Below are 82,334 nucleotides of genomic sequence, written 5' to 3'. Positions count from 1 at the left end.
CCGAAGATGAACGGCAAGCGATAGAGGCAGAATATCGGGAAAAAGACAAAGAACAGGAAGAAAAAGAGAAAGAAGAAGCAAAAACTCAAACCGCAAGGGAATTAAATAACAAGTACTATCGGGTATGTCAAGTAAAGTGTGTAAATTCCTTATATAAAAGCGCACGGCAGATCCTCTGCATATCAAAAAGGTAAATTTCTCTGCGTCGTCGAATTTAATAAGCATATCCAATTTTTGTACGCAGAAAGGATTGTCCTATGAAAATAACGAAAAAAAGATTCGGCATTGCGCTGATTGCGTCGTTAATCACCATACCTTCGACGTTTGCTGTGCATCCGGCTGAGGCGGGGATTGGGGGCGGTATCGGCATTACGTTCCCGGCGGGACATCACGGAGGGGCGCGGCTGCAGCGCACCTCTTATGCGGGCGTACGCGTGCATGATGTTGCCGAGGAGCTGACCGTTGAGGAAAAAGGCGGGCGGCTGCTGCTGAAACTCAAGGTGCACAACGAGGGGGAGAGCCTCTATATGGTCGAGCATCCGACGGGGCAGGATTATGATTTTGCGCTGCTTGATGCAAAGGGGAAGGAGATTTGGCGCTGGTCAAATACGATGGCGTTTACGCAGGCATTCCAGACGTTTGCCATTGAGCCGGGGGCGTCGCAGGAGTTTACGGCGGAAATTGAACGCAAGACGTATCGGGAGCTTCGAGACAAGGCAGTGCTCGCTGTCGCAGGTCTGACGGATACGGGCATCTATGTGTCGGCAGAGGTACCGGACACGGTGAGCGGCGGCACGCGCGGCGCGTCGATCACGGGAGGCATCATCTTCGGCAGCGGAGCTTGGTCACGATGGTAAAGGTTCGGAGCGACAGGCTGCCTGCGAATACATGACGATGCTCCGTCGACCGGATATATATCGCGTGTGCATAAAAATGCCCCCGGATGCGCTCCTGTGCATGGAAACGGCGCGATGGGTGGACGGGAGCGGCGCTCTGCGGTATAATAAACGGTAATTTTGCTGAAACACGGAGAAGGAAACGGCGGTGCAGAGAGCTTTGAAGCGGATCATTGTCAATGCGGACGATTTTGGGCGGCATGTGCTCATCAACCGCGCGGTGGAGCGCGGCGTACAGGACGGCGTGCTGCGCTCGGCGACGCTGATGCCGGGCGGCGCGGCGTTTGACGATGCGGTTTTGCTTGCACAGCGGACGCCGGCACTTGGTGTCGGCATCCATCTGACGCTCGTCAACGGTACTCCCGTCCTGCCGCCCCGAGAGATTCCCTCGCTCGTGACGGAGGCGGGCGTCTTCTATGACGATCACAATGTCTTTGCCGTTCATCTCCTGCGCGGGCAGGTCAATCTTGATGAGGTGCGCGCCGAGCTCGCGGCGCAGCTGCGTCGTGTGGAGACGGCGGGCATCCGACCGACGCACGCGGACAGTCATCAGCACATGCACGTCCTGCCGGGCGTCATCGACATCGTGCTCGACCTCTGCACCGCCGCCGCGATACCTGCGATGCGTGCGCCGCGTGCACCGCTCTTTGCGGGGGCGTTCGGCGGCGTCGGGCAGATCGTCGGGCGTGCGGGGCTGTCGGTGCTTGCCCGTCGTGCAGCGGTCATGGCGCGTCGGCGCGGAATACGGACGCCCGATCGCTTCGCCGGCATCGTCGCGGGCGAGGCTGTGGATACGCGCGTTCTCACAGAGATTGTACGCGCATCTGTGGACGGCGTGACCGAGGTCATGATGCATCCCGGCACGGACAATGCCGTTCTCATCCCCGCGTGCCTCTGGGATCACAACTTCGAGGCGGAGCTGCGCGCCGTCTGCGCACCGGAGGTGCACGACGCATTCCGTGCGGCGGGGGCGGAGCCGGTGAATTTTCGTGTGTTTATGGGCGGGGAGAGCACATGAAGCACGGCGTGCAGCCGCTGTGACAACAAGGATATTTCTTCTCGATCAAAGGAGATGGCTTCCTCTTGGATAGTTCTGCTTCGGATCTGATCTGTTTCGTATTGCTCGTTGTGTGTCTGTCGGCGAACGCGTATTTTTCGCAGATCGAGACGGCGCTGACGGGCTCGCACCGCGGGCGTCTCGAAAAGCTTTCGCTCGACGGCAATCCCGATGCGGCGGCGGCGCTCGCGCTGCTCGAGCATCCGGAAAAGCCCATCGCGATGGCGCAGGCGGGCGTGACCTGCATGAGTCTCCTCATCGGGCTTGGTATGGGACTGCTCGTTGCGCCCGCGTTCGGGCGATTCCTCGCACATCTCCTGCCGGGGATGGAGGTCTTTGCCGCAGCGCTCGTGCTGAGCATCGTCGTCATGACCGCGCTGACGCTGCTCTTTGGCGATTTTTTGCCCAAGGAGATCGCGCTGCGCCGCCCGGAGGACATTCTCCTGCGCAGTCACCGCAGCATCCGCCTTTTGACGCGGCTCACGTCGCTGCCGAGCGCGGCGCTCGTGTCGGTTTCGCGCGGGCTCCTGCTGCTCTTTGGCATCAGTCCGCAGGATCGCGCCGCTGCGACGGAGGATGCGGTGAAGGATCTCATGGAGCAGGGGACGGAGGACGGCACGTTCGAGAAGGCGGAGCAGGACATGGTGGATCGTATTTTCCACATGAGCGATCAGACCGCGTCCGCACTCATGACGCCGCGCACACGTATCGCGTGGATCGATTTGGCGGAGCCGCGGCGTGAGCAGCTGCGCATTATCCGCAGGACGCCGCACGACGTGTTCCCGGTTGCGTATGAGAACCTGGACGATTTTCGCGGCGTGATCTATGCAAAGGAGCTTCTTGACGCGATGCTCGACGGCAAGAGCATCGACCCTGCCGACTACATCAAAAAGCCGCTCTTCGTGCCGCGCACGATGGAGGGACTGCGCGTCCTCGAGAAATTCCGCAGCGGCGACATCCACGAGGCGGTCGTCCTCGACGAGTACGGCGGCGTGGTCGGATTCATCACGATGGACGACATCATGGAGGAGATCATCGGCAGCGAGGACGGCGATGCGCCGACGGGCGCACGCATGAGTGAGGAAGAGCGGGCGAGCTGGATCTTTGACGGGCTGTATCCGATCGACGAGTTCAAGGAGGAGTTCGGCATCGAGGAGCTCCCTGATGAGGATCACGACCATTTTCAGACGCTCGGCGGCTTTGTCACTGCGCAGATCGGGCGCATCCCTGCCGTCGGTGAGACATGTGATTGGAACGGGTTTACATTTGAGGTGCGGCGGATGGATCGTGCGCGCGTCGCGGAGATCCGCATAACGCGTGCGGAGTATGGCATGGATGATGAGGGCGACAGTCAGTGATGCTCTGATCAACGAGGAGGAAGTATTTTGAACGAACGCATTTATAATTTTAATCCGGGACCTGCCGTCCTGCCCGAAGAGGTGCTGCGCGAGGTGCAGGCGGAGCTGCTGAATTTCCGCGGGACGGGCATGTCCATCCTAGAGATCAGTCACCGCGCGCCCGCCTATGAAGAGGTGCACGCGCGGGCAAAGGCGGACATCCTCGAACTGATGGGGCTCGGCGCGGACTACGACGTCGTATTCACGGCGGGCGGGGCGAGTCAGACCTTTGCACTCCTCCCACTGAACTTTGCCTCGGTGGCGCATCCCGGCAGCTATGCGCTTTCCGGATCGTTTGCGGAGAAGGCGTACGAGGAGGCGGTGCGGCTCGGTGTCGGCACGGTCGCCGCCTCGACGAAGGAGGAGGATTACGCGCGCGTGCCCGCGCAGGAGGAGCTGAATATCGCGCCGAATGCTGCCTACCTCCACATTTGCCTGAATAATACGATCTACGGGACGGAGTATCACTATACGCCCGAGACGAACGGCATCCCGCTCTTTGCGGATATGTCCTCGGACATCCTGTCGCGTCCGTGGGATTTTGCGCGCTATGACTTCATCTATGCGGGCGTGCAGAAAAATCTTGGGCCAGCGGGCGTTGTGCTGAACGTCGCGAAGAAAAAGCTGCTCGAGAGCAGCCCCGCCGAACTCCCGACGATGCTGCGCTACAGCACGTTCCAAAAGAACGACTCGCTCTACAACACGCCGCCCGTTTTCGCCATCTACATGGTCGGCAAGGTCGCCGCGTGGATCAAGGCGCAGGGCGGACTTGCCGAGATGGGGCGGCGCAATGCGGAAAAAGCCGCGCTCCTCTATGGCGTCATCGACGGCTCGGACGGGTTCTATCGCGGGCACGCGGAAAAGGGCAGCCGCTCGCGCATGAACGTCACGTTCCGGCTCGGCAGTCCCACGCTCGAGGAGCAATTCGTCGCCGAAGCCAAGGAGCGTGGGCTCGCGGGGCTCAAAGGACACCGCAGCGTCGGCGGGATGCGCGCCTCCATCTACAACGCCATGCCGCTTGCAGGCGTCGAAAAACTTGCCGCATTTATGGAGGAGTTCCGAAAGAAGAATCGGTAAAGAGACATTAAAATAGCTGCCCCCGCAATCGCCGGTGAATGCGCATCGGGCAGCTTTTTTGTTTTCGGTTTGGGAAAATGCGGGGCGCGTCTGTTTAGCGAGCAGAATATCGATGAATTTGTTGATATATTCGCTGCTTTTTGATATAATATCCCTAGGAAAGAAGGGATCGCATGGCAAAAGCAGCACCGCTCAATAAGACCGTGCCCATCACCGCGTTCAACCGCGGGAAGGCGGGACAAATCTTTTCCGAAGTCAAGCGGTCGGGTATGGCGGTCGTGATCAAGAACAATGCGCCGGAATGCGTGCTGCTTTCTCCGCAGCAATATGAAGAGATGCGCGAGGAACTGCACGAGATGCAGCTCGCCCGGCTCGCAGCGGAGCGACTGCGCGACTTCGATGCAAAGAAGTGTATCCCGTTCGAAGAGGTCTGCAAAAATATGGGGATGTCGCCTGCGGCATGTGAGGACGGCGACGAGGTTGTGTTCGAATGAAATGGGCGGTGGATTTTCTGCCGGAAGCCGCCGACGATCTCGCGCGTCTTGACGGCAGTCAACGGCAGATCGCCGTCAAGGCAATTGAAAAGGTACGACAAAATCCGCTGCCGAACACGGAGGGCGGCTACGGGAAGCCACTCGGGAATGTCGCCGGCACCGCGCTTGCGGGACTGCTTAAAATCAAGCTCAGAGGGCAAGGTCTTCGCATTGTTTATCGCCTGCTGCGCACGGAGAAGCGGATGGTGATCATCGTGATCGGCATACGGGCGGACGATCTTGTTTATCAGACGGCACAGGGCCGCATCTCGAAATGATCCATAAAAAATCCCCAACCGTACGCGGCGGTTGGGGATTTTTGCTTGCATTGTTTCGTCAAATATGATCCTTAGGCAGACACGTCGACGACATTGCCGAGGTTCGGATCGACGCTTGCCGTGGTCTCCTCAAGGAGTTCGAGCGCGTCGTCGCTCGCGTTCATCGCCATCTTGGCGACGGCAATGCCGAGACTCTGCATGTCCTGCTGTTGATGCATATTGACCGACATCTGTGCAATATCCATTGTGAGATCCATTCCCTATTTCTCCTTATACATAGATGCTGAACAGGTTCAGCATGTTCGAGTAGCGCGACATCGTACTGAGCGAGCCGCCTGTGAGCAGTCCTTCCGCATAGCTGAGCTGCTTGCCGATGGATTCCTGCATGGTCGGCAGCACGCGGCTGCGCGAACTCTGTGCGAGCTGTGCATGACGATCTGCGCGTCCGGCGAGACCGTCCTTTCCGAGGATCGCCTCTGACTGTGCCGGCGAACTCGTAAGTGCGCGCGCGAGCTGATTTTCATTCACCGTCATTTGCCCCGTCTTTGCGTTGACGGTAATGCCCATCTTGGCATAGGAATCCGCCTTGTACGTCGTATCCGAGAAATCGGCAGCGAGGCGCTGTACGCCGGGACCTGCCGATTTATTCTCCGCGAGAAACGCGTTCGTCTCGTTGTACTGCGCGACGAGGTCTTTGACATTCCCAATCGCTGTTTTCAGGCGGTCGCTGTAGGTCTTGGAGCCGTCTGCGTTCGCCCTGATATCGGAGCTGTCAAGTTCGTAGCTCATTGTCTTGACCGTGCCCGCAGATTTGCGCAGATCCTTCATGTTCGAATCGTATTCCTTGTAGAACTTCGAACTGCTCTCGGCATAGGATTTGCGGAGCTGTGCCGCTTGATTTGCGATCGAAAAAATCGAGTTCAGTTCCTGTGCGCTCGAATCCTGCGCGCGGTACTGCGCGGAAAACAGACTCGACGATCCGCGCTTCGTATTCCCTCCGAAGAGCGCGGCGGTCGCGTCCATGCGTGAGCTATTGCTGTAAAGCGACGAATAGATGGAGCGTGCCGCTCCGGTCATCTGTGAAATGCTCGCCATAAATATCCCCCCTCCGTGGTCTATGGCATGGGAACGATTTCTTGTACTTATTATATCGCATTTTTAGGAAATGTCATCACTTTGGAAGAAAAAATTTATTGTTCATAGCGGCTTTGTGGTACAATAGTAATATAATGAACGGGAGGAGGTGCGTCTTGAGCGCAGTTGCATTCATGACGCTCGGCTGCAAGGTCAATCAATTTGAAACGGAAACCATGGAGGGACTGTTCCGCGCGCGCGGCTACGATGTCGTGCCGTTCGAGGAATCCGCAGATGTCTATGTCGTCAATACCTGCTCGGTGACGCATCTGAGCGACCGCAAGTCGCGCCAGATCATCCGCCGCGCGGCACGGACGAATCCGCGCGCCTGTATCGCGGTCTGCGGCTGCTATGCGCAGGTCGCGCCAGAGGAGATTCGCGCACTCGAGGGCGTGCGCGTCGTCATCGGGACGAAGGAACGCGCACAGATCGTCGACTATGTGGAGGAGGCAATGCGCGCGGAGAGCGGCATCTCGGGGCAGATCACGGACATCATGCAGGCGCGGACGTTCGAGGATATCCCGCTCGCGCACATGCCGCAGCGCACGCGTGCATTTCTCAAGATCGAGGACGGCTGTCAAAATTTCTGCACGTTCTGCATCATCCCCTATGCGCGCGGTCCTGTCAAATCGCGTGAGCTCGCCGCCGTGCGGCGCGAAACGGAGCGGATCGCAGCGGCAGGATTCCATGAGATCGTCCTCACGGGCATTCACCTCGGCGCGTACGGCATCGACCTCCCCGGGCGCCCGACGCTTGCCGATGCCTGCCGTACCGCACTCTCTTTGCCGGAGCTGAGGCGCCTGAGGCTCGGTTCACTCGAGTCGGTCGAGCTGTCGAACGATCTGCTCGAGCTCATCCGCACCGAGCCGCGCTTTGCAGCGCACCTGCATCTGCCGCTCCAGGCGGGGAGCGACGGCGTTCTTACCGCGATGAACCGCCACTATGATACGGCGGCGTTCGCACGTCTCATCGAGGATGTACGCCGCGCCGTGCCGGGCGTTGCGGTCTCGACGGACATCATCGTGGGATTCCCGGGCGAGACGGAGACACAGTTCGAGGAGAGTCTTGATTTCGTGCGTCGGATGGGCTTTGCGCGGATGCATGTGTTCCCGTACTCCGCGCGGAGGGGAACGCCCGCCGCACGGCGTCCCGATCAAGTGCCCGCGCCCATACGCAAGGAACGCGCGGCGCGGATGCAGGCGCTCGCTGAGGAACTCGCTGTAGGCTATCACCGGGCAGCGCTCGGCACGGTCACGGATGTCCTATTTGAAACGACGGCGCACGGCGTTACGGACGGGCTCACGGACACCTATATCCGCGTCTACACCGATGCTCCCGTCACGCGCGGCGACCTTGTTTCCGTGCGGCTGACGCGCCTTTTTCGTGACGGTGTGTGGGGAGAACCGGCGTAACGGGGCACGCTGTTGGGCAATACGGCGTGATTCCTCCTCCGGAAAGTCTGTCGGCAGCATAAGGAGGTGATGGAGATGCGTATCAATGAGGCAGGAGAGATGAGAGACCTGAACATACGCATCGGCGAAGAGTTAAAAAAACACCCGGAGAAGCGCATTTTCTGGTTTATATACGAAGGGCGAAAAATCTGGGTCAAACAGACAGAGTCCGTGCGCAACGAGCGTTGGCTGCGGTTCGCGCGCTGCGCATGCCTCGTGCTGGGACTTGGAATTTTGCAGCCGGGGGTAAATCCAAATGGGAAAAAGGCACTGCATTTTGAGACGGGACGTCTGGAGCGGCTCGCGCGGCGCGGTGTCGGGGTGCCGGAAGTATATGCCTCCGGGGACGGCTGGCTGGCGCTTGCCGACTGCGGCGCACGGGTATCGGAACTCGTGGGGAGAGCGGATGTGCCGTTCTCACAGAAGGAAGAGATGCTGTCTTCCGGCGCGGAAGATTTGGCGCGTCTGCATGCTTTGGGACTGCATCATGGGCGGCCTGCGCTCAAGGATATGATGTGGGACGGTACGCGCGTGATGCTGATTGATTTTGAGGACGGGATCCTTATAGGGCTTCCGCGTGAAAAACGTATCCTGCGCGACGTGCTGCTCTTTGTGCAGAGCATCTTCAAGGAAGCCGGTGCGGATGCCAATCGCCTTGCGGAAACGGCGTTCCGCACTTATGCCGGCAGACAGCCGCACTATGCCGCACGGGCATTTGCGTATTTCGGCAGGCTGGATGCGCTCTATCTGGTTCTGAAAATATTCCTGCGCCATACGGGGAGCGACTTGGAGAGTGTTTATCGGACGTTGGCATTTTTTCGCAGCGGAGGAGACGGGCGATAGAACCTCCCCTGTCTCGTCACCAATCCGTCCGCATGGGAACGAAGCCGCGGTGTAGGATGTGTGGAACGCTTGATTCCGGTACCTGCAAGAGGATACGGCGGTGTCTGTATGAAAAATTTTCCCTTGACACGTTCTTCTAAAGATGCTAATATAATCACCGTCGCAAGACAACGTGACTCAGTAGCTCAGCTGGATTAGAGTATTTGACTACGAATCAAAGGGTCGGGGGTTCGAATCCCTCCTGGGTCACCATTTTGATGAACGTATGGACGTCGACTTTGGTCGGCGTTTTTTTGTTGCCTTGGATTTGGCTGTTTCAATCGACTAATTGAGAATGAAAATATGAATGGGATTCATTTTTTGCTTTTCAAACGAAGTTTTTTCCTATATAATACGCATGTAAGGATTTGAAGAAAGGGTGGACTTTTGTTGGAGACGATGATGGGACGGCGCGAGCGCAAGAAGATGCAGTCGCGCAGGATGATTCTCGAGGCGGCGGTCAGCGAGTTCTCGAAGAACGGCTACAAGGATACGTCGGTTGCGGACATCATGAGGACAGCGGATCTCGGGATCGGGACGTTTTACAATTATTTTACGTCGAAGGAAGATCTCCTGTTCTCGCTTCTTAGCCGGCTCGGCGATGCCATCCGTATGGCGCTCACCGAGGCGCGGGCGGCGGATCGCACTGCGCTCGAGCTCCTTGAGGTCGGTGCGCGTGTGACGGCAAAGTTCCTCGATGAAAATCGCTTTGTGATGCCGTTGTTCCTCGCGGCATCCAGACATGCGGGACCCCAGGATACGGAGACGGGGGGGCATGGAGGTGCGGAGACCGCGGACGCGCCGCATCCGCACCACGGGGGGCATCCCGGCGGCGGACGTATGACACCGCAGATCAAGCAAATTTTTACGGAGATCATCGCACAGGGACAGGAGACGGGGGAGATTCGCGGCGACGTGCCCGTGGATCTCATCGCGGAGATGTTTCACTCGCTCTATCAGGCGGCGGTGTTCAGCAGGCTCGATCTCTCGTTTCAAGAAAATATCGCGCTCAAGACAAAGCTCTTGCTCGACGGCATCCGGGCGAGCAATGAGGCATAACCTAGTTCTGTGTATTGTATTTTAGGATAGGGGCTCCACATGATCAGCGTAACGAAATTACTTTTTATGGACGAGCACTACGGCGATGCGCTGCGCTACGGGCATAACGCGCACCGCATGAGGAACGGCGCGGCGGAGGGCATGGGACCCGTCGTCGTCTGGAACTCGACGCGCACCTGCAATCTGCGCTGCCGCCACTGCTATATGGAATCGGACGGGCAGAAATACGCGGGAGAGCTCACGACGGAGGAGGCAAAACGCTTCATCGACGAGCTTGCGGATTTTCGCGTGCCCGTATTGCTCTTTTCGGGCGGCGAGCCGCTGATCCGTCCGGATTTTTTCGAGCTGGCGGAGTATGCGCGCGACCGCGGGGTGCGTCCGACGCTCTCGACGAACGGGACGCTCATCACACGCGAGGTCGCGCAGCGCATCAAGGATCTCGGCGTCGGCTACGTCGGTATCTCGCTCGACGGGCTCGCGGATGTGAACGATATGTTCCGCGGCGTCGAGGGCGCGTACCGGCGCGCGATGGAGGGCATCGAGAACTGCGTCGCGGTCGGGCAGCGCGTGGGGCTGCGCTTTACCATCAACCACCACAACATCATGGAGCTCGATAAAATCTTTGACTTCATCGAGGAAAAGGGCATCAACCGCGTCTGCTTCTATCATCTCGTTTACTCCGGGCGCGGCGGTCAGATGATGGATGAGGACGTGACGGCGGAGCAGTCGCGCCGCGCGATGGATACGATTATCGCGCGGACAAAGGATTTTGAAGAGCGCGGACTCAAAAAGGAGATTCTGACCGTCGACAACCACTGCGATGGGGTCTATATGTATATCAAGGCGCTCGCGGAGGGCAACGACGCCGGCGCCGAGCAGATCCGCAGGCTCATCGGGGCGAACGGCGGCAACCGCTCGGGCATCGCGTTCGGTGAGGTCGATCCGCTCGGCTATGTGCATCCTGATCAGTTCACGCAGCATCATACCTTCGGAAACGTGCGCGATCGACCGTTCGGCGAGATCTGGCAGGATATGACGCACCCGATTCTCGCAGGGCTAAAGGATCGTAAGCCGCTGTTGAAGGGGCGCTGCTCGAAATGCCAATATCTGAGCTGGTGCAACGGGAATTTCCGCACGCGCGCCGAGGCGCGGACGGGGGATTTTTGGGAGTCCGATCCGTCCTGCTATCTGACGGATGAGGAGATCGGTCTTCGGGAGGCGGCTCTGTGAGCGCGCCGCCGGAGGCGTGTGCGGCATCCGCAGCGTGTAAAGAGGCGTCCTGCCCACACGCGGTGGGTGCACATCCAGGACATCTACATGGAGCGGGGCATCCGGGCGGGCATCCCGGGGGACACCCGCACGGAGCGGGACATCCCGGCGGACGACCGGGCGGACATCCGCAGGGTGTTGCGGGCGGCGGAGTGAAGATTATCTCGTGGAACACGACGAACGCGTGCAATATGTACTGCGCACATTGCTACCGCGACGCGGGCTGCCGTGCGGAGGAGGAGCTCTCGACTGCCGAAGGGAAAAAACTCCTCGACGAGATCGCAAAGGCAGGCTTTCGCATCATGATCTTTTCGGGCGGCGAGCCGCTGACGCGCCCCGACATCATCGAGCTGGTCGCTTACGCGCGCGGACTGGGGCTGATCCCCGTCTTTGGCACGAACGGCACGCTGATCGACCGCACGATGGCACAGGCGCTCAAGGACGCGGGCGCGTGCGGCATGGGTATCTCGCTCGACTCGCTCGACCCGCAGAAGCACGACACGTTCCGCTCGTATCCGGGCGGCTGGACGGGTGCGGTGCGCGGCATGGAGAACTGCCGCGCGGTCGGACTGCCGTTCCAGATCCACACGACGGTCATGGATTGGAACCAGCATGAACTCGAGGCGATGACGGATTTTGCCGTCGAGATCGGTGCGAAGGCGCATCATTTCTTCTTCCTCGTGCCGACAGGACGCGCCGAGACCATCGAGGAGGAGTCGCTGCGCGCCGAGGCGTACGAGGACGTCCTCACGCGCATCATGAAAAAACAGGAAACCGTGGACATCGAGTTGAAACCGACCTGTGCGCCGCAGTTCCTGCGCATCGCGGATCAGATCGGCACGCCGACGCGCTTCACGCGCGGGTGTCTGGCGGGACTGACGTACTGCATCATCAGTCCACGCGGCAAGGTGCAGCCCTGTGCCTATCTCAACCGTGAACTCGGCGACGTGCGCGAGACCCCATTCGATGAGATCTGGGCAAAGAACGAAGTGTTCCAAAAGCTCCGCACACTCGACTACGGCGGCGGATGCGGCTCCTGCAGCTATAAGAAGTCATGCGGCGGCTGCCGCGCCCGCGCCGCGTATTATCACGGCGGAGATTATATGGCGGAGGAGCCGTGGTGTCTGTACCATGGTCGCCGCGGAGAGGCGTGACGTCCGATCTTGGCGTCTAGCGTCGTTATTCGTCGAATACTGCGCTTGACGTAGCTTTTAACTACGCCTTCGCTTGTATTCTCCTCATGCCTAGCTATACATCCAAGCTTGCACGTCACTTAGCGTTGCTTATAGAGGGGGAGGCGTGACGCGGGATTTTGGCGCATAGCTGTGTCACTGCGAAAAATCCTGCAGTTGACGTAGGTCTTAACTACGCCTGCCCTTGGATTTTTCTTGTTCCTTGTTCTGCATCCAAACTTCCGCGTCACTTACTATCCGTATAAAGATGATGATGCTGGAGTTTCGTGCTGCTTCCGCATCGTTTGTCCTCCGGACGAAGGGGATAATATGCGGCTTTTAGCTGTATGTTGACAGTATCTTCAAGCTGTTTTACACTGATGATAAGGAAGGAGTGATCATGGTGTCGCAGACGAGTGTGAGCATTCGCATGGATAGAGATCTGAAAACGGCGTTTAATGATTTTTGCAGCGATATGGGTATCAGCATGACGACAGCGTTTAATCTTTTTGCGTGGAAGACGGTGAGCGAGTATCGCATCCCCTTCGATGTGGGAGATTCTCTGCCGAATGCGGAAACCCTAGAGGCGATTGAGGAAGTTCGACGTATGAAGGAGAATCCCTCTCTCGGAAAAACGTATACGGATGTCGATGAGATGATGCGGGAGCTGTTGGCATGAAATATACCGTACGGCCAACGACAAAATTTCAAAAGGATCTGAAACGTATACAAAAGCGAGGTTACAATATAGATCTCCTGACTGAGATTATTAAAAAGCTTGCGAACGGTGAGGGGCTTCCACCAAAGAACAGAGACCATGCGCTTACCGGTAACTATGCGTCATGTAGGGAATGTCATATTACACCCGACTGGCTTTTAGTCTATGAGATTCTTGAGAAAGAACTGATTTTGTATCTAACAAGAACAGGATCACATACTGATTTATTTTAATGTGATAGAAAAAACCCGGCAGTATCGACAATGTGGTGTCGATGCTGCCGGTTTTGGTTTCCAATTTACTCTTTCACATGCAGTGCGCGCATGGCGTTGAGGATGGCGAGGACGGTGACGCCGACGTCGGCGAAGATTGCCGCCCAGAGACCCGCCATGCCGAGTGCGCCGAGGACGAGGACGATGCCCTTGATGCCGATGGCAAAGATGATGTTCTGCCAGGCGATACGCATGGTCTTGCGTGCGATGTCGATCGCGGTTGCGATCTTCTTCGGCTCGTCGGTCATGAGTACGACGTCCGCCGCCTCGATGGCGGCATCCGAGCCGAGCGCGCCCATCGCGATGCCGACGTCCGCGCGCGCGAGCACGGGGGCGTCGTTGATGCCGTCGCCAACGTAGGCGAGCGTTGCGCCCTCCTTACGACCCGCAAGGCGTTCTTCGACCTGTGCGACCTTGTCCTGCGGGAGGAGTTCGGCGTGGATGGTGTCGATGCCGAGCGATTTGCCGACCGATGTGCCGATCCACTTCGAGTCGCCCGTCAGCATGACGGTCTCGCCGATGCCGCGCTCCTTGAGGGCGCTGACCGCGACCTTTGCATCATCCTTCACCTCGTCGGCGATGTGGACGACGCCTGCATAGCGTCCGTTGATGGCAAGGCAAACCGCACCGACGTGCGGGATGGCGGGCATATCCTTGGTGTTCTTTGCCTTGAGGAAGTCCACCGTCCCGAGGAGGATGATGCGTCCGTTGATGTGTGCGGAGATGCCGCGCCCCGCCTTTTCCTCGAGGGCGTGCACGTCCGTCCCCTCCGTCGAGTGCCCGCCCGAGGTGAAGGCGCGCACGATGGAGACGCCGATGGGATGTGTGGAGTAGCGTTCCGCGTTCGCTGCGTAAAAGAGTACCTCGTCCTTTGAGAACCCGTTCGCGGGCAGAACGTCCGTGACGCTGAAGCTGCCCTTTGTGAGCGTGCCGGTCTTATCAAAGACGACAGTGTCTGCCTTGGCGAGCGCTTCGAGGTAGTTGCCGCCCTTGATGAGGATGCCGGCGCGGCTCGCGCCGCCGATGCCCGCAAAGAAGGAGAGCGGGACGGAGATGACGAGTGCGCACGGGCACGAGATGACGAGGAAGGTCAGCGCGCGGTAGATCCAGCCCGCGAACGGATCGCCTGTCACGAGCGGCGGGACGATGGCGAGCAGCAGCGCGCCGATGACGACGGCGGGCGTGTACCAACGGGCAAAGCGTGTGATGAACGCCTCGGTCGTGGCCTTTTTGTCCGTTGCCTCCTCGACGAGCGACAGGATGCGCTCGACGGTGGATTCTTCGTACGGCGTTGTGACCTCGATCTCGAGGACGCCCGTCTGATTGATGCAGCCGCTGATGATCTCGTCGCCCTCATGCGCCTCACGCGGCATGGATTCACCGGTGAGTGCGGAGGTGTCGAGAAGTCCTTCGCCCTTGCGGATGATGCCGTCGAGCGGGACGCGCTCGCCCGGGCGGACGAGGATCGTGTCGCCGACCTCGACCTCGTCCGGGAATACCTCTTCTTCCTCGCCGCCGCGCAGGACACGTGCGGTGTCGGGACGAATATCCATGAGAGAAGAGATGGAGCGGCGCGAACGCTGTACGGCGTAGGCTTGGAACCACTCGCCGATCTGATAGAGCAGCATGACTGCGACGCCCTCGGAGTAGTCTCCAAGGAGAATAGCGCCGATGGTCGCGATCGACATGAGGAAGTTTTCATCAAAGACGCGCCCATGCCGGATGTTGACGGCGGCACGCCAGAGAATATCCCAGCCGATGAGCGCATACGCGGCGAGGAGCAGTGCCATGCCGATTCCGGAGTGCTCGAGGATCATGCCGGGAATGAAGAGCGCCGCCGCACCGCCGATGCGATAGAGCATCCGCTTCTGTTTTTTCGACATCGTGCTTCTCCTTCTAAAAGATTAGCCTTCGAATACGGCGTCCGGTTCGATGGTCTTGATGATCTTCCTGATTTCGCCGAGGATCTCGTCAAAACGCGCGTCGTCAGCCTCGAGCGTCATACGCTGACTCATGAAGTTGACGCGCACTTTCGTTACGCCGTCGAGCTTTGCTACGGCGTCCTCAATCTCCTGTGCGCAGTGCCCGCAGTCGAGTTCGCTCAGTTTGAATGCCTTTTTCATGGTAAGTTCCCCTTCCTTCATATGCTACATATGAATAGATGTTCATTTGTATTGATTATAAGACCTGCTGCGTGAAATGTCAAGCGTAAAATCATAGAAAAATAAAAATCCCTATTTTATTTTTCGCATAAGGCAATGGCTGGGACTGCCCATGTAGGTAGGGAGATAAAGGGGCATAAATATCAAAAAAAGGTACATCGTGCACGGGGAGATGCCCGGCATACGATGTACCTTTGCTTGTTAGAGTTTGAATTTTGATGTGATGTCGTTGAGTTTCGAGGCGGTGTGCGAGAGGGATTCGGCGCTGTCGCTCACGTCGTGCAGGCTTGCGCTCTGCTCTTCGGAGGCGGCGGCGACGTTTTCGGCGTTCGCCCCTGTCTTTTCGGCGACGGTGCCGATGCTTTGGACATTGCCGACGACAGCCTGCATATCGCCCGCCGTTTCGTCGACGGCTTTGCTGATCTGCGTGATGCTGGCGCGGACATCCTCGAGACGCTTTTGAATCGAGTTGAAACTCTTCTCCGTTTCGACAGTGACCTCTTTGCTCGCGTCCACTTTTTCCTCGGCGTTCGAGATGGCGCCGGCGGCAACCTGAATGCTCTCAATCATGCGCCCGATGGTCTGCTCGATTTCGTTTGTCGCGGCGGAACTCTGCTCGGCGAGCTTGCGCACTTCCTCGGCGACCACGGCAAAGCCGCGTCCTGCTTCGCCCGCGCGTGCCGCTTCGATGGCGGCGTTGAGTGCGAGGAGGTTGGTCTGCCCGGCGATCTCGCGGATGGTTGTGACGACATTCTTGATGGCATCCGATCCTGTGACGAGCTGTTCGGACACACGGGAGATTTCCGTCATGGAGTCGGCGACCGTCTCGTTCTGCTGGACGAGCTCGTGAATGTACTTCATGCCGCCCTTGGCATCGGCGACGGCGTCGTCCGCAGTCTGCGTGACATAGGCGCCGCTCGCACTCATCTCCTGTGTTCGTGCGCTGACCTGCTCGATGGCGGTCGAGATCTCGCCGATGCTGTCGTTGTTGTGCGTCGCGTCGGCTGCCACCTCGGTGATCGTGTGCGCGATGCTCTCGGAGACCTGCATCTGCGACTGGACAGAGCCGGAGAGCGCTTCGCTCTCCTTCGAGAGACCGTCCGCCTCGCTTTGAATGGAGCGGACGATGTCATGCAGGGCGTTCTTCATATCGATCAGCTCATTCGCCATATCGCCGATCTCATCGTTCCATGTGGCGCGCGTGCCGGGGAAGGAGAGGTCGAGCTTGCCGAGTTTCCCGACATCGTTGCGCAGGTTCATGAGACGCCGCGCCAGTTTGCGCGCGTACCATGTCGCGCATGCAATGATGGCGATGATGCCGACGAGGCTTGCGACAAGGGCGATGATAAAGATATGGTGCGCGTTATCGTTCAGATCCTCCATCTGACCGGTGCGTACCTGCTTTTGGACGTCGGCGGTCTTTTCAAAGAGACTGTTTACATCCTCTGTCCGCTTATAGAGTTCGCTCCGCGCAGCTTCGTAGGCGTTGGCATCACCGCTCTGATACGCAGCAATGACGCGCTTGGTGTGTTCGTTGTATTCATGTATGCCCGTACGCAGCTGCTGACCGAGCTGCTTGCTGTCCGGATTGACGGCATTTTCAGAGAAACGAGTGATTTGATCCTCTGCTTTCTTTAATGCGTCTTCTGTACGGCTTGCAGCGGCACTGTCTTTTGTCACTACGTAAGAGCGGAGCTCGCTGAGCCCTTGATGGAAGTCGTCTTCCGCACGCAGCAAGGTGATGGAGTTGTCTACCGTTACGGAGAGCAAGTGCTGATAAGCACCGCTCGTCGTATCAAATTCGTATAGAACGACGCCGAGAAGCAAAACCATCAGCGCAATAACGCTGCCCAAAAGTCCGCTGAGTTGTGCACCGATTGGAAGCCGTTTTCCCATAAAAAATCCCCCTTAATACCTTTCCCAGAGGTACGATCCACTTTCCGTAATCCCTAAAATACAATCCATGATACTAGGTTATTCTGTACCTTTTAAGATGTTTTGTCAATATATTTTTCATTGAAATTTCACCTGCAATGAAAAAAATGAAATTTTGTTCACAATATCACTTGCATTAGAATGATAAATGTGTTACATTAACACCCGTAAATTTCCTGTCTGTCATATGGTTCGTGGATGAATCATATGCCTTCGGAACGATTTGTCCGCCTTGGTGAATGCGCGCATTCGGGACTTGGCGGGGGGATTAGTGTCTGCACACTGCAATTTTTTATTAAGAAAGAATAGAGTGCATGGACGACCAAAGGGAGACGCAGGGAGTACGAGCCGGGCGACCGGCTTTTCTTTTTGCCCAAAATGGGGTAAAATAGGGGATACAGCGCTGAGATGCTTTATCTATGAGGCGCTTGCGCCGATAATATCATAGAGAAATATTGCGTTTTGCATTACACGGAGGTAAGCATATGCATATGTTTGAAACGATCGGCCGCATCGGCGACTACACACGGATGAAAAACCTGCGGCGTGATATGAACTACCGTCTGCGTACGGGACAGAGTTTGGCGCAGGCGCTCGGGATGCCGCAGGACATGAAGAAAACGCAGTCCGCCGCGCTCCTCCCACAGGTGCAGGAGAGCGATGAGTTGCGCTCTATGCGCATCCGGCAGAAGCTGCGGCAGGGGCAAAAGCTCTCGGGCGCGGATAAGCAGTACCTGAGGGATCACGATCCCGATCTCTATGAGAAGGTATCGCGTATTGAGGAACGCCGCGAGGAACTCGCCCGCGCCTTAAAGCGTGCCAAGACAAAGGAGGAGGCACTGCGTGCAGTCACGCTTGCGAACATCGCGGTGCTCGCGGAGATGCGCGCGACGGGCGGTGCAGAGGCACCGAGTCTCCGGCGTGCGGTGCAGGGCGGCGGAGGCGGTGCAGCTGCGGCGGGGACATCTGTTGCGTTTACCGCAGGAGCTGACGGCGTGCCGGATACGGGCGGAGAAGCCGCCGCTCTGGATATGCCGGCAGAGCCGAGCAGCGCGGAGATGAACGCCGCGATCGCGGGCGACGCGATCGGCAAGGATGCCGCGCCGGATGCCGCGGCGCAGCGTGCGGACACGGATGCGCCGGGCACGGAGGAATCCCCGCGCGAGGAAATGCCGCAGGCGACACAGGCGTTTGGCGGACACCGCGCGCTCACGCCTGCGGAAAAGGATGAGCTGCGCCGCTCCGCGCTGACGGGGACAAAGCTCACGCCGCTCGATACGGAGCACGTCTATCAACTGCGGGCCTATCAGCGCGAGTGGATGGAGTATTCGAACTCGAAGGCGTACAAGGAGCTGCCCGACACGCCGCTCGACGCGGCAAAGAAGGAGCTCGACAAAAAGCGCAAAAAATATCCGCACAGCGAAAATGCCCCTGCACTGCGTCCCGCACCCACGCCCGCTGAGATTCTCATGGCGGCGCAGCGGTACTACCACACGGCGCAGGTTAAGGAATTTTTCAGTATGCGCGGGTAGCGACAGATTATTATGGAAGGGAACTGCTATGTATACATTCAAAGGTGATCAATTTCCAAGCTTTCACGGCATCACGCCGCAGATTGACGAAGAGGCGTTCGTTGCCCCCCAGGTGTTCCTCTCGGGCGATGTGCGTCTTGCAAAATACGCGAGTCTCTGGCCGGGCGTTGTGGCACGCGGCGATGTGGACTACATCTCGGTCGGCGAGTGCTCCAACATTCAAGACCTGACCTGTCTGCATGTGGCGGACAACAAGCCCTGCATCATCGGCGACTATGTGACCGTCGGGCACTGCGCGTGCATCCACGGCTGTGAGATCGAGGATCACGTCCTCATCGGCATGGGCGCGACGGTGCTGACGGGCGCAAAGATCGGGCGCGGCTCGATCATCGCCGCGGGCGCGGTCGTCAAGGAGAACGCGGTGATCCCACCGAACTCGCTCGTGGCGGGCGTGCCGGGCAAGATCGTGCGCGAGAACATGGACCGCATTGCAACGATCCACGCGCAGGCGCTGAAATATAAATGCGAGTGGTCGGTCGAGTACGGCGTCTATCCCGAGATCGGCGGCGAACGCTATCACGGAGAGAAGATCATCTGATGGCGGACACGGAGCCTGCACGGACACTCCCGCACGGCGGTCAGCAGCAGGTCAAGATGGAGATCGCCGGTATGATCCACGGCGGCGAGTCGCCCTACGACATCATCTATCATGTCGCACAGTGGCTCGAGCGCACTTCCGGAGAGCCGGGCTATGCCGCCTACATCGAGGAGCAGATGCGCGCCGTCTACGGTCTCGCGCTCATGCACGTGCGTCCGATGGAGGACGAGCTGCGCGACGTGGAGGCGCGGCTCGTGCGCATCAGTGAAGCGTACCAAAAGCCGGAATTCACCGAGGAGGAGAAGAAGCGCATCCGCTTTGCCATGGATCTGCATAAAAAGAACATTGTGCGGCTGAAGGAACTCATTGCCCGCGCAAAAGCGGACGGCGCGTCCACGGATTTTGTGAAAAATTAAACGTACTTCATGTATATTTGTATACTAAGCGTTCCTTGTCTTGCGGGCATGGGACGCTTTGTGTTAGAATATCCACATTATTCCGCGCGGGGAGCGGGGCTTTCGATGATGTTGGTATTGCGTACAGGAGGAAGAGACCATGAACATTTCTACCGTGAAGAAAATCCTTGCGGCGGGTGCGATTGCCGCACTCTCCACAGCGCTGCTCGTCGGCTGCGGCAGCGGGGACTCCGCCGGCGGAGAAAAGAAGTTCCTCAACATCGGCACGGGCGGAACGGCAGGGACGTACTACCCCATCGGCGGCGCGATCGCCGAGATCCTGAATAAGGAGATCCCGGGCATGAATGCGAGTGCGCAGAGCACAGGCGCATCCGTCGCGAACATCAATATGCTGCGCGACAAGTCCATCGACCTCGCGACAGTGCAGAACGACATCACCTTTTACGCCGTGAACGGCACGGAGATGTTCGAGGGGAAAAAGTTGGAGGGCTTGCAGGGGATTGCGTCCCTTTACCCTGAGACCTGCCAGTTCGTGACGCTCCAATCGTCCGGCATCAAGAGCCTCAGCGAGCTGAAGGGCAAGCGCGTCGCGGTCGGTGCGGCGGGTTCGGGCGTCGAGGCGAACGCGCGCCAGATCCTCGCGGCATACGGCATCACCTATGATGACATCGACGAGCAGTTTCTCTCGTTTGCTGAGGGCGCGAGTGCACTCAAGGACGGCAACGTGGATGTTGCCGTCCTGACGGCCGGCTACCCGACGGCGTCGGTGCAGGACATCGCTTCGCAGAACCCAGTGCGTCTGCTCCCCGTGGATGAGAGCGTCGCGGACGGGCTCATCGCCAAGTATCCGTTCTATACCAAGACCGTCATCCCTGCGGGGACATATGCGGGCTTTGACGAGGCGGTGCCGAGCGTCTCCGTGATGGCGATGCTCGTGGCGGGACCCTCGGTCGATGCGGCGATGGGGTACGACATCACGAAAGCGATCTTCACCCATCTCGACCGCCTGCAGGGCGCGCACGCCGTCGGCAAGCAGATTACGAAAGAAACTGCAAAAGCGGGCATGTCACTCCCAATGAACGCGGGCGCGGAGAAGTATTTTGGCGAGTAAATGAGAGCCTATCTGATCGCGCTCCTTGCTGCGGCGGGGCTGGTCGCGTTTGACATCCTATCGGCGCCCGCACTCCTCATGGAGGTGGACGGGCATCGGGAGGTGCTCGCGGCACAGGTGAAGGATGAGGTACCGCTCACGATCCGGTTCATCCATTCGGTACAGAAAACGCCTGTCGAGGAATTTCTGACGGTACACGCGGACGGCCGGTTTCACCTGACGGGGACGCGCTATCAATCACACGGCGTGGGGCTGCCCTTCCTCCCCGAGGAGGGGCAGTTTCGCCGCGAAGGCGACTATTTTGTCCTCGATATGGAGCGCGACTACCCGTCACTGAGTCTCCGAACGGGTGTCGGGACGCAACTGCGCATCGAGGTCGCGGGGCGCGAGATCCCGCTCTATGAGATGTACGCACCGGGGACGAAGATTGATCTGTTTGTTGCCCCGCTGTATCGGGGGATATTTTAATCTCGGAGCAGATGCAGCATGATTTAGGCGTGACGCGGGATTTTGGCGCCTAGCTGTGTCACAATGACACGTTACGCCGCCGTATATCGTTACAGGGCACGGCACGCCGTGCCCCTACGGGGGCGGCATGGATCGTGACACGGGATTTTGGCACTTATAGGAGTTCTTTCATCGTGGGGGAGATTACCAAATACGCGCGTATGGTAGGGGCACGGCGTGCCGTGCCCGTGCCCTTGATCAATCAACGCGCGCCTTACATCGTGGGTAAATGCAGCTCTCCATGCGCACCGATAACAGGGGCGTCTGGTATCCCGTGATTTCATGATTATTTGCTGCGCTAAAAAACATAAAGGAAGTGAATGATGCCGTATGAACGATAAGAATACAGTGAACACGGATGAGATCCTGAAGAAATACGACCGCGAGTCGGACACCGTACACTACACGGGAATTCCGAAGAAGATCATCGCTGCGATTGCGATCACGTTCTCCGTATTCCAGCTCTATACGGCGACGTTCGGCGTGCTCGACGCGCAGCTTCAGCGCGCGGTGCATCTCGGCTTTGGACTTGCGCTCGCATATCTGCTCTATCCGCTGCGGCGGGCTTGGACGCGGGACAATTTCTTTCACCCTGTCGACGTCCTCTTTGCCGTGCTCGGTGCCGCCGCGCCCGCGTACATCGTCGTCCAGTATCGCGAGCTCGTGACGCGCGCGGGCTCCGTCTCGGGAGCGGATACCGTCGTCGGCATCATCGGGATTCTGCTTGTTGTCGAGGCGGCACGGCGCGTCGTGGGGCTGCCGATGGTCACGGTCGTCCTCGCGTTCCTCGCGTACGCGTTCCTCGGCCCCTATATGCCGGGCGTCTTCGCGCACCGCGGGCTTACCCTCGAGCAGCTCGTCGGGCATCTCTACTTCACGACGGAGGGCATCTTCGGTATTCCGCTCGGCGTCTCCTCGACGTTCATCTTCCTCTTCATCCTCTTCGGCGCGTATCTTGAGAGCACGGGACTCGGAAAATTCTTCATCGATCTTGCCAATGCCGTAGCGGGCTGGGCGAGCGGCGGCCCCGCAAAGGTGGCTGTGCTTTCGAGCGGGCTCATGGGCACCGTTTCCGGCAGCTCGGTCGCCAACGTCGTCGGGACGGGTTCGCTCACGATCCCGATGATGAAAAAACTCGGCTACAACGCAAATTTCGCGGGCGCGGTCGAGGCGGCGTCGTCGACGGGCGGACAGCTCATGCCGCCCGTCATGGGGGCGGCGGCGTTCCTCATGGCGGAGTTCGTCGGCGTACCCTACATTGAGGTGGTCAAGGCGGCGGCGATCCCCGCACTCCTCTATTTCACAGGCGTTTGGCTCGGCGTCCACTTTGAAGCAAAGCGCAAAAACCTCAAGGGAATCCCGCGCAGCGAGCTGCCGAATCCCTTGACCCTGCTCAAGGAGCGCGGACACCTCGCTATTCCCCTCGTCGTCATCGTCTACCTCCTCGTCTCCGGCTATACGCCGATGCGCGCGGCGCTCGTCGCGATCGTGCTCTCCATCATCTGCGCCATGCTGCGGAGTTCCACACGGATGAAGCCGATGGAGATTGTCTATGGCCTCGAGCGCGGGGCAAAGGCTGTCCTCGGCGTCCTCATCGCGTGCGCAGCGGCAGGCATCATCATCGGTGTTGTGACCAAGACGGGCGTCGGGCTGCGCCTCGCCTCGGGGCTCATTGATGCGGCGGGCGGGATGCTGCTCCCCGCGATGTTCTTCACGATGATCACCGCCATCGTGCTCGGCATGGGCGTGCCGACGACGGCGAACTACGTCATTACCTCGACCATCGCCGCGCCCGCGCTCGTGCAGATGGGCGTGCCAATCCTCGCCGCACACATGTTTGTGTTCTACTTCGGTATCATTGCGGACGTCACGCCGCCCGTCGCACTTGCTGCTTATGCAGGCGCGGGGATCAGCGGCGGCAATCCTCTGAAAACAGGCGTCCACGCGTCGAAACTCGCAGTCGCGGCGTTCATCATCCCGTACATCTTCGTGCTCTCGCCCGTCATTCTCATGGTGGATGCGACGCCGTTCGCACTCGTCACGGCGACGCTTACCGCGCTCGTCGGCATGATCGCCGTCAGCTCCGCACTTTGCGGATTCCTTGCGGACGACTGCAAGCTTTATGAGCGCGTTCTGCTCATCATGGCGGGGCTGCTGATGATCAAGCCCGGCAGTACGACCGATATGATCGGACTTGTCCTCTTTGCCGCGATACTTGTGATACAGAATCTGCGGAAAAAGAGAAAAAATCGCGAATAAATATGAAAACAGGCGCATCCGACTGGCGACAGCGCTTGTTTTTTAATTATGGAGGAAAATCGTCGTTTTGAAACAAATGATTTGCCATAGCGGCATTCGTGTGCTATGATATGCGCATATGATGCATGAAAGGGGTGAGGGGAGTGGCACATGCACAGACGGTCATTGGGAAGGGGAAAACCGGTGACGTGAAGGGGACTTTGTCGGCGACGGTTCCATTTTACAGCACGGAGAACGCAGTACATGCGGAGACGGACATCAGGCAAGTGGGACAGAGCCGAAAGAACCCCTTGCCGCTCAAAGACATGAAGTCCTTCCGGCGCGCGCCGCAGGCAAGCGGTATCCTGAAAAACGAAGCGCAGTAACGCTTTCCCCCGGCAATGCATCGCATCGCCGGGGGATTTTTTTACAAGCAGATAATGTTGATAGAATATGAACTGTGCGCCATCATAGACGTTAGTTCCGTTCGTGCATGAAGTTGGTATCACACGGAGGTTTGAGTGACGCGGGCTTTTGTGCCTAGCGTCGTTATTCGTACGGCGATACGTTACGCCGCCCTAAATCGTTTGAGGGCACGGCACGCCGTGCCCCTACGGGGGCGGCATGGGTTGATCGGATTTCGTAAAGAGGGCGCCTTCCTCGCGTTCACTGGAGTTCCTAACTATGCATCGAAACTTCCGCATCACTCAGGTTACGGTTTGGCGTGCGATTTTTGCGCATCGCCCTGTCATTACATCGTGGGAAAACTATCGACATATGCGCGCCTTGTAGGGGCACGGCGTGCCGTGCCCTCTTGCAAATAATGCGCGCGTATCTCCAAGAGGGGATGACGGCAATAAAAAAGCCGGAGCGAGACTGTATTTTACACAATCTCACTCTGGCTCTTTTTGCGTTCTCATGCGTTTTGCGATGTGTCTTCCGCCGCATCCTCGGGCGATTTCTTCCGGCGCAGGACAGCGTATACCGTGCCGGCGACGAGGAGAAAGAGGAGGGCGGCGGTGCCGATGAGGGCGGGCTTGTGCCACATGCGGAACGCGACCTCGATCTTTGTGGATTCGCCCGTGGTGAGCGTCTTGCCGAGGTTCCACGTCAGCGTCTTGCCGTCATCGGAGATGCGGTCGGCGTTCGAGGAGGTCGGCGTGACCGGCAGCGTCATCTCATAGGTGAACGTGATGTTGCTCGCGAACGCGCCCGCGCCGCCGCCCCTCTCCGTCCCGCTGAAGATGAGATCAAAATTCCAGTCGTCGTAGAAGAACGACTTTGCCGCCGTAATCCCCGCGTTTTTGCCCTCGTGTGCGGCGAAAAAGTCCACGTCGGAGAGCTTATCGAGTGTCGCGTAATGCTCCGAGATCTCGTAGCCCGACATATTGTTGTCCTTCGTCACGGGCGTCACCTGCGCATCCGGATTTTTCTCCACCGCCGCCGCCTTGCTCTGCTCTACGATCTCCGCGAGCATCGGCACGCTGACGAGCGTCGTCTTCAGATCCGCGCTGCCGTCGTCGTTGACGACGAGGTTCACGTCGCCGCTGAAACAGCCGCTCGTCACCGCGAGCAGTCCAAAGAGCAGCGCGGCAAGCGCCGTGCGCACGCTCTGTGCGTATTCCTTCCGTACCATGATTTCCTCCCATCGGTTCACCGTTGCTTCCGTTTGTATTCTAGCAGAGCGGAAATACTTTGGCAAGGTGTACATTGAGAACCGTTATTTTCTTTGTCAACACAGTTGACAGAAAAACATATATGTTATAAAGTACATGATACATAGTAAAACTATATGTTTGAGAATGTTAGGAGAGATGACGATGGCTGCGACACGAGAAGCAGGACATGAGCACATCCACACGCATGGGCATGACCACACCCATGCGCACGATCATGGACATGACCACACGCACGATCATGATCATGTGCATCCGCATGATCATGAGCACGCGCAGGACAAGTGGCATGCGCACACGCATGATGCGGCGCATCCGCATACGCACGGCGGCGTGAACGACTACATGCAGGCGATCTCGGCGTACCGCAAGACGTTTCCGTCGCGTCAGCAGGTGCTCGAGCAGACGCCCGACCCCGCGGTGCGCGAGATGCTGCTCTACATGGAGCAGATCGGCTGCGACACGGCGTTCGACCGGTTCGACAAGCAGCAGCCGCAGTGCGCGTTCGGCATGGCGGGCGTCTGCTGCAAGAACTGCAACATGGGACCCTGCAAAATTACGCCGAAGAGCCCGCGCGGCGTCTGCGGCGCGGATGCCGACCTCATCGTGGCGCGCAACCTCCTGCGCAGCGCGGCGGGCGGCGTCGCACAGCACGGCGCACATGCGCGCGAGGTGCTCCTCTCGCTGAAATTTGCCGCTGAGGGAAAGCTGAAGCTGCCGCTGCTCGGCGCAAAGCGCATTCGTGATCGCGCACGCATTCGGCATCACGACGCGCGGACAGAGCACAAAGCGGCTCGCGGGCAAACTCGCCGACGTCCTCCTCGCGGATCTTTCGCGCGCGCTCCCCGAGGAGTACCGCTCCATCGCCGCGCTCGCGCCCGCCGAGCGGAAAAAGGTTTGGAAGAAGCTCGACATCCTCCCCATCAGCGCGTACAACGAGGTGTTCGACGCCTTTCACCGCACGGGCTGCGGCACGGACGGCGACTGGGAGAGCGTTATGAAACAGTTCCTGCGCTGCGGGCTCGCGTTTTGCTATACGGGCGTCGTCGCAGCAAACATTGCGACGGACGCGCTCTTTGGCGTCGGACACCGCGCCACCTCGAAGGTCAACGTCGGCGCGCTCAAAAAGGGCTGGGTCAACATCGCCGTCCACGGGCATCTGCCGACGCTCGTCAGCGAGATCGTCCGTATCGGACGCTCCGCGGAGATGACTGCGCTCGCGAAGGAGCACGGCGCGGAGGGCATACAGTTCTACGGCATCTGCTGCTCCTGCCTTGCGGCGATGTACCGCTACGAGGGCGTCATTCCGCTCTCGAACGCGGTCGGCGCGGAGCTTGTCCTCGGCACGGGCGCGCTAGATCTCTGGGTTGCGGACGTGCAGGACGTATTCCCGTCGATTATGGATGTCGCGCGCTGCTTTAAGACCACGGTCGTCACGACGAGCGACGCCGCGCGCCTGCCGGGCGCGGAGCACTACGCCTACGACCATCACCATTCGAACATCGGCGAGACGGAGAACATCGCGAAGAAGATTGTCACGCGCGCCGTCGAAAGCTTTGCCGCGCGGCGCGACGTCCCCGTCTTTATCCCCGCGTACGAGGTGACGGCGGAGATCGGGTTCAGCGCGGAGTCCGTGCAGGAACGCTACCGCGGGTTCGGCGCGCTTGCAAAGGCACTCAAGTCCGGGCAGATTCGCGGCATCGTCAACATGGTCGGCTGCAACAATCCGCGCGTCGTTTACGAGCGCGCCATCGTTGACATCGCCGAGGAGCTCATCAAGAACGACATCCTCATCTTTACCAACGGATGCGCCTCCTTCCCCCTGCTGAAACTCGGCTATTGCAGCCTCTCTGCGCTCGACAAGACGGGTGCGGGACTGCGCGCTTTCCTCGGTGAGGATCAGCCGCCCGTCTGGCACATGGGCGAGTGCGTGGACAACACGCGCGCCTCGACGATCCTGGGCGCGACGGCGGCAGCCGCGGGCATCGACATCAAGGACATGCCGTATGCGTTCACGAGCCCCGAGTGGGCGAATGAAAAGGGGCTCGACGCATCGCTCGCGTTCCGCCTGTTCGGCATCAACTCCTATCACTGTGTCGAACCGCCCGTACAGGGATCAACCAACGTCGAGAACTTTCTTAAGCGCGACACGGCAGAGACGCTCGGCGCGGTCATGACCGTCAACACCGATCCGAAGGCACTCGCGGCAAAGATCATCGAGGACATCGACGCCGCGCGCGCGGCACTTGGCTGGGCGGACTGCGGCGCGCCCGTCCGCACCGCCCCGCCGACATTCGCACTGCACGCGCCCGAAGCCGCGGGCATCGGCGCATGAGACGCTTGACATGAAGTACACACTAAGGTATATGATAAAAATAAATCAAAGGAGGTTTTTCAAATGAGCAATAAAAAATATACGGTCATCACGGGCACAAGCTCCGGCATCGGCTATGCGGCGGCAAAGGCGTTCGCGGCACGCGGCAAGAACCTCATCGTCACTGCACGGCGTGAGGCACAGCTCGCACGACTGCGCGATGAGATCACGGCGGCGCATCCCGATGTGGACGTCGTGATCCGGACGGCGGATCTGTCCGTGCCGGAGAATGCGCACCGGCTCTATGACGAGCTGCGCGCTTATGAGATCGAGACGTGGGTGAACAACGCGGGATTCGGCAGCTACGGGAGCGTCGCGGAGCAGAATCTCACAAAAATCGAATCCATTCTGCGGCTCAACATCGAGGCGCTGACGATTCTCTCGACCCTCTTTGTGCACGACTACCGCGATGCGGCGGGCGCGCAGCTCATCAACATCTCCTCCTGCGGCGGCTATACGATCGTGCCGACGGCGGTCACCTACTGCGCGACGAAGTTCTATGTGAGCGCGTTCACAGAGGGGCTGGCACAGGAACTCATCGCATCCGGCGCAAAACTGCGCGCGAAGGTACTTGCACCCGCGGCGACGCGCACCGAGTTCGGCAAGGTCGCCAACGACGCGGCGGAGTACGACTACGACGCGCGGTTCGGGACGTATCACACGGCGGAGCAGATGGCGGACTTCCTCCTGCGGCTTTATGACAGCGACAAGATTCTCGGGCGCGTCAACCGCGAGACGTACGAGTTCGAACTCACGGCTCCCCTCCTTCCCTATGCGGGTAATTCGAGCAGGAATCAGAAGCAGCCCTCCTGCAAGCGATGAGTGCGGTATTGAAAGGGGTTTCATTTCATATAGGAAAAGATTATACTGTGACCTGTTGTCATGGTAAAAAAACTTCGCTATAATAGGGAAAGACCAATATTCGGACACTCCTGTGACGAATTGACCTATTGCTAATGAGAATCACTTCGGCTATAATAGCGAGAGACTGGGATTTTATCGATGTGTGCTGCTTTGCAGCGCGCACTTAGCAAAAGGGGGAGATATTCGTGCGCTGCCCGGACTTTGAGCATTTGCTTGGCTATCATGCCGCACCCCTGCTCGCAGGGCTGACGTCAGGGAGTCTCTTGTCGTTCCAAAAGAGCCGGTTTGAGGATTTTGAGGGGCTGCTCGCCTCTTATGAGCCCTGTTTTTCCTGCAAAGGTATCTCGACGTTCCGCGTTGCGGAGGGGACGGAGTACGTCCTCATTCTCTTTTACCGGGCGGAGCTCGTCGAGCGTGCGCTCACCACTTCCGGGGCAAAGGAGATCCTTGCGGGCGCGGGCTACCGCGATACGGACAGCATGGAAGACCGACTGGAGTTCCTGCGCCTGCGGATGCGCGTGCGCAAGACACTGCCGCCGGAGGTGGGGCTGTTCCTCGGCTATCCGCCGGAGGATGTGCAGGCTTTTATTGCGCGGCGGGGACAGGATTTTGTCTACAGCGGATATTGGAAGGTCTACACGAACGAGGCAGAGGCGCGTGCGCTCTTTGAGCGGTACTCTGCCTGCACGCAGGAGTTCTGTACGCGGCTCGAGGCGGGACGTCCGCTCGCAGAGCTGGTGCAGGCGGTTTAGCAGGAGCGCATCGCGCTTCGCAGTTCTTTTGAGGAGGATTTCACATGGCAAAAGCAGCGGTTGTGTATTGGTCGGGCACGGGCAACACGGAAAAGATGGCGGAGGGCGTTCGCGCAGGTATCGAAGGTGCAGGCGCGGAGGTTGAGCTCTTCGAAGTGGACAGCTTCTCCGTCGACCAGATTGACGGCTTTGACGGTCTCGCGCTCGGATGCCCCTCGATGGGTGCCGAGGAGCTCGAGGAAGGTTCGTTTGAGCCGTTCTTCGCAGGCGCCGTCGACAGCGGAAAGCTCTCCGGCAAGCCGGTCGTGCTCTTCGGCTCGTGGGGCTGGGGCGCAGGCGCTTGGATGGAGACGTGGAAAGAGCGCACGACGGATGCCGGCGCAAAACTCGTCGATACGTTCATTGTAGAGAACGAGCCGGATGACGAGGGTATGGAGGGGTGCAAGAACCTCGGCGCTGCCCTTGCCGGCGCACTCTAAGCCATAGACGCACATAGGGAAAAGAGTCGCTTCGCGCGGAGCGGCTCTTTTTTGTGTCTCATCTGTGGAGGATTTTTCAAGGAGGGCGGCGAAATATATACCAAGTATTTTGTGCATTTTGCCGCAGTGCCTTGCTGCGGCTGATCACATATGAGAGATATGAGGGAATCGGGAAGGGGAACATCTATGGAGACTGAGGCAGCATCAAGCGCTGTGCAGGCGGTTGGGTTCATTCACCCCGTCATGGCGGATGTGATGACGATACTGTCGTTTGTCCTTGTCGTGGCGAGTGTTGGGATCGCCTCCGTCGCGACATACTACGCGTGGCGGCAGACGGGCGGCACGGTGGATACGATTGAGGGACATGTCTCGTGGCTGCGCACGGAGGCAGAGCGCCTTTCGGCGGAGATACAGGCGTCCGTGCAAAAGGATTCGGAAACCGCGGCAAAGGTGCAGTCGCTCAGAGATGAAATTGAAAGCCTTGGCGCACGCATCGCGCAGATTGATACGGACGTTGCGGAATTGAAGGAGCGTCCCGCTGCGGCGCTCGCACCGGAGCCGGAACCCGAACCGGAGCCTGCCCCGCCGCCCGCCCCCGACCCGGAGCCGGAGGAGGAGATCGATCTCGATGCGCTCCTTGAGAGCAAGCCGATTTGGCAGGAATTTCTCGACGACTATCACGCGCTGCGTGAGACATTTTCCGCCGAGCGCGGTGCGGAGCTCTGCCTGCCGCTCATTGCCAAATATGGATTGCAGCTGCTCATGTGCAGCGACCATGCGGCGGTGGAGAACGGCAAGAATATGCCGAAATTCGAGACGGTTGAGGACATCGACGCGGCGACGTTCTGGGCGTACGACATCCCGGGACAGCCGGGGGATTTTGCCGTCGTGCCGAGTCCCATGGTTCCGTATGACAAGCATATGCATGACGAAGGCGGCATGAAGGAGACGTTCGCCGCGCGCTACGAGGACGGCAAGACCTACGAAAAACTCACGGTGGATATGCCCGCGCTCTTCTCGCAGAAAAATGACAAGTGGAACATCGAGCAGCCGGGACTCATTAAACTCGAGGAATAGAGAATTTATGAAACAGGGCTGTTGCACAAATGTGTGCAGCAGCCCGTTTCTAACGTCCTGTCCCTCTTGTATCCCTGCGCCCGATATAGTAAAATAACGTGGAATTAAAATGCACGGAGGGAACGATATGGTCGTTGAAATCGTCAGTGTGGGAACGGAGCTCCTGATGGGCAGCATCGTGAATACGAATGCGCGCCATATCGCGCGGCGGCTCGCGCACATGGGACTCGACGCGTACTATCAGACGGTTGTCGGGGACAACCCTGAGCGTCTGCGCGCCGCTCTTGACGTGGCTTTTACGCGTTGTGACTGCGTGATCACGACAGGCGGTCTTGGCCCTACGAAGGACGACCTGACCAAGGAGATGCTGATCTCCTATTTCGGCTGTACGCCTGCAGAAGACCCCGAAGCCCTGCGCCGTCTCGAGGAGCGTGCTGCGCGCCGGGGCGTCCCGCTCACGGAGAGTATGCGCAAACAGGCGACCGTGCCTGCGGGCGCGATCGTCCTCCAGAACAACAACGGTACCGCCCCCGGCGTCATCATCGAGAAGGACGGGCGCGCGTGCATCATGCTCCCGGGACCGCCGAAAGAGATGATCCCGATGTTCGACGAGGCGTGCAGCGTCTTTCTCCGGGCAAAGAGTGACAAGGTATTCGTATCCATGAATATCAAACTCTTCACAATGGCGGAAAAGGGATTGCCCGTCGGAGAGTCGCCTGTCGCCGACCGGCTCGGCGCACTCGTGGACGGAGCGAACCCGACCGTTGCGACTTATGCGAAGGAGGACGGCGTGCTCGTGCGCGTGACCGCCGCCGCCCCCACGCACGAGGAGGGGCGCGCCCTCATGGCGCCGACCGTTGCCGCCGCGAAAGAAGCGATTGGCGCAGAGTATATCAAATATGTGGAAGAGGACTAAATGCGATTTGAGATACTGCGGCGGGGCACCTATCTGCTCCTTGCCGTTCTTGTTTTATGCGGCGCAGTGCATACAGACGCTGCGGCAAGGCAGGTGCCGCGCGGAGCAGCGCAGGTGAATCCTGTGGCGGAGAAAAAAATAACATCCGTGCGGCTGCACTGGAAGCCCTTTGCGGGAGCAGTCCGCTACGCTGTGCGCATCATGCGCGGCAGTCCGAGCGCGGGGATGAAAGAGGTCGCTCTGCTCAGCCGCGTCTATACGACGGGCGTTGCCGTACCTCTTGCGGCGTATGGCGATGCGGCGGAGCTGTACTGGACGGTGCAGCCGCTCTCCTACGACGGCACGCCGATCGGGCGTGAGAGCGAGCCGCGTGCACTCTCGCAGGAGGAGAAGAATCCGACCGCGCCGCTTCTAACCACAGAGTTTGATGCGATGGCATACGCACCGCTCTACCCGGTGTACTCGTGGATCCCCCTGCCCGGGATGCAGCATCACGAGGTGGAGGTTGAGCGGCGGGACGGCGCGCGGAGCGTCCATGTGAGCACACTGCGCGCGGGGGAATATGACGTCTACGACGATCGCGCCTACCGCACGCCGGGGCATTACGTTTACCGCGTACGCGGCGTGACAGCTGCGGGCGCGCCGCTCTCGGACTGGTCGGAGGAGGGCTCCTTTGACGTTGCGGGCAACACGCCGATCGCCGCCCTCGGCGACAGCATCACGCACGGCGGCGGCGCGATTACCCTGCCGCCGTCCTATACACTATATGACTGGGAGACCTACTGCGCCGTGCCGGTGAAAAATCTCGGCAGAAGCGGCGACACGACTGCCGATCTCCTTGCACGGTTTGACAGCGATGTGCTCCCCTTTGCCCCGCATGTGCTCATCATCATGGCAGGGGTGAACGACTATCGATCGGGTGTCTACGGTGCGGAGAGCGTCCGCAATCTCGCCGCCCTGCGCGACCGGTGCGCGGCGCACGGCATCACGCCGATTTTTCTCACCGCACCCCCCATTCGCCCCGCGCTCATGCGCGCGCGCATGGACATCATGGCGCCGCCGTCCGACTGGTGGGCACACCGCGACTACATCAACAACTGGGTCATGCAGCAGGAATACTGCATCGACGTCGCGACCGTGCTCTCCGATGCGAACGGGCAGCTCGAGGAGGCGTACACAACGGACGGACTGCATCCCGATCTCATGGGGAAAAAATACATCGGCGAGCAGGTTGATCTCTATCTGCGCGAGCACTTCGAGTGGACAAGTTATGAGGCGCTGCATCATGCGCAGCGGGGAAAGGCAGCCGCCGCAGCGGAGGACGGCAAATAACGGCGTGTCCTCCGGAGGGACTTTATGAAGAAACAATATCTGTGTGCGGCACTCCTGCTCGTGGTGATTGCCGTGGGCGGTTTTGTCTGCGCGAAGAGCTATTGGAAAGAGCACACACACGAATATGCACTGATGCAGATTCGTGCGGCGATCGAGAAAAAGGACGCCGCAGGTTTTGCAGAGTACGTCGACGTGGAGCGCGTTCTTTACGGGATGCACGAGAACGCGTCGGAACTCCTTGCCGCGCATATTGACGCACTGCACGAGCGGTACCCGGACGATTGGTTTTTCCGCCACGACGCCGCCTTTATGACACGCTATATGGCGGAGCGGCGCACACGCGATGTCGCATCGGCGCGCGCCATGCTGGACTATTATTTCGATGAGAAACGCGTCCCCGTCACGCGTGAAGACGGCGCCGCACGCTGGGGCGCGGACGAGATGCGCGTGTTTGCCGCGCATTATACCGCCGCATCGATCTCGCTGACTGCCGCGGACGAAGCGCACGCCGTCTATCTGTGCAGCGTTCGGGGGGATGAGAGTACTTACGGACGCCTGATGCCCGAGGGCAATGTCCGGCTCGTGCTGGAGAAGCAGGACACGGGGCATTGGAAACTCGTTCAAATTGAAACAAGTGACCGCTCGGACAACGGCTTTTACGCATTCGTCGACGGCGCCGAGCGTTACTGGGCATTGCAGGGCTGGGACTAATTGCGAAAAAGGAGAGAAACGAAAGATGAAATACGAATTTACGAAAGACTATCTGACCGGGATCGACGAGATCGACGCCGAGCATCAAAAACTCTTTGACCTCACAAACGAATGCTACGAGCTCGTCATGGAGAGCGCCGCCGAGGATAAATACGACCAAATCGTCGCCCTGCTCGGCGAGCTGCGCGACTACGCCGCGACCCATTTCGCGAACGAAGAAGCGTACATGGAGAAGATCAACTACGACAAGCGTTTCAGCGAGCGGTATCAGCACCTGCGCTTCATACAAAAAGTCGACAGCCTCGATCTCGATGCCATCGATGAAAACCAGCAGGAAGAACTGCTGAAGATATTGGATTTCCTGGCGCGGTGGTTGTTTGGGCATATTAAGGGGATGGACTGCCGCATCCCCAAGGCTCAGGCGTGACGCGGGATTTTCGCGCCTAGCGTCGTTATTCGTCGAATCCTGCGCTTGACGTAGCTTTTAACTACGCCGGCGCTTGGGTTCTCCTCATGCCTAGCTATGCATCGAAACTTCTGCGTCACTCAGGTTACGGCAATAGGGCGCGGGATTTTCGTACCCTCCCCCAAACCTCAAAAATTGCGTTTTTTGAGGTTTGAATTTTCGGACACCTCAAAATTGGCGTTTTTTGAGGTCTTAATAATCTTTGGAAAGGAGGTAACGATGTCCTACGAGAGCCTTTTTCGTCTTTATCGTAAAAATCCCGCGGTATGGGAGGAAGTCTATCACGCGCGCTGTGGCAGTCCGTTTACAAAGCATCTCGGGATTCGTATCAAAGAGTACAATCGCTCGAACGGTTACGACGGCTTTTTCTGTTACTGTGAAGATATGTCGCTCCGGCAGGAGCGTATTATGATCGATTTCGCCGCTCTGCAAAAAACACTGCTGAACATTCCTCAGGCGGGGATTGATCAATATCTTCACGACTGCCTTGTTGATGAAATCAAGGCAAGCAACGATATTGAGGGAGTTCGAAGTACGCGCAGAGAGATCCGCAGCGCGCTTACTGCCGGAGATGCCGCGCGCGTGCGGATGCGTCTCGGCGGTATCGTCGATAAATATGCGCGCATCATAGACGGGGCGCATATTGCGATGGAAAACAGCCGTGATATGCGCGTTCTATTCGATTCCTTCCTCGCCGAAGAAATTGGGCGCAGCGATCCGAAGAACCTCCCGGACGGTATGCTCTTTCGCAAAGAAAGCGTGGACATTATCACGGGTACGCAGAAGGTGATCCATCGCGGTATCTATCCGGAACCCCAAATCATACATGCGATGGATGCGGCGCTCCTCATACTGCATGACGCGTCGATGCCCGCACTCGTCCGGATCGCCGTGTTTCACTATCTGTTCGGCTATATTCATCCGTTTTATGACGGCAACGGGCGCATGTCGCGCTTCATTACCTCGTACATGCTCGCGCGCACACTGCATCCGACGGTTGCACTGCGGCTTTCTATCCTGCTTAAGCAAAATAAAAAGAGGTACTACGACCTCTTCGCCATGACAAACGCCTCGATCAACTGCGGCGACCTCACGCCGTTTATATTGGGAACGCTCGAATTTGTGAATGCCGCCGTCAGCGGTACGGAAAAAAATCTGAGAGAAAAGAAAGACCGCTATGACGTTTATTATAGCCGCATCCAAAAATTAGAGGTCGACCGCACGCTCAAGGAGCTGTACGATGTATTGCTCCAAGCAACGATCTTCTCCGGTGCGGGCGTCAGTAAAAAGGAACTCATGCGGATGCTCGACAAGTCCGAGAACACGATTACCGCGCGCATGAAGGCGATGCCAAGCGGCGTGCTCAGGGAGAACAGAACCGTGCGTCCGTTTAGTTATGCACTGAACCTTAGAGCTTTGGATGAACCGATGTGACGTGCGATTTTGGCGCATAACTGTGTCACTGCGATGCGCGAGAATCCCGCGTCACATCATAATCTGAGTGAGGCGCAAGCTTTGATGCACAGCTAGGAATAAGGAGAATGCGAGAAAGGCGTAGATGAAACCTACGTCGACGAAGCGTTCGACGATATGACAACGCCGTGCGCGAGAATCCCGCGTCACGCCACAAAAATAACCCGCAATGAGCAGATGCGGGTTATTTTTGCTGTGTATTATATTTTAGGAGAGCTTTGGAAAACCGCATCCTATCCGCAGGATACGATCTCTAACGAAAGCCTATGGATACTATAGCACTTAAGAGAATGAAAATCAATACCCTAATAAAAATATTTTCATAAAAATTTCAGGAGAAAATGCCGAAATACAAAAAAATAGGAAAAATGAACTATGTTCAAGAACGGAGAAACACTTTATAATACATGGGAGACAAGGGAAGTGTCTCATCCGAAGGGCGGACGCCCTTCACACATACTCATAAGGAAATGAGGTGGCAGTGATGTCGGTATTATCACTTGCGTCGGTGCTCGACGATCCGGCAAAACAGATTCCGATCTATGCGATGGTGCGTGCTGCGGCGGTGTCTCCTGCGAAGGACGACGCGCTCTTCGAGAACATGCGCGCGGAGCATTTTTCGTATCGGGAGCAGATTCGCCGTCTGGATCGTATGGACAGCGATGCGTATCGGGTCGACATCGAAAATCTTGCGCGTTCGCTGGACTCGCTGGACGAGGACATCCACAAGGCGGCGTCGCGCGCGATCTTCGGCGATCCGTATGCGGTTGAGCTGAACCATGCCGATGCGAAGAAGACGAAGTGAGCTGCGGCTCGACGAACTACCGGATAGAGAAAAAGAGAGAATGCGCTCTTATGTGCGGCAGATGCCGTCGTGGGAGCGCTTTTTGCTTGCCTGCAAAATACGACCGAGCAAATTGTACATTATAAAAAACTTGTCATACTTTCTTTCCATGTGATAAAATGAACGAAATCGCATGCAGGTTCGGGCGATACGCCGCCGGTTCCGTGCATATCACACCCCCTGCCAAAGGAGGCGTTTTGATGGCAACAATTGCAGGCATTATTTTCGTCGTCATGTATATGGTGATCGTCTCGGAAAAGATTCACCGAACGGTCGCGGCAATGATCGGCGCGGTGCTCATGATGCTGCTCGGCATTCTCTCGCAGGAGACGGCGCTGCATCATGTGGACTTTGAGACACTCGGGCTGCTCGTCGGCATGATGGTGCTCGTCGGCGTGACGAAGGAGACGGGACTCTTTGATTACGTGGCGATCAAGGCGGCAAAGTCGGCAAAGGCGGAGCCGCGCCGCATCCTCGTCTATCTCTGTCTCATCACGGCGCTGTTCTCGGCGTTCCTCGACAATGTGACGACGGTACTTCTCATGGTGCCGGTGACGTTCAGCATCACGAGCATCCTGCGGCTCGATCCGATGCCATATCTCCTGACGCAGATCATCGCGTCGAACATCGGCGGCACGGCGACGCTCATCGGCGACCCGCCGAACATCATGATCGGCAGTGCGGTGAAGGAGCTGACGTTCGTCATGTTCATCGAGCACCTCGCGCCGATTGCAGTCATCTGTATGCTCGCCGTACTCTTTATCATGGAGCGCATCTATCATAAAGATCTTGTGACGACGCCGGAGCGCCGGGAAAAACTCATGCGCATGGACGAAAAGACGGCGATCCGCGATCACGCCCTCCTCAAACGCGCGCTCTTCGTGCTCGGGCTGACGATCCTCGGATTTTTCACGCATTCCTTCACGCACATCGAGTCCTCTCTGATCGCGCTCACGGGCGGATTCCTCCTCCTTCTACTTGCGGGCGGGAGCGAGCAGCTGGTTGAAAAGGCGATGCACGCGGTGGAATGGCCCACGATTTTCTTCTTCATCGGGCTGTTCATCGCGGTCGGCGGTCTGATCGAGACGGGCATCATCGCAGAGCTTGCCGAGCACGCGGTGGCGGCGACGGGCGGCGATCTCATGGCGACGTCGATGTTGATCCTCTGGATGAGCGCGATCGTTTCCTCCGTGCTGGACAACATTCCGTTTGTGGCGACGATGATTCCGCTTATTCAAGGCATGGGCGCGATGGGCATCGAGCATCTCGAGCCGCTCTGGTGGTCGCTCGCCCTCGGCGCATGTCTCGGCGGCAACGGTACGCTTGTTGGCGCGTCGGCAAACCTCATTGTCGCGGGCATGGCGTCCGAGCGCGGCGTGCGCATCTCGTTCGTGCGTTACTTTAAGATCGGTTTCCCGCTGATGCTGCTGACAATCGTGCTCTCGACCGTATACGTCTATCTGCGATATCTTCTGTAAAAAAAGGGACGAACTTCCTTGCAGGAAAAATATTCCGGAAGGCGAATAGAAAATATAGAAATTTGCGAAGCTGCCGAATTTCGGCGGCTTTATTTTTTTCAGAGTTCAGGAGGGGCTCATGTTTATTCTTGCATCTGCTTCGCCGCGCAGGCGGGATCTGCTGCTTCAAATCGGGGCTGACTTTGCCGCTGTGACGAGCGGTGCCGAGGAGTCGCTGGAGGAGGCCGTGCCGCATGAGGCGGTTGTGCGCAATGCGCTCGCGAAGGCGCGCGCGGTTGCGGCTGAGTATCCGGAGCACGCGGTGCTCGGTGCGGACACGGCGGTCGTTGTGGACGGCCGTGCGTTCGGCAAACCGCACGATCTCGCCGATGCGCGCCGCATCATCGGGCTTCTCGCGGGGCGGCGGCATGAGGTCTATACGGGCGTGGCGTGGGTCTATCGCGGGCGCGCGTATACGGATGTGATGAAGACCATAGTACAGTTCGCACCGATGCCCCCCGCAGAGATCGAACGCTATGTCAGATCGGGCGAGCCGATGGGTAAGGCGGGCGGCTATGCGATCCAGGGACGTGCGGCAATGTATATCGAGGAGATTCACGGATCGTATTCCAATGTGGTCGGCCTGCCGCTGCAAAATGTTGCGGCGCTGGCGCGGGAGGCGGGCATCAGCCTCTATGACGATCATGCAGATGCGTGAGCTCCCGGCGGGAGAGATGCCGCGTGAGCGGCTGATCGAAAAGGGAGCGCAAGAGCTCACCGATGCGGAGCTGCTGGCGATCCTCCTTCGGACAGGGCGGCGGGGTGAGAATGTGCTCGACATGGCGCGCCGCATCATCAGCGAGCTGCCTGAGCAGCGCATATCGGCGCTGCTTTACATGCCCGCGCAGGAGCTTGCGCGCATCGACGGGCTCGGTCTAGCCAAGGCGGCGACGGTGCTCGCCGCGCTCGAGCTCGGCAGCAGGGCGCAGCGGCGTGCAGGCGCGCGCATCCGCGTGGACGAGGCGCAGGTTGTTGCCGATCTCCTTCTGCCGCGGTATCGTACGGAGATTCACGAGCATTTTCTCGTGCTCCCGCTGACGTCGAAGAACGACATCATCATGGAGGCGGAGGTATCAAGAGGGACGCTCACACGGACGCTTGTCCACCCGCGCGAAGTGTTCGTTCCCGCGATCCGATGCGCCGCCGCACGCGTTATCCTCGTGCATAACCACCCGAGCGGCGATCCGATGCCGAGCGCCGAGGATCACCGCATCACGCGTATTCTCGTGGAAGCGGGGCGGCTGCTTTCGATCCCTGTGGTCGACCACATTGTGCTCGGAAGCGAGGGATATTACAGCTTTGCCGAGCACGGTTTGATTTAAGTACAGTTTTTTTTCGAGGAGAGAGGATTTCACGCCCTAATCATCGAAATATACTGATAAACCCTATTTATCAATGCAGATGAAGAAACGATTAGGAGGGATTATGATGAGCGAGATCAAAAAGATCCTCGTGCCCGTGGACGGCTCCGTGAGCGGATGCAAGGCGGTTGACGAGGCGCTGTTCTTTGCGGAGAAATGCGATGCAGAGCTTGATTTCGTCTACGTTGCGAGCAACATCAACAAGGATATTCCGAGCCATATCGTATTTGACCGCATCTGGGAGAAGATTCCCGCGGGACGCGCCGCGCGCAAGCACGTCAAGACGGGTAATATCGCTAAGACCATCCTCGCCGTTGCGGAGGAGGAGCACAGCGACATCATCATCATGGGCAGCCGCGGGCTTGGTCTCCTCAAAGGGGTCTTTATCGGCAGCGTCAGCCAAAAGGTCATTGAGGAATCGAAGATTCCCGTCATGGTGATTAAGTAGGTGACGCCGTGACCGTCCGGGAGCGTCTTGAGGCGCAGGAGGACGAACTTCTCTCGCCGCTGGCGGCGCGCAGCCGGGATGCAAAGCGCAGCCACGCGATGGAGGAGTGTCCGTTCCGCACGAAGTTCCAACGCGACCGTGACCGCATCCTGCATTCCAAATCGTTTCGTCGGCTCAAGCACAAGACGCAGGTCTACATCGTCGCAGGGGATCATTACCGTACGCGCATGACGCACAGCCTCGAGGTGGCGCAGATCTCACGCACGATTGCGCGCGGGCTCAGGCTCAACGAGGATCTGACGGAGGCGATCGCGCTCGGGCATGATGTGGGGCATACGCCTTTCGGTCATGCGGGCGAGGCGGTGATGGCGGAGATCATCGGGCATTTTGCCCACAACGAGCAGAGCCTGCGCATGGTCGAGATCTTGGAGCGCGGCGGGCGCGGCCTGAACCTGACCGGCGCGGTGCGCGACGGCATCCTCAACCATACGGGAAAGGGGATGCCGTCGACGTTCGAGGGACGCATCGTGCGCATCGCCGACCGCATTGCCTACCTCTGCCACGACTATGACGACAGCCTGCGCGCGGGACTCCTCCATGCGAGCGACCTGCCGCGCGAGGTGATCGAGTGCTTTGGCGCGGATACGTCCGCGATGATTACACGCATGGTATCGGATATGATTGTGACCTCCGAGCAGCGCGGCGACGCCGGGCTGTCGGAGGAGATGCAGCGTGTGATGGATCTGTTCCGCAGCTTTATGTTTGAGCGTATCTATCACTCCAAAACGCTTGCCCACGAGCGCGAACAGGCGGGATTTGTCCTGCGGGCGCTGGTGACACATTTTATGGAGCATTTTGATGCGCTTCCGCGCGCCTTCATTGTGCGCGCCGAGCGCTGGGGTAAAGAGCAGAGCGTCGTCGACTATGTGGCGGGGCTGACGGACAGCTATGCAGTCGCGCTCTTTCACGAGATCTTTGTGCCGCCCGTCGGCGAGATGAGTATACAGCCAATATAGAGGAGTACCGCATGAAAGACCCGAGGATGGAGGCGTTCGTGCAGCAGGTGCGCGCAGCGACCGACATCCTCGCCGTCGTGCAGAGCTATGTGCCGCTCCGGCGCAAGGGTGGACGTTACTGGGGCTGCTGCCCGTTCCACAGCGAAAAGACGCCGTCGTTCTCCGTCGTGCCCGCCGAGGGATTTTTCTACTGCTTCGGCTGTCACGCGGGGGGCGACGCATTCAAGTTCATATCGCTCATGGAGCACATCACGCCGTTCGAGGCGATCAAACGGCAGGCGGAGCAGCTGGGTATCCCTGTCCCCGAGCGAAAACGCGACGCACGCGAAGAGGCACGTCTGCGCGCGCTCGATGATCTGCGCCGCGTGAATGCGCTCGCGCGCGATTTCTTCCACAACTGCCTTACGATGACGCGTTACGGTGCGCCGGGCAAAGCGTATCTCGCAGGGCGCGGCATGACGGAGGAGACGATCGCGCGCTGGGGCATCGGCTTTGCGCCCGGCGCGTGGTCAAAGCTCGCCGACGCCTTTCAAAAGCGCGGCATCTCGGAAAAATTGCTCCTTGAGGCGGGGCTTTGCTCCGCACGCGAGCGCAGCGGCGGCATCTACGACAGATTTCGCAATCGTGTGATGATCCCGATCGCGGACGAGCGCGGGCGCATCGTCGGGTTTGGCGGGCGCGTGCTCGGGGACGGGACGCCGAAATATCTGAACACGGCGGAGACCCCCGTGTTCAACAAGCGGAAGCTTCTCTTTGGACTCGAACGCGCGCACCGTGCCATCGCGCATGAGGGCTATGCCGTTGTGGTCGAGGGGTACATGGACGCCATCGCGGTCGCCGAGGCGGGCGTCACGAACGTCGTTGCGACGCTTGGCACGGCGTTCACGGAGGATCATGCGGCGCTCCTCCTGCGCCGCGCGCCGCGCATTGTGTTCTGCTATGACAGCGATGCGGCGGGGCAGGAGGCGACGCTGCGCGCGCTCACCGCGGTGCGCGGACGTGCGGCGGAGCTGCGCGTCCTGCTGCTCCCGGACGGCAAGGATCCCGACGAATATATCCGCACACACGGTGCCGATGCGTTCCGCGCGCTCATCGACGCGGCGCTTCCTGTGCCCGAGTACCGGCTGCGCCACATCGCCGCCCGGATGGCGCCGGGGGCGGAGGGACAGCGCGCGGCACTCCGGGAGATGCTGCCCGTGCTCGCAGAGCTTGATGATGTAACGCGCTTCGCCTATGTGCGCCGCACGGCGGCGGAACTCTTTCTCGACGAGGGCGTGATCGGAGATGCCCTGCGTCGGTTCCGGATGCACGGCGGTACGGAGGAGCCGGCGCCGCGGGCGCAGAGCGGCGCAGTCCCGCAGCGTCCCGTGCGGCGGGAGCGCGGCACTGCGGCGGAGCGCGCGGGGCGTGAACTGCTTGCCGCCGTCTGGCGGGATGTGACGACGCTCGCGGAGATCGATGCTGCAGTCCCGCTGACGGAATTTCCCGATGCCTTTTTCGGAGATATTTTGCGGGCGGCGGCGGAGCATACGGTGGCGGGCGGCGCGCTCGATGCGGATTTTATCGCGGGACTCCCTGCGGCGGCGGGCGCGGCAATTTCACGCGCACTCGTTGAGGAGGGACGATCCGAAGAAAGTTTTCAAGACGCCCTCCGGACATTTCACCGGATGCATCTGACGGCGCGGCTCGCCCTGCATACGAGGCGCGCGGAAGAAATGATGCAAGAAGGAAAACAGGCATATATTGACGAATTAAACGAAGTGAAGAAGATACAAGACGAACTTTCCGCCCTTTAGGAATCCGGGCACATAGACGATAGACAATATACGCTGATCATACGGCAAGAGAGAACTGAAAGGAGGGGACAAAATGCAGGCAGCAGCACAGCGCGTGCCGGAAGAAGACCGCGTTATCGGGCGCATTGACGAACTGCTCAAGAGAGGCAAAGAGAACGGCGGCACACTGACGTTCAGCGAACTCATCGAAGAATTGGAAAAAAGCGATATGTCCCCCGATGAGATGGATGATTTGTACGGGCGCTTCCAGGAGTTCGGCGTCGAGATTGTCGACGATACGGATATGGAAGCAATGGCGGCGGAGGATGCCGAGAGTCTCGCGGCGGACGATGCGGATATGGAGCAGGAGGAAGCGGTCGAGATTGATCTCTCCGTCCCTGAGGGCGTTGCGCTTGACGATCCCGTCCGCATGTACCTCAAAGAGATCGGGCGTGTGCCGCTTCTCACGGCGGAGGAGGAAGTCGAGCTCGCGCGGCGCATGGAGGCGGGCGACGCGAGTGCGCGGCACCGGCTCGAGGAGGCGAATCTGCGTCTCGTCGTGAGCATTGCAAAGCGTTACGTCGGGCGCGGGATGCTCTTTCTCGATCTCATCCAGGAGGGGAATTTGGGGCTCCTCAAAGCAGTCGAGAAATTCGACTACAGCAAAGGCTATAAATTCAGCACCTATGCGACATGGTGGATCCGTCAGGCAATCACGCGCGCGCTTGCCGATCAGGCGCGGACGATCCGCATCCCCGTGCATATGGTCGAGACCATCAATAAACTCGTACGTGTTTCGCGCAGCCTGCTGCAGGAACTCGGGCGCGACGCGACAGCGGAGGAGATCGCCAAGGAAATGGGTCTCAGCGTCGTGCGCGTACGCGAAATCATGAAGATCGCACAGGAACCCGTGTCTCTCGAGACGCCGGTCGGCGAGGAGGAGGATTCCCATCTTGGCGATTTCATCGAGGACGAAGCGGCGCTCGATCCCGCAGACGCGGCGTCGATGATGCTGCTGAAAGAGCAGATCTCGGAGGTGTTAAAGACGCTTGCCCCGCGGGAAGCGGAGGTGCTGCGTCTGCGCTTCGGTCTCGAGGACGGACGCTCCCGTACTCTTGAGGAGGTCGGACAGAGCTTCGGCGTCACGCGTGAGCGTATTCGCCAGATCGAGGCAAAGGCGCTGCGCAAACTGCGCCATCCTGTGCGTCTGCGAAAACTGCAGGGAAATTTTGAATTTTGACATTGGATCGGCAATAGAGCGATTTTACACGGAACCAATTTACGGTAGGAGGACAGCGTTATGGCAGAGGGGACGGAGCAAAAAAAGGCGCCGAGCACCGAAATCATTGAACGCCTGCTTGCAAAGGGCAAAAAGAACGGCGGCTCGCTGACATACGGCGAGTTGATCGACGCACTCCAAAAACAGGATATGTCCCCCGACGAAATGGACGATATGTACCAGCGGTTCACCGACGAGGGTGTCGACATCGTAGACGAGGCCTCGGCGGCGGATGAACCCGCACCTGAAGAGCCGGCTGAAAAAGAAGAAGAGGTCGAGATCGACCTCTCCATTCCCGAGGGTGTCAGCCTCGACGACCCTGTCCGTATGTACCTCAAGGAAATCGGGCATGTTCCCCTCCTCACGGCAGAGGAGGAAGTCGAGCTCGCTCAGCTCATGGAGGCGGGCGACGAGGAAGCGCGCCATCGCCTTGAGGAGGCAAATTTGCGGCTCGTCGTCAGCATTGCAAAACGCTACGTCGGGCGCGGGATGCTCTTTCTTGACCTCATTCAGGAAGGGAATCTCGGTCTCCTTAAGGCAGTCGAGAAATTCGACTACAGCAAGGGCTATAAGTTCAGCACCTATGCGACGTGGTGGATCCGGCAGGCGATCACGCGCGCGATCGCGGATCAGGCGCGGACGATCCGCATCCCCGTCCACATGGTGGAGACCATCAACAAGCTGGTGCGCATCTCGCGGCAGCTCCTGCAGGAGCTCGGACGTGACCCGCGCCCCGAGGAAATCGCCAAGGAGATGGGCATCAGTGTCGCCCGTGTCCATGAGATCATGAAGATCGCGCAGGAACCCGTCTCCCTCGAGACGCCCATCGGCGAGGAGGAGGACTCCCACCTCGGCGACTTCATCGAGGACGAGGCAGCACCGGCGCCCGCCGAAGCCGCCTCGTTTATGCTCCTTAGAGAGCAGCTGGAAGAGGTGCTCGAAACCCTCACTGACCGCGAAAAGAATGTCCTGCGTCTGCGCTTCGGGCTTGAGGACGGACGGTCGCGCACGCTCGAAGAGGTCGGACAGAGCTTTGGCGTCACGCGTGAGCGCATCCGACAGATCGAGGCAAAGGCGCTGCGCAAGCTGCGCCATCCGAGCCGCAGTAAAGTACTCCGGGATTTCTTAGAATAAAAATCCATTGACAAGCGCGCACCAAGGTGCTACGATGACCATGCAGGCGATCCTGCAGCGTCTGCCGGAAAGAAGTGCTGCGCGATGCTTTTCACCATTGATATTCGTTTACGACACCCGACTCCACAGGACTGTGTGCAGTCGGGTTTTATTATTTTTTAAGGGGGTAATTTTATGCCGGTCAATCAGGGGAAAATTGTCATCATCGGGACGAGCAATGTCGGCTCCGCCGTGCTCAACAAGATTGCGGATTTTCAGCTCGCATCCGAGATTGCGCTCATCGATCTCGACATGGATCGTGCGCGCGGCGAGGCACTCGACACGAGTCACGCGATGTCCTCGCCCTACAGCACGAATATCAAGATTCATCCGGGCAGCTATGAGGACTGCAAAGACGCGGCGTTCATCGTCATCACGGCGGGACCGTCCATCCTGCCGGGGCAGACGCCCGACCGGCTGAAGCTCGCGAGCACGAACACGAAGATCATGCGCTCCATCTTCGGCGAGATTACAAAGCAGACGAAGGACGCCATGATCATCATGGTTACAAATCCGCTCGATGTCGCGACCTACGTCGTCTCGACCGAGTTCGACTATCCGCGCGAAAAGATTCTCGGCACGGGCACGATGCTTGAGACCTATCGGTTCCGCTACATCCTCGCCGAGCACTACGACATGGATCCGAAGAACATCCACGGCTATGTCCTCGGCGAGCACGGCAACGACGCCTTTGTCGCGTGGTCGACGGTCAACTGCGCGGGCTTTGGCATCGAGCATCTCGACGAATATTTCCATGCAAAGGAGACGCTGCGCCGCGAGGACGTCGAAAAGGGGCTGATTCAGACCGCGTACGACGTCATCAATCTCAAGGGATATACGAATACGGGCATCGCGATGGTCGTCTGCCGCTTCATCAAGGCGATCCTCTTCAACGAGCACACGATTTTGCCGTGCGCTGCCGCGATGAAGGGCGAGTACGGCATCAGCGACGTTGCGCTTTCCATTCCGCGGATGCTCACGCGCGAGGGCGTCGTGCGCTCCTTTGAGGTGCGCCTGCCCGAGGAGGAGATGGAGAAGCTGCGCCGCGCGCAAAAGAGTGTTCGCAGCGCGCTCGACGGCGCCGGGGTGAAGTAAAGGGGCTTCCTTATAATTTTCCTTGACAGGACGGCGCATTGCCTTTATAATAAGCGCGTCTGACACATTCCTCGATAGCTCAGTCGGTAGAGCGTCTGACTGTTAATCAGAATGTCACAGGTTCGAGTCCTGTTCGAGGAGCCATTTGTATATGCGAGGGTGTAACGCAGCGTTACACCCTTTCTTTTTATCTGTTGTTATATTTTGAGGGGCTATGATGCAACTGGATGCGCGCCTTGCGGCGATTGCGGCGTTCGTTCCCGCGGGGATGTCGTTTGCGGATATTGGCGGGGATCATGCCTATCTTGCGGCGGCATTGGTCAAGGAAGGACATGCGCCGTGCGCTGTTGTCGGCGATCTGAGCGCGGGTGCGTGTGCGGCGGCGCGGCGGACGGTGGAGGCGCGCGTGCTCGCTGACCGCATCGCCGTGCGGCAGGGCGACGGGCTTTCGGTGCTCGTGCCGGGCGAGGCGGAGGCGGTCGTGATTGCGGGGATGGGCGGCGCGCTCATCGTGCAGATTTTGGCGCAAAGTCCCGATGTGCTCGCGCATGTAAAGGCGCTCGTCCTGCAGCCAATGAATGCGGGGGCAAAGCTCCGCGCGTGGCTCTACGAGAACGGGTGGCATACAGCGGACGAGACGCTGGCACGCGCGGGCGGGCGCATCTACGAGGTGATCCGCGTCGAGCGCGGGCACGCGGCGATGCCCGCGGACGTGTTCCTACATGTGGGGGAAAAACTTCTCGCCCGCCGCGATCCGCTGCTCAGAGATTTTGTCACGGAGAAGCTCGAAAAGCTGCGCCGCGCGGCATCCGGCATGGAACGCGGGGCATCGGCGCGCACGAGCGCCGCATATAGCGCGGTACTGGAGCGAATCGAGGCGCTTGAAGGGGTTTTGAAAACGGTGTGATGTAGTTTTAAAGAGGGCTCAGGGGCGCATTTCACGCCGCGGCGCAAACGACGCGCGCGTGAGATATGCTGTGAACGCGACTGCGCCGCACCGCCCGGCGGTCGATCATGCGCCGGGCAGTTCCACGGCGCGGCGACATCGCATGTTCCCGTATGTATCCGATGCGCGCCGCCCCTGCGGGGAGTGCTAAGCGGCGTGAGAACGCATCCCCTTCGCCGCACGATATGTAACGTCATATCCGTTCAACGGGAAACATACCGTCCTACGCCGTACAAAATGACGACCATATGATTGCCGCTTGGCATTTGCCTTGCGAAAAAAGCGGGGCTTAAAAATCGCTGCGGCAAACGCCGCGCGGCACACGGCAACGACCATGTGTAACGTCATATCCGTTCAACGAAAAACATACCGTCCTACGCTGCACAAAATGACACAGCAATGTGCGAAAATCCCGCCGCCTAACACCGTAACCTAAGTGACGCGGAAGTTTCGATGCATAGCTAGGAATTGAGGTGAACGCGAGGATGGCGTAGATGAAACCTACGTCGACGAAGCGGTCGACAAAATGACACAGCGATGCGCCAAAATCCCGCGTCACTGTAAAGGAGAAAATATGTTAAGCTGTCAAACCATCATGAACGCCCTCGAACGCATCGCGCCCCGCCGCCTTGCCGAGGACTGGGACAATCCCGGGCTTCTCGTCGGGAGCTTTGCGCAGAAAGTACACCGCCTCATGGTCGCGCTCGACGTGGACGATGCCGTCGTGGATGAGGCGATCGAACGCAGGGCGGACATGATCATCGCGCACCATCCGGCGATTTTCCGCGGCATGAAGCATCTGCGCACCGACCTCCCGCTCGGGCGGCGCCTCGCGAAACTCGTGACGCATCACATTGCCGTCGCCGCCGCGCATACGAATCTCGACATCACGCGCGGCGGGGTCAACGATGTCCTCGCCGCGCACCTCGGACTCGAAAAACTCGCCGCGTTCGTCGTGACGGGAGAGTCGGACGGCGAAGTGGACAGCCTCGGGCGCATCGGCACACTGCCCGCGCCCGTCTCCATCGAGGAATTTGCCGACCATGTAAAAAATGCGCTCCATGTCTCCCATGTGCGCCTTGCCGCCGTTCCCGACCGTCCCGTGCGGCGCGTCGCGGTCTGCGGCGGCGCGGGCGCGGAGTTCATCGACAAGGCGGCGATCCGCGGCGCGGACGTCTACGTCACGGGGGATGTGAAGTACCACGATGCCCAGCGCGCCGTTGAGCAGGGGATGCACATTATCGACGCCGGGCATTTTGGCACGGAGTTTCCCGTCGTCTCCGTTCTCGCGGGGCATCTGCGCGCGGAACTTGAGAACGAGCACGGGGAGATTGAGATTTTTATCACAAACAGACAGCAGGACGTCTTTCAAGTGATTACATAATATAGTAAGAAACGATCACGAAAAGCTATCGCAGAGGAGAAGGGGAGTTCCATGAACCGGACGCATATCCGCAATTTTTCCATCATTGCCCATATTGATCACGGCAAATCGACCATCGCCGACCGTCTCATCGAGTACACGGGCACGCTCAGCGAGCGCGAGATGGAGGCGCAGGTGCTTGACAGCATGGATCTTGAGCGGGAGCGCGGCATCACCATCAAGGCGCAGACCGTCCGGCTCGACTACCGCGGTGAGGATGGTGAGATGTACGAGCTGAACCTCATCGACACACCGGGACACGTCGACTTTAATTACGAGGTCTCGCGCAGCCTTGCCGCGTGCGAGGGCGCGCTCCTCGTTGTGGACGCGGCGCAGGGCGTGGAGGCGCAAACGCTCGCGAACGTCTACCTCGCGCTCGAACACGACCTCGAGATCCTCCCCGTCATCAACAAAATCGACCTGCCGAGCGCCGAACCCGAACGTGTCGCCCACGAGATCGAGGACACCATCGGGCTCGATACGAGCGCGGCGGTACTCGCGTCTGCAAAAACCGGCATCGGCATCAAGGAGATCCTCGACGCCATCGTCGCCTACGTCCCCGCACCTGAGGGAGATGCGAACGCGCCCCTGCGCGCGCTCATCTTTGACTCCTACTTCGACCCATACAAGGGCGTCATCGCGAACGTCCGCGTGAAGGAGGGCGTCATTAAAAAGGGCATGAAGCTAAAGCTCATGGCGACGGGCAAGACCTTTGAGGTGACGGACGTCGGGTGTTTCCGCCCGCAGCCCGTGGATACGGGCGCACTTGGCACAGGCGAGGTCGGGTTCATTGCGGGTGCATTGAAGGATGTGCGCGACGTGCGCGTCGGCGACACCGTGACGAGCGCGGAGCGCCCCGCCGCCGAGGCTCTGCCCGGCTACCGCGGCGTGACGCCGATGGTCTTTTGCGGGCTTTACCCCGAGGACAGCAAGGACTATGACAATCTGCGTGAAGCGCTCGAAAAGCTCCAGCTCAATGACGCTGCGCTCGTCTTTGAACCCGAGACTTCCATCGCGCTCGGCTTCGGCTTCCGCTGCGGCTTCCTCGGACTCCTGCACATGGACGTCATACAGGAGCGGCTTGAGCGCGAGTACAACCTCGGACTCATCATGACCGCGCCGTCCGTCGTCTACCACGTCTACCGCACGGACGGCACCATGCGCGAGGTCAGCAACCCCGCAGACCTGCCGCCGCAGACCGAGATTGATCACATTGAGGAGCCGTATGTCAAGGCGACTGTCATCGTGCCGAAGGACTACGTCGGCGCGGTCATGGAGATTTCGCAGGAAAAGCGCGGCATCTTTAAGACCATGGACTACCTCGACGCGACGCGCGTCATGATCATCTACGAAATCCCGCTCAACGAGATCCTTTACGACTATTTCGACCGGCTGAAATCCGCCACACGCGGCTATGCCTCGCTCGACTACGAACTCATCGACTATCGGACGGGCAGTCTCGTGAAGCTCGACATTCTCCTCAACGGCGACCCCGTAGACGCGCTCTCGACCATTGTCCACCGCGACCGCGCCGTGGCGCGCGGGCGTCAGCTCGCCGTGAAGCTCAAGGGCATCATCCCGCAGCAGATGTTCGAGATCCCCATCCAAGCCGCGATCGGGAGCAAGATCATTGCGCGCGAGAACGTGCGCGCCCGCCGCAAGGACGTCCTCGCAAAATGCTACGGCGGCGACATCACGCGCAAGCGCAAACTCCTCGAAAAGCAAAAAGAGGGCAAGAAGCGCATGAAGGCGGTCGGCAGCGTGGAGCTCCCGCAGGAAGCGTTCATGGCGGTGCTGAAAATTGACGAATAAAAAAAAGGCGTGGGGCGTTTACGTCCACATTCCCTATTGTGTGAAAAAATGCGCGTATTGTGACTTCGCCTCCGCGTCGATGGGGGGGGACACAGCGCGCGAACAGGAACAATATGCGGCGGCGCTGCGCGCAGAGATCATGCGCACGGCGCCGCCGCTTTTCGCGCGCTTCGGAGACGCGGCGACCGTTTACTTCGGCGGCGGCACGCCGACCGCGCTCCCCGCGCATCTGCTCACCGGCATCATCCGTGCGGTGCAGGCGGCGGCAGGAACGCCCGCAGAGCTGACCGTTGAGGCGAACCCGGGGACGGTGGACGAGGAATGTTTTGCGCAGCTTCGTGCGGCAGGCGTGAACCGCATCAGTCTCGGCGTGCAGACCTTTGACGACGCGCTCCTTCGCCGCATCGGGCGCGTCCATACGGCGGAGGAAGCACGCGCGGCGTTTCGTGCGGCGCGCGCCGCGGGCTTTACGAATATCAGCATTGACCTTATGTACGGACTGCCGGGGCAGACGCTGCACGATCTGCAGGAGAGTGTCCGCGCTGTGATTGCACTCGCGCCCGAACACATATCGGTCTACGGGCTGACCGTCGAGGAGGGGACGCCCTTTGCCGCCGCACAGGCGGCGGGGCGGCTCGACCTGCCGACGGAGGAGACGGCGGAGGAGATGTACGACTATCTCGTGGCGGAGCTGCCTGCGCGCGGCTGCCTGCGCTATGAGATTTCGAATTTTGCGCGGCGGGGCTTTGAGAGCCGGCACAACCTCGGTTACTGGCGAAGCGTTCCGTATCTCGGCGTCGGCGCGGCGGCGCACGGATACGTCGATAACGTCCGTTGGGAGAACGAGCGCGACACCGCCGCCTATATCCGCAGGGTGATGGCGGGTGAGGATGTGCGCCGCACCGAGAATGGAGCGCGCACGCGGACGGCTGCGATGGAGGAGTATGCGTTCCTCGCCCTGCGCACCGCTGCGGGCATCGACGAGACGGATTTTCACCGCACATGGAGCGTGCCGTTCGAGGAAGTCTACGGCGCAGTCCTGCCGCGCCTTATTGAAAAGGGATTGCTGAAACGCGCAGACGGGTTTACCGCGCTCACACCTCTTGGTATGAAATATGGGAACGAGGTGTTTGCGGAATTTTTGTTGTCGTAGCATAAAAAAATATGCTATGATTGGGACGCACGATCTTGGCGCCTAGCTTTGTCATATCGTCGAATGCTTCGCTAGGAGTAGCTTTTAACTACGCCGTCGCTCGCATTCTCCTCATTCTTCGCTATGCATCGAAACTTCTGCGTCACAGTGTCGCAGGATTTTCGCGCCTAGCGTCGTTATTTCGTACGGCGATAAGTTACGCCGCCATGGCGAGACGGAGGGGGCGGCAGCGCCGTGCCCCTACCGGGGCGGCATAGCTTGATTGTATTTGTTAAAGACGACGGTTTGGCGGAATCATCGTATATATTCACGTGTGATTGCGATGCAGCTTGCATCGTGGGGAAGTCCCGCGATGATCGCGCGTCCTGTAGGGGCACGGCGCTGCCGTGCCCTTGAACGAGTTATGCGCGCTTTGCAACGTGCCGCTTTATTTCAAACAAGGTCATACTAGAAAGAGGTATCCATATGAAAACACTAACCATGATCGAGATGGCGGGCTGCCCGTACTGCGCGAATGCGCATCGTGCCATTAACGCCCTCAAGGCGGAGGGCGGCGCCTATGCGGATGTCCCTGTCGAATACATTGACGAGAACGCCGAGCCCGAGCGCACGAAGCCGTATGCCGGCATGTACTACTACGTTCCGAGCCTCTTCGTCGGCGGCGAAAATACTACGAAGCGCAGCCGGGACACGACTATGAGACGATTCTCGCGGCGGTACGTGTTGCTTTTGACACCATAACAAAGAGTTAAAACTTTTATGCATAAAAATTATGCATATTTTTCATGAAAGAAAAATGAAAAAACTACTTGTAAAATCGTCTGAAATAAAGCATAATATTAAGCATATTGCTCCGTGGAGAGAGCATGTATAGGAGGAACTATCAAATAAATCTGAGAGTTCCTAAAATCTAAGGATGAGGTGAGTTTATGCATCAACCGGTAACCAATGACCCACTAGTTATCATGTTCATCAACATGGTCATCGTCTTCGCCGTGCTCACTGCAGTATGGGGACTGATTGAGATCACGCACATGATCGACCCGACGAAGAAGAAGTCGGATCCTCCTGCGGCACAGCCCGTAGGCGGTGCGGCTCCCGCCGCTCCGGCTGCGCCCGCTGCTAAGACCGGCGGTCTGAACGCAGAGACGGTCGCCGTCATTGCGGCAGCTGTCAGTGCGTGCGGATGCAGCGCAGACCAGATTCAGGCGATTCGTCCCGCTGAGCAGCCTGCATGGACGGGCTTTGGTCGCGTCAGCGGCATGCGCTCGTGATGACGGGGAGGTATTGACACAATGGACTTTTTTAGCGCGTTTTCTGTCTCGCTGCAGGCAATCGCTGAGAGCAGCGGATTTTCGGCGTTCACCGGCGGCAACCTGATTATGATCATTGTTGGTCTCGTGCTCCTTTATCTCGCATTTGCAAAGGACTTCGAGCCGCTGCTTCTCAGTCCGATCGCATTCGGCTGTATTCTCGCAAACATCCCTCTCACGGGATTCTACGATGAGATGGGCGTCATGTCCGCCATCGGATTCGGTATCAAGTATGAAATCTTCCCGCCGCTCATCTTCCTCGGTGTCGGCGCGATGACGGACTTCGGTCCGCTGATTGCGCGTCCCTCGAGTCTGCTCATGGGCGCTGCCGCGCAGTTCGGCGTGTTCATTGCGCTGCTCGGTGCGATGGTGCTCGGCTTCACCGCACAGCAGGCGGGTGCGATCGGGATCATCGGCGGTGCGGACGGCCCGACCTCCATCTACCTCGCTTCTAAGATGGCGCCGGAGCTGCTCGGCGCGATCGCGGTGGCAGCGTACACCTACATGGCGCTCGTTCCGCTGATTCAGCCGCCCGTTATGAAGTTCTTCACGAGCAAGAAAGAGCGCGAAGTCGTGATGGAGCAGGCACGCGAAGTCACGAAGTTCGAGCGCATTGCGTTCCCGATCGTTTCGACGATCTTCATCAGCCTTCTCCTCCCGTCTATCGCAGCCCTGCTCGGTATGCTCATGCTGGGCAACCTCTTCCGTGAGAGCGGTGTGACGGATCGTCTCTCCGACACGGCGCAGAACTCGCTGATCAACACGGTCACGATCTTCCTTGCACTCGGCACAGGTCTCACGATGAGCGCCGAGAGCTTCCTTGTCAAAGAGACGCTTGAGATCATCTTCCTTGGTCTTGTCGCATTCATCTTCGGTACCGCTGCAGGTGTCTGGCTCGGCAAGATCATGTGCCGTGCGACGGGCTGGAAGATCAACCCGCTCATCGGCTCCGCGGGCGTTTCCGCCGTTCCGATGGCGGCGCGCGTCAGCCAGATCGTCGGCATCAAGGCAAAGCCGGGCAACTACCTCCTCATGCACGCCATGGGACCGAACGTTGCCGGTGTTATCGGTACCGCTGTTGCAGCGGGCACGATGCTTGCAATGCTGATGTAATTCGGCATACATTGCTGATTAAGGGATTTCGTACGAAGGTACGGAGTCCCTTTTTTGATGTTGTGTCGTAATAGTATCCCGCATTGTTGTAAGTGACAAAGCTGGGCACGAAAATCCTGCGTCACACCATTTGACAAAAACTGTTGTCACGGCTAATATGGAGTAGGATTTTTCGATTGCTCCGGCGTTCTTCCACCGCGGAGCAGCGCATCCGATATTATGATTGTTTTGGAAGGAAGGAAATATATGCGCGGAACCTTTTTTGGCATCGGCGTCGGACCGGGAGATCCGGAACTTTTAACGGTCAAGGCGATTAAGGCGATCGAGCAGGTGGACGTCCTCATCGCACCCAAGACGGAGAAAAAAGAGGGCAGCGTCGCCCTCGAGATCGCGCGCCCCTATCTCAAGGAACACATCGAGATCGTCTATCAGGTGTTTCCAATGGTCAAGGATTTTGCGGACAGCACGGACGCATGGGAGGCGAACAAGGAGGAAATCCTGGTGCTCCTGAATGCAGGCAAGAACGTCGCGTTCCTGACACTCGGCGATCCGATGTTTTTCAGCACCTATATCTATGTGTTCCGTCTGCTCGAGCATGAGGACATCGACATCGTGACCATCCCGGGGGTGCCGGCGTTTGCGGCGATCGGCAGCCGCATCGGGCGCCCCATCGTCGAGGGGAACGACGTGCTCGCCATCATCCCGGCGACCGCGCCGAAGGAGCGGCTTGAGGAGATTATGAAGGTCGCATCCAGCGCCGTCATTATGAAGGTCTACCGCAACTACCCCGAGATCGTCGATCTCCTGCACCGCAACAACATGACAGAGCAGGCGGTGCTCGTCAGCCGTGCGGGGCTGGACGACGAACGCATCATTGAGAACCTGGAAGAACATGCAGATGAGAAACTGAACTACCTTTCCACTATCTTGACACGAAGGAGTTAAATCATGTTCAAACAATGCGCAGCCGCATTCCTCGCGGCATCCACTCTTCTCTTCTCCGCGTGCGGCGCACCGAACGAGAAACCGGCGGCAACGGCGGCGGAAAACGCCGCATTTGCGACCATCACGGACGATAATGGGCGGACGGTGACCTTTGCGGAGAAACCGCAGCGCGTCGTCGTTACGTCCGCCTCCTATCTCGCGCCGTTCTATGCCGTCGGCGGCGAGGTGGTCGGGCGCCCCACGACGAAGGCGAAGGTACTTGCTGAGGCGGCAAGTGCTGCAGAGATCGGCCCCGTCTATCAGATCGACATGGAAAAGGTCATTTCGCTCAAACCCGATCTCGTCATGATCATCAAGGGCATCAATGAAAAGCTCATCGACACGCTCGACGCGAACGGGATCAAGAGCATTGTCGTCGATATGAAGAGCTACGACGACGTGAAGCGTACGCTGACGACGTTTGCCGCGCTCACAGGGCAACCGGAAAAAGGCGCGGAGCTCATCGCGAAGATGGATGCGGACATCGAGGATGTCAAGAACAGCATCCCGCACGAGAAGAAGCGCATCACTATCATTCACAGCACGGGACAGGGGCTTTCCGTCCAGCTCGACGGCAGCATCGCGGGATCGATCGCGCATATGCTCGGGTGGGAAAACACGGCGAGCGGCATGACCGCGCTCGACAAGAACCCCGACGCCGCCCCCTACAGCATGGAGGCGCTGGTCGCGCAGAACCCCGACATCATCTTCGTCACGAGTATGGGCGAGGAGGCGGAGATCCGCGCGTCTATGGAGGCGATGTTCAACGAGAGCCCCGCGTGGCAGAGCGTTGCCGCCGTGCGTGAGAACAAAGTGTATTATCTGCCGCAGGCACTCTTCCTCTTCAGCCCCGGCATTGACTTCCCCGCGGCGGTGCGTTACATGGCGCATCTCGTTTACCCATGAAGAAACGTCTCGCACTCCTCCTCCTCTTTGCCGTGCTCGCGGGAGGCTCGATCCTGATCTCGACGGCAAAGGGAACCGCCGATATTCCCCTTGGGGAAATCTTTGCCATCCTCGGCGGCACGCGCGATACGGCGCACGCGCAGATCCTCTGGAATATCCGTCTGCCGCGCACGATCGTTGCCGCACTCGTCGGCATCAACCTTTCGCTCTCGGGCGCGATCCTGCAGGCGATTCTGCGCAATCCGCTCGCCGATCCGCACATCATCGGCATCTCCTCGGGCGCGGGGCTTGCGGGCATCTTTATCATGCTTGTTCTGCCCGGGGCTGCACTGCTCATCACGCCGGGGGCATTCGTCGGCGCGATGATCGCCGCCGCGCTCATCTATATCCTTGCATGGAAGGACGGGATTCGCCCGACCCGCATCATCCTCGCAGGCGTTGCGGTGTCGGCGTTCCTCGGCGCGGGCATCTCGGCGATGATGATCCTCTACAGCGACCGCGTGCAGGGCGCACTCATGTGGATGGTCGGCGGGCTCTCCGCGCGCACATGGCCGCATGTCGACATGCTTCTGCCGTATACCATTGGGGCGGGACTGCTCACCCTCTGTGCCGCACAGCGTCTGAACATTCTCCAGCTCGGGGACGATATGGCGCGCGGCATCGGGCTTGCCGTGGAGCGCACGCGCATCCTCCTGACAGCCCTTGCGGCGCTGCTCGCGGCGAGTGCGGTCTCGGTCGTCGGACTGCTCGGATTTGTCGGGCTCATCGTCCCGCACGCCGCGCGTCTCATGATCGGCTCGGACTATCGGTTCCTCCTGCCGGCGGCGGCGCTGCTCGGCGTGACGACGCTGACACTCAGCGATACGGCAGCGCGCCTGCTCTTTTCACCGATGGAGCTGCCTGTCGGCATCATCATGGCGGCGCTCGGCGCGCCGTTCTTCCTATATCTCCTCAGGAGGCAGCTATGAGTGCGGGGGTTGCGGCGCAGAACCTGCGCGTCAAAATTGGCGGCAAAGAGATCCTGCACGGGCTGAATGTCTCGGTCGCACCGGGGCGGCGCACCGCCATCATCGGCCCCAACGGAGCGGGGAAAACGACGCTCCTGCGCGCCCTCTCGGGGCTGAACGCACGCTATACCGGAGAGATCCTGCTCGGCGGCAAAGAGCTGGGGAGCTACGCGGAAAAAGAACTCGCGCGCGTGCGTGCCATTCTGCCGCAGGAGCGCGGCGCGGCGCAGGGACTGACGGTGGGACAGCTTGTCTCCTATGGGCGGTTCTCCCATCGCAGCGTTTTTCAGGCGCGTGACGGTGCGGACGACCGTGCGGCGGTCGCGTGGGCGATGGAGACCGCGCATGTCGACGCCTTTGCAGAGCGTGAGGTGCATACACTCTCGGGCGGCGAGCGGCAGCGCGTCTACCTCGCCATGGCGCTCAGCCAGCGCCCGCGTCTGCTCCTGCTCGATGAGCCGACAACCTATCTCGACGTCGCGCATCAGCTGCGCGTCATGGAGATCATCACGAACCTCAACCGCGACAGCGGCATCACCATCCTCATGGTACTGCACGACATGGCGCACGCCATGCAGTACGCCGACGACATCGTGCTCATGCGGCACGGCGAGATCGTCGCTACAGGGGCGCCCGCCGACGTCCTCACAGAGGAGCGGATCGCGGACGTATTCGGCGTGCGGGTGGAGATATTTACGAACAGCCTAGGAGTGCGTGTGCCGTCCCCCGTGTCTTTAGTGTGACGCGGGATTTTCGCGCATTGCTGTGTCATATCGTCGGACACTGCGGTCGACGTAGGTTTCATCTACGCCTTCCCTTGTGTTCTCTTGTGCCGCGCGCATGATATTGCACTCTTTCTGATATGCCCCGCGGACAACGGGACTTTCTCACATATCGCATCCGCCTTTAACCTCCGCTGCACCTAGAGAATACAAGGTGCGGCGGAGGTTTTTACTTTTTGTGGTTTGAAAAACATTTGTTCATATAAAACAGGCGTGAGCATCTTCTCTTGAAAATAACAGAAAAATTATTACCTAGTGCTAAAAATCTAATCCGATTAACATTGTATTTCCAAACATCACGGGGTATGATAAAGACAATCCAAGAGGAAAGCACAAGGTGCGAAAAGGAAACAAGGACACTTTCGCGGCCGGCAATCCTTTTGGAACACGATCAGATTCTATGGATCAAAAGGAGGAGTTTATCATGAAAAAGACTCTCGTATCTGCGCTGGCGACGGCACTTGTTGTCGGTGCAGCAAGCACAACCTTCGCCGCGTCCAACCCGTTTTCCGATGTGCCCCGTGACCACTGGGCATACGATGCCGTAACCAAACTTGCCGCTGACGGCGTTGTCGAGGGGTACGGCGACGGTACATTCCGCGGTGACCGCAACATCACCCGTTACGAGATGGCGCAGATGGTCGCAAAGGCGATGGCAAAGAGCGATATGTCCGCGTCGGATCGCGCGCTCGTTGACCGCCTTGCCGCTGAGTTCGCCGATGAACTCAACAACCTCGGCGTCCGTGTCTCCAACCTCGAGCGCAATGCCGACATGGTGCAGTGGAGAGGACAGCTCCGCTATACCTACACCAGCAATCGCCTTGAGGGACAGGATCGCAAGAACGACAACAACCTCTTGTTCCGTCTCGACCCGTCCGCTGAGATCAATGACCACTGGCACGTGAACGCACGTCTTGATGCCTCTACGAATATGAAAGACGACGCGTCCGGCAACAACAGCGACAGCAATGTCAAACTCAAGCGCGCATGGGCAGAGGGTGCCTATGACAACTTCGACGTCAAGCTCGGTAAAATGGAGCTCTATTCTGCAGAGGGCTATGCAGCCCCCGGCGCTCTCGTATTCGATAAGGAGTTCTCCGGTGCAGAGGCGAGCTTTGGCGGGGATGTCAAGCTGAAACTCCAGGCAGGCCGCCTGAACCTCGACGGCGCGTATGACGGCGTTAAGACGAATCAGCTCGGGAGCAGCGATACCGCGAACTATCAGGGTGCGGAACTCCAGTACAACAAGGGCGGTCTCATGGCGGGTGCCGCGTACTACCGTCTCGGATCGGACAATTTCACTGCTGTGACGAAGAACGGCAAGGATAAGATGAATATCTGGGCGGCGAACCTTGGCTATCGCTTTGACAAGAACAGTATGCTCTCCGGTGCATATGCCAACAACAACGATATTGACGGCAGCAAAAACAAGAAGTCCTATCAGTTCGGCTATGAGTACAAGGGTGCCGATGCTGCGGATAAAGGCTCGTGGGGCGCATACGCCGCGTATCGTTACCTCGGCGGCGCGTCAATCTTTGCAACGGACGACGGCGCGCTCATTGGCTCGAAGGGGCTTGAGATCGGTACGAACTATACGCCGTTCAAGAACGTTGTACTTTCTGCGAAGTACTTCAACGGCAAGACCATTGAAGCACAGCAGAACGACAAGGTGCAGAAGCTTTTCGGCCGCGTACAGTTCATGTTCTAACCCGCATCCGGCACCGGTCGGAGCGGATATCGCAAAATCCATCCCCCTCCTTAGGGAGGGGGATTTTTGCTGTCTGTTGACGGACACAGAGTCACATTCAACTGAAAATAAGGTGAAAATTATAGTCTGGTATAAAATTTTTTACATAGAAATGCTTGCAATTTATTAATCCACGTGCTATGATGAAAACGTTCCAAGAGAATGAGAATGGTTCGCGATAGGAAAATAAGGACACTGCCGCTGACCTGTAATCATTTTGGAACACGATCAGATTCTATGGATCAGAAGGAGGAGGTTCTCATGAAGAAGACTTTTGTATCCACGCTGGCAGCGGCGTTCGTTGTCGGTGCAGCAAGCACGACGTTCGCCGCAGCGAACCCGTTCTCCGATGTGCCCCGTGATCACTGGGCATACGATGCCGTGACGCAGCTCGCCGCCGACGGTGTCGTTGAGGGCTACGGCGACGGCACATTCCGCGGTGACCGCAACATTACGCGCTACGAGATGGCGCAGATGGTCGCAAAGGCGATGGCAAAGGGCGATATGTCCGCATCGGATCGCGCGCTCGTTGACCGCCTTGCCGCTGAGTTCGCAGACGAGCTCAACAACCTCGGCGTCCGCGTCTCGAACCTCGAGCGCAACGCCGACATGGTGAAGTGGAACGGCAAACTTGAGTATACATATACAAGTCAGCGCAAGAAGTTTAATCACACAAAGACGAACGACAACAACCTTTTGTTCCGTCTCGAGCCGTCGGCTGAGATCAACAGCCACTGGCACGTGAACGCACGTCTTGATGCGGAGACCAAGATGAACACGGACGCGGGAGATGACAACGGGGACAAGGTCACGCTTAAACGTCTCTATGCACAGGGAGACTACGGCAACTTCCAGGTGAAACTCGGTAAGATGGAACTGCTCTCTGCCGAGGCGTATGCGAAACCCGGCGCCCTCGTGTTCGACGATGAGTTCTCGGGTGCCGAGGTCAGCTTTGGCAAGGATTTGAAGTTCAAACTGCAGGCCGGCCGCATTGATCTGGACGATGCGTTCGGTGCGCCGGGCGGCGGCCATGGTGCGCACAACCTGCCGGGTGATGAAGACGTGGCGAACTATCAGGGCGTCGAACTGCAGTATGACAAGAATAATGTCCTGCTGGGGGCGGGCTACTACCATCTGGGCTCCAATTATTTCAGAGGGATGCATTTCCACAGGAGAAATACGGTTCGGTATCTTAACAACAGCGCCGAGAATCTTAGAAACACGAAGGCGGATATCTGGGCTGTGAACGGCGGCGTCCGATTCGGCGACGCAGCAATGCTCTCCGGCGCTTACGCAGAGAACACAAAGGCGGACAACGCAAAGAGTTCCTGGCAGGTCACCTATGAGTACAAGGGGGCTGACCCGGAGGATAAGGGATCGTGGGGCGCTTATGTTGCCTACCGCAAACTCGGCGGATTCGCTTCCCCGTTCCCGACAAGCGACGGTGCTATGTGGGATACGAAGGGCGTAGAAGTTGGTACGGACTACACGCTTTTCAAAAACGTGGTGCTCTCGGCGAAATATTTCCGCGGCAAGGAGATCTATGTCGGACCGACGGCTGACGACAAGGCGGAGAAGCTCTTCGGTCGCGTCGAGTTCTTCTTCTAAAAATACTTGCGGCATCCGCCTCAAAACAAAATCCCCCTTCATCGTTGGAGGGGGATTTTTACTGTCCGCTGCAATAGATGCAGATATTTTTCAAGGTTTTAGAGGGCGTTGTGCCGAATACCGCTTTAACAGAGATGAGTACGGTATATAAAACACTGAAAATAAGGTGAAAATTATAGTCTGGTATAAAATTTTTTACATGGAAATGCTTGCAATTTATTAATTCACGTGCTATGATGAAACCATTCCAAGAGGATGAGAACGTTTCGCTAAAAGGAAACATGGACACTTCAGCGGCGTTTCGCTCCTTCTTGGAAATCAGATGTTTCTATTTATCAGAAGGAGGAGTTTCTCATGAAGAAGACTCTCGTATCCGCCCTGGCAACGGCTCTCGTTGTCGGCGCAGCAAGCACGACGTTCGCTGCTGCAAACCCGTTCTCCGATGTGCCCCGTGATCACTGGGCATACGATGCTGTGACCCAGCTCGCCGCCGACGGCGTTGTTGAGGGCTACGGCGACGGCACGTTCCGCGGCGACCGCAACATCACGCGTTATGAGATGGCGCAGATGGTCGCAAAGGCAATGGCAAAGGGCGACATGTCCGCATCGGATCGCGCGCTCGTTGACCGCCTTGCTGCTGAGTTCGCGGATGAGCTCAACAACCTCGGCGTCCGTGTCTCGAACCTTGAGCGCAATGCCGACATGGTGAAGTGGAACGGCAAACTCGAGTATACTTACACGAGCGAGCGTAAAGATGAGGATCACAGCCGTGTGAATGATGACCATCTCCTGTTCCGTCTTGAGCCGTCGGCTGAGGTCAACAGCCACTGGCACGTAAACGCGCGTCTCGATGCGTCGACGAATATGAAGGATGATGCGTCCGGCCGCAACAGCGACAGCAACGTTAAACTCAAACGCGCATGGGCGCAGGGCGATTATGACAACTTTACCGTCAAGCTCGGCAAGATGGAGCTCCTGACGGCTGAAGCATATGCCGCACCGGGCGCGCTCGTTTTCGACGACGAGTTCTCGGGCGCGGAGGTTTCCTTCGGCAAGGATGTCCAGCTCAAGCTGCAGGCAGGTCGTCTCGACCTCGCGGATTCGGCCGGAGCAGATCTTTTTGCCAAGAATATTGCGGATGCCGTTGCTACCGGTCAGATGTCGGCGGCAGAGGCGGCTAGAGCCTTGAACGATACCAAAGCCAACTACCAGGGCGTTGAGCTCCAGTATAACAAGGACAATCTGATGGCGGGCGTTGGTTACTATCGTCTCAGCGCTGAATCGCTTCGTGCATTCACCAAGGATTATAATAAGGATAAGATGAATATCTGGGCGGCGAACCTTGGCTACCGCTTTGATAAGAACAATATGCTCTCCGGCGCTTATGCAAATAACAGCGATCTGGAAGACTACAAGAAATCTTATCAGGTCACCTATGAGTACAAGGGTGCAGACGCTGCGGATAAGGGCTCGTGGGGCGCATATGCTTCCTACCGTTACCTCGGCGGCGCATCACTTGCTTTCCCGACGACGGACGGTGCTCTCTTCGGAACGAAGGGCGTTGAGCTTGGCACGAACTATACGCTGTTCAAGAATGTTGTGCTCTCCGCGAAGTACTACAGAGGAAAGCAGCTTGAGGCACCAGACAACGGCAAAGACAAGGTTCAGAAGCTCTTCGGCCGCGTCGAGTTCTTCTTCTAATCGATTCTCGGTACACAGAGCGGCATATGCCGCATAACAAAATCCCCCTCCTTCGGGAGGGGGATTTTTGCATAGAGAAAATTGTGTTTAGATGACTGCTCCATAAAAATAGGCTTACCGCACGAATACCTGTTGGTATATTTGTGCAGTAAGCCTTTTTTGTCTCAGCGTCCGTTATAGCATCCGCAGGTTCCGCGCTGCGTGCTGCGTGTGTCCTGTACGACGTTGGCAGCGCAATATGCGCTCGCATTGCCGATACAGTAGGCTTGATCCTGTTTTTGCGGCAGCTCGCACGCGCCGTCCTCGCATCCGGCGGCAAGTGCCTGTGCGCCAGCTCCGAGAATGAGTGCGGCGGAGAGTGCGGAGAGTATTTTCTTCATATGTGTTTTTCCTCCTTGTCATGTTGTTTTCCTTTATTCTATCACGTTCTATCACGACTGTCAAGAAGAACGGGATGTGAGAGGTTATTCTCCCTGAAAAATACCTGCAAATAATATAATTAATATTTATCTATTTATATATAGAATAGAATATGAAATTGATGAATTCGTTTTTTGTAGACAGAAGGGATGGGATGATTTTTGAAAGAGGCTCTTCTCTTTATCTTTTGATATGGGAATTCTATTTGATAGAGAGTATCTATATATTCTGTACAGAGAAACCCTGTTGAAAAAGATGAACTTAATTCATAATTTTTATTTATGAAAAACGATAAAAACACTTGATTTTTTTGATGCCTTGCGCTATGATACGGGTGAATCATGAATGCAAGATATTCATATTGAGATATTAGGAGAATCAATCATGCAGAATCAAGATATCGCGGTCGTCTACTCATCGCGCACGGGGAACACGCAGAAGGTCGCGGAGCATCTGGCGCAGGCGCTCGGCGCATCCTGCCACAGCGTGAAGGATACGGCGGGGATTTCGGATACCGCCGATCTCTGCATCGGCACATGGATTGACCGCGGTACGGCGGATGCCGCCGCACGCAAATACATCGAGACCGTGCGCGGACGTCGGGTGTTCATCTATGGAACGCTCGGCGCCGACCCGAATTCTGAGCACTGCGCAAAGTGCATCGCGAATATCAAGGCGCTCTTTGATCCGTCGAACGAGATCCTCGGCGCGATCCTCGTGCAGGGCGCGATTGATCCGATGATCATCGAGATGTTTAAGAGTATGCCGCTCGACAATGTCCACGCCTACACCGAGGAGAACGCGGAGCGCTATGCGGCGGCGGCGTCCCATCCGGATGCGGCGGATTTTGAAAAGGTCATCGGCGCAGCAAAGGAGGCGCTCGCATGAACAGCCTAGAGACAAAACTCGCGGAGCTCTCAACGGAGTCGCGCGGTTGGCTGCTCGGCACGAAGTCGGAGAATCCGCTCGGCTGCGCCTTTACGAAGAAACGTGTCGTGCATCCCGGCGCGGGCGGCAAGCGCATGATCATGGACAAGGCGGAGCAGGCGCAGGTGTGGGCGGAGCTCATGGCGCAGACGCCCGATCCCGCCGACGAGCGCGCGGCGTACATTCACATCCCGTTCTGCGATAAGAAATGCAGCTACTGCGGATTTTTCCAGAACTATACGAAGGAAGAAGCGGCGCACCGCTATGTCGACGTGCTCCTGCAGGAGCTCGACGCGGCGGCGGAGACCCCCTATGTGCAGGGGGCGCCTTTTCAGGCGGTGTTCTTCGGCGGCGGCACGCCGACCGCGCTCTCGGACGCCGACCTCACACGACTCGTGCGTGCAGTGCGGGAGCGTCTGCCGCTGACGAGCGACGCCGAGATCACGCTCGAGGGACGCATCCATGACCTCACGGAGAGCAAGGTTGAGGCGGCGATGCGTGCGGGCGTCAACCGATTCTCGCTCGGCGTACAGTCCTTTGACACGCGCGTGCGGCAGTCGATCGGGCGCATCGACGATCATGATACCGTTGTCGCGACACTGCGCCGCATGGTGGAGAAGCAGGGCGCGGTCGTCATCGCCGACCTCATCTATGGGCTGCCCTATCAGTCCCCGGAGGTCTGGGAGAACGACGTGCGCACGCAGTTCGAGATCGGCATCGCGGGCGGCGACCTCTACCAGTTGAATGTGTTCCCGGCGAGCGAGCTTGCGGCGCGCATCAAGTCGGGCGACCTCCCGATGCTCCCGACAACGGAGGAACAGTCCGAATACTTCGCGCGCGGCATCGCGATCGTCGACGAGAACCCGATGGCGCGGCGCATCGACACGACGCACTGGACGACGGATCACCGCGAGCGCAGCCTGTATAACACGCTCGCCAAGCGCGGCAACGACATCCTCGCGTTCGGCTCGGGCGCGGGCGGGTTCATCGGTCAAATCATGTGGCGCAATCACGGCGGACTTGCCGCCTATGAGAAGATGGTCGAAGAGGGCGCAAAGCCCTTCCAGTTCATGGGTGAGCAGGCGGACGAGCACCGGATGCACAGCGAGATCGGCGATCAGATCGAGCACGGATATTTCTACGCGCCCTTTTTTGAGAAAAAATACGGCGTGGAGCTCCTCGATACGATGGAACCGCTCCTCGCCGCGTGGGCGGAGAACGGACTCGTCACGCGCACGGAGACGGGCTTCCGTCTGACGCAGGCGGGAGAGTTCTGGCACGACAACCTCATTCAGGGATTCCTCGAAGCGTACGCGCTCACGCAGGAGGATGAGGTGAAGCTGCGCAAGGAGAACGTCGCCCTGCAAGACATGATCCCCAAGGATATCCGCTCTATGCTCGAGGCGATGTTCCCCGACGGAATGCCCCCGCAGATGGCGGCGGCGCTCGAAGGCAAGCCCTCGCCGGAGCTCGAGAACCATCCGCATATGCAAATGCTGAAGAACCTCATCGAAAAGAGCCGGGAGAAAGAGCGTGCCGCCGCAGCGGCATCCGCCCCCGACCTCAACACCGTCATGCGCACCTCCGCGCGTGACCTTGGAAAAGCTGTGTAGTGTATTTTATATAAAAAACTGCCCGTTTGCGGCTGCAGAGATGCAGCGCAGACGGGCAGTTTTGTATTTGTCGAGGAAATCATAGCTGTGAATCCACACATTAGATCAGAAGATAATGAAAATATATTTCATTATTTCTCTATTGATGTTATAATTGAGAAAGCAAATCGTTAACTCTATAACAGAAAAGAGGTGTTCTCCTTATGAGGAGTTTTCATGTAAGGCATCACCGAACGGCCTTGACCGCTGCTGTTTTAGGCGCATTGACGGCGGCGTCGTTTCATTCGGTACAGGCGGCTGCCGCAGACCGGGAGATGCCCGTCTATACGCTCGATGATGTTGTTGTCACGGCATCGCGTACAGAGCAGAGTGTGAAAGAAGCCCCCGCTTCGGTTGAGATCGTGACGCGTGAGGATATCGACCGCCTCGGTGCGGAGACGTTGGCACAGGCACTTGCGCTCACCGTCGGGCTGGATGTGACGGAAAACGGCATGGTCGGGAATCAGGCGGCGCTGCGCGGCATGAGTACCAATCAGACGCTGATCCTCATCGACGGACGGCGCATACGCACGGAGGATACGAGCCAGACGGCGAATTACTATGAGCTGCAGCGTATCAATATGGACGATGTGGAGCGCATTGAGATCGTCCGCGGTTCGGTCAGCTCTCTGTACGGCTCGGAGGCACTGGGCGGCGTCATTAATATCATCCGCAAACATCCTGAGAAAAAACAGGTCGGCGTTTCCGCCGATTGGACGAGCCGGCAAAAGGACGGCGGCGTATCCGTCGACTTCGGCAAGACGGGGAAATGGGCATGGCGCACGAGTTTCAAGGTGAGTGATATCCGCGAACGCGGTGCGGAAACGGCCTCCAATCAATATGGGAGAAAATACTATTTCAACCTAGACGGACGGATGGATATTGCGCAGCGTAAGCATTTGGATTTCTTCTTCGACTACATGAACGAAGATCTGGATCAGAAGTCCGAGGCCGTGACGCAGACGGGCGGCAACTACAGATCCAATCCGGGAACCGTGGACTATAATCATAAACGGTATTCGACAGGGCTGCGCTATGCGGGGGAGGATCGCAGGGGCGCCTACGAGATGCAGGTCTACTATACGCTCTTTGATAAAAAACAAGAGACACATCTGCGATCAAACGGCATACTCTCGGACTTTGACGACATGGTCTTCCGATCTTATATCGCGGACGGAAAACGCACCTGGAACGTCGGTGCGGATCATAAACTCACGTTTGGCGGGGAGTACCGGAAGGAGGAGTACGAGAGTACACGTATCGATGTGGGCGGCGGGCATATCGTCACGAGGAACGGTATTTCGAAAACTGAGTCGAAGGCAGACCTTGATTACGCCGCGCTGTATCTGCAGGATGAATGGCGCGCGAACAAGCGCCTTTACATCGTGCCGTCCGTGCGTTGGGATCACAATAATAAATTCGGCAATAAGGTAACGGCACAGCTCGGGACGACCTACCGGATCAGTGACCGCAGCCGTGTCAAGATGAATGTCGGATCGGCGTACCGCGCGCCCACGGCGAGCGAACTCTATATGCATTGGGATCATGTGCCCGCAGTTGCGCGCATAAGGTCGTGGCTCGTGCCAACGCAGGTACATATCGACGGGAACCCGAACCTGAAGCCCGAGAAGGCGGTGAACTTCGACCTCAGCTTCGAAGCGGAAGGAAAACGCAGCTCGGGGAAAATAACCTACTTCCACAATAAGGTGGATGATCTGATCAATCTCAATACCATAAGCAGGACGATTATGTCGTCCACACCGCCGCCGCCGCATCCGATCGCAATACGCAACATCGGACATTATGAAAATGTCGATAAGGCGACGCTGCAGGGGATTGAGTTTGAAGGCAGGCAGCGCCTTGGCGATCAATTTACGCTGCGGTCCACCTATACCTATCTCGATGCCAAGAACGATATGACGGGGGATCGGCTGACCGGACGAGCGCGGCACAAACTCTCGCTGCAGCTCATTTACGATGACTTTAAGCACGGGTGGAGCGGCGTCCTCTGGAACGACTGGATGAGTGATTACTACTATGCGGAGGGGCGCGGCAACGCTGCGGTGAAGAAGAATACCTCCGCGACGGTGCTCAACCTGGTCATCAACAAGAAGATCAACGATCACTTGAGTGCCTACTTCGGCGTGAACAATCTGCTCAACGAGGAAAATACGACGCTCTATTATGACGGACGCATTTGGCGCGGCGGGATCAACATGACCTTCTAACGCGGCGTAAAGTACCCGAACGCTGCGGGGATGCTGTAAGTATCGGCGAGATCCGCGCGGCGCACCCAGAGGAGGGCGGAGGGGGCATCGTCCTCGGCGGCGCAGAGCGGCGCGTCGTTCGTCTCTTCGACATAGACTTCCCAGCCCGTGAGGTTCCACTCAATATGCGTGAACACGTGGCATGCGGGCGGGAGCGGGGCGATGGAGCGGACGGCGAAGCCCGCCGCGGCGAGGTGTTCGAGCACCTTGCGCTTGCCCCATTTTCCTTCGAGATTCGGATATTCCCAAAGACCCGCGAGGAGTCCCCTTGCGGGTCTTTTTCGTATGGCACAGCGATCGCCGCAGCGCAGGAGGAGGACGGTGCGATGCTCTTTGCGCCGCGCCTTCAGTGCGCTCTTCACCGGATAGTCAAGTTCCGTACCCCGGTCGTGGGCAAGGCAAAGACGCACGGCGGGACAGGCGTGGCAGAGCGGCGCACCGTTCGGCAGGCAGACGGTCGCGCCGAGATCCATGAACGCTTCGTTGAGCAACCCGGCGTCTTTTCCGGTCGGATAGCAAGGGCGGAGCGACTCCTCAAGGGCGCGTTTACTCGCGTCCTTTGCGATGTCGATGGAATTTGCCGTCACGCGCGCGGCGACGCGGAGGAAGTTGCCGTCGACCGCGGGGCATGGGCGACCGTAGGCAAATGATGAGATTGCGCTCGCGGTATACCGCCCGATGCCCGGGAGCGCAAGGAGCGCATCAAAATCGTCGGGGAGGTCGCCGCCGTGTTTTTCGACAATCGCCTGTGCCGCGCGCTTGAGGTTGCGCGCGCGGCTGTAGTAGCCGAGTCCCTGCCAGAGCTTCATCAGCGCATCGTCGTCCACGTCCGCGAGATCCCGGACGGTCGGCAGGGCGGCAAGGAAGCGCAGATAGTAGCCGCGTACGACGCTCGCGCGCGTCTGCTGGAGCATGATCTCCGAGATCCACACATGGTACGGCGCCGGCTCGTCGCGCCACGGCAGATCGCGTGTGTCGGGCGCAGATCGCCGCCAGGTCAACAGTGTATCACAGAGGTCGGGGAAGACGGCGCTCCCCTCCCAAGGCTGTATCTTCATTCGTTTAACTCTCCTTTTCGGTTATTTTAGCACAGGGGAATGAAAAATGTTAGGGAGCGCTGCTTTATGCATACAAAAATCTCGGTGCGGCAGGGGATCGAGACTATTTAGAGAATATATACAATATGCATTTTCGTTGTGTTGGGATGTCGTAGGCATCAATTTGTAAGGGATGGGAGAAGCCGCGGGGATGAATGAAAAAGGGATCGCAATTCTCGTATGGAAACGGAATGAAGAACATTACGCGAACTGCATCGAGGGATTAAGAAATTTACAGTATCCTACGGGCTGTGAGGTTCAGGTATATACGCTCACGGAGCAGGATGTCTTTACAAAACAGTGCAACAGCGTCCTGGCGGAGACGGATGCAAAGTATAAGATCTATCTGAGCGACGAGATGCGCATCGCCGCGCCGACCTTTGTGCAGGACATGCTGAATATATTTGCAGACACTTCGATCGGCATGATCGGTTTTTTTGGGAGTGCAGAGATGCCCCTAAGCGCGAATATCATGGACGCTCCGCACAAATACGGCAGTGTGCTCATGCCGGTAAGCGGCGCGCTCGAGGAGATGAGATTCGGAGAAGGAACGGCGGAAGCTGTTGCGGATGTTCGGGCGATACTGCCGTCGCTTTTTGTCACGCAGTATGATGTCCCGTGGGACGCAAACTATACCGGACAGTATTATGCCGTGCAGGCACAGTGCCGGAATTTTACGCGGCGCGGCTATCGTGTTGTCGTGCCGATCGTAGAGACGCCGTTTTGCGGTTATCAATCGGAGGAAATTTCCTTTGAGATCGGCGGAGCGGATCGGGATCGCTTCTTTTCCGCCAATACTTCCGCGGCGGACGCTGCGGAAAAGGCTTTGCTCTATGCCTGCGGCGAAGGATCCTCCGTGCCGGGATGGAGAAACTTTTCTCATCCCGAGGGGATTGCAGTCGGGGCGCACACGCGGATTCACGAGACGGCAATTTGCGGGCTGAGCGAGGACAATTACGACGGTACGCCGCGTATCGTCATCGGGGACAACTGCCAAATCGGCGCGTATTCCATCATCACGGCGGCACAGCATATCGCTATAGAAAATTTTGTACATATTAGCGAAAACGTCCATATCTCCGATACGATATGTAAGCACCGGCATCTGTGCAGCTTTCTCAAAATGCAGGAGAGCGCTGACGACACGAGCGAAATATGCATCGGGCGAGCAACGCGCATCGAAGAGAACGTCTCTATTCGCGGCAACGTACATATCGGGCGCGGCTGTCTCATCCGAGCGAACACTGTTGTACGGTCGGATATCCCGGATTACTGCGTCGCAGAGGGGAATCCCGCGCGCATTGTCGAGGCGTTCTCCGCGAAAACGGGAACATGGCAAAGCGCGGCGAATGAAGAAGAGCTGTGCGCACTCTTCAGGGAGCGGAAAGAGACGCGCCCGATCCTGACCTATGGGATTATCACCTACAACCGCAGTAAATACCTAAGAAAATCTCTCAAGAGTGTCTTGGATCAAGTCGGCAGCGACGAGCTCGTCGAGGTACTCGTGTCGGATAACTGCTCTGAGGACGATACGAAAGAGGTTGTACAGGAGTTTCAAAAGAAGTACAAGAATCTGCGGTATCACTGCAACGAGACGAACGTCGGGGCAGAGGGGAACATCCATGCGGCGCTGAGGCACAGCAAAGGAGAATATGTCGTTGTGGCGGGCGATGACGATTACCAAGCAGACGGCAGCCTGTATATTCTGCTCACACATATATATGCGCATCGCGATTGCGCGCTCTTTTATATGGCAAATAAAGAAGGCGAGTTTGGCACCTATGAGGGGCAGGGATATTTGGATGTTCTTGAAAAAATGAGCTTTTACATTACATGGATTACCGGTGTAGTAATTAAAAAAGATGTATATATGTCCATTTCCAACCCGGAGAAGTTCAATGACTCGCGTATTCCGCAAGTATATATCCAAATGGAAATGCTTAAGAGGAATCCAAAATTCTCTATTGTTTATGGTTCGCTATTCGTGTTGAATCAAGAAGGGCATCTGCCGAGAGGATACAATCTCGCGGAAGTATTTATCAAAAATTACTTTAATATATTGGCGGCGACAGTAGAGATTCCCCCTGCCCGCCTGTCGAGAGAGAAGCAGCGAGTGATGGAAGAGATGATCTATCCCTGGTGTTGGAGAATCAAAAATCAAGGAGTAGAGTTATCTCTCGACGGAATATTTGACATCGTTGCCGAGTACTATGGCAAAGAACCATATTATGATGAAGTTGTTGAAAAACTGAAAGAGATCGTAGGGACATCAGAATCATAAAAAATTGTGCGGCATTTTGTCTGTCGGGGAGCGCATGTTATGAATGAAAAAGGGATCGCAATTCTCGTATGGAAACGGAATGAAGAACATTACGCGAACTGCATCGAGGGATTAAGAAATTTACAGTATCCTGCGGGCTGTGAGGTTCAGGTATATACGCTCACGGAGCAGGATGTCTTTACAAAACAGTGCAACAGCGTCTTAGCAGAGACAGATGCAAAGTATAAGATCTATCTGAGCGACGAAATACTCATCACAGCGCCGACCTTTGTACAGGATATGCTCAATATATTTGCAGACCGCACGATCGGCATGATCGGTTTTTTTGGGAGTGCAGAGATGCCCCTAAGCGCGAATATCATGGATGCCCCGCACAAATACGGCAGCGTGTTCATGCCGGCGGACGGCGCGCTCGAGGAGATGAGGTTCGGAGAAGGTACTGCGGATGCTGTTGCAGATGTTCGGGCGATCCTGCCGTCGCTCTTTGTCACGCAGAACGATCTCCCGTGGGACGCGGACTATACGGGGCAGTATTATGCCGTGCAGGCACAGTGCCGGAATTTTACGCGGCACGGTTATCGCGTCGTCGTGCCGATGCAGGGGACGCCGTTTTGCGCTTATCGATCGGCAGAGATTTCCTTTGAGACCGAGGCGGCGGATCGAGAACACTTCTTTGCCGTCTGTGCGCCTTATGCCGATCCTGCGGAGTGCGATGCGGAGAAGCATTTACTCTATGCCTGCGGAGAAGATTCAGCTGTGCCGGGATGGGAAAATTTTTCTCATCCCGAGGGGATTTCGATCGGGGCGCATACGCAGATTCACGAGACGGTTATTTGCGGACTTGCAGAGGACAATTACGACGGTACGCCGCGTGTCGTCATCGGGGACAACTGCAGTATCGGTGCGTATTCCGTGATCACGGCAACAAGGCGCATTGAAATAGAAAATTTCGTTCATATTAGTGAAGCCGTCCATATCTCCGATAGTATATTTAGACACCGGCATTTGTGCAGCTTCCTTGAAATGCAGGAAAGCACCGACGACATAAGCGAAGTGATCATCGGACGAGCGACGCGCATCGAAGAGAACGTCTCGATCCGCGGGAACGTGCATATCGGGCGCGGTTGTCTTGTCCGTGCGAACAGCATTGTGCGATCGGATATACCGGATTACTGCCTCGCGGAGGGAAACCCTGCGCGTGTTATCGAGGCATTCTCCGCAAAAACGGGAACATGGCAAAGCGTGGCGGATGAGGAAGAACTGCGCGCGCTGCTGCGAGAGCGGAAAGAAACGCGTCCGATCCTCACCTACGGAATCATCACCTACAACCGCAGCAAGTATCTGAAGAAATCGCTGAAAAGCGTACTGGAGCAAGTCGGCAACGACGAGCTCGTCGAGGTACTCGTGTCGGATAACTGCTCTGAGGACGATACGAAAGAGGTTGTACAGGAGTTTCAAAAGAAGTACAAGAATCTGCGGTATCACTGCAACGAGACGAACGTCGGGGCAGAGGGGAACATCCATGCGGCGCTGAGGCACAGCAAAGGAGAATACGTCGTTACAGCGGGCGACGACGACTATCTTGCGGACGGAATGTTGTATCTTGTGATCGACTATATCAGCCGGCACCGCGATATGGGAATCATTTTTATGACAAACCGCACCGATGAACTGTTTTTGCCCGCCTGCGAGGGGGCAGGATATGCGGACTATATACTGCGGGTGGGATGCTACATGACGTGGATCACTTGCATTGTAATGAATAAAGATGCATACCTATCTATTCAAGATCCGCAGCGATATAATTATACGCATATTCCTCAAGTGTATCTTCAGATGGAAATTCTCAAGAGAAAACCAAGGTATGCGATCCTTAGGGGGGCATTTCTTGCAAGCGGAGGCGGAGATCATCCGGCTTCAGGGTTTAACTTTATGGAGGTTTTCGTCAAGAATTACTTTGATATTTTGGCGGCGACAGTGGAGCTGCCGCCGGAGATTTTGGCATCGGATAAGAAATGCTTGATCGAGGAACTTGTAATTCCGTGGTGTGAGCATATTACCAAAACGCACATTGACTTATCTTTTGACGACTGGGATAAGATCCTTGCGGAATATTATGGACAGGAACCATATTACGATCGAATTGTCTCTGAAATGAAGGCAATATTGGATCCCGCCGGTTCATAAACATAATATTGGTATTGCCGTTGTTTGAGAAGGAGGAGCGCGCTTGAAGGCTGTCATCTTAGCGGGTGGGTACGGCACGAGGATCACCGAGGAATCACAGTACCGCCCGAAGCCGATGGTGGAGATCGGCGGTATGCCCGTCATATGGCATATCATGAAGGGCTATTCGGCGTACGGTATTCACGATTTCATCATCTGCGCAGGCTATAAGCAGTACATGTTCAAGGAGTGGTTCAACAACTACTTCCTCTACACAAGCGATGTGACCTTCGACATGACCCACGGACAGCAGGTGATCCTGCATGAGCAGCACTCGGAACCATGGCGCGTGACGGTCGTCGATACGGGCGACGGCACGATGACCGGGGGGCGCATCAACCGCGTCCGGCGCTATGTCGGCAACGAGCCGTTCTGTATGACCTACGGGGACGGCGTTTGCGATGTCGACATCGGAAAACTTCTTGCGTTTCACCGCACGCATGGGAAAATCGCGACGCTCACCGCCGTTTGGCAGGAAGAGTCAAAGGGCGTCCTGAACATCGGCGGAGACAACGCGGTGCGCTCCTTCCGTGAAAAGTCCCAGCAGGACAGTGCGCCGATCAACGCGGGGTTCATGGTGTTTGAGCCGCAGATCTTTGAGTATCTGGGCGGAGACGACTGCGTACTGGAGCAGGAACCGCTGTGCCGGCTGGCGGAGGAAGGGGAACTTATGAGCTATCAGCACCGCGGTTTTTGGCAGTGCATGGATACACTGCGAGAAAAACTCGAGCTGGAGGAACTCTGGAAGAGCGGTCATGCGCCGTGGAAGGTGTGGGAAGATTGAAGGTAAGTCCTGATTTTTATCGTGGGAAACGCGTCCTCGTTACGGGGCATACCGGTTTTAAGGGGATGTGGCTTTCGCTCCTCTTGCAGTCGCTTGGCGCCGAGGTGACGGGCTTTTCGCTGCCGACACCGACGGAGGAAGGCGGCAAGGTACTAAAAGCCGCCGGGATTACCACGGGGATGAAAAGCATTACGGGCGATATACGAGATCTTGACGCGCTCCAAAGGACGTTCGAGATCGCCCGCCCGGAGATCGTCGTTCATCTCGCGGCACAGCCGATCGTCCTCGAAAGTTATCGCGATCCCGTCGGGACATACGCCGCGAACGTCATGGGGACGGTACATGTCCTGGAGTGCGTGCGCCGGACGCCGTGTGTCCGCTCTCTCGTGAACGTCACAACGGATAAGGTGTATCAAAATAACGAATGGATGTGGGGCTATCGGGAAAACGAGCGGCTCGATGGCTTTGACCCGTATTCGAACAGCAAGAGCTGTGCGGAACTCGTGACGGCGAGCTATCGGCGGAGTTTCTTCGCGGACGGTCGGTGCGCCGTATCCACGGCGCGCGCGGGCAACGTGATCGGCGGCGGCGACTTCGCAGAGCATCGTATTATTCCGGATGCCGTCCGTGCGGCATATGAGGGGGTGCCCATACGAGTGCGCCGGCCGCATTCGACGCGCCCCTATCAGCATGTCCTTGAACCCCTATATGCCTATCTCCTGATCGCACAGGTGCAGTATAAGGACGGCTCGTATGCGGACGCCTACAATGTTGGCCCCGACGATGCCGACTGCGTGACGACGGGGGCGCTCATGAATCTCTTTTGCCGTCTGTGGGGCGCGGGACAGGTATGGGAAGATGCGAGCACGGAGGGACCGCACGAGGCGCAGTTCCTGAGACTAGACTGCGCGAAGATGCGAAATACGTTTGATTGGCTGCCGCGTTGGCATATCGATACGGCGGTAGAAAAGACGATCGCATGGGCGAAGGCATGGCGGCGCGGCGCGGACATCAGCGCCCTCATGCGCGCACAGATAGAGGAGTTTCTCTCCGCAGACAGAGAGGGCGCAGAATGACACAGCAGGAACTGCACGACAGGATCATCGCACTCACGAAGGAATACTGCGATACTTATCACAGGAAGCGTACGGAATTTCATGAGGGGGATCGGATTCCCTACGCTTCGCGCGTCTACGATCACGAGGAGATGTGCAATCTCGTGGACAGCGCGCTCGAGTTTTGGCTGACGGCGGGGCGGTATGCCGCCGCGTTTGAAAAGGACTTCGCCGCGTATCTCGGCGTGAAATACGTCTCGCTCGTGAGCTCCGGCTCGTCGGCAAATCTCGCGGCGTTCATGGCACTCACCTCGCCTCTGCTCGGAGATCGGCGCGTGCGGCGCGGCGACGAGGTCATTACCGTCGCGGCGGGCTTCCCGACGACGGTCGCACCGATGGTGCAGTACGGCGTCGTCCCCGTATTTGTCGATGTGACGATCCCGCAGTACAATATCGACGTGACGATGTTGGAGAAGGCACGTTCGGAGCGGACGAAGGCGGTGATGGTCGCGCATACCCTTGGGAATCCGTTTGACCTCACAGCGGTGCGCGATTTTTGCAGGCGGCATGATCTGTGGCTCGTGGAGGACAACTGCGACGCGCTGGGATCGACCTATACGATCGACGGCGCGAAGCGGTTTACGGGGACGATCGGCGACATCGGCACGTCGAGTTTTTATCCGCCGCATCACATGACGATGGGCGAGGGCGGCGCGGTCTATACGAACAATCCGAAGCTGCACAAGATCGTGCGCTCTTTCCGCGACTGGGGGCGCGACTGCGTATGTCCGCCGGGGCACGACGATTTCTGCGGGCGGCGGTTCGAGGGGCGGCACGGCGATCTGCCGTACGGGTACGATCATAAATACGTCTACTCGCACTTCGGCTACAATTTGCAGGCGACGGATATGCAGGCGGCAGTCGGCTGTGCGCAGCTGAGGAAGCTCCCCTTGTTCACGGAACGCCGCCGTCGGAATTTTGACCGCATGACGGCGGGGCTTCGGGATATTGCGGACAGGCTCATTCTGCCGGAGCCGTGCCCCGGGGCAAAACCGAGCTGGTTCGGCTTCCTGCTCACATGTAGGAAAGGCGTTGACCGTAAAGCCGTGGTGCAATACGTCGAGGAACACGGCGTGCAGACACGGATGCTCTTTGCCGGGAATCTCACGAAGCACCCGTGCTTTGACGAGATGCGCGCGTCGGGCGAAGGCTATCGCATCGTCGGGACGCTCGCGAACACCGACCGCATCATGAACGACACCTTTTGGGTCGGCCTCTACCCCGGGATGACGGACGAAAAGATCGACTACATGGCGCGCATCATCAAAGAGGCGGTTCGTCAATAGAATAATATAGCGAGGGACTTGCCTTTATCATATGTGGCGGCACAGAAAAGGAGCGTATGACGATGGGACGACGTGAACTGCTGGACTGCACGCTGCGCGACGGCGGCTATGTCAACGACTGGGCATTCGGTCATGACCGGATCATCGAGATTTTTGAACGTCTCGTTAGTTCCGGGGTCGAGTATATCGAAATCGGATTTCTTGACGCGCGGCGTCCCTTCGATATGAACCGCAGCATCATGCCGGATACGGCGGCGGCAAACCGGATCTTCGCCGGCGTCGATAAGGGAGATGCGGTTGTGCTCGGCATGATCGACTACGGCACATGCGGGATCGAGCATCTTCAGCCTGCGGGCGAGACCTTCATCGACGGTATCCGCGTCATCTTCAAAGAGCATCTCATGTATGAAGCGCTGGATTTCTGCGCCGAAGTGCAGGCGCTTGGGTACAAGGTGTTCGCGCAGATGGTGTCCGTGACGACCTATACGGATGAAAAACTCAGAGAATACGCAGCGGCGGTTAATAAGATAAAACCCTATGCAACGTCGATGGTGGACACCTACGGACTGCTCGATGAGGAGCAGCTCATGCACATCTTCTCGATTTTGGATGCACACGTCGATCCCGGCATCAAAATCGGTTTTCACGCACACAACAATTTCCAGCTCGGCTTTGCCAACACAAAGACGCTTCTCGCCTCGGACAGTTCGCGCAACCTCCTCGCGGACGGCACGATCTACGGCATGGGCAAGAGCGCGGGCAACGCACCGCTCGAGCTCCTCATGATGTATATGAACACGCACTGCGGCGGGCATTACGATACGGCACAGGTACTCGAGACCATCGACACCGTCATCTATGACATCTATCAAAAGCAGAGCTGGGGCTACAATATGTTCTTTTACATTGCCTCATCGACGCATTGTCACCCGAACTATGTCTCGTATCTCATGAATAAAAAGACCCTCTCGGTCAAACAGATTATCGAGATCCTCGGCACACTCCCGCAGGACAAGCAGCTCATGTACGACGCCAAGTTTATTGAGGAGCGTTACCTCGCGTATCAGAGCATCGCCTGCGATGATGCGGCGGATGTGCGTCGACTGAGGAAACTGTTCAAGGGGCGCAGCGTGCTCCTGCTCGGTCCCGGCAATACCATACACCGGCAAAAGAGCCGCGTGACGAAGTACATCGCAGAAGAAAATCCTATCGTCGTCTCCGTCAACTATGCGCCGAAGCATATTCCCGTAGACTATGTATTTCTTACGAAGGCAAAGCGATACACACAGCTGCGCAGCGATATGAGCAGCGGCATGAGCGGCACGGCGGAGATCATCGCGACGTCGAACGTGACGAAGGCGCAGAGCGATTTCTCCTATATCCTGCGCTATGACGCGCTCATTGATCCGACGACGGAGATCATCGACAATTCGCTCGTCATGCTGCTGAAGGCGATGATCCGCATCGGCGTGCCGGCAGTCACACTTGCGGGATTCGACGGCTATTCGCGTCGGAGCGACAACTACTTTGACATCAGCCGCGAATACAGCTTCGCCAAGGAAAAGGCAAGCTATCTTAACGACTATGTAAAAAATGTACTGCGTGACCTTCGCGGCAAACTCGAAGTGACGTTTGTGACCGCGTCGCGCTATGAGAAATAAGCGGGGGAGAACATGGGGAAATTACAGGATAAAATAATCCTCATCACGGGAGCAACGTCCGGCATCGGCCGCGCCGCCGCACTTCTCTTTGCCGCCGAGGGAGCGCAGGTCATTGTCGTTGGGCGCAGCAAAGAGCACGGCGACGATGTCGTGCGCCGTATCACTGAGGCGGGGGGGAGCGCTGAGTTCTTCGCCTGCGACATTGCGCGGACGGCGGAGATTCGTGCGCTCGCCGATACCGTAATGGAGCGTTATGGGCGGCTCGACGGCCTCTTTAACAATGCGGGCGTTCTGATTACGCGCAATTTGGAGGAGCTGGACGATGAGGCATGGGAGGAGGTCTACCATACGAATGTGCGCGGCGTGATGAATATGACGAAATACTTCATGCCAATGCTGGAATCTGCACAGGGGGTTATCGTCAATAATGCGTCGATTGATGGTCTGCGTACAGTGGGGAAAAGGTCCTATCTCTATGCAACTTCAAAGGCGGCTATGATTAAATTCACGCAGCTTTGTGCCCTGAACTATGCGGGTAAGGTGCGTGTGAATTGTCTGTGCCCTGGACTTACAGATACCGCACTCCATACGAATCGAGATTTTTCTCGATTCTCTTATATACCGATGGGACGTGTAGGAACGTCTGAAGAGATGGCAAAGGCGGCATTATTTATGATGTCAGATGATTCGACTTATATGACTGGTTCGGTACTGACTGTAGACGGTGGTGCATCTTTGCTATAGAGGTCAGCCTAAAGGAGGGGATTTGCGATGCAGAAAAAAGTATCGGATTATATCGCGGATTTCTTAGCCGCGCGGGAGATTACCCAAATCTTTACTGTTGTCGGCGGCGGAGCGATGCATCTCAACCATTCGTTCGGACATCACGCGCGGCTGCACTGTCTCTACAATCATCATGAACAGGCGTCGGCGATGGCGGCTGAGTGCTATGCGCGCGTGCATGGACAGCTCGCTGTCGTCTGCGTCACGAGTGGTCCCGGGGCTATTAACGCGCTGAACGGTGTGGTCGGCGCCTATCAAGACTCCATTCCGATGCTTGTCATCTCGGGGCAGGCAAAGCGTGACCTCTCAATTCATGGCTGCGGCGGGCAGATTCGCTCCATCGGCGGGCAGGAGGTTGACATCGTGCCCGCCGTGCAGCAGAATATGACGAAGTATGCTGTGATGGTGATGGAGCCGGAGCGCATCCGCTATGAGCTCGAGAAGGCGCTTTACCTTGCACGAGAAGGGCGCCCGGGACCCGCGTGGCTCGATATTCCCCTCGATGTGCAGGGAGCGTTCATTGAAACGGATACGCTCGCAGGCTATGTGCCGCCAGCGGCACCTGCGAAGACGGATGTCACGGAGGCTGCACGGCAGGTGCTCGCACGTCTGAGACAGGCGGAGCGTCCCGTTCTCTATGCCGGCAACGGCATTCGGTGGGCGGGCGGCATGGAACTCTTCCGGCGCCTGTATGGAGCCTTGGATATTCCCGTTGTTACCTGCTGGGACAGCATTGACCTCATCGCAACCGATGACACGCATTACTGCGGACGCGGCGGCAATATGGGCGACCGCGCGGGGAATTTTGCCGTGCAGAACAGCGATTTCCTCCTCTGCATCGGTGCGCGCATGAGCATCTATCAGGTCGGCTGGAACACAGCGACGTGGGCACGCGCGGCGTATGTCGCTATGGTCGATATCGACCCGCTGGAACTCTCTAAACCAATTCTGCGTCTTGATTTGCCCATTTGCACCGATGCCGCAGCCTTTATGGAGGCTTTGCTTGCTGCAGCGGAGGGAGAGCGGTTTACACACACGGCATGGCTCAGTCAATGTGCTGCATGGAAGGCTGCCTACCCCGTTGTGCAGGCGCGGCATAAAGCATCGCAGCACCCCGCCAATGTCTATGCGTTCATCGACTGTCTCAGCCGCCGCCTGCCGGAGCATGCGCTGACCGTTGCCGCCAACGGCTCGGCGAGCGTTGTCGGCAGTCAGTCATACTATATCAATACAGGGAGCCGATTCCTCATGAACTGTGCCATCTCTTCGATGGGCTACGCCTTGCCCGCTGCCATTGGGGCGTGTCTGGCAGGCGGGCACAGGAAGGTGGTCTGCATCGAAGGCGACGGCAGCATCATGATGAATCTGCAGGAGCTGCAGACAATCGTGACGAACCGTCTGCCCATCTGCATCTTTGTCATCAACAACGGCGGATATCATCAGATTCGGCAGACGCAGAACAACGTCTTTCACGACGGGCTCATCGGCGTGGGGCCTGAGAGCGGCGACCTGGGATTCCCGTCGTTTGAAAAAATTGCCGCAGCATTCGGGATATCCTACGCGGCGATTCGCAGTAACGATGAACTACCAGAGACGATTGACCGCGCAGTGCATTCAGAGACATACATCCTCTGCGAGGTGTTCGTATCGACGGAGCAGATATTTGAGCCAAAGTCCGCAACCAAGCGGCTGGCGGACGGGCGTCTCTTCTCACCGCCGCTTGAGGACATGGCGCCATTCCTGCCGCGGGAGGAATTGCAGCGGAATATGTATATTCCGCTTGTGCCGGAGGATGAAGAGTAAAACATTGTAATAGACGCCTAAAATAAATGATGTATTTCATTGGGGAGTGGGAACTATATGAAACTGGAGAAGCTGTACGATTTATATGAAGAGGGGAAATTACCAAAACGCACATATTGGGAATTGGCACGTGAGCGCTTTGTTCCGCTGCTCGAGGTGCAGCAGCTTCTGAGAAAGAATCCCTACTGCAAGAGCGTCGAGATACGCGCGGATGGAATTGTACTGCGGACGGAGGATATTGCCCTCTTTTTTGATATGACGCAGCATCTTTGCCGTGCAGAAGCGATTTTCATCGGTACGGAGGGCGAGGAGATTCCCTTTATGAGCCGATTTATCCCTAGAGGCGGGACTATATTTGATATTGGGGCAAATGTTGGGCGTGTGAGTCTTAGCCTTGCCAAGGCCAATGAGGACAGTATCATTTACGCCTTTGAACCCGTGGCAGATACTTTTGCCGGCCTAGAGCGCAACATTCGGCTGAACGGACGGGAAGGGCAGATTAAGGCGTACCATATGGGGTTTTACAGTGAGCGCGGTGATTTGAAATTCTTTGTACCTGCTGCGAACGAGGCGGCTTCGCTCCGGCCTATCACCGATACCTATTACTTCAAGGAAGGAAATCAGGGGCTGGGAGAGCCCCAAGAGCGCTCTGAGGAGGTTATCTGTCCTATCGATACGCTCGATAACTTTGTAGAGGAGCATGGAATAAAGAATATCGACTTTATTAAGTGTGATACGGAGGGGGCGGAGAAGATGGTCTTCGCTGGAGGGGCGCGTGTGTTCTCTCAGATGTGCCCTGTCGTCTATACGGAGATGCTCCGGAAACACGGGGCACGCTTTGACTATCATCCGAACGATATTATCGCGATGTTCAAGGAATGGGGCTATTGCTGCTGTACCTCTGCGGGAGAGCGCCTCATCCCGTTTGAGACGATGGACGAAACAACAACGGAGACGAATTTTTTCTTTTTGCATGAGGAGAAACATCGAGCACTTTTAGTGAAATATCGCGTATAAAAATCGGTGTGTCGAGGCGGCTGTTGAACGAATCTTTTCACACCGTAATATTTTGGGGGAATCATGATGAGCAATGAAATTGTGCCTTTTTCCGAGGCATATCAGAAAAATAGGCTGACACTGCGGGATGTTGTTCCGCTTGATGTGCCGCTTTGTATCTGTATCGAGCCGACGAACATCTGTAACTTCAAGTGTCTT

General features: G+C 57.8%; 74 protein-coding genes, 2 tRNA genes and 3 pseudogenes (1 of these 79 cut by a window edge). 71 read left to right on the top strand and 8 right to left on the bottom strand.

Annotation, left to right across the window (positions count from 1 at the left end; translation table 11 throughout):
• The 7 genes and pseudogenes from K341_RS12820 to K341_RS0105140 form a co-directional block, all read left to right on the top strand.
• Positions 1-194 (top strand): annotated as a pseudogene (locus K341_RS12820) (hypothetical protein); the annotation flags it as partial.
• A 63-nt stretch (positions 195-257) separates the two neighbouring features.
• Complete coding sequence (locus K341_RS0105165) at positions 258-857, top strand: BsuPI-related putative proteinase inhibitor (RefSeq protein ID WP_026762086.1); 600 nt, start codon at positions 258-260, stop codon at positions 855-857.
• A 199-nt stretch (positions 858-1,056) separates the two neighbouring features.
• Positions 1,057-1,914 carry a ChbG/HpnK family deacetylase gene (locus K341_RS0105160; protein ID WP_026762085.1) on the top strand — a complete coding sequence of 286 codons (858 nt, stop codon included), beginning with the start codon at positions 1,057-1,059 and terminating at the stop codon, positions 1,912-1,914.
• Positions 1,915-1,979: 65 nt separating this feature from the next.
• Positions 1,980-3,311 carry a hemolysin family protein gene (locus K341_RS0105155; RefSeq protein ID WP_026762084.1) on the top strand — a complete coding sequence of 444 codons (1,332 nt, stop codon included), beginning with the start codon at positions 1,980-1,982 and terminating at the stop codon, positions 3,309-3,311.
• A gap of 27 nt (positions 3,312-3,338) precedes the next feature.
• Complete coding sequence (serC, locus tag K341_RS0105150; protein WP_026762083.1) at positions 3,339-4,427, top strand: 3-phosphoserine/phosphohydroxythreonine transaminase; 1,089 nt, start codon at positions 3,339-3,341, stop codon at positions 4,425-4,427.
• Positions 4,428-4,600: 173 nt separating this feature from the next.
• A complete protein-coding gene (locus K341_RS0105145; protein ID WP_009350611.1) occupies positions 4,601-4,921 on the top strand; it encodes a type II toxin-antitoxin system Phd/YefM family antitoxin in 321 nt (106 codons plus the stop codon).
• A complete protein-coding gene (locus K341_RS0105140; RefSeq protein ID WP_026762082.1) occupies positions 4,918-5,238 on the top strand; it encodes a type II toxin-antitoxin system RelE family toxin in 321 nt (106 codons plus the stop codon). The genes K341_RS0105145 and K341_RS0105140 overlap by 4 nt, the downstream gene beginning before the upstream one ends.
• A 71-nt stretch (positions 5,239-5,309) precedes the next feature.
• Here K341_RS0105140 and K341_RS0105135 read toward each other — a convergent pair whose 3' ends face one another.
• Positions 5,310-5,495, bottom strand: coding sequence for a YjfB family protein (locus K341_RS0105135; protein WP_009350612.1), 186 nt, complete (start codon positions 5,493-5,495; stop codon positions 5,310-5,312).
• 13 nt (positions 5,496-5,508) lie between these two features.
• Positions 5,509-6,333, bottom strand: a complete 825-nt coding sequence (locus tag K341_RS0105130; protein ID WP_009439439.1) for a flagellar filament capping protein FliD — start codon at positions 6,331-6,333, stop codon at positions 5,509-5,511.
• Between the two features lie 134 nt (positions 6,334-6,467).
• On the opposite strand from K341_RS0105130, the gene mtaB reads away from it, so the two are divergent.
• From mtaB to K341_RS0105090, 8 genes are all read left to right on the top strand, one after another.
• Entirely contained in the window at positions 6,468-7,784 is a 1,317-nt protein-coding gene (gene mtaB / locus K341_RS0105125) for a tRNA (N(6)-L-threonylcarbamoyladenosine(37)-C(2))-methylthiotransferase MtaB (protein WP_037349459.1), read from the top strand.
• A gap of 75 nt (positions 7,785-7,859) precedes the next feature.
• Positions 7,860-8,666: a BUD32 family EKC/KEOPS complex subunit gene (locus tag K341_RS0105120; protein WP_026762080.1), complete on the top strand. Its 807-nt coding sequence runs from the start codon at positions 7,860-7,862 to the stop codon at positions 8,664-8,666.
• Positions 8,667-8,840: 174 nt separating this feature from the next.
• Positions 8,841-8,918: transfer RNA gene (locus K341_RS0105115), tRNA-Arg, on the top strand.
• Between the two features lie 189 nt (positions 8,919-9,107).
• A complete protein-coding gene (locus K341_RS0105110) occupies positions 9,108-9,764 on the top strand; it encodes a TetR/AcrR family transcriptional regulator (protein ID WP_037349457.1) in 657 nt (218 codons plus the stop codon).
• 39 nt (positions 9,765-9,803) lie between these two features.
• A complete protein-coding gene (gene nirJ1, locus K341_RS0105105; RefSeq protein WP_026762078.1) occupies positions 9,804-10,994 on the top strand; it encodes a putative heme d1 biosynthesis radical SAM protein NirJ1 in 1,191 nt (396 codons plus the stop codon).
• Complete coding sequence (gene nirJ2, locus K341_RS0105100) at positions 10,991-12,187, top strand: putative heme d1 biosynthesis radical SAM protein NirJ2 (RefSeq protein WP_390899615.1); 1,197 nt, start codon at positions 10,991-10,993, stop codon at positions 12,185-12,187. Before nirJ1 ends, nirJ2 begins: the two co-directional genes overlap by 4 nt.
• A gap of 418 nt (positions 12,188-12,605) precedes the next feature.
• Positions 12,606-12,884: a type II toxin-antitoxin system RelB/DinJ family antitoxin gene (locus K341_RS0105095; RefSeq protein ID WP_009439382.1), complete on the top strand. Its 279-nt coding sequence runs from the start codon at positions 12,606-12,608 to the stop codon at positions 12,882-12,884.
• A complete protein-coding gene (locus K341_RS0105090) occupies positions 12,881-13,156 on the top strand; it encodes a type II toxin-antitoxin system YafQ family toxin (RefSeq protein ID WP_009350622.1) in 276 nt (91 codons plus the stop codon). Before K341_RS0105095 ends, K341_RS0105090 begins: the two co-directional genes overlap by 4 nt.
• Before the next feature lie 65 nt (positions 13,157-13,221).
• On the opposite strand, the gene K341_RS0105085 is transcribed toward K341_RS0105090, so the two are convergent.
• From K341_RS0105085 to K341_RS0105075, 3 genes are all read right to left on the bottom strand, one after another.
• Positions 13,222-15,078, bottom strand: coding sequence for a heavy metal translocating P-type ATPase (locus tag K341_RS0105085; protein ID WP_026762075.1), 1,857 nt, complete (start codon positions 15,076-15,078; stop codon positions 13,222-13,224).
• Between the two features lie 21 nt (positions 15,079-15,099).
• Entirely contained in the window at positions 15,100-15,318 is a 219-nt protein-coding gene (locus K341_RS0105080; RefSeq protein WP_026762074.1) for a heavy-metal-associated domain-containing protein, read from the bottom strand.
• 240 nt (positions 15,319-15,558) lie between these two features.
• Entirely contained in the window at positions 15,559-17,253 is a 1,695-nt protein-coding gene (locus K341_RS0105075) for a methyl-accepting chemotaxis protein (RefSeq protein WP_026762073.1), read from the bottom strand.
• A gap of 524 nt (positions 17,254-17,777) precedes the next feature.
• Here K341_RS0105075 and K341_RS0105070 point away from each other — a divergent pair.
• From K341_RS0105070 to K341_RS0105040, 7 genes are all read left to right on the top strand, one after another.
• A complete protein-coding gene (locus K341_RS0105070; RefSeq protein ID WP_026762072.1) occupies positions 17,778-18,824 on the top strand; it encodes a hypothetical protein in 1,047 nt (348 codons plus the stop codon).
• A gap of 28 nt (positions 18,825-18,852) precedes the next feature.
• A complete protein-coding gene (locus tag K341_RS0105065) occupies positions 18,853-19,422 on the top strand; it encodes a gamma carbonic anhydrase family protein (protein ID WP_009350628.1) in 570 nt (189 codons plus the stop codon).
• Positions 19,422-19,838: a hypothetical protein gene (locus K341_RS0105060; RefSeq protein ID WP_026762071.1), complete on the top strand. Its 417-nt coding sequence runs from the start codon at positions 19,422-19,424 to the stop codon at positions 19,836-19,838. The genes K341_RS0105065 and K341_RS0105060 overlap by 1 nt, the downstream gene beginning before the upstream one ends.
• 139 nt (positions 19,839-19,977) lie before the next feature.
• Positions 19,978-20,949, top strand: coding sequence for a TAXI family TRAP transporter solute-binding subunit (locus K341_RS0105055; protein ID WP_026762070.1), 972 nt, complete (start codon positions 19,978-19,980; stop codon positions 20,947-20,949).
• Entirely contained in the window at positions 20,950-21,417 is a 468-nt protein-coding gene (locus K341_RS0105050; RefSeq protein ID WP_026762069.1) for a DUF1850 domain-containing protein, read from the top strand.
• Positions 21,418-21,786: 369 nt separating this feature from the next.
• A complete protein-coding gene (locus K341_RS0105045; RefSeq protein ID WP_009350632.1) occupies positions 21,787-23,715 on the top strand; it encodes a TRAP transporter permease in 1,929 nt (642 codons plus the stop codon).
• 143 nt (positions 23,716-23,858) lie between these two features.
• Entirely contained in the window at positions 23,859-24,080 is a 222-nt protein-coding gene (locus tag K341_RS0105040; RefSeq protein ID WP_026762068.1) for a hypothetical protein, read from the top strand.
• 530 nt (positions 24,081-24,610) lie between these two features.
• Here the strand turns inward: K341_RS0105040 and K341_RS0105035 are convergent.
• Entirely contained in the window at positions 24,611-25,330 is a 720-nt protein-coding gene (locus K341_RS0105035; protein WP_026762067.1) for a hypothetical protein, read from the bottom strand.
• Between the two features lie 136 nt (positions 25,331-25,466).
• Here K341_RS0105035 and K341_RS13035 point away from each other — a divergent pair.
• From K341_RS13035 to K341_RS0104860, 36 genes and pseudogenes are all read left to right on the top strand, one after another.
• Positions 25,467-26,021, top strand: a pseudogene (locus K341_RS13035) (anaerobic carbon-monoxide dehydrogenase catalytic subunit); the annotation flags it as partial.
• 91 nt (positions 26,022-26,112) lie between these two features.
• Positions 26,113-27,705, top strand: coding sequence for an anaerobic carbon-monoxide dehydrogenase catalytic subunit (locus tag K341_RS11635; RefSeq protein ID WP_282705186.1), 1,593 nt, complete (start codon positions 26,113-26,115; stop codon positions 27,703-27,705).
• 63 nt (positions 27,706-27,768) lie between these two features.
• Entirely contained in the window at positions 27,769-28,566 is a 798-nt protein-coding gene (locus K341_RS0105025) for an SDR family NAD(P)-dependent oxidoreductase (RefSeq protein ID WP_026762066.1), read from the top strand.
• Between the two features lie 227 nt (positions 28,567-28,793).
• On the top strand, positions 28,794-29,360 hold the full coding sequence (locus K341_RS0105020) for a DUF3793 family protein (protein ID WP_009350638.1): 567 nt from the start codon (positions 28,794-28,796) through the stop codon (positions 29,358-29,360).
• Positions 29,361-29,404: 44 nt separating this feature from the next.
• Positions 29,405-29,839 (top strand): flavodoxin, encoded by a 435-nt coding sequence (locus K341_RS0105015; RefSeq protein ID WP_009350639.1) that lies wholly within the window; start codon positions 29,405-29,407, stop codon positions 29,837-29,839.
• 186 nt (positions 29,840-30,025) lie between these two features.
• Positions 30,026-30,916 (top strand): hypothetical protein, encoded by an 891-nt coding sequence (locus K341_RS0105010; RefSeq protein ID WP_009439525.1) that lies wholly within the window; start codon positions 30,026-30,028, stop codon positions 30,914-30,916.
• 127 nt (positions 30,917-31,043) lie between these two features.
• Entirely contained in the window at positions 31,044-31,832 is a 789-nt protein-coding gene (locus K341_RS0105005; protein WP_026762065.1) for a molybdopterin-binding protein, read from the top strand.
• The gene (locus K341_RS0105000; RefSeq protein WP_026762064.1) at positions 31,833-33,164 is read left to right on the top strand and encodes an SGNH/GDSL hydrolase family protein; all 1,332 of its coding nucleotides are present in this window, start codon (positions 31,833-31,835) and stop codon (positions 33,162-33,164) included.
• A gap of 24 nt (positions 33,165-33,188) precedes the next feature.
• Positions 33,189-33,875: a hypothetical protein gene (locus K341_RS0104995; RefSeq protein WP_026762063.1), complete on the top strand. Its 687-nt coding sequence runs from the start codon at positions 33,189-33,191 to the stop codon at positions 33,873-33,875.
• Positions 33,876-33,900: 25 nt separating this feature from the next.
• Positions 33,901-34,302 (top strand): bacteriohemerythrin, encoded by a 402-nt coding sequence (locus K341_RS0104990; protein WP_009350645.1) that lies wholly within the window; start codon positions 33,901-33,903, stop codon positions 34,300-34,302.
• Positions 34,303-34,560: 258 nt separating this feature from the next.
• Positions 34,561-35,775 (top strand): Fic family protein, encoded by a 1,215-nt coding sequence (locus K341_RS0104985; protein WP_026762062.1) that lies wholly within the window; start codon positions 34,561-34,563, stop codon positions 35,773-35,775.
• A gap of 523 nt (positions 35,776-36,298) precedes the next feature.
• Positions 36,299-36,619, top strand: coding sequence for a hypothetical protein (locus K341_RS0104980; protein ID WP_026762061.1), 321 nt, complete (start codon positions 36,299-36,301; stop codon positions 36,617-36,619).
• A gap of 239 nt (positions 36,620-36,858) precedes the next feature.
• Entirely contained in the window at positions 36,859-38,136 is a 1,278-nt protein-coding gene (locus K341_RS0104975; RefSeq protein WP_026762060.1) for an ArsB/NhaD family transporter, read from the top strand.
• 118 nt (positions 38,137-38,254) lie between these two features.
• Positions 38,255-38,833, top strand: coding sequence for a Maf family protein (locus tag K341_RS0104970; RefSeq protein ID WP_009350650.1), 579 nt, complete (start codon positions 38,255-38,257; stop codon positions 38,831-38,833).
• A complete protein-coding gene (gene radC, locus K341_RS0104965) occupies positions 38,811-39,497 on the top strand; it encodes a RadC family protein (protein ID WP_037349454.1) in 687 nt (228 codons plus the stop codon). The genes K341_RS0104970 and radC overlap by 23 nt, the downstream gene beginning before the upstream one ends.
• 103 nt (positions 39,498-39,600) lie before the next feature.
• A complete protein-coding gene (locus K341_RS0104960; RefSeq protein WP_009439433.1) occupies positions 39,601-39,984 on the top strand; it encodes a universal stress protein in 384 nt (127 codons plus the stop codon).
• Between the two features lie 8 nt (positions 39,985-39,992).
• A complete protein-coding gene (locus tag K341_RS0104955; protein WP_009350653.1) occupies positions 39,993-41,000 on the top strand; it encodes a deoxyguanosinetriphosphate triphosphohydrolase in 1,008 nt (335 codons plus the stop codon).
• Positions 41,001-41,011: 11 nt separating this feature from the next.
• Positions 41,012-42,796 (top strand): DNA primase, encoded by a 1,785-nt coding sequence (dnaG, locus tag K341_RS0104950; RefSeq protein WP_026762058.1) that lies wholly within the window; start codon positions 41,012-41,014, stop codon positions 42,794-42,796.
• A gap of 73 nt (positions 42,797-42,869) precedes the next feature.
• Positions 42,870-44,015: an RNA polymerase sigma factor RpoD gene (gene rpoD / locus K341_RS0104945; RefSeq protein WP_009350655.1), complete on the top strand. Its 1,146-nt coding sequence runs from the start codon at positions 42,870-42,872 to the stop codon at positions 44,013-44,015.
• Between the two features lie 60 nt (positions 44,016-44,075).
• Positions 44,076-45,188 (top strand): RNA polymerase sigma factor RpoD, encoded by a 1,113-nt coding sequence (gene rpoD / locus K341_RS0104940; protein WP_009350656.1) that lies wholly within the window; start codon positions 44,076-44,078, stop codon positions 45,186-45,188.
• Positions 45,189-45,362: 174 nt separating this feature from the next.
• Positions 45,363-46,322, top strand: a complete 960-nt coding sequence (locus K341_RS0104935) for an L-lactate dehydrogenase (RefSeq protein WP_026762057.1) — start codon at positions 45,363-45,365, stop codon at positions 46,320-46,322.
• A gap of 68 nt (positions 46,323-46,390) precedes the next feature.
• Positions 46,391-46,466 (top strand) — tRNA-Asn (locus K341_RS0104930).
• 70 nt (positions 46,467-46,536) lie between these two features.
• The gene (locus tag K341_RS0104925) at positions 46,537-47,229 is read left to right on the top strand and encodes a tRNA (adenine(22)-N(1))-methyltransferase (RefSeq protein WP_026762056.1); all 693 of its coding nucleotides are present in this window, start codon (positions 46,537-46,539) and stop codon (positions 47,227-47,229) included.
• A 613-nt stretch (positions 47,230-47,842) separates the two neighbouring features.
• Positions 47,843-48,652 carry a Nif3-like dinuclear metal center hexameric protein gene (locus K341_RS0104920; protein WP_026762055.1) on the top strand — a complete coding sequence of 270 codons (810 nt, stop codon included), beginning with the start codon at positions 47,843-47,845 and terminating at the stop codon, positions 48,650-48,652.
• 51 nt (positions 48,653-48,703) lie between these two features.
• A complete protein-coding gene (gene lepA / locus K341_RS0104915) occupies positions 48,704-50,503 on the top strand; it encodes a translation elongation factor 4 (protein WP_026762054.1) in 1,800 nt (599 codons plus the stop codon).
• Positions 50,493-51,656, top strand: a complete 1,164-nt coding sequence (gene hemW, locus K341_RS0104910) for a radical SAM family heme chaperone HemW (protein ID WP_026762053.1) — start codon at positions 50,493-50,495, stop codon at positions 51,654-51,656. The genes lepA and hemW overlap by 11 nt, the downstream gene beginning before the upstream one ends.
• Before the next feature lie 465 nt (positions 51,657-52,121).
• A pseudogene (locus tag K341_RS11630) lies at positions 52,122-52,408 on the top strand (glutaredoxin).
• Between the two features lie 177 nt (positions 52,409-52,585).
• Complete coding sequence (locus tag K341_RS0104900) at positions 52,586-52,930, top strand: OadG family protein (RefSeq protein WP_026762052.1); 345 nt, start codon at positions 52,586-52,588, stop codon at positions 52,928-52,930.
• 21 nt (positions 52,931-52,951) lie between these two features.
• Entirely contained in the window at positions 52,952-54,082 is a 1,131-nt protein-coding gene (locus K341_RS0104895) for a sodium ion-translocating decarboxylase subunit beta (protein ID WP_009350377.1), read from the top strand.
• Between the two features lie 246 nt (positions 54,083-54,328).
• Positions 54,329-55,027: a precorrin-2 C(20)-methyltransferase gene (gene cobI, locus K341_RS0104890; RefSeq protein WP_026762051.1), complete on the top strand. Its 699-nt coding sequence runs from the start codon at positions 54,329-54,331 to the stop codon at positions 55,025-55,027.
• A gap of 3 nt (positions 55,028-55,030) precedes the next feature.
• Positions 55,031-55,972, top strand: a complete 942-nt coding sequence (locus K341_RS0104885; protein WP_009350375.1) for an ABC transporter substrate-binding protein — start codon at positions 55,031-55,033, stop codon at positions 55,970-55,972.
• On the top strand, positions 55,969-56,940 hold the full coding sequence (locus K341_RS0104880; RefSeq protein WP_009350374.1) for a FecCD family ABC transporter permease: 972 nt from the start codon (positions 55,969-55,971) through the stop codon (positions 56,938-56,940). Before K341_RS0104885 ends, K341_RS0104880 begins: the two co-directional genes overlap by 4 nt.
• On the top strand, positions 56,937-57,722 hold the full coding sequence (locus K341_RS0104875; RefSeq protein ID WP_026762050.1) for an ABC transporter ATP-binding protein: 786 nt from the start codon (positions 56,937-56,939) through the stop codon (positions 57,720-57,722). Before K341_RS0104880 ends, K341_RS0104875 begins: the two co-directional genes overlap by 4 nt.
• Positions 57,723-58,185: 463 nt before the next feature.
• Positions 58,186-59,469, top strand: coding sequence for an S-layer homology domain-containing protein (locus K341_RS0104870; RefSeq protein ID WP_026762049.1), 1,284 nt, complete (start codon positions 58,186-58,188; stop codon positions 59,467-59,469).
• Positions 59,470-59,769: 300 nt separating this feature from the next.
• Entirely contained in the window at positions 59,770-61,116 is a 1,347-nt protein-coding gene (locus K341_RS0104865; RefSeq protein WP_026762048.1) for an S-layer homology domain-containing protein, read from the top strand.
• A gap of 354 nt (positions 61,117-61,470) precedes the next feature.
• Positions 61,471-62,817, top strand: coding sequence for a putative porin (locus tag K341_RS0104860; protein ID WP_026762047.1), 1,347 nt, complete (start codon positions 61,471-61,473; stop codon positions 62,815-62,817).
• A gap of 164 nt (positions 62,818-62,981) precedes the next feature.
• Here K341_RS0104860 and K341_RS0104855 read toward each other — a convergent pair whose 3' ends face one another.
• Positions 62,982-63,197 (bottom strand): hypothetical protein, encoded by a 216-nt coding sequence (locus K341_RS0104855; protein WP_009350367.1) that lies wholly within the window; start codon positions 63,195-63,197, stop codon positions 62,982-62,984.
• A 424-nt stretch (positions 63,198-63,621) separates the two neighbouring features.
• Between K341_RS0104855 and K341_RS0104850 the strand changes: the two genes are divergently transcribed.
• From K341_RS0104850 to K341_RS0104840, 3 genes are all read left to right on the top strand, one after another.
• The gene (locus tag K341_RS0104850) at positions 63,622-64,125 is read left to right on the top strand and encodes a flavodoxin family protein (RefSeq protein WP_026762046.1); all 504 of its coding nucleotides are present in this window, start codon (positions 63,622-63,624) and stop codon (positions 64,123-64,125) included.
• Positions 64,122-65,777, top strand: coding sequence for a heme anaerobic degradation radical SAM methyltransferase ChuW/HutW (hutW, locus tag K341_RS0104845; protein ID WP_026762045.1), 1,656 nt, complete (start codon positions 64,122-64,124; stop codon positions 65,775-65,777). The genes K341_RS0104850 and hutW overlap by 4 nt, the downstream gene beginning before the upstream one ends.
• 203 nt (positions 65,778-65,980) lie before the next feature.
• Complete coding sequence (locus K341_RS0104840; RefSeq protein ID WP_026762044.1) at positions 65,981-68,044, top strand: TonB-dependent receptor plug domain-containing protein; 2,064 nt, start codon at positions 65,981-65,983, stop codon at positions 68,042-68,044.
• On the opposite strand, the gene K341_RS0104835 is transcribed toward K341_RS0104840, so the two are convergent.
• Complete coding sequence (locus tag K341_RS0104835) at positions 68,041-69,141, bottom strand: A/G-specific adenine glycosylase (RefSeq protein ID WP_009350362.1); 1,101 nt, start codon at positions 69,139-69,141, stop codon at positions 68,041-68,043. The genes K341_RS0104840 and K341_RS0104835 overlap by 4 nt on opposite strands.
• A gap of 190 nt (positions 69,142-69,331) precedes the next feature.
• Here K341_RS0104835 and K341_RS0104830 point away from each other — a divergent pair, with 190 nt between their 5' ends.
• The 10 genes from K341_RS0104830 to K341_RS12925 all read left to right on the top strand — a co-directional run.
• Positions 69,332-71,461, top strand: coding sequence for a glycosyltransferase (locus K341_RS0104830; RefSeq protein ID WP_026762043.1), 2,130 nt, complete (start codon positions 69,332-69,334; stop codon positions 71,459-71,461).
• Positions 71,462-71,500: 39 nt separating this feature from the next.
• Positions 71,501-73,648, top strand: a complete 2,148-nt coding sequence (locus K341_RS0104825) for a glycosyltransferase (protein WP_026762042.1) — start codon at positions 71,501-71,503, stop codon at positions 73,646-73,648.
• Positions 73,649-73,691: 43 nt separating this feature from the next.
• Positions 73,692-74,471, top strand: coding sequence for a glucose-1-phosphate cytidylyltransferase (gene rfbF / locus K341_RS0104820; RefSeq protein WP_009350359.1), 780 nt, complete (start codon positions 73,692-73,694; stop codon positions 74,469-74,471).
• Positions 74,468-75,547, top strand: a complete 1,080-nt coding sequence (gene rfbG / locus K341_RS0104815) for a CDP-glucose 4,6-dehydratase (protein ID WP_037349450.1) — start codon at positions 74,468-74,470, stop codon at positions 75,545-75,547. The genes rfbF and rfbG overlap by 4 nt, the downstream gene beginning before the upstream one ends.
• Complete coding sequence (rfbH, locus tag K341_RS0104810) at positions 75,544-76,872, top strand: lipopolysaccharide biosynthesis protein RfbH (protein WP_026762040.1); 1,329 nt, start codon at positions 75,544-75,546, stop codon at positions 76,870-76,872. The genes rfbG and rfbH overlap by 4 nt, the downstream gene beginning before the upstream one ends.
• A gap of 62 nt (positions 76,873-76,934) precedes the next feature.
• Positions 76,935-78,533 (top strand): aldolase catalytic domain-containing protein, encoded by a 1,599-nt coding sequence (locus K341_RS0104805; RefSeq protein WP_026762039.1) that lies wholly within the window; start codon positions 76,935-76,937, stop codon positions 78,531-78,533.
• 12 nt (positions 78,534-78,545) lie between these two features.
• A complete protein-coding gene (locus tag K341_RS0104800; RefSeq protein ID WP_026762038.1) occupies positions 78,546-79,277 on the top strand; it encodes an SDR family NAD(P)-dependent oxidoreductase in 732 nt (243 codons plus the stop codon).
• A gap of 27 nt (positions 79,278-79,304) precedes the next feature.
• The gene (locus K341_RS0104795; protein WP_026762037.1) at positions 79,305-81,119 is read left to right on the top strand and encodes a thiamine pyrophosphate-binding protein; all 1,815 of its coding nucleotides are present in this window, start codon (positions 79,305-79,307) and stop codon (positions 81,117-81,119) included.
• A 57-nt stretch (positions 81,120-81,176) separates the two neighbouring features.
• On the top strand, positions 81,177-82,136 hold the full coding sequence (locus K341_RS0104790) for an FkbM family methyltransferase (protein ID WP_026762036.1): 960 nt from the start codon (positions 81,177-81,179) through the stop codon (positions 82,134-82,136).
• 66 nt (positions 82,137-82,202) lie between these two features.
• Positions 82,203-82,334 carry the beginning of a radical SAM protein gene (locus tag K341_RS12925; protein WP_248676874.1) on the top strand. Its footprint extends 474 nt past the window's final position, so the window shows 132 of its 606 coding nt (coding positions 1-132); its start codon is at positions 82,203-82,205; its stop codon lies off the right edge, out of view.

Source organism: Centipeda artemidis DSM 19719, assembly GCF_000426665.1.
Taxonomy (GTDB): Bacteria; Bacillota; Negativicutes; order Selenomonadales; family Selenomonadaceae; genus Centipeda; species Centipeda artemidis.
This window is presented reverse-complemented; position numbering and strand designations above follow the sequence as displayed.

Bases quoted from the DNA above. Each gene is read 5' to 3' on its own strand.
- K341_RS0105000 (WP_026762064.1), top strand. From the start codon at position 31,833: ATGCGATTTGAGATACTGCGGCGGGGCACCTATCTGCTCCTTGCCGTT.
- K341_RS0104990 (WP_009350645.1), top strand. From the start codon at position 33,901: ATGAAATACGAATTTACGAAAGACTATCTGACCGGGATCGACGAGATC.
- K341_RS0104895 (WP_009350377.1), top strand. From the start codon at position 52,952: ATGGACTTTTTTAGCGCGTTTTCTGTCTCGCTGCAGGCAATCGCTGAG.
- rfbH (WP_026762040.1), top strand. From the start codon at position 75,544: ATGACACAGCAGGAACTGCACGACAGGATCATCGCACTCACGAAGGAA.
- hutW (WP_026762045.1), top strand. From the start codon at position 64,122: ATGAACAGCCTAGAGACAAAACTCGCGGAGCTCTCAACGGAGTCGCGC.
- K341_RS0105130 (WP_009439439.1), bottom strand. From the start codon at position 6,333: ATGGCGAGCATTTCACAGATGACCGGAGCGGCACGCTCCATCTATTCG.
- K341_RS0104995 (WP_026762063.1), top strand. From the start codon at position 33,189: ATGAAGAAACAATATCTGTGTGCGGCACTCCTGCTCGTGGTGATTGCC.
- K341_RS0105095 (WP_009439382.1), top strand. From the start codon at position 12,606: ATGGTGTCGCAGACGAGTGTGAGCATTCGCATGGATAGAGATCTGAAA.
- K341_RS0105090 (WP_009350622.1), top strand. From the start codon at position 12,881: ATGAAATATACCGTACGGCCAACGACAAAATTTCAAAAGGATCTGAAA.
- dnaG (WP_026762058.1), top strand. From the start codon at position 41,012: ATGAAAGACCCGAGGATGGAGGCGTTCGTGCAGCAGGTGCGCGCAGCG.
- K341_RS0104880 (WP_009350374.1), top strand. From the start codon at position 55,969: ATGAAGAAACGTCTCGCACTCCTCCTCCTCTTTGCCGTGCTCGCGGGA.
- K341_RS0104870 (WP_026762049.1), top strand. From the start codon at position 58,186: ATGAAAAAGACTCTCGTATCTGCGCTGGCGACGGCACTTGTTGTCGGT.
- K341_RS0104980 (WP_026762061.1), top strand. From the start codon at position 36,299: ATGTCGGTATTATCACTTGCGTCGGTGCTCGACGATCCGGCAAAACAG.
- K341_RS0105145 (WP_009350611.1), top strand. From the start codon at position 4,601: ATGGCAAAAGCAGCACCGCTCAATAAGACCGTGCCCATCACCGCGTTC.
- nirJ1 (WP_026762078.1), top strand. From the start codon at position 9,804: ATGATCAGCGTAACGAAATTACTTTTTATGGACGAGCACTACGGCGAT.
- K341_RS0104800 (WP_026762038.1), top strand. From the start codon at position 78,546: ATGGGGAAATTACAGGATAAAATAATCCTCATCACGGGAGCAACGTCC.
- K341_RS0104925 (WP_026762056.1), top strand. From the start codon at position 46,537: ATGATGCAACTGGATGCGCGCCTTGCGGCGATTGCGGCGTTCGTTCCC.
- cobI (WP_026762051.1), top strand. From the start codon at position 54,329: ATGCGCGGAACCTTTTTTGGCATCGGCGTCGGACCGGGAGATCCGGAA.
- K341_RS0105025 (WP_026762066.1), top strand. From the start codon at position 27,769: ATGAGCAATAAAAAATATACGGTCATCACGGGCACAAGCTCCGGCATC.
- K341_RS0105165 (WP_026762086.1), top strand. From the start codon at position 258: ATGAAAATAACGAAAAAAAGATTCGGCATTGCGCTGATTGCGTCGTTA.
- K341_RS0104960 (WP_009439433.1), top strand. From the start codon at position 39,601: ATGATGAGCGAGATCAAAAAGATCCTCGTGCCCGTGGACGGCTCCGTG.
- K341_RS0104985 (WP_026762062.1), top strand. From the start codon at position 34,561: ATGTCCTACGAGAGCCTTTTTCGTCTTTATCGTAAAAATCCCGCGGTA.
- K341_RS0104825 (WP_026762042.1), top strand. From the start codon at position 71,501: ATGAATGAAAAAGGGATCGCAATTCTCGTATGGAAACGGAATGAAGAA.
- K341_RS0105045 (WP_009350632.1), top strand. From the start codon at position 21,787: ATGAACGATAAGAATACAGTGAACACGGATGAGATCCTGAAGAAATAC.
- K341_RS0105120 (WP_026762080.1), top strand. From the start codon at position 7,860: ATGCGTATCAATGAGGCAGGAGAGATGAGAGACCTGAACATACGCATC.
- K341_RS0105075 (WP_026762073.1), bottom strand. From the start codon at position 17,253: ATGGGAAAACGGCTTCCAATCGGTGCACAACTCAGCGGACTTTTGGGC.
- K341_RS0104805 (WP_026762039.1), top strand. From the start codon at position 76,935: ATGGGACGACGTGAACTGCTGGACTGCACGCTGCGCGACGGCGGCTAT.
- K341_RS0105060 (WP_026762071.1), top strand. From the start codon at position 19,422: ATGGCGGACACGGAGCCTGCACGGACACTCCCGCACGGCGGTCAGCAG.
- K341_RS0105110 (WP_037349457.1), top strand. From the start codon at position 9,108: ATGGGACGGCGCGAGCGCAAGAAGATGCAGTCGCGCAGGATGATTCTC.
- mtaB (WP_037349459.1), top strand. From the start codon at position 6,468: ATGAACGGGAGGAGGTGCGTCTTGAGCGCAGTTGCATTCATGACGCTC.
- K341_RS0105080 (WP_026762074.1), bottom strand. From the start codon at position 15,318: ATGAAAAAGGCATTCAAACTGAGCGAACTCGACTGCGGGCACTGCGCA.
- K341_RS0104840 (WP_026762044.1), top strand. From the start codon at position 65,981: ATGAGGAGTTTTCATGTAAGGCATCACCGAACGGCCTTGACCGCTGCT.
- K341_RS0105035 (WP_026762067.1), bottom strand. From the start codon at position 25,330: ATGGTACGGAAGGAATACGCACAGAGCGTGCGCACGGCGCTTGCCGCG.
- K341_RS0104935 (WP_026762057.1), top strand. From the start codon at position 45,363: ATGCCGGTCAATCAGGGGAAAATTGTCATCATCGGGACGAGCAATGTC.
- K341_RS0105085 (WP_026762075.1), bottom strand. From the start codon at position 15,078: ATGTCGAAAAAACAGAAGCGGATGCTCTATCGCATCGGCGGTGCGGCG.
- K341_RS0105065 (WP_009350628.1), top strand. From the start codon at position 18,853: ATGTATACATTCAAAGGTGATCAATTTCCAAGCTTTCACGGCATCACG.
- K341_RS0104885 (WP_009350375.1), top strand. From the start codon at position 55,031: ATGTTCAAACAATGCGCAGCCGCATTCCTCGCGGCATCCACTCTTCTC.
- K341_RS0104830 (WP_026762043.1), top strand. From the start codon at position 69,332: ATGAATGAAAAAGGGATCGCAATTCTCGTATGGAAACGGAATGAAGAA.
- K341_RS0105005 (WP_026762065.1), top strand. From the start codon at position 31,044: ATGGTCGTTGAAATCGTCAGTGTGGGAACGGAGCTCCTGATGGGCAGC.
- K341_RS0104860 (WP_026762047.1), top strand. From the start codon at position 61,471: ATGAAGAAGACTCTCGTATCCGCCCTGGCAACGGCTCTCGTTGTCGGC.
- K341_RS0105070 (WP_026762072.1), top strand. From the start codon at position 17,778: ATGCATATGTTTGAAACGATCGGCCGCATCGGCGACTACACACGGATG.
- K341_RS0104970 (WP_009350650.1), top strand. From the start codon at position 38,255: ATGTTTATTCTTGCATCTGCTTCGCCGCGCAGGCGGGATCTGCTGCTT.
- K341_RS0104920 (WP_026762055.1), top strand. From the start codon at position 47,843: ATGTTAAGCTGTCAAACCATCATGAACGCCCTCGAACGCATCGCGCCC.
- K341_RS0105010 (WP_009439525.1), top strand. From the start codon at position 30,026: ATGGAGACTGAGGCAGCATCAAGCGCTGTGCAGGCGGTTGGGTTCATT.
- K341_RS0104855 (WP_009350367.1), bottom strand. From the start codon at position 63,197: ATGAAGAAAATACTCTCCGCACTCTCCGCCGCACTCATTCTCGGAGCT.
- rpoD (WP_009350655.1), top strand. From the start codon at position 42,870: ATGCAGGCAGCAGCACAGCGCGTGCCGGAAGAAGACCGCGTTATCGGG.
- K341_RS0104900 (WP_026762052.1), top strand. From the start codon at position 52,586: ATGCATCAACCGGTAACCAATGACCCACTAGTTATCATGTTCATCAAC.
- K341_RS0105055 (WP_026762070.1), top strand. From the start codon at position 19,978: ATGAACATTTCTACCGTGAAGAAAATCCTTGCGGCGGGTGCGATTGCC.
- K341_RS0104850 (WP_026762046.1), top strand. From the start codon at position 63,622: ATGCAGAATCAAGATATCGCGGTCGTCTACTCATCGCGCACGGGGAAC.
- K341_RS0104875 (WP_026762050.1), top strand. From the start codon at position 56,937: ATGAGTGCGGGGGTTGCGGCGCAGAACCTGCGCGTCAAAATTGGCGGC.
- K341_RS0105135 (WP_009350612.1), bottom strand. From the start codon at position 5,495: ATGGATCTCACAATGGATATTGCACAGATGTCGGTCAATATGCATCAA.
- K341_RS0105015 (WP_009350639.1), top strand. From the start codon at position 29,405: ATGGCAAAAGCAGCGGTTGTGTATTGGTCGGGCACGGGCAACACGGAA.
- K341_RS0104790 (WP_026762036.1), top strand. From the start codon at position 81,177: ATGAAACTGGAGAAGCTGTACGATTTATATGAAGAGGGGAAATTACCA.
- K341_RS0105050 (WP_026762069.1), top strand. From the start codon at position 20,950: ATGAGAGCCTATCTGATCGCGCTCCTTGCTGCGGCGGGGCTGGTCGCG.
- rpoD (WP_009350656.1), top strand. From the start codon at position 44,076: ATGGCAGAGGGGACGGAGCAAAAAAAGGCGCCGAGCACCGAAATCATT.
- K341_RS0104835 (WP_009350362.1), bottom strand. From the start codon at position 69,141: ATGAAGATACAGCCTTGGGAGGGGAGCGCCGTCTTCCCCGACCTCTGT.
- lepA (WP_026762054.1), top strand. From the start codon at position 48,704: ATGAACCGGACGCATATCCGCAATTTTTCCATCATTGCCCATATTGAT.
- K341_RS0104865 (WP_026762048.1), top strand. From the start codon at position 59,770: ATGAAGAAGACTTTTGTATCCACGCTGGCAGCGGCGTTCGTTGTCGGT.
- K341_RS0105140 (WP_026762082.1), top strand. From the start codon at position 4,918: ATGAAATGGGCGGTGGATTTTCTGCCGGAAGCCGCCGACGATCTCGCG.
- radC (WP_037349454.1), top strand. From the start codon at position 38,811: ATGACGATCATGCAGATGCGTGAGCTCCCGGCGGGAGAGATGCCGCGT.
- K341_RS0104795 (WP_026762037.1), top strand. From the start codon at position 79,305: ATGCAGAAAAAAGTATCGGATTATATCGCGGATTTCTTAGCCGCGCGG.
- K341_RS0104975 (WP_026762060.1), top strand. From the start codon at position 36,859: ATGGCAACAATTGCAGGCATTATTTTCGTCGTCATGTATATGGTGATC.